Source organism: Rhizobium arsenicireducens (genome assembly GCF_964021225.1).
In genome coordinates, this window is sequence record NZ_CAXHYK020000001.1 from 171,194 (window position 1) to 283,459 (window position 112,266).

Genomic DNA, 112,266 nt, shown 5'->3' on the forward strand with positions numbered 1-112,266 from the left:
TACCATGGCCAATTCCAGTCTTCATGATGTTTTGGGTGATAATCAGGATGCGGTGGGATTGTTGCGCAATTCCCAGGTCGGCATCTATGTATACCCTGTCGTCGCGGCAGAGTTTGCCAACTGGCGCTCGGAGCAGGCGGCGTGGAGAAATTCGGCCGTTCTCTTCGACCAGTCGCACCATATGGACGAACTGATCGTCGAAGGGCCGGATGCGGAGAAGTTTCTCGCTCATCACGGCATCAATTCCTTCGCCAATTTCGGCCTCAATCGCGCCAAGCATTTCGTGCCGGTCACGCCGAACGGCCACGTGATCGGCGACCACATCATCTTCCGCGAGCGCGAGGACAAGTTCATTCTCGTCGGTCGTGCGCCGACGTCCAACTGGCTGATGTTCTGTGCCGCCTACGGCAAGTGGAATATTCGCATCAAGCATGATCCGCGCTCCCCGTCGCGACCTGAGGGGGAGCGCGTGCTGCGCACGCATTACCGCTACCAGATCCAGGGTCCCGACGCGCCAAAGGTGCTCGAGCAGATGAACGGCGGCCCTCTGCCGGATATAAAGTTCTTCCATGTCGACTGGATCAATGTCGGGTCGAAGAAGGTGCAGGCGCTGCGCCATGGAATGTCCGGCGCGCCGGGTCTCGAGATCTGGGGTCCGTACGAAGACAAGGCCTATATCCTTTCGGTGATCCTCGAATCCGCCAAGGCCGCCAATGTCGACCTCGTCCGCTGCGGCAGCCGCGCCTATTCGACCAACACGCTGGAATCCGGCTGGATCCCGTCGCCGCTTCCCGGCATCTACACCGGTGACGGCATGCTCGCCGAATACCGCAAGTGGCTCGGTGCGGATTCTTACGAGGCGACCGGCGCGATCGGCGGTTCGTTCGTTTCCGACAATATCGAGGACTACTACGTCAATCCGTTCGAGCTGGGCTATGATTTCTATATCGGCTGGAAGAAGGACGACTTCGTCGGTAAGGCCGCGCTCGAACAGATGAAGGGGCGCAAGAACCGCAAGAAGGTCACCTTCGAGTGGAACCGCGAGGACGTGCTCAAGGTGATCGCTTCCGGTTTCGAGGACGGCTTGCCCTACAAGTGGATCGACTTCCCGCAGCCGAACTACGCCTCGACCAGCGCCGACATGGTGATGAAGGGTGACAAGATGGTCGGCATGTCGATGTTCAACGGTTACAGCTTCAATGAACGCTGCATGTTGTCCCTTGGTATCGTTGATCCGGACGTTGAAGAAGGCGACGTGCTGACGCTGATCTGGGGCGAGCCGGATGGCGGATCGCGCAAGTCATCCATCGAGCCGCACAGACAGGCCGAGATTCGGGTTCGTGTGGCGCCCACGCCCTATGCGCGCGAGGCCCGCGAAAGTTATGCCGACAGCTGGCGTAGCCGAAAAGACTGAGGTCGTTTCACCCACAACACAGGCGGCTCCTTCGGGGGCCGCCATTTTTTTTGGTCGAGTCGCTGATCAGGATCGCCTTCAACCTCTTCGAGACGTTAAATGCTCAAGTGTGCGTCGAGTGTCTCCGGAGAGGCCAGGAGCGATGCCGACGTGTCGTGATAGACGACCCCGCCGCGCTCCAGCACGATGACTTCATCGGTGAGCGGCAAGATCTTGCGCGCCTTCTGTTCGACGATGATCGCCGAGATGCCTTCGTCGGTGACGATACTGCGCATTGCGGCCAGAAGTTCGTCGACGATGATCGGTGCCAGGCCCTCCAGCGGTTCATCCAGCAGCAGCAGCTTGGGATTGAGCATCAGGGCGCGTGCGACCGCCAGCATCTGCTGTTCGCCGCCCGAGAGCTGGTTGCCGAGATTGCGCCGGCGCTCCTGCAGGCGCGGAAACATGCCAAAGGCGCGGGCCAGCGTGAAGGGGCCGGGCCGGGCCGTTGCCGTCAGGTTTTCCTCCACGGTCAGCGAGCGGAAGATGTTGCGCTCCTGCGGCACCCAGCCGATGCCCAGTGCTGCACGCTGTTCGGGGCGAAGCCGGGCGATGTCCTGGCCGGCCAGACGGATCGTACCGGAATGATAGGTGGTGGTCCCGACGATGGTGTCGAGCAGTGTCGTCTTGCCGGCGCCGTTGCGGCCCAGCAGCGCCAGCGACTTGCCCTCCTCGAGCGTGACGTCGATGTTGAACAGGACGCGCGCTTCGCGATATCCCGCTGCCAGCCCTTCGATGCGCAAGAGTTCGGTCACGACGCATCCTCCCCGAGATAGATCGCCTTGACCTGGCGGTCCTTCGATATTTCCTCGACCGTGCCCTCGGCGAAGAGGCTGCCCGCCGCCAGCACCGAAATGCGATCGGCAAAGGAAAAGACAAGATCCATGTCGTGCTCGATCAGCACGACGGTCACGTCCGGCGGCAGGTCGCGGACGATCGACAGCACTTCATGGCGCTCTTCCTCCGGAACGCCGGCCGCCGGCTCGTCCAGAAGCAGCACCTTGGGACGCGAAGCGATGGCGAGCGCGATCTCCAGCAGCCGCTGCTTGCCATAGGGCAGGAGGGAGGTGGCGGTGCCCATCGTATCGACCAGACGGAACCGTTCGAGGAGATGCGCCGCCTCGTCCGCTACTTCGCGGTCGCCCGACAGCGGTCGCCAGGCACGCCACCCGTGCACTTTACGCTCGCCAATCGCCAGCATCATCGATTCCAGCGGGGTGAAATCGCCAAAGAGCTGATTGATCTGGAACGTACGCGACAGGCCACGGCCAACGCGGACGTGCGCCGGCAGGTGCGTGATGTCCTCGCCTCCGAGCAATATCTGGCCGCTGTTGGGCGTCAGGACGCCGGTCAGAAGATTGATCAGCGTGGTCTTGCCCGCGCCATTGGGGCCAATCAGGGCGTGCCGTGCGCCCTGTCTGATACTGAGCGAGACGTCATTGGAGGCAAGAAAGGCACCGAAGCGCTTGACCAGGTTGCGGGTCTCGAGTGCTGCCGTCATCGAGCGTCCTCCGCCGCCTGCGTTTTCGCCTTCAGCCGGCTGGCCGCTCCGGGCAGATGGTCCCTCCAGCGTCCGAGGCGCTCGCGTCCGACGAAGACGATGATGATCAGGATGAGACCGATCCAGAACATCCAGTATTGCGGGGTGATGACAGAGAGCCAATCACGCAGCACGGTAAAGATCACCGCGCCGAACACACCGCCATAAAGATAGCCGACGCCGCCGATCACCAGGACCAGAAGCACGTCGGCAGAGCGGTGGAAGGCGAGCACGTCGGGCGAGACGAAACTCGTCGTCTGGGTCAGAAGCGCGCCCGCAATGCCGGCATAGGCTGCCGACAGGGTGTAGATGGCGACGATCCGGCGGGTGGGCGAGATGCCCAGCATGGAGGCGCGCCGCTGGTTGCGCTTGATCGCTTTCAGGGACAGACCGAAGGGCGAATGAACGATGCGGCGCGCAACGAAGGTCAGTACCATCAGCACCACGAGCGCATAGATGTATCCGTTGCGGCCCCAGAGGTCGAACTCGAAGATTCCGAGAATAGGCGCGATGGTCACGCCGCTGAGACCATCCGCACCGCCGGTCAGCCAAGTCGCCTGGTTGGCGACCTCCGCCAGCAGCATGGCGACGCCGAAGGTCGTCATCAGCCGGGTGAGATCGGAGCCGCGCAGCACCAGGAAGCTGGTGACGAAGCCGAACGCCCCGCTGACCAGTCCGGCGACCACAAGGCCGGCAACGGGCTCGGAGACGTAATCGCGGGCGAAAAGCCCCGCTGCATAGGCACCCAGTCCGAAGAAGGCGGTGTGGCCGAGCGAGACGATGCCGGCATAACCGAGGATCAGGTCGAGCGAGATGGCAAATAGTGCCAGGATGGCGATCTCGGTCAGGATCAGCATCTTGGACGGCAGAATGAAGACCATCGCCACCGCCAGCAGCCACAATGCGATTTCCCAGAGGCGCCAGCGGTTGGCCTGCTTGAGTAGTGCCTGTGCTGTCTCGACGGCGGAGGGGTTTGCACCGGCGCTCATCGGCCGCCCTCGCGCGCGAACAGTCCGTATGGCCGCAGGATCAGCATGATGATCATCACGGCATAGATGATGAACGAGCCCAGTTGCGGCACGTAATACTTGCCGCCCACGTCGGCGATGCCGAGCAGGAGCGCGGCAATGAATGGGCCGGTGATCGAGGACGTGCCGCCCACGGTGACGACGATCATGAAATAGATCAGGAATTTGAGCGGGAAATTCGGATCAAGGCCGAGGAGGTCGACACCCAGTGCCCCGCCGAGACCGGCAAGGCCAGAGCCGAGAGCGAAAGTCAGCGCGAAGATCACCGAGACATTGATGCCCAGTCCGCGCGCGACCCGTCCATCATCGACGGCGGCGCGCAACTGGCTGCCGAACCGGGTGCGCGTCAGCGCGAGTTGCAGCGCGACGGTGAGCACGGCGCAAAGTACGATGATGAACAGCCTGTAGCGCCCGACACCAATGCCGAGGAACTCGAAGCGTCCGCGCAGGAGCGGCGGCAGGTTGATCATCTGCTGTTGGCCACCCATGAAATAGTCGACCGCTGCGATCGACATGAAAACCAGGCCGATCGAGAACAGCACCTGGTCGAGATGCGAGACGCCGTAGAGATGTCTGTAGAGCGTACGCTCCAGCACCGCCCCGGCCAGCGCGGTGACGAGGAAGGCCGCAGGCAGGCACCAATAGAACGAAATGCCGTAGCGGTTCATCAGGATCACTGTGACGTAACCGCCCGCCATGGCGAAGGCGCCATGGGCGAGATTGACGAAATTCATCAGTCCAAGCGTCAGCGAAAGACCGCAGGCAAGCACGAAAAGAAGCATGCCATAGGCTATGCCGTCGAAGAGGATTGTCAGCATGGTCACTCGCAATGGCGTGGAAGGCCTTGGCGCCGGCCCTCCACGCGGCTGTGGCGCTTAGTTGGCGTTCGGGTCGCGGATCTTCTCGTAGGTCTTCAGCTCGACATTATAGAGCTCGCCGTCCACTTCCTTCACCTCGCGGATGTAGATGTCCTGGACGATGTCGCGCGTGGACGGATCGATTGCGATCGGACCGCGCGGGCTCATCCATTCCATGCCCTTCATGGCCTCGATCAGCTTCGTCCCGTCGGTGTCGCCGCCCGTCTTCTCCAATGCCGCATAGGCGAGATGCATTGCATCATAGCCGCCGACGGACATGAAGTTGGGACGCATGTTGTTATTGGCCTTGCGCACTTGCTCGACGAAGGCCTTGTTTTCCGGGCTGTCGTGGTTGGCCGAGTAAAAATGCCCGGTCACCACGCCCATCGCCGGATCGCCGATGCCGTTGAGCAGGTCGTCGTCCGTCACGTCGCCGGTGGCGATCAGCTTGATCCCGGCTTCCTTCAGGCCGCGATCGGTGAACTGCTTCATGAAGAGCGAGCCGACGCCCGAAGGCACGAAGACGAAGACCGCATCGGGCTTCGCGTCGCGCACGCGCTGCAGGAAGGGCGCGAAGTCCGGGTTCTGCAGCGGCACGCGGACCGCCTCGACGATCTCGCCGCCTTCCTTCTTGAACTGGTCGGTGAAGCCCTTCTCGATGTCATGGCCGGGGCCGTAGTCCGTCACCAGCGTGACGACGCGCTTCAGTCCGTTCTCCACCGCCCAGGTCGCAACCGGCACCGCGGATTGGGGGCCTGCCATGCTGGTGCGGACAAAATAGTCAGACTGTTTCATGATCGCCGATGTCGTCGCCGAGGTGATGATCGCCGGCACCTTGGCTTGATTGAGTACCGGGGCCACCGACATGGCAAGCGGGGTCAGCCCGAAGCCCGTGAGGATGGACACGCCCTCATTGACGACGAGTTCCTGCGCAATGCGACGTGTCTGGTCGCCGGTGCCAGCATCGTCGCGCAGCACAAGCTCGATCTTCTTGCCGGCGACGGTGTCGCCGTTGAGCGCCATGTAGGCGCGAACACCTGCTTCTACCTGCCTGCCGGTCGAGGCGAACGGGCCGGTCATCGGCAGGATCAGTCCGATCTTGACCGTGTCCTGCGCCAGTGCCGATCCCGCAGCCAGCATCGAAAGCAGAGTGCCGGCGATGAAAACTCTTCTGGTAACCATGTATACTCCTCCCGTTGATCTTGTTCGGCTTCCCAAGGCCGTATCCGCTGCAGTGCAACGTTTCTCGTCACTCCCAAGACGAGGGGCCGCTGCACGAAAATCGCATCCCGGCATTTATGTATACATATATCGCAGCCAGCTACAAGGCGGACGAACTTGCAATAGGCATTCGCAGCTTCGTCTGACGGCACTCGACAGCTTGGCACGCCCGGCCTTCGGGGGCCGGGCTCGTTTTTCTGGTGGCCCGGCGGCTCAATCGCCGTAGCCGACGATGCCCTTGATCTCAAGGAAGTCGTGAATGCCCCAATCGGCGTATTCACGACCGTTGCCCGATTGCTTGTAGCCGCCGAACGGGGCGTGCGTATCCCAGTCCGGATAGTTAAGATAGACCGAGCCCGCCCGCATTTCGAGCGCCACGGCCCGAGCATGCTCGATGTTCTGCGACTGCACGTAGGCGGCAAGGCCGTAGACCGTGTCGTTGGCAATGGCGATCGCCTCTTCCTCGGTCTTGTAGGGTAGGATTGACAGGACCGGGCCGAAGATCTCCTCGCGGGCGATGGTCATGTCGTTGGTGACGTTGCCGAACACCGTCGGGCGGACATAGTAGCCACGGTTGAGTCCCTCGGGACGGCCAAGGCCACCGGTGACGAGGGTCGCCCCTTCCTTGATGCCGGCCTCGATCAGGCGCTGGATCTTGTCGAACTGCAGCTGGGAAACGACCGGGCCGAGATCGGTGTCCTCGGCGGTCGGGCTGCCGACCTTGTGGGCTTCGGCGGTGGCCTTGGCAAACCTCAGCGCTTCCTCATGGCGATCGGCCGGAACCAGCATGCGGGTGGGTGCGTCGCATGACTGGCCGGAATTGCCGAAGCAGCCGCGCACACCCTTCCTGACGGCGCGCTCGAGGTCGGCGTCGGGCAATATGATATTGGCCGATTTTCCGCCGAGTTCCTGGGCGACGCGCTTGACGGTGTCGGCGGCGGTCTTGGCGACGATGATGCCGGCGCGGGTCGAGCCGGTGAAGGACACCATGTCGACATCCGGGTGCCCGGCCATGACCTGACCGACATCGGGACCGTTACCGTTGACGAGGTTGAACACACCCTTCGGCACGCCGGCCTCTTCCATGATCTCGGCCCAAACGATGCCGGAGATCGGGGCGATTTCCGATGGCTTCAATACCACGGCGCAGCCGGCGGCAATCGCCGGCGCGACCTTGCAGACAATCTGGTTGAGCGGCCAGTTCCAGGGCGTGATCAGCGCGCAGACGCCGATCGGTTCCTTAACCACAGTGGTCGAGCCGCGCTTTTCGGAGAACGTGTAGTTCTCCAGCGCCTCGATCGTGGATTCCATATGCGCACGGCCGGCCCCGGCCTGGGCGTCGCGGGCAAAGGACAGCGGCGCACCCATTTCATTGGAAACGGCAACCGCGATGTCCTCGAAACGGGCATTGTAGACTTCGAGGATCTTTCTCAGCAGCGCCAGACGCTCTGCAACCGAGGTCTTGGAAAAGCTGGAGAATGCCTTCTTGGCGGCGGCGACGGCCTTGTCGACATCAGCCTTCGAGCCGAGAGAAATCTGGGTGTAGGCCTCTTCGGTCGCCGGATTGATGACATCGAGCGTGGCCGGCACGGCCGGATCGATCCAGGCGCCGTCGATGTAGAACTTAAGGTGATGGGACATGCTGAACTCCAGACATTGGTGGGGTTGGCGAGGCGGACGGCGCCGGACGTCGTCCGCAAATTCTGCTCGTATCGCCAGGGCCGGCGGTCCTTGTGCCGATTAATAGCCGGGTCGATGGCGTCCTTGCCTCCCGTCGTCGCGATTCATCGGATCGTACAATTCATAACGCTTGCTGGGGGAGGCTTCCAGTGCGCGTTCCTGGTTGAGCGGCGTGGCCTCTTCACCTTATGCTGCGGAAAGAGCCGTCGACAGGCTTGCACGCGGCGCTCCTGAGTGTAAACCCAGGGTCAATCGTTTGGACACTGATGCGACGCCGTCGGTAACGTCGTGCCGCAGATGTCCATTCTCGGAGTGTCAAACATGCAGATTGCCATCGTCACCGTGTCCGACCGCGCCAGCCGGGGCGAATACGAAGATCAAAGCGGCCCGGCCATCGAGACGTGGCTTGGCGAGGTGATCACTTCGCCCTACGAGACCGTCAAGAGCGTCATACCCGATGGCGTTGCCTCGGTGCGCGACACGCTTATCGCGCTCTGCGACGACAGCCAGGTCGACCTGATCCTCACCACTGGCGGGACAGGGCCGTCGCCGCGCGACGAAACGCCGGAGGCCATGCGCGAGGTTCTGGTCAAGGAATTGCCCGGCTTCGGCGAGCAGCTCAGGCGTGCCAGCCTCGAACAGACGCCGACCGCCATTCTGTCGCGCCAGACGGCCGGCACGCGCGGCAAAACGCTGATCATCAACCTGCCGGGCAAGCCGAGTTCGATCCGTTTCAGCCTCGATACGATCTTTGCCGCCGTACCCTACTGCCTCGACCTCATCGAAGCCGGCCGCATCGAGACTGATCCCGCCCGTATAAAGGCTTTCCGCCCCGCTCCTTGACGGCAACCTGGCTGGCGTGCGGACTCCCGCAATCAATGCTGCGGGAGCTGAAACGGTCTCTGAGAGACGGTGCTTAGACGTCCCGCACCTCGACATCGAGGAAGGGTGCGTATTGCTGCGCACCGAAAATGTCGGCGTCGCCCGGGCTGCCGCTCGGGCGGATGCGCAGGATCGTGAACTTGATCGCATAGGCTGGATCGTATTCGACGAAGTCGGTGAGCCGTCCCTGGTCGATGCCGAGGATGGCGCAGACCGTTTCGGGCGTCAGGGCGCCGGAGCGCTTCACCTTTTCATAGGTCTCCCGCTCACGGAAGATGACGTCGAAGGTGATCTTGTCGGTCCCGGCATTCTTGCTGCGGATCGTCTTGGCGAGGTCGGAGAGTTTGGTCACGGTCATTGCGCAGCCTCGAGCTGTCCGTTGCCGATGATGGCGGTGTGGGTGGGGAATAGCTCCAGCGGATCGCTGACAGCCATGGTGTGGTTGAGTGTCCAACGGTAGGCGGGGCTGGCCTGCATCACCTCGTCGAGGACGAAGGAGACGCCGCCGGCGGTGCCCTTGACGTCGGGAAGGCGGGCGTAGAACAATTGGCGCGTGCCGGTGATCGTCACTTCCTCGGCCATTTCCTTGGTCGGGGCGACGCCCTGGACGACGATCATCAGCTCGTGACCCGGCTTGTCCTTCAGCGGTTCCATGTCGCCCATGATGCCGTTGCGGCCGAAGACGTTATAGTGCAACTCCCAGCCGTCCGGACCGAAGCGCTCGCGCACCTGGGTTTTCGCCCATTCGATCACCTCGTCGACATGGGCGATGGTGTAGGGATCGCGAATGCCGGCCATGCCGACGAACCGCTCGCCAAGCTTGCCGGAGCCTTCAAGCTTAACCCTGAAGTCGGTTGCAGGAACGAATTCCATGCCGGTGACGCGGGTGGTCTTTTCCGACACCTGTTCGTAGACGCAGTTCGTCATGTCGAGCATGCCGCCGGCGACATATTCGAAGAAGGGGTTGGAGCGCTCGTACATGGCGTGGCCGGCAACCGAGGCCACGGTGCAGCGCTGTTCCGGCGCCATGGCCGTCACCTCGACCCAATCCTCGGTGATCTCGCCGAGGACCGTTTCCTTGGCGCCATAGGGCTCGGCGCAGAACGACGCGCATTCGAGAACCTTGCCGAGATAGTAGGACTGGGCTTCGGGGAAGCCGCGGGCAAGGGCTGCACAGGCGAAGACGGCGCTGTCGGAGGAGCGGCCGCCGATGATGACGTCGCAGCCCTGATCGAGCAGCGCCCGGAACGGATGGACGCCGGCCATGGCGACGACGCGTTCGGTGGCGTCGAGTTCCTCTTCGGTCAGCGCCGAGCGGGCGTCGAGCCCTTGGATGGTCGAGCCGGACCGGATCTTGGCGCGCACCAGTTCCTTGTCGACCTCGGAATAGAACCAGCCGATCCTGAAGGGCGGCAGATTATGCTTGGCGGCGATCTCGCGGATCATCTCGACATACATGTCGACCCGGCTGTTGGTGCCGGTATCGCCGGCCGAACCGATGATCATCGGCACGCCGATGCGGCGCGAGGCCAGCAACATCTCCTCAAGGTCGTGCGCCTGCCAGGCCTTCGGGCTGGCGCAGGTGTCGTTGCCGAGTGGCACCGGACCGATGTCGTCGCTGCCGCTGTCGGCAGCGATGAAGTCGGGGCCGGCGTCGACGCCGATGTGGAAACTCTTGGGCTTCAGCGGCGCAAAACCCAGATGCCCGTTGGGGCAGATGATCTTCATAGATCGCATGCACTTTCTCCATTGAAGAACGAAATCCGTCTTGTCCTGGTGAATGCATGCACCGTGCCAACCGCGAACGGAACTTTAAGGTGCTGTAATTCTTCAGAAAAAATAGCTGACCGAGATTGGCTTCAGGGAGCTGCGCGAAACGCACGCGGCGTGTCGCGCAATGCGCGCCGCCTTAATCGGTGATGAGGCCGAGCTTGATCATCTGGTGGCGCATGGCGTGCCGGCTGATCTTCAAGCTGGCCGCGGCGCTTTGCAGATTGCCGCCGGCTGCCGCAAGCGCTGCCTCAATGAGCTTCTTCTGGTAATGTGCCGTGGCATCGTGGAAACCGAGCAACAGATCGTCGGCGCCGGGCTGGCTGCGGGCAAGGGAGGAGACGCCCGCGGCCTTCGCCTTCACGGTGCGCAGGATACGGTCGGGCAGGTGCCGTGGCAGGATCACGTCGTCGTCTTCGAGGATGAAGATGCGCTCGATCAGGTTTTCCAGTTCACGGACATTGCCGGGCCAGGGATACTGCAAGAAGATCTGCTGTACTTCCTCGCTCAGCCCCCTGATGTTGCGCTTGTACTGGGCGTTGAACTTGTCGACGAAATGCTGCGACAGTATCAGGGCGTCTGAGGCGCGTTCCCTCAGCGCCGGCAGGTTGATCGCCACGACCTGGAGCCGGTAGTAGAGATCCTCTCGGAAGCGGCCGGAATTGACTTCGCCAAGCAGGATCTTGTTGGTCGCCGTAACGAGCCTGACGTCGACCGAGGTCGAGGTGACCGCGCCGACCCGGCGGAAACTCTGGGTGTCGAGGAAGCTCAGGAGCTTGGCCTGCAGGACGAGGTCCATCTCGCGGATCTCGTCGAGAAACACCGTGCCGTGGTTAGCCGTCTCCACAAGTCCGGCCTTCTTGACCTGGGCGCCCGTGAAGGCGCCGCGCTCATGGCCGAACAGTTCGGATTCGAGGAGGCTCGAGGGAATGGCCGCGCAATTGATGTCGACAAATTCGCCGGCTGCGCGCACCGATTGCTGGTGCAGCATGCGGGCGACCAAGCCCTTGCCGGTGCCGGTCTCGCCGTAGATGAGCACGGTGCGTGCGGGGCTCTTGGCGACGCGCGTGATCAGCTTCCGCAGGGCATCTATGCTCGCATGCTCGCCGATCAGATCGCGCTCGTAGTTCGCCATGGGCCGCCCTGGTTGAGACATGGCGACTATACCGGCATTTCGAACAACTGCCACTGCCCCGAACAGGGATTGCCCTCGAGAAAATGCAGGCTCGCATTGTCGCAGCGGTAGATGACGGTGGAGATGGTCTGGGAATCGTTGCGAACGGCATGCTGGCAGAGCGGACCGATGCCAGGCCCGTCCTCGGCGTGGCTCGCCATCAGTGCGGCCGCCGCTGCAATGTTCCAGCGCCGGCTGGGAACCATACGCGACAGGAAGCCGAACCGGGCCGATGAGTTCTCATCGATCCGGTCGCCATCCTCGAGAAGATTGCAGCCCGCCATTTTCGCTGTCACGAAATGATTGGTCCGCCACGAAGCCGCGCCCCTCTCGATGCCAAATGTGTCGGTGCCGAACTCGATCGCCGCGGTCGCGCCGCTGCGGTCTGCAAGCACCAGGTTTCCGCCGCCTGCATGGCATCGCGCGGCGATAAAGTCCACCGCCTCATCGACCGTGCGGCAGGTGGCGAGGATCCGGGTCATGGCGAAGTAGCGCAGCCAGCCGACCCCATGGTTCCTGGTGCCGACGTGATTGTCGACAAGCGCGAGGCCGGCCGCATTGATCCCGCTCGAATAGGCGCCGGGGCTGCCGGCGCTGCCGACACAGATCATCCGGTCCGTCGCGATGTCCGGCCCCTCATGCAGAAAGACGCGCTGCACGCCGAGATGGGTGCCGGAAAAATCGCGGTTCTTGACCACCAGCGGCCCGTCGTCGCTGTCACCGACCGCCCAGGTGCTGCAGCCGTCGGTGTCGATCTCCGCGGCCGCCTTGAGGTCGCGCAGGATGGTGATGTGCTGGTGGACGAAGAGATCGTCCTCCATCAGACCGAAGCCGTCGGCAATGCCGGCCAGTTCCGCCATCGTGTCGGGATCATGGGTGCTGAGAAAAGCGCGTTGCGCCTCGATGTAGCGCAGGCCGTCGGTATCGATCAGGCCGGCGGCACCTGCCTGGTCGACGCGGCCGAGCACGGCAGTGCGGATCTGCTCGTCGCTCACGCCGGCTTTGGTCGCCTGGGCGCGTCCGCGCTCGTATGGACTGCCGGACAGCAGGACCGGATTGGCGCGCTTGGCGTCGAAGGGCAACATCACACTACCTCAGGATCGAGAGATTGTCGTTTATCAGGTGACAGGTGGCGGTGTGGCCGTCGCCGAGATCGTGACGCGGCGGCGCCTCAACCCGGCACAGATCGGTCGCCAGCGGGCAACGGGTGTGGAACTTGCAGCCGGGCGGCGGCGACTGCGGTGAGGGCAAGTCGCCGGTCAGCTTCACGCGCTGGTGCTTGCCCGGATGGTCGACATCAGGCACCGCCGACATCAGGCTCTGGGTATAGGGATGGCGCGGATTGGAAAGCACCGTCTCGACCTGCCCCATCTCGACGATCTCGCCGAGATACATCACCGCCACCCGATCGCTCAGATAGCCGATCACCGAAATATCGTGGGAGACGAAAAGGTAGGTCAGCCCCATGTCGCGCTTCAGGTTGGTCAGCAGTTCGATGATCTGCGCCTGGATCGACACATCGAGCGCCGAGACCGGTTCGTCGCAGACGATGAACTGCGGATTGCTGATCAGTGCCCGTGCAATGCCGATGCGTTGCCGCTGGCCACCGGAGAACTGGTGCGGGTAGCGGTCGAGATGGCTGGTCTTCAGCCCGACCTTCTCCATGATCGCCGCCACCTTGTCGCGCATCTCGCGCCGATTGGCGGCGAGCCCGTGCAGCATCAGCGGCAGGCCGATGATGTCGGCGACGGTGCGGCGCGGATTGAGCGAGGCATAGGGGTCCTGGAAGATGATCTGCATGTGTCGGCGCATTGCCTTCAACGCGTCCGGCTTCAGCGCCGTGATCTCGGTCCCGTCGAAGACGACCTTGCCGGAGGTCGGCTCGTGGAGCCGAAGCAGCGCGCGTCCGAGCGTCGACTTTCCGCACCCACTCTCACCGATCAGGCCGAGCGTTTCGCCGCGCCGGACCTCGAAGGAGACACTGTTGAGCGCGCGGATGTTGATTGGCGGCTTGCCGGTCGCCCAGGAGATCGGGCCGCGCCGCCCACCGTAGTGCTTCACCAGGTTTTCGACGGTGATCAGCGGCGTATTCGAAGTCTCGCTCATGCCTTGACCTCCGGCAGGCGGATGCAGCGCGCCCGGCGCAATTCACCGAGTTCGCGCATGTCGATCCTGTTCATGCAGGCGTCCAGGCGTTCGCTGCAGCGGGAATAAAAGCGGCATTGCGGCGGCAGGTCGATCAGATCGGGCACCTGGCCCTCGATCGGCTTGATCTTCTGGCCGCGCAGCGAAAGCCGCGGGATGGATTGCAACAGGCCTCGCGTATAGGGGTGCTGGGGCTTCTGGATCACCGAGGCGGTCGGGCCTTCCTCGACCACCTGGCCGGCATACATGACCATGACCCGGTCGCAATATTCCGAGACAACGCCGAGATCATGGGTGATCAGGACGACGCTCATGCCGAGACGGACGCGAATGTCGGCGATCAGTTCCAGCACCTGGGCCTGGATGGTCACGTCGAGTGCTGTGGTCGGCTCGTCGGCAATCAGCAGCTTCGGCCGGCATGCAAGCGCGATGGCGATCATGATCCGCTGCCGCATGCCACCGGAGAACTCGTGCGGATAATTCTTGAGACGATCGCCGGCCGAGGCAATGCCGACGAGTTCCAGCATTTCCACCGCCTTGGCACGGGCGGTCTGCCGCCGTGCCATGCGGCCTTGCGGAAGCGTGTCGTCATGAGCGTAGAGCACTTCAAGGATCTGTTCGCCGACGGTCAGCGCCGGATTGAGCGCCGTCAAGGCGTCCTGCATGGTCATGGCGATGTCGCGACCGCGGATCTTGCGCATGTCCTGCGACGATAGAGCTCTAGATCGCGGCCCTCGAAATGGATCGAGCCGCTATCGATGCGACCCGGTGCACGCACCAGCCCCATGACCGAGGAGAAGGTGACGCTCTTGCCGGAGCCGCTTTCGCCGACCACGCCGAGGCATTCGCCCGGATTGACGGTGACATCCACGCCGTCGACGGCGAAAACTCGCCCGGCGCGGGTCTCGAACACGGTTCGCAGGCCCTGGACCTGAAGGAGGGGGGAGGCAGTGGTCATTATTCGTTGAACCTCGGATCGAAGGCGTCGCGCAGGCCCTGGCTCGCCACGTTGATCACCAGCACGAGTAGCAGGATGGCGAGGCCGGGGAAGGTCGAGACCCACCAGGCTTCGAGGATGAAGGCGCGTCCGTCGGCCACCATGGATCCCCAGGAGGCGGTCGGCGGTTGGACGCCGAGGCCAAGGAACGAGAGGCTCGCTTCGAGAATGATGACGTCTGCCATACGGATCGTGGCAACGACCAGCACGGCGGACAGGACGTTCGGCATGATCTCCTTGAGCATGATATGGAACCGCGAGGCGCCAAGCGCGCGGGCGGCCTCGACATACTCCAGTTCGCGCACGGCCAGCGTCTCGCCGCGCACCACCCGGCATGGAATGACCCATTCCTTGTAGACCAGCGCCAGGATGATATTGAACAGGCCAGGTCCCATCATCGCCATCAGGCCAATGGCGAAGATCAGGTAGGGAAAGCCGAGCAGGATATCGACGAGGCGCGAGATGACCACGTCGACCCAGCCCCGCAGGTAACCGGCTGCAAGCCCGGCGAGGATGCCGATGATCGTGGCGGCGATGACGACAACAGTGCCGATGAAGATCGAAATGCGCGCGCCATAGATGATGCGCGAGAAGATGTCGCGCCCCAGAGCGTCGCAACCCAGCAGGAAACCCCATTCGCCACCCGGCATCCAGGCCGGCGGCTGAAGACGGCGGAAGAGATCCGTCTCGTAAGGGTCTTGCGGCGCGATCCAGGGGGCAAAGATGGCCATGACCGCGAAGGCCAGCAGGACCACGGCACTTGCCAGCGCCAGGCGGTTTTCCGCGAAGGTGGCGAGGTTGCGCCTGAAGGGCGAAATGGCGGGTGCGGTCGTGATCGGATCGGACACGGAACTCATAGTTTCACCCGAGGATTGAGGACCGTATAGAGAATGTCGGCGACGAAATTCATCAGCACATAGGTCACGGCGTAGAGCAACACGGCTGCCTGAACGAGCGGGTAGTTGCGTACGAAGATGCTCTCGACGACCAGACGACCCAGTCCGGGCCAGCCGAAGACCGTCTCGACGATCATGTTGCCGCCGAGCAGCGAGCCGGTTTCGATGGCTGCGACGGAAACCGTCGGGATCAGCGCGTTCTTCAACGCATGACGGTAGAGAATACGGCGGCGGCTGAGGCCTTTGGCCTCGGCGAAGGCCACATAGTCCTGTCGCATCACCTCCAGCATGGCGGTCCGCGTGACGCGCGTCAGGATCGCTGTCATCGGCAGGCCGAGTGTAATGGCAGGCAACAGGATATGCTTGAGCGCGTCCCAGAAGGCGGCGAAGCGGCCCTGCACCAGCGTATCGATGAGCAGGAGGCCGGTGATCGACGGCACCTCGCTATCAAACCCGATGCGACCCGATACCGGCAGCAGTCGTAACTGCACCGCGAACAGCATGAGAAGCAGGATGCCGAACCAGAACCCCGGCAACGACACGCCGAACAGCGAGCCGACAGTCGCGATCTTGTCAATGATTGTGTTCTTGTGGATGGCCGCCGCCACTCCGAGCGGAATGGCGGTGGCAAGGGCGATGATCATCGCCACGAGGCTGAGCTCGATGGTGGCGGGCAGGCGTTCGGAAATCACGTCGATCACCGGTCGCCGGTGAAAGAAGCTCGTGCCGAATTCGCCCTGGACCGCATTACCGAGAAAGCTCAGAAAGCGTTCCGGCAGGGGACGGTCCAGCCCCAGATCGCTGCGCAGCAGGGCTTCCTGCTCGGCATTCATATTCTGATCGCCGATCATGATTTCCACCGGGTCGCCCGGCGTGAGCGCCAACATCATGAAGACGATGAGGCTCACGCCGAGGAGCACGGGGATCAATTGCAGCAGACGTTCGAGGAGGGTACCCAACCGCATCGTGCTCTTGTCCCGTTTTATTCGACGCAGGTGTCGTGAAGATTGATGCGGCTGTCGGCGCTCGGCTTCCAGCCCTTCACCCTCTTGGAAACGCCGTAGATATCCTGGGGAACCCAGAGATAGACGTAAGGCACATCAGTGTTGATGATGGTCTCGGCCTGCTTGTAGAGGTCGGCGCGCTTGGCCGCGTCAAGCTCGACGGAGGCCTGGTCCAGCAACTTGTCGAGCTCCGGGTTGGCGTAGTAGGCGGAATTGCCACGATCGCCGCTGCGGTGTGTCGGCACGAAGATGTCATAAGGATCAAGCGAACCGTTGCCCCAGGAACTGAAGTACATGTGGCCGGCCGGCGTCTCGCTCTTCGGATCCCACTTTGCCTTCAGGAGCGCATTTTCGCTGACTTCCACTTTGGCCCGGATACCGCTTTTCGCCAGCACCGAGGCGATCGCTTCGACGGTGTCCTTGAATGCGCCCTCGGTGTCTATGACGACGTCGATGCCGTCGGGATATCCGGCTTCGGCCAGCAGCGCCTTGGCCTTTTCCGGATCGTATCCGGCTGCTGGCAGTTCGGATGCGCCAAAGGCCGCCGGGCTCAGAATGCCTTCGATGGAAACGGCCTTGCCGGCAAGGATGCGGTCGATGATCAGTTTCTTGTCGAGCGCGAGGGTTACGGCCTGACGCACCTTGATGTCGTCAAAAATCTCGCCCTTGTTGTTGAGAGCGATGAAGAAGCTGCGCGTGCCGTTGACCGTCATGACCGCCGTGTTCGGATTGCTCTCGACCTGGGCGATGGAGAAGGGCGGCAGTTCGTTGATGATGTCGACGTCACCCGACAGCAGTGCGGCGACGCGGGAGGCGGTTTCCGGAATGACCTTGAAGATGGCGCGGTCGACGCAGGCCTTGCCGACAGGAGCGATATCCGGCGATCCGCCGTAATAGTCGTCGAAGCGCTCCATAATGATGGAGTCACCCTTGCGCCATTCGACCAGTTTGAAGGGGCCGGTGCCGTTTACCTGCGTCGCGAGGCCGGCGGAGCCTACCTTCTCGACAAAGGCCTTGGAGACGACTTCCTGCACCGGCAGCATCGCCGGCAGGATCGGCCACGGTTCGCTGAGCGTGACGGTCAACTTGTCGCCATCGACGGCGACGGATTGCAGCGGTCCGAGCAGGCTCTTGCGCGGGCTGGTCTGGCCGTCGCCCATCGCGCCTTCGACGGTCAGGCGGTCGAGTGTGAACTTGACGTCCTCGGCCGTCAGTTCGGAGCCGTCGTGAAATTTGATGCCTTTGCGGATGACGAATTCGAAAGTGGTTGGCGAGGTCTGCGTCCAGGATTCTGCGATTTCCGGGACGATCTTCATGTCGCCGTCGCGGGTCAGGATCCCGTCATAGAGATTGCGGATGATGGTTTCGGTATCGCGATTGCGGTGATTGGCCGGATCGAGCGTCAGGGCATCTGTGGTGAAGCCGACACGAATATCCGAGGCCTGTAGCCCTGCGGAAGGCAGGAATGCCGCGACCGCGGTGGCGAGAAGTAGGCGCTGAAAGTTCCCCATTATATGTCTCCTTGTTCGAGAAGAGCCGCGGCATTGTTGTCTGTCCGCTGGTTCATGGCTTGTTTTGCAAGCGCCATGCCATCTCTGGCCAGCAGCGGCTATCCGGCAAAAAATCAAGTATTCTCAGCGGTTTGAACTTGCCTTGCCGCGTATCCCTTTGCACACTACGGCTGTTGCGCGTGAAGTGCACGCGCGATGTGTCAAATCTGCGCGAAGGAAGGCGGGGGAGCCTGCTGCAGCGGCGGCGGATGAGACGGAGTGTACGTGAAGGCGGCTTGGAGCGCTGATGGCTCCGTGTTCGCCAGAGCCGGGCTGGCATCAGCCGGTCTGGGGCATGTGTTTACATCGCTACCGGCAGAGGTGCCGGGAAGACCTTTCCGTCGAACAGTTTTCGGGCGGTCCGCAAGGTGCCGATGCCGGTAATGTCTCCGGCCTTGTTTCGCTCGACCAGAACCTCGGCGGACCCTGTCGGGTGCTCGATGAGAAAGCGTCCGTCGGCTGGGTTTTGCACCATCTCCGCGGCGACCGAGCCGTCCAGCGTGCAGGCTGTCGCGACGCTGACAGCTGCAAAGACGCCGATGGAGGCGTGGCAGCGATGCGGAATGAAGCTGCGGGTGCCAATCGTCCCGCCATTGCGCGCCGCAGAGACCAGGGTCATCTTGGGCACGGAACTTTCTCTCACGTCGCCAAGCTTCATCAGTGGCCCGGCTTGAAGACGGATCGCCTCGAGTCGTGCCTTGAGCGCGTTGTCGGCATCCAGAGCTTCCCGGCTTTCGTCGCCGGTCAGGCCGAAATCGGCGGCGCGCAGGATGACGATCGGCATGCCGTTGTCGATCAAGGTGCAGTCGATACCGTCGATCACATCGCGGGCTCGGCCGGTCGGCAGAAGCGCGCCGCACATCGAGCCCTCGGTGTTCTGGAAGAACAGCGGCACAGGTGCGTGGCTTCCCGGAACGCCGTCGATCCTTGCATCACCGCGATAGGTGACGCGGCCGTCCGGCGTGGCAATCTGGGCGAGAGACACTTCTCCGGTGTTGAGCATGTGGATGCGCACCGGCGTGGTGCCGACTTGCGGCTTGACCAGGCCCCGCTCGATGGCCGCGGGGCCGACGGCGGCCAGGATATTGCCGCAGCCCTGCGCATCGGAAACGATTGCCTGGTCGACGAAGACCTGCAGGAAGAGATAGTCGACATCGGCGTCGGGCCGGGAGGAGGGCGACAGGATCGCCGCCTTGGACGTCAGTGGATCGCCGCCGCCGATGCCGTCGATCTGGCGGGCGTCGGGCGATCCCATGACGCGAAGCAAAAGCGAGTCGCGCTCTTGCGGATCGGAAGGCAGGTCGGAGGCGAGAAAGACCGCGCCCTTGGACGTGCCGCCGCGCATCCACAGGCAGGGAATGCCGTCGGCATAGTCCTCAGACATATTCCAGCCCCTTCTCGGCCAAGCGCTCGCGCATGGCATAGATGTCGAGCCCGAGTTCGCCGGCGGCCAGCCGCTTGCGCTTCGCTTCCTCGGCGGCAAGGCGCTTGTTGGCGGCGTCGAGCACGCTTGCCGCTTCCGCGCGCCTGACCACAACCACGCCGTCGTCGTCGGCGACGATCACGTCGCCCGCCTCGATCGCTGCCCCGGCGCAGACCACGGGCACGTTCACCGAGCCGAGCGTTTCCTTGACCGTTCCTTGCGCCGAAATCGCCTTCGACCAGACCGGGAACTGCATGGCGGTCAGATCTCGGATGTCGCGCACGCCGGCGTCTATTATGAGCCCGCGGCAACCGCGGGACTGGGCCGAGGTCGCCAACAGGTCGCCGAAATAGCCGTTGTCGCATGGAGAGGTCGGGGCCAGCACCAGGATGTCCCCGGCCTTCAACTGTTCTATTGCGACGTGCACCATCCAGTTGTCGCCGGGCGGTGCCGAGATGGTCACGGCCGAGCCGGCGATCTGGGCGCCCGCGTAGATCGGGCGCATGTAGCTTGCCAGCATGCCCTTGCGCCCCTGGGCCTCGTGCACGGTTGCGACGCCCGCCCGCGCAAGGCCGTCGATTATGGCCGGATCGGCCCGCTCGACGTTTTGTACGACGACGGCCATGTCAGTGCTCCTTCTTGACCGGCGGGGTGCCGTGGGTGTGGAAGGTGTCGATCGTCTTCAGGCCCCAGGCCTGGCCTTTCTTCCGGTCGGTTTCGGTCCAGATCACCGGTTCCCAGTCCGGCTGGAGGATGAGACGGGCTCCGGAATTGGCAAGCTCGACGCGGTTCCCGGCCGGTTCCCACACATAGAGGAAGAAGGTGCCCTGGACGGCGTGCTTGTGCGGCCCGGTTTCGATATGCACGCCGTTCTGCAGGAAGATGTCCGCGGCCCGCAGAATGTCCTCGCGCTGGTCGGTGGCGTAGGTGACGTGGTGCAGGCGCCCAACGCCGCCGCCGTGTTCTTCTGTGCACGCAAGGTCATAGGTCTTGTTGTTGATGGTGAACCAACATCCGCCGATCCGACCGTTGTCGAGCTGGATCATCTCGGTCACGCGGCTGCCCAGGCAGGTCTCCATGAAGCGGCGGAATTCGGAGACGTCGGAGGACAAGAGGTTCAGGTGGTCGAGGCGGCGCGGGGCCGCCCCGGTAAAGGCGGAAGCGGTGTTCTTCAGCGCCGGCACGTCGGTGCCGGTCGCCTGGAACTTCACCGTGTCCCAGTAGATCTCGAAGATATGGCCGAAAGGATCCTCGAAGCGGAAGGCGGGCCCATGGCTGAGATCGCCGGCGATCCAGCCATGCACCTTGTATCCCGAGGCTTCGATCGCCTTGACGCGCCGCTCCAGCGCTTGCGGGCTGGAGGCGCGGTAGGCGATGTGGCCGACACCAGTCGTGTGGGATTTCGTCAGCTTCAGCGAGCAGAACTCATAATCGTCCCAGGCCCTGAGATAGGCCGAGGTTTCGTCCTGGCCCGAAAGCTTCAGGCCGTAGACGCGCGTGAAGAAGTCGAGGCTCTCCACGAACTTGTCAGTATACATCTCCACATGGGCAAGATGGGCGATGTCGAAGCAGGGTTCCATGGTTCGCTTTCCCTTACAGTTCGTCGACGGTGCGCGGGAAGATCGACTGGAAGCCTTCCGCATATTTGCAGGCCCGCCCACCGGCCTGGCCGCCGGAATTGCGGGTGAAGTGGTTGGCGCGGTTGATGGCGACGTGGGTGTAGTATTCCCACAGATGTTCTTGGCCCTCCATGCACTCGATCGCTGCGCGCTTTTTCTCCCATACCGGCGTGATGTCGAGGAAGGTGTCGGGCTTCCAGCCCATCTGCTCGGTCTGATGCGGCTCGAACAGGTAGAGTTGCGGTGCGCCGAGCACCTTTTCTCCCGGATTGTGGCCCCAGGCCTGGGCGATCATGCGGCACTCCAGGGCCACCTGGGTGGCATACATGTGGTCGGTATTGTAGGGATCGTATTGCGAATGCGATAGCATGAAGCGCGGCTGTACCTTGCGGATGATGTCGACGAGATCGTTCTTATTGTCGCGGCTGAGCTCCAGAGGATAGTCGCCCAGGTCCATCGAGACCAGGTCATGTACACCGAGGGCTTCCGCGGCGCGTTCCGATTCTGCGCGACGGGCGGCCTTGACGCGGTCGAGCGTCATGCCGGGGTCCTTCCACAGCTTGGCGCTTTCGCCACGCTCGCCGAAGGAGAGGCAAACGACAGTGACATTGTACCCGAGTGCGGCATGTAGCGCGATCGCGCCGCCGCAACGCCAGACGAAATCCGCCGCATGGGCGCTGATTACCAAAGCGGTCTTGGCCGCCGCATCTTCCTTGGACATATAGGTGCCTCCCCAATTTCCGGTTGCTCTAGGCATGACGCCACGCTGGCCGGAGATCAAATCGAAAGGCCGCCGCCGCCCATAAGTTATTGCTATAGGCTCTGGAAATGGTGCGCGATTTTTGCCAGAGTCTGCGGCAATGGGAGAGTGTAAAGAGATGACTGAGATTGCGGGTGAATTTCCCGATATTGCTTTTATCGGCTTCGGCGAGGCCGGCCATGCTCTGGCCTCGAGCTGGATGCGACCGGAGCGCGGAACGGCCAGAGCTTATGATATCAAGCTTCAAGACGCTGCGACCGCGGGGCTGGTTCTGGAGCGATGCGCGGATGCGAGTATCGAGCCGCAGGCAGAGCCTGTAGCGGCACTTGAGAAGGCTGGTCTGGTCTTCAGCCTGGTGACGGCCGATCAGGCGCTTGAGGCGGCCCGCGCATGCGCCTCCCACCTTGCACCGGGCACACTTTGGCTTGATGGAAACTCCTGCGCGCCGCAGACCAAGCAAAAGGCGGCCGAGGTGATTGAGGCGGCGGGCGGGCGCTATGTCGATGTCGCCATCATGGCGCCGGTCTATCCCAAACGTCATGAGGTGCCGCTGCTGCTCGCCGGCCCCCATGCGGCCAGCGCTGCAGCCTGCATCGAGCGCCTCGGTATGCGCCCGAGGCTGGCTGGTGAACGGGTGGGTGACGCATCAAGCGTCAAAATGCTCCGTTCCGTGATGATCAAGGGGCTGGAGGCCTTGACGACGGAATGCCTTCTGGCCGCGCGGAGGGCAGGAGTCGAGGAAGCCGTGCTCGCCTCGCTGCAGGCCTCCGATTCCGGCATCGACTGGCGGGCGCGTGGCGCCTACAACATGGAGCGGATGCTAGTCCATGGCGCGCGGCGGGCAGCCGAGGTGGAGGAAGTGTGCGTTACGCTCCGCGCTTTCAGTCTGCCAGACTGGATGAGCCGCGGTACGGTGGAATGGCAGCGTCGTCTGGCGTCGCTGGAGATCGATCCCGGCGAGGACGATCTGGCGAAGCGCGCCGACGCCGTGTTGTCCAAGCTATGATTTCCCGCAACCTTAGGCATCTGCGCCTGTTTGCGGCGGTGGCGGATCTCAGGTCGCTAACGCAGGCTGCGGAACAATGGCACATTTCCCAGCCCGCCGTGACCCAGGCCGTCAACAAGCTGGAACGGGAAACGGGCGGCGCTTTGTTCGAGCGCAGCCGGCATGGCTTTTTCCTCACGCCGCGCGGAGAGGTTTTGCTCCGGCGCGTGGAAAGCGCCTTCGGTCTGCTCGATCCGGTGCTTGGTGATGTTTCGCCGCGCTTGCGCATGTCTTTGAGCCATGCCCAACTTCAGGCGCTGATTGCCGTCAGCGAAAGCGAAAATTTCACGCTGGCCGCCCGCCGCCTCGGTCTGGCGCAGCCGACCGTCCACCGCGCCATAACCCAGATCGAGCAGGAGGCCGCCCGCAGCCTGTTCGAACGGACGTCCTTCGGGATCCTGCCGACGCGCCTCTGCCGGGCGCTGGCCCAGGCCGCGCGTCTGGCGATCTACGAATTCGACCAGGCAGATACCGAACTGGCGGAATTCAACGGGGGCGAGGCGGGCGAGATCGTCATCGGCGCCATGCCACTCGCCCGCTCCGGCATTCTGCCGCAGGCGCTCGCCCGCTTCCGCGCCGAGCGGCCAACCTATCCGGTGCGGATCTATGACGGTCCCTATGACGAACTGCTTGGCGCGCTTCGTCGCGGGGCGATCGATTTCCTCGTCGGGGCGCTGCGCAAACCAGCGCCGATCGGCGACGTCGTGCAACAGCGGCTGTTCGACGACCGTCTGGCCCTTCTGGCGCGGCCAGGACACCCATTGGCGGGCCGATCCGGCCTGAAGGTCAATGACCTGCTCGCCTTCCCATGGGTCGTTCCCCGCCGTGGCACGCCGACCCGGGACCGGTTCGAGACGCTTTTCACCGGCGCCGGCCGAAATCCGCCCGACCGGCTGATCGAATCCGGATCGCTGCTCCTGATGCGCGAGCTTCTGAACGAGAGCGACCATCTCGGCTGCCTCTCCCGCCATCAATCGCAACGCGAATGCGATCATGGGCTGCTTGCCCCGTTGTCTTATCCGACGGACCACCTCATTCGTCCAATCGGCTTGACGTTTCGGGAAAAATGGCGGCCGACCAATGCGCAGAAACTCATGCTGGAACTGGTTGCGGACGTTTCCCCGCAGGAGGGCCATCATACCAATTGATTTTTGACGCGCGCCCGCTTTGAGCAGTGTGCCTTGGGGTAACTTGTTTTCCCTGTCGCCCAAATCAAGGCCAAGGGATAATCGAGGCACATGGCAAGGCTTGGGGGCTTGCCGTCCGGTAGGTGCAGGCTGTAGGCCTTCTATAGGCACGGCGCATTCCAGAAGCGGATCGCCGCGGAACCATTTGGCCGTCCGGCAAGCGGGCGTCGGGAGAAGGATCGTTTCATGAGCAGAACAGTTGTCATCGCTTCGGGCGTCCGCACCGCCATCGGCGACTTCGGCGGGTCTCTTGCCGGGATCTCGCCTTGCGACCTCGGCGCCAGCGTCGCCCGCGAGGCGATCGCGCGGGCGGGCATCTCGGCTTCCGATATCGATCAGACGGTGTTCGGCCATGTTATCCATACCGCACCCGAAGACATGTATATTTCCCGCGTTGCGGCAATCCGGGCCGGTGTGCCGGAAACCGCGCCGGCAATGACGCTCAACCGCCTTTGCGGCTCCGGCCTGCAGGCGATCGTTACCGCCGCCGAGCAGATCATGCTCGGCAATGCCGACATTACGCTGGCCGGCGGTGCGGAAAGCATGAGCCGGGCCGGCCATCTGCTCACCCAGGCCCGTCACGGTCAGAAGATGGGCGATACGCTGGCCATCGACATGATGATCGGGGCTCTCACCGATCCGTTCGGCAACGGCCATATGGGGATCACCGCCGAGAATATTTCCGAGCGCACCGGTATCGACCGCGCCGCCCAGGATGCCTTCGCGCTAGAATCGCACAAGCGTGCGGCCCGCGCCATTGCTGAGGGCCGCTTCGCCGAGCAGATCCTGCCGCTCACCGTCAAGCAGGGTCGCAAGGAATTCGTCTTCGATACCGACGAGCATGTCCGCGCCGATGTGACGCTCGAGGATCTGGCGAAGCTCCGTCCCGCCTTCCGCAAGGAGGGCACGGTTACGGCCGGCAACGCCAGCGGTCTCAACGATGCGGGCGCTGCCGTCGTGCTGATGGAAGAGGGCGTTGCTGTAGCGCGAGGCGTCACCCCGCTTGCCCGCATCGTCGCCTATGGCCTTGGCGGCGTGGCGCCTGAAGTGATGGGCCTTGGCCCGGTTCCGGCGGTCAAGCAGGCGCTGTCGCGCGCGGGCTTGGAGGCTTCGGATCTCGACGTCATCGAATCGAACGAGGCTTTCGCGGTCCAGGCCTGCGCCGTATCGGCGGAGCTCGGTTTTGCGGCGGAAAAAGTCAATCCCAACGGCGGTGCGATCGCGCTTGGCCACCCCGTCGGCGCGTCTGGCGCGATCATCCTCATCAAGACCATTTACGAACTCAAGCGTACCGGCGGTCGTTTTGGCCTCGCCACTATGTGCATCGGCGGCGGCCAGGGCATTGCCATGATCGTTGAGAACCCGGATCACGGCTGAGCCGGCGATCGTTTCTGATAGCTGTCGATAAGCATTGCCGGGTGAGGGACTGCGTCTTTCGCAATCCCTCAAGGCTGATTGTCCCGGTGGAAAACCAGCTGACGTGACCACATGTGATGCCGGACGTTTAGGGCTGGCGATCCCTTCGCCCCGGCGTCCCTATCGCAGGTTCGAGCAGCGGAGCCGCGCCAAACGCACACCGACCTCGGCGTGGACGCGCGATGCGTTTTGCTGGCCTGGGGCGGCGGCGGAATAGGGCGGTCGCGCCGTCGCTGTGCGCTGTCCGCATATCGAAAAGTTTCGATTCCGTTTCGTTTCCGGTCGGCGTTTGTGCGATGCGAAGCCTCTAAAGAATCGCCGGGATAACAAAAACTTGGCTAAGATGCAGCGGAAATGCGGCAGAATCTCTCTTTACAAGCGTGCAACAACGGATAAGACGAAAGGAGTGTGTCACCGGACAAGGCCCTTGGGCGAAGGAGCGCAAGCGCTTCGGATGGCCTTTTGTGGCTCGGTTCGGACGGCTCCGGCTTTCGTGGCTTATGCCACGGGCAAAAACATGGCGCGATATGGGGCGCGCCATTCACGATCGAAACCAGCGTGTCGGCCCGGCCGATAAACGCAAAGGGGAGAATGTTATGAAGTACAAATTCGGTTTTGCCGCAGCTGCCTTGCTCGCGGCCACCTTCCTTTCCAGCGCCGCAAGCGCCAAGACCTTCGTCTATTGCTCGGAAGGTTCGCCGGAAGGCTTCGACCCGGGTATGTATACCGCCGGCACCACGTTCGATGCCTCGGCACACCCGATCTACAGCCGCCTGATGGAATTCAAGCCGGGCACGACCGAAGCGGAAGCCGGTCTGGCCGAAAGCTATGAAGTCAATGCCGACGGCACCGAGTACACCTTCAAGCTGCGTGCGGGCGTCAAGTTCCACACCACCGAGTTCTTCACGCCGAGCCGCGAGATGAACGCAGACGACGTCATTTTCTCGCTCGAGCGCCAGATCAAATCTGACCATCCGTGGAACCAGTATGTGGCCGGTACCTCGTGGGAATATGCCGCCGGCATGGGCTTCCCGGAACTGATCAAGTCGATCGAAAAGGTCGATGACCTCACCGTCAAGATTACTCTGAACCGTCCCGAAGCGCCGTTCCTCGCCAATCTGGCAATGCCCTTCGCCTCGATCGCGTCGAAGGAATATGCCGACAAGCTCGAAGCCGATGGCAAAAAGGAACAGTTGAACCAGATGCCGGTCGGCACCGGTCCGTTCTCCTTCGTCGGCTACCAGCAGGACGCGGTCATCCGCTACAAGAAGAACGCCGACTATTGGGGCGGCGAGCCGAAGATCGACGATCTCGTCTTCGCCATCACCACGGATGCCGCCGTTCGCTATCAGAAGCTCAAGGCCGGCGAATGCCACCTGATGCCGTTCCCGAACGCCGCTGACGTCGATACGATGAAGTCCGACCCGGCGCTGACAGTCATGGAACAGGAAGGTCTGAACGTCGCCTATCTCGCCTACAACACGACGATGGCCCCCTTCGATAAGCCGGAAGTCCGTAAAGCCCTGAACAAGGCGATCAACAAGGAAGCGATCGTCGATGCCGTCTTCCAGGGAATGGCGACGCCTGCCAAGAACCCGATCCCGCCGACGATGTGGTCCTACAACGAAGCGACTGAGGACGACGCCTACGACCTCGACGCTGCCAAGAAGGAACTCGAAGCAGCCGGCGTTACCGACCTGTCGATGAAGATCTGGGCCATGCCGGTTTCGCGTCCCTACATGCTGAACGCCCGCCGCGCGGCCGAAATCATGCAGGACGACTTCGCCAAGGTCGGCGTCAAGGTCGAAATCGTCTCCTACGAGTGGGCCGAGTATCTCGACCGCTCGAAGGCCAAGGATCGTGACGGCGCCGTCATGCTCGGCTGGACCGGCGACAATGGCGACCCGGATAACTTCCTCGACACGTTGCTCGGCTGCGACGCCGTCGGCGGCAACAATCGCGCCCAGTGGTGCAACGAGGAGTTCAACACACTGGTGAAGAAGGCCAAGGTCACGTCCGACCAGGCAGAGCGCACCAAACTCTACGAAGAAGCCCAGTTGGTCTTCAAGCGCGAAGCTCCTTGGGCCACCATCGACCACTCCCTGTCCGTCGTTCCGATGCGCAAGGAAGTCTCGGGCTTCGTTCAGAGCCCGCTTGGCGACTTCACCTTCGAAAACGTGGATATCGCCGAGTAACGGTTGATCGCGAAAGATTTTGCCGCGGGACAGCTTGCCTGTCCCGCGGCGATTGCATTAGGAACAGCCGAAAAGCGGCTGCTACGCAGGCTTCCGGCCACTATGACCGCCGGGAACAGAAGTTCGCCGCTTTGCGCGCGACCACAGACCTCCAAGAAGAACAACAGCAGGTCCATTATGTTTGGCTTTCTCTTGCGGCGGATTGCCGTTCTGATCCCGACCTTCATCGGGGTTTCCGTCATCGCCTTCGCCTTCATCCGGCTTCTGCCGGGCGATCCGGTTGCGCTGCTGTCCGGCGAGCGCGTCATGTCGCCCGAGCGCCATGCCGAGATCAGTGCCAATCTCGGCCTCGACCGCCCGATCGTCATACAATATTTCGACTATCTGGGTGGCGTCCTGACCGGTGACTTCGGCACTTCGATCGTTTCAAAGTCACCGATTCTCGATCAGTTCCTGGCGCTTTTCCCGGCGACAGTGGAGTTATCTCTTTGCGCCATCCTGATCGCCATCGCGCTCGGCGTTCCGGCCGGCGTCGTAGCGGCGATCAAGCGTGGCTCCTTCTTCGACCAGTCGGTCATGGGCGTCGCTCTGGTCGGCTATTCCATGCCGATCTTCTGGTGGGGCCTGCTGCTGATGATCCTGTTCTCCGGCATCCTGCAGTGGACGCCGGTGTCGGGCCGCATCTCATTGATGTACTACTTCCCGCCGGTCACCGGCTTCATGCTGATCGATTCGCTGCTATCGGGCCAGAAGGGCGCCTTCATGTCGGCGCTCAGCCATCTGGCCCTGCCGTCTATCGTGCTTGCCACCATCCCGCTCGCCGTCATCGCCCGCCAGACGCGTTCGGCCATGCTGGAAGTCCTGTCGGAAGACTATATCCGCACGGCCCGCGCCAAGGGCCTGTCGCCCTTGCGTGTCGTCGGTCTCCATGCGCTGCGCAACGCCTTGATTCCGGTCATCACCACGATCGGCCTGCAGATCGGCGTCATGCTCGCTGGCGCTATTCTCACCGAGACGATCTTCTCCTGGCCGGGCATTGGCAAGTGGATGGTCGATAGTGTCTTCCGTCGCGACTATCCGGTGATCCAGGGCGGTCTTCTGCTGATCGCCGGCATCATTATGGTCGTCAATCTCATCGTTGATCTGCTCTATGGCCTGATCAACCCGCGCATCCGCCACTAGAAGGAGCAAATCCCATGGCCGATACCGCCACCACTCAACCGGTTTCCACAGCGGCGCTACGCCGCCAGATGCTGGCCGAATTCTGGTTCTACTTCTCCGAAAACCGCGGTGCGGTGATCGGGCTCTTCGTCTTCATCGCTATCGTGCTGATCGCGATCTTTGCGCCGCTGGTCGCGCCGCATTCGCCGTTCCAGCAATATCGGGACGCGACCCTCTTGCCGCCGGCTTGGCTTGAAGGCGGCAATATGTCCTTCCTGCTCGGCACTGATCCGGTCGGCCGCGACATTCTCTCGCGCCTGATCTACGGCGCGCAGTATTCGCTGTTCATCGGCGTGTTTGTCACGACCCTGTCGCTGACCACCGGCATCCTGATCGGCGTGATCGCCGGCTACTATCGCGGCTGGATCGATACCGTCATCATGCGCCTGATGGACATTATCCTGGCCTTCCCGTCGCTGCTCCTGGCGCTGGTGCTGGTCGCCATTCTAGGCCCCGGCCTCACCAATGGCATGATCGCCATCGCGCTGGTTTTGCAGCCGCATTTCGTGCGCCTGACGCGTGCCGCGGTGATGACCGAAAAGAGCCGCGACTACGTTACCGCCGCGCGGCTTGCCGGTGCAGGTCCGATCCGTCTGATGTTCCGCACCATCTTGCCAAACTGCATGGCGCCGCTGATTGTCCAGGCGACGCTGTCGTTTTCCAACGCCATCCTCGACGCGGCCGCTCTCGGCTTCCTCGGCATGGGTGCGCAGCCTCCGGCTCCCGAGTGGGGCACGATGCTTGCCGAAGCGCGCGAGTTCATCCTGCGCGCCTGGTGGGTGGTGACCTTCCCGGGCCTGGCCATCCTGATCACCGTTCTCGCCATCAACCTGGTGGGCGACGGGCTGCGTGATGCGCTCGACCCCAAGCTGAAGAGGTCCTGACATGGCACTTCTTGAAATCGAAAACCTTACCGTCGAATTCGAGATGGCTTCCGGCTGGTTCAGAGCCGTCGACGGGGTCTCGCTCTCGGTCGAAGCCGGCGAAGTCTTGGCGATCGTCGGCGAATCCGGCTCCGGCAAGTCGGTGTCCATGTTGGCCGTCATGGGCCTTCTGCCTTGGACAGCAAAGATCACTGCCGACAAGATGCTGTTCCAGGGGCGCGACATTCAGGGCATCGCGCCCGCCGAGCGGCGCAAGCTGATCGGCAAGGACATTGCCATGATCTTCCAGGAGCCGGTAGCGAGCCTCAATCCATGCTTCACGGTCGGCTTCCAGATCGAGGAAGTGCTGCGCATCCACATGGGTCTCGGCAGGCGAGCCCGTCGCGAACGGGCGATCGAACTTTTCAAGCTGGTCGGTCTTCCCGATCCGGCCGAGCGGCTTCATCACTTTCCGCACCAGATGTCGGGCGGCCAGTGCCAGCGCGTGATGATCGCCATGGCGATCGCCTGCAACCCGAAACTTCTGATCGCCGACGAGCCGACCACTGCGCTCGACGTGACCATTCAGAAGCAGATCCTCGACCTTCTGATGAACCTGCAGGCCGAGACCGGCATGGGTCTTATCATGATCACCCACGACATGGGTGTCGTCGCTGAAACCGCTGATCGCGTCATCGTCCAATATCAGGGCCGCAAGATGGAGGAGGCGGACGTGCTCTCGCTCTTCGAGAGCCCGAAGAACGCCTATACCAAGGCCTTGCTTTCCGCCTTGCCGGAGAATGCCACGGGCGATCGCCTCACCACCGTATCCGACTTCATGGCGGGCGCGGCAGCAGGAGAAAACGCATGACCGATGCCGTCCCCATGCTCGAAATCCGCAATATCACGCGTGACTATCATGTACCCACCGGCTTCCTGAAGCCGGAGAAGGTGGTTCATGCGGTGAAAGGCGTGTCCTTCAAGCTCGATGCCGGCAAGACGCTGGCGATCGTCGGTGAAAGCGGTTGCGGCAAGTCGACCCTGGCCCGCATCCTGACCTTCATCGATCCGCCGACCGCCGGTGAACTGTTGATCGACGGCAAGGTCGTCGATACACGTCCGGGACACCTGACCGCCGAGATGCGCCAGAAGGTGCAGATCGTCTTCCAGAACCCCTACGGCTCGCTCAATCCACGCCAGAAGATCGGTGACGTGCTTGGCGAACCGCTTTTGATCAATACCAAGATGAGTTCGGCCGAGCGCCGTGAACGCGCGAACGAGATGCTGGTCAAGGTTGGGCTCGGTCCGGAACACTACAATCGCTATCCGCACATGTTTTCCGGTGGCCAGCGACAGCGTATTGCCATTGCTCGCGCGCTGATGCTGAACCCGAAGCTGCTGGTGCTCGATGAACCGGTCTCCGCACTCGACCTTTCGGTCCAGGCCCAGGTGCTTAACCTGCTGTCGGACCTGCAGGAAGAGTTCGGTCTCACTTACGTTTTCATCAGCCATGACCTCTCGGTCGTTCGCTACATCGCGGATGAAGTCATGGTGATGTACTATGGTGAGGCGGTCGAATACGGCACGCGCGAGCAAGTCTTCTCCGACCCGAAGCACGACTACACCAAGACGCTGTTCGCTGCGACGCCGCGGGCCGACGTGGAATCCATCCGCGCCCGTATGGCAAAGCGGGTTCGTCCAGTTGCGCAGGCAAGTTGACCCGCGAAGGCTGTGCGACATCTCCTGACCGCCCGGTTGCCTGCAAGGCGCCGGGCGGTCGACATTCGAGGTTGATGTCGAGAACGGTGGCTATTGGGACCGGTCTTTGCTATTTGCGATTGACCGTGAAGATTGAGGCCGCGACGCAGTCATGACGCAGGCGAGCGCCAGCAAGGCAAGGGAACAGAAGGGGCAACCGGCACTGCGCATCGGTTTCATCCTGGCGCGCAACTTCACGCTCAGCGCGTTCTCGCTTTTCGCCGATGCCCTGCGGCTCGGCAGCGACGTCGAGGACAGGTCCGGCCGGGTCCATTGCGACTGGGCCGTTCTCGGCAGCACGCGCAATTTCATCACGTCGAGCTGCGGCATTCAGGTTGCGCCGACGGCACCCCTGGGAAACCCGAAGCAGTTCAACTATATCGCGGTGGTTGGCGGGCGCCTCAATGTCGCCGAGCCGATCGACCGGGAGACGATCGCCTTCCTGCATGAGGCGGCGTCCGCCGGCGTCCCGATCATTGGCGTATGCACTGGTAGTTTCATCCTGGCGGAGGCCGGCCTGCTGGATGGTCGCACCGCCTGTGTCAGCTGGCTGCACTATGTGGATTTCCGCTCGCGCTATCCTTCGATCGACGCCAACTCGAAGCGTCTTTTCGTTGAGGACGAAGGCCGCATCACCTGTGCCGGCGGATCGAGTGTGGCGGACCTCGCCACCTTCCTGATCCGTCGTCATGTCGGTGAGGCGGCGGAGCGCAATGCGCTCGAGATCATGCAGATCACCCGCCGGCGCGATGCAAGCGAGATGCAGACCCGCAATCCGCTTGGCTCGACGCCGGTTCGCGACAAGCGCACCAACATGGCGCTGATCATGATGGAACAGCATATCGAGGACGTGGTTTCGATCGATGATGTCGCGGATGCGGTTGGTCTGTCGCGGCGCCAACTGGAGCGATTGTTCCGCACTGAGTTCGGCGCGACCCCGGTCGCCATGTATATCCGTCTGCGCCTGGAACATGCGCGCCGGCTTGTGGTGTTCACCGACAAGCCGCTGATCGATATTGCGCTTGAGACGGGCTTCGAGAATGTCTCGCATTTTATCCGCAAGTTCCGCAAGGAATTCGCCATCACGCCGGTTGCCGCGCGCCGGCGGCATGCGGCGGAAGCCAACGCCTGAAAAAAAGCGGGCGTGAGCGCCGGCCTCGTTCTCTGATTGCGAACTATCGTTCAGCTTTACAGGCGAACCTTGAGAAAGCCTTCCCGATCGATGCCGAGCGTGCGCAGGTCGCGCTCGCGCGGGTTCCTGTGTGCTTCGACGGCAGCTGTGGCCGCACTGGCTGTGCCAACATCTCGGCAGCATCTATCTCAGGAAGGCGCGGAAGCGTCCGAGCGAGAAGAGGAAGAGCGCGGTGCCGATCGCGATCAGCCAGAGGAAATCCGGCCACACGACATCGATGCCGGCGCCCCGGAACAGGATCGCCTGAGCCATCGAAATGAAATGCGTGTTGGGTGCGAAGTTCATGATCAGCTGGATGATTTCCGGCATGCTTTCGCGCGGCGTGAGCCCGCCCGACAGTACCTGCAGCGGCAGAAGGATCAGCATCAGCAGCAGTCCGAACTGCGGCATGGAGCCGGCAACGGTCGCCAGAAAGATGCCGAGCGAGGTCGTGGCAAAAAGCTGCAGCGCGGTGCCAGCCATGAACAGCGGAAGCGAACCCTGCAGCGGGACCTCGAGGATCCAGTGGGCGACGACGACCAGCGAAAAGGCGGATGCCACCAGCACCACCAGGCTCATGGCGAGCACCTTGCTGACCATGATCTCGAAGGCGGTCACCGGCATGACCAGAAGATGCTCGATCGTGCCGTGCTCGCGCTCGCGGATGAGGGCGGCGCCGGTCAGGATGATCGACAGCATGGTGATGTTCATGATGATGTTGTTGATCGCCCCGAACCACACATTGTTGAGCTGCGGATTGAAGCGGGCGCGCAGGGTGAGGTCGACCGGCAGGCTGACCGTGCTGCGATAACGGTTGACGAATTCGCTCACCTCGCTGTTGACGATGCTCTGGATATAGCCGGAGCCGCTGAAGGCCTGGGTCATGCGGGTGGCGTCGACGTTGAGTTGGATGGTCGGAACGCGCCCGGCCAGAACGTCCTGCTGGAAGTTGGCGGGGATGTTGAGCGCGAAGGTCGAGAGACCGGCATCCATCCGCTTGTCCATCTCGTTTGCCGTAATGATCTCCGGCTTGGTGAAAAAGGGCGGGTAGAAGGCATCCTGGATGCGCAGCGACAGCTGCGAAAGGTCTTCGTCGACAATGGCAATGGCCGCCATGTTGAGCGTCTCTGGCAGCGCCCGAGCCTCGGTGTAGATCGACAGCGAGAAGGAATAGAGGATGAAGAAGAGCAGCATGCGGTCCTGCACGAGGCCGCGCAGTTCCTTGACGATGAGCTGGGCGATATGGCGGATGCGCATGGCCTTACCTCGCCTGCTTTTTCAGGAGAACGGCGGTCAGCCCGAGGAGGATCGGGATGGCGATCAGCAGATAGATCAGCTGTTGCTGCAGGTCGGCAAAGCCGAGTGCCTTTGAAAACGTGCCGCGCGCGATCGTGACGAAATGGGTCGTCGGATAGATGCTGCCGATAAAGGCGCCCGCACCCTTGAGCGACGAGACCGGGTCGATGATGCCGGCATATTGGACGGCCGGAATGAGGGTCAGAAGCGCTGTGCCGAACAGGGCGGCGATCTGGCTCGAGACGAAGGTCGAGACCAGCATGCCGAGCGCCGTCGTCGAGATGACGTAGAAAAGGGCGGCGATTGCGAAGGTCACAAAGCTGCCGGTGAACGGCACCTTGAAGATCAGGATCGCGAAGGCGGTCAGAAGCAGGAAGTTGAACATGGCGAGCACGACATAGGGAAGCTGCTTGCCGATCAGGAATTCCAGCCGCGTCGTCGGTGTGACGTAGAAGTTGATGATCGAGCCGAGTTCCTTTTCGCGTACGACGCTAAGCGCCCCGAGGATGGCCGGGATCAGCAGCAGAAGCAGCGGGATGACGGCCGGCACCATGGCCACCAGGCTCTTGACGTCGGGATTGTAGCGATAGCGTGTTTCGAGCGAATAGTTGCCCTTCGTCGCTTCCTCGCCATAGGTTTCGCGGATCTTTTCCGTGATCCAGTGGGCGTGCATGCCCTGTACGTAACCGCTCACCGTTTCCGCGCGGGTCGGCATGGCGCCGTCGATCCAGGCGCCGATCTCGACCGTGTCGCCGCGCAGGGCGTCCCGGCCGAAGTTGGGCGGGATCTCGATCGCCAAGCTGATTTCGCCACTGCGCATCCGCTTGTCGAGGTCGTCATAGTCCTTGAGCGGGGCGTGTTCGACGAAATAGCGCGAACCGGAGAGTTGCGAGACATAGTCGTCGCTGATCGTGGTCCGGTCGTAGTCGAGCACGGCGAAGCTGAGCTTCTCGATGTCGAGATTGATGCCGTAGCCGATCACGAACATCAGGATGACGCTGCCGATGGTCGCCAGCGTGCCGCGGATCGGATCGCGCTGCAGTTCGAGCGCTTCCCGACGAGAATAGCTCAACATGCGCCTGAGATCGAAGAAGCGGCGGGACAGCGACTGTCGCGGCACCGCTCCGGCTGCGGGCGTCGGCGTTGTGGCCTCGACCGTCTCCGGTGCAGCCTCGCTGGCAAACTCGGCATTGCCGGCGATTGCATCCTCGAGATAGGCAATGAAGGCTTCCTCCAGAGAGGCCGCGCCGCGCTTCGCGACGATCCCTTGCGGCGTGTCGCTGACCAGCACCGTGCCGGCATGCATCAGCGAAATGCGGTCGCAGCGCTCTGCCTCGTTCATAAAATGGGTAGAGACGAAGATGGTGACGCCGTCCTTGCGGGAAAGCTCGCCGAGAGCCTGCCAGAAGTCGTCGCGGGCAATGGGATCGACGCCGGAGGTCGGCTCGTCGAGGATCAGGATTTCCGGCGCATGCACCATGGCGACGGCGAGTGACAGGCGCTGACGGATGCCGAGCGGCAGAGCGTCCGGCATGGCATCCATGAAGTCGTTGAGGTCGAAGCGCTTCGCCATTTCCTCGACACGCGCGCCGATGCGCTCCTTCGGCAGGTCAAACAGGCGGGCATGCAGGTCGAGGTTCTGCCTCACCGTCAGTTCGCCGTAGAGCGAGAAAGCCTGGCTCATATAGCCGATGCGGCGCCGGACGGCGAGATCTGAGCCGTCGACCGGGCGGCCGAAAAGCTCGGCCGTGCCTTCGCTGGCGGTCAAAAGACCGGTCAGCATCTTCATCGTCGTGGTCTTGCCGCAGCCGTTCGAGCCGAGGAAGCCGAAGATCTCGCCACGGTCGATACGGAAGCTCACGTCGTTGACGGCGGTGAAATCGCCGAAGCGCATCGACAGGTGGCTCGCCTCGATGGCGATTTCGCCGTCGAGATCCGGATTGCGCGGCGGAATGGAGAGTTCACCATGCCCTTTGCGCTTCTCCTCCGGCAACAGGGCGATGAAGGCCGTGTCGAGGTTCGGCGCGCCGGTGCGTTCGAGCAGATCCTGCGGCGTTCCCGTCGCCAGCACTTTCCCCTCGTCCATGGCGACCAGCCAGTCGAAACGCGCGGCCTCCTCCATATAGGCGGTGGCGACCACCACGGTCATGCCAGGACGACCCTCGCGAATACGGTCGATCAGCTCCCAGAACTGCCGGCGCGACAGCGGATCGACGCCGGTCGTCGGCTCGTCGAGGATCAGCAGGTCCGGATCGTGGATCAGTGCGCAGCACAGGCCGAGCTTCTGCTTCATGCCGCCGGACAGCTTGCCGGCCGGTCGATCGGCGAAGGGGGCAAGTCCAGTGCTCTTCAGGAGGTCCGCGATGCGCCGCTCGCGTTCCTTGCGCCCATGGCCGAACAGTCTGGCGAAAAAGTCGACGTTTTCGAACACCGACAGCGTCGGATAAAGGTTCTTGCCGAGCCCCTGCGGCATATAGGCGATGCGCGGGCAGGTCCGGGCCCTGTGCCCGGAATCGGCCATGTCGCCACCCAGTACGTGGACCGTGCCCGCTTGCACCGCTCGGGCGCCGGCGACCAGCGACAGCAGGCTCGATTTGCCGACCCCGTCCGGTCCCATGAGTTCGATCAGCCGGCCGCTCGGCAGGTCTAGCGTGATGTCGCTCAGCGCTCGCGTGTGGCCGTAGGATAGCGAAACGCTCTTCAGGCCGACCACAAGGCCGGCGAAATCGTGAGCCTCGAGGTTCGAGGGCATGCTCATTGGACGACGTCGCCCTCAAGCCCGGCAGGCCATTTTGCCGTCGGATCGAGGCGGACATAAGCGACGCCCGGCAGGCCGGTCTTGACCATTTCAATATGCTTTAGCAGCAGTTCGGGCGAGATCTTGGCCTTGACGCGAAACATCAGCTTCTCGCGCTCGATCTGGGTCTCCACCGTCTTCGGCGTGAACTGCGCGACATTGGCGACGAAGGAAACGGTCGCCGGAATGATGTATTGCGGTGCGGCGTCGAGCTTCAGGCGCACTTCGGCGCCGATCGCCACCCGTCCGGCCTGGTCGGTCGGGAGGAAGAAGCTCATGTAGACGTCGCCGACATCGACGAGATTGATCACCTTGCCGCCGGCGCCGACGATCTCGCCGGGCTGCGCGACGCGGAACTGGATACGGCCGTCGCGCGGTGCGGTGAGCGTGCTGTCGGCGATGACGGTTTCGATGCTCTCGATCGCGGCCTTCGCCGCATCGGCGGCTGCCTCGGCGTTCACCACCTGGGCCTTGGCATAGCTGATGGCGGCATCCGCTGCGGCCGTCTGGGCCTCGGCCGCGGCAAGGGCTGCGCGCGCGCCCTCTGCGGCGGCCTGATCGTCCTCGAGCACCTGCTGCGAAATGGTGCTGGAACTGGCGAGCTGGGTCGAGCGCACCAGCTTGCGATCGGCCGAAGCGAGCAGGATCTGACGCTGCGAGACGGCGGCCTCCGCGGCTTTCTTTTCGGCATTGCGCTGTTCGACGAGCGCCTGCGCGGTTTCTATGCCGATATCAGCCCGACGTGCTTCGGCCTTGGCCTGGCGCAACTGCGATTCCAGCTGCTTGATATCCATCTGCGCCAATGTCTGTCCGGCTTTGACGAAATCGCCTTCGCCGACGAAGATCTCGCTAATGCGCCCGGCGGACTTGGCCGCCACGTCGATCTCGACCGCTTCGATCCGGCCATTGCCGCTGGCAATGCCGTCGACGAGTTCGGAGGCCCGCAGTGATTGCCAGTAATAGTAGCCGGCCCCCGCCGCCGCGGCGAGGACGAGGGCGACAATGATCCCATTTCGACCTGGTGGTTTCATCGTGTTGATCTCCCGCTGGTGCGCCAGTCGCCGCACCGGGCGATCGGTTTCGCGTCTCTTCTAATCCGTCGATTGAAACAGTATCCTCTTCGCAGGTGCAATAGCGCAGATGCGACAGAGCCGTGAAATCCGAAGCGATTTGGATCGGTCGCAAGAACCAGCCGGAGCGTGTTCTCAACACTGCGGCGGTTGCGGCCAGTTCTTTATGCCGCCGGTCGAGGTTTCGAACAGTTTCGATAACTTGAGGACTCGCATGTCGTCGAAACGCGGGCCGACGATCTGCAGGCCGATCGGCATGCCGCTCTTCGAGAAACCGCAATTGATAGAGGCGGCCGGCTGTTCCGACATGTTCCACGGCACGGTGAAGGCGATGTGCTCGAACGGCTGTTCCGGGTCGTTGGTCGGCGAGGCCCAGTCGGCCGGGTAGGAGACGATCGGGTTGGTCGGGGTCAGCACCGCATCGACCGTGGTGAACAGCCTGCCGCAGGTCTTGCGCATTTCGATGGTCTGGCCGAACCCCTGCACCGCCTCGACGCCGGTGACGTCGGCGCCCTTTTCCGCCCATTGGTAGATATAGGGCAGGATCTTCGCGCGGCGTTCGTCGGGGAGGTTGCGAATGTCGCCCCAGAACTTGGCGCGCCAGAACTTGTCTAGCCCGTCCAACATCCCCCGCGTCATCACCGGCTCCACCTCGAAGACGACGGCGCCTGCGTCCTCGAAGCGTTTGGCCGCCGCCAGCACTGCGTCGCGGATTTCCGCCTCGGCCTCGAGGCCGCAGCCAGCATCGAGCATGACGCCGATCCGCATGCCGCGCACATCGATCTGGTGATCCATCCAGTCGAAGTCGTTCGGCGGTAGGCTAGTGCCGTCGCGCCAGTCAGGCCGCGACAGCGTCGCCATGGCGATCGCCGCATCGTCGACGCAGCGCGTCATCGGCCCGGCGCAGCGGCCGACATAGTAGGGATCGACCGGAATGCGGCCATGGCTCGGCTTAAAGCCGAACAACCCGGTCCAGCCGGCCGGCAGGCGCACCGAGCCGCCGATGTCGGTGCCGATGTGCAAGGGGCCATAGCCTGCCGCGCCGGCCGCCGCTGCCCCCGCACTCGATCCGCCGGGGTTCTGGCGGAGATCCCAGGGATTGCGGCTCAAGGGATGGAAGCTCGATAGGCCGGACGACAGCATGCCGTAGTCGGGGCAGGTGGTCTTGGCGAAGATCACCGCGCCATCTTCCTTCAAGCGGGCGGCGACCGGCGCGTCGGTCTCGGCGGGGATCAGTTCGACCGCCGCCGTGCCGAGCGGCACGGGCTGGCCCCTGGTGGCGATCAGTTCCTTGAGCGTCACCGGAATGCCGTCGAGCGTGCCCCGCGGCGCATCGCGCAGCCAGCGTTGCGTCGAGCCCTTCGCTTGGGCGCGGGCGCTCTCCGGGTCATAGGCATAGAGGGCGGCGACGTGCGGCTCGAAGGCTTCGATGCGCGCTTCCACCGCCAGCCAATATTCGTAAGGAGAGAGGGTCTTCGCCCGGAAATTGGCGAGGAGATCCCTGATGGTCAAATACAGTAGATCGGTCATGTCGACATTCCGTCTCCGCTCAAAAATGAACCGCTTTGGTCGTCGCTGGTCAGGCCGCGGAAGGCGGTCGAGCCGCCATCTCCTCGGCCCTGTGGCAGGCAGCCTGCCGTGCCGGCAAGATCGTCCGCAACTCGGGTCGTTCCGTGGCGCAGCGCGCGATGGCGAGCGGACAGCGGTTGCGGAAGGCGCAGCCGCCGGTCTCGGCGAGCGGGGGAGGGGGCGGCACGCGTTCGGAAGACGGCGGGCGGCCGAACCGCTCGATGCTCGGCTCGGCATCGGCCAGCACTTTCGTATAGGGATGCAGCGGTTGCTCGAAGACCGCGTGCGCCGGCCCCGTCTCCACCAGCCGCCCGCGATACATAACACCGACCCGGTCGGCGATGCAGTCGACCACGGCGAGGTTGTGAGTGATGAACAGGAAGGTCACGCCGCGCTTTTCGCGCAGGTCCATCAGCAGGTTGAGCACCTGCGCCTGCACCGAAAGATCCAGCGCCGAGACCGCCTCATCGGCGACCACGAGCTTCGGTTCTGTAACCAGCGCGCGGGCAATGGCGATGCGCTGGCGCTGGCCGCCGGAAAACTCGTGCGGATGGCGCTCGGCGTGCTCGGCCTTCAGCCCAACGCTTTCCAGCATATCGACGACACGGTCCTGGATCTCGGCTCGTCCGGGCCTGCGCGCCAGCACATGCAGCGGTTCGGCGACGATGCGGCCGACCTTCTGGCGCGGATCGAGCGAGCCGAACGGGTCCTGGAACACCATCTGGAAGTTCTCGCGCCTGCGCATCAGTTCCTTGGGTGGCAGGGAAAAAAGATCGTCGCCGTCGAACAGGACATGGCCGGAGGTCGGCTTGTCGAGTGCCATGACGAGCCGCGCGAGCGTCGACTTGCCGCAACCGCTTTCGCCCACCACCCCGAAGATCTCGCCGGCGTCGATGGTGAGCGAGACGTCGTCGAGCGCGCGGGTCTGGTGCTGGGCGCCGAACAGCGAATGGCTGGCGTAGTCGCGGGTGAGGGTGCGGATATCGAGGAGGGGTGTCGTGTTCACCGCTTCACCTCCCAATCCATCGCCCGGATGCAGCGCACGCCGCGCTCGCCGGCAAAGGTCGTCCAGCCGGGTTCGCCCGCATGGCAGGCGTCGATCACCTCCCGACAGCGGTCGGAGAAGGCGCAGCCGGCCGGCAGCCGGTTGAAGCCGGGAACGGTGCCGCGAATGGTCGAAAGCCGGCCGCCGTCGCCGATGCGTTTCGGTACCGCGGCGATCAGTCCACGCGTATAGGGATTGCGCGGCTGGGTCAGGACATCTTGCGTCGCACCTTCCTCCATCCGCCGTCCCGCATACATGACGATCGTGCGTCGGCACATGCGGGCGATGACGCCGAGATCGTGGCTGACCAGCATCAGCGCCGTGCCGTATTCGCTGGCAAGGTCGCCGAGAATGTCGAGCACTTCCGCCTGTACCGTCACGTCGAGCGCGGTCGTCGGTTCGTCGGCGATCATCAGGGCAGGCTTCAGCGCCAGTGCGATGGCGATGCCGACCCGCTGGCGCTGGCCGCCGGACATTTCGTGCGGATAGGTCTTCGCCCGGCGTTTCGCGTCCGGAATCCGCACCTGGTCGAGCAGGTCCACGGCTTGCGCCCGCGCGTCGCGCCAGGACAGGCCGCGATGCCACACCAGCCCTTCGGCGATCTGGTCGCCGACGGTCATGGCCGGGTTGAGCGCGGTCATCGGCTCCTGGAAGATCATGCCGATACGGTTGCCGCGGATCTCGCACAGACGCTCTTCGGATGCTTGAAGCAGGTTTTCGCCGACAAGTGCGATCGTGCCGCTCGCTTTCGCAACGCCCGGCAATAGCCCCACGATCGCCAGCGCCAGCAGCGATTTGCCCGACCCGCTTTCGCCGACCACCCCCAGTGTTTCCCCGGCTTCCAGGTCGAAGGCGACATCGGTCAGGATCGGCATGCGGCTTCCGTCGCCGAGACGAATCGAGACGGAAAGATCGCGAACGGAGAGGAGAGGGGTGTCGTCTTGCCGCATCGTTACATCCTCCCCTTGTCACGGGGGTCAAGAAGGTCCCTTAGCCCGTCGCCCAGCATGTTGAAACCGAAGACCGTGAGCGCGATCGCAACGCCGGGCAGGATTGCCAGCCATGGCGCCAGGGCGAGATAGGTCTGGGCGTCGGCCAGCATGCGGCCCCAGGTCGGCGCCGGCGGCGGCATGCCGAGACCGAGGAAGCTCAGGCCCGCTTCTGTCAGGATCGCCAGGCCGAGCTGAATCGTCGCCTGGACGATGATCTGGTTGGAGATGTTTGGCAGCACATGCTCGACCGTGATCAGGAATGACCCCTTGCCGGCGCCGCGGGCGGCGAGCACATAGTCGCGCGACCAGACCTGCTGCGCGGCACTGGCTGTCACGCGGGCAAAGACGGGCACCATGAAGACGGCGATGGCGATGATCGCGGTGAAACGGCCCGACCCCATCAGCGCGCCGAGCATCATGGCCGAGAGGATCGGCGGCACGGCGAAGATCACGTCGTTGGCCCGCATCACGAAGGCTTCGGTTAGGCCGCGGCGGGCGGCAGCGAGAACGCCAAGCGCCGTACCGAGGGAACCGCCGATTGCTACGGCCGCGGCTGCCGTCGACAGCGAATTCCACGCGCCGACCATCAGCATGGAGGCGATGTCGCGGCCGAACTGGTCGGTACCCAGCAGGCCATAGGCCAAGGGCGGCTTCAGCTTGTGGATGATCTGCATCTTGGCCGGCGGCAGCGGTGTCCAGACGAGCGACAGCAGGGCGATCGCCACGAGCGCCAGGATGATCGCGCCTCCTATCGCGAGATTGGGCCGGCGCAGGATCAGCCACGGACTGTAGGCCGTGAGCCTGGCCTTGGCGCTCTCGACAGGTGCGCTCATCGGCCTCGTCCTCTCAGTCGCGGGTCGAGCACCAGATAGGAGAGGTCGACCAGGAAATTCATGACGATAACGAGACCGGCGAAGAACAGCACGACGTCCTGCATGACGATCACGTCGCGCTGGGTCAGCGCCTGATAGGCGAGGCGGCCGAGGCCGGGCAGGTTGAAAACGTTCTCGATCAGGATCGCGCCGGCGATCAGGAAGGTGAATTGCAGGCCGAGGATGGTGATGACCGGCACCAATGCATTGGGAACGGCGTGGCGCCAGAGTGCAACGCGGCGCGGCAGGCCCTTGGCGCGGGCGGTGCGGACGAAATCCTCGTGCAGTACTTCGAGCACTGAGGACCGCGTCACCCGCGTCAGCACGCCGGCCTGCGGCAGGGCAAGGGCGACCGCTGGCAGGAGCAAGGCCTTCAGCCCTGCAAAAAGGCCGGCATCCCAGCCGGGAAACCCGCCGGCCGGCATCCAGCCGAGCGAGATCGAGAAGGCAAGGATCAGAAGAATCGCCACCCAGAAGCCGGGCACGGCGATGAACAGTTGCGAGAGCACGCCGGCAAGATAGTCGAAGCTAGAATTGCGTTTGGCCGCCGAGGCGACGCCGAGCGGGATGGCGATCGCGACCGAGATCACGATCGCCATCCCGGCGAGGGGCAGAGTGACGGCCAGCCTCTCGGCGATTAGCCCGGCCACTGGCACGCCATAGGTATACGACGTGCCGAGATCCCCGGTCAGCAGTCCGCCGAGCCAGAGGAAATAGCGCACCAGCAAGGGCTGATCGAGCCCGAGTTCGCGACGAAGGGCGGCCAGCGTGTCCGGGCTTGCCGAGGTGCCGAGCATGATCGCCGCCGGATCGCCGGGTAGGACGTCCATGATGACGAAGATCAGGGCCGAGACCGCGGCGAGCGTCAGGACGAGACTGCCAAGCCGCCGGGCGATGAGTGTCAGCATGGGTGGGTCCCTGACATGGCGGAACACCCCCTCTCGCCTGCCGGCCATCTCCCCCAGAAGGGGGGAGAGCAGTCGAGGCCAGCGTCCCGCCTGCAATCCGATGTTTCCGTGCTTGAGTAGATCCCCACCACCGCGCGATGGTGGTCGTTGGATCGGTGAGTTCTGCGTCTGGTCTTCTCCCCCCTCGTGGGGGAGATGGCCGGCAGGCCAGAGGGGGAGACAGCCATCCTGGAACCCGGTCTAGCTACCGTCCCTATTCCTCCCAATAGACCTCGGTCAGCACGTTGGACGGAATCGGTTCGTTTTCCCACAGTCCCTTCAGCTTCTTGTCCCAGATGCCGAGCTTGGGCATGACGAACAGGAACAGCGCCGGCACGTCCTCGGCGAGGATCTTCTGTGCCTCGCCATAGAGCCTGTCCTGCTCGCTCGTGTCTGCCGTCGCCTCTACCTTCTTCAGGATGTCGTTAAAGGCGGGGTTTTTGTAGCCGAAATAATAGGGATCGCGCGTATAGATGTCGATGTCCATCGGCTCGGCATGGGCGACGATGGTCATGTCGAAGTCGCGGCCCTTGAACACGTCCTGGACCCATTTGGCCGGGAACTCGGTCGGCTCGATGTTCATCGTCACGCCGATTTCAGCAAACAGCGCCTGCATCACCTGGGCGGAACGCGGCGCATAGGCCATCTGCGGGGTCTTGATGGTAAAGGTAAAGCCGTCCGGATAGCCGGCCTCGGCCAGAAGCGCCTTGGCCCTTTCCGGATCGTAAGGGTAGGTGCCGGTGAGGTCGACATAGCCGCGGTCGTTGGGCGTGTAATGGCTGCCGATCGCCGTGCCGTAACCGGACCAGGCACCGTCGACGATCACCGCGCGGTCGAGCGCCATCATCAGCGCCTGGCGCACGCGCTTGTCGTTAAACGGCTTGCGCTCGTTGTTCATGCCGGCCACGACCTTGAGTTCGGTATTGCCGATCACGGTCGTGAGCTTCGCGTCATCCTTGAAGCTTTCCACCAGTTCCGGCGCGCCGAATTCCGGGAAGGCGTCGACATCGCCGGATTTCAGCGCCGCGGCCTGCGCCTGCGGATCGGCGATGAAGCGGAAGGTGACCTTGTCCAGCTTCACCTGGACGTCTTCGTTCCAGTAGTCGGGATTGGCGGAAAGCTCCACCTTGTCACCCTTGGCCCAACTGACGAACTTGAACGGGCCGGTGCCGATCGGCGTGGTCTTAGCCTCAGTCGCGCTCTTGGTGCCGACGATGACCGATGAGGGCCAGCCGAGCCAGTAGAGCAGGCTGCCGGCCGGCTCCTTCAGCTTGAGCACCAGGGTGGCCGCATCCGGTGTCTCGATCGTGTCGATGGTGGCGAAGAAGCGCTTCTGCGGATTGACGCTGTCGGCCCCGCGGGCGCGCTCGAGAGAGGCCTTGGCGACCGAGGAATCGAAGGCCTCGCCGTCATGGAACTTCACGCCTTCCTCGAGCCGGAAGGTATAGGTGAGGCCGTCTGCGGAAATCTCCCAGGTTTTCGCCAGCTGCGGCTGGATCTTGCCGTCGCGGTCGATCGTCACCAGCCCCTCGAAGACGTTCTGCCAGGTGACCTGGCCGATGGCGACGGGTGCGGCAATCGTCGGGTCGAGGCCGGTCGGCTCGATGGTCATGCCGAGCGTCAGGTCCTTCTGGGCGGCCAGCGCCGGACCGGAGACAAAGACGGCCACGGTGGTGGCAAGTCCGAGAACCACGCTGCGGAGGAAATTGCGCCTAACGGCAAGCAAGGCATTGGTCATGAAAATTCTCCTTTTCTTGACGTAGGTTCCATTCTGGCATGATAGTCCGTGACGCAGTGCGAAAGAAACACTGGCATCTCGCAGGCGCCCGCACAATGTGGTTTTTCTTATCTGATGGAGTGGAGATCAAACTCCGGAGCCCCAGCGCCTGCCTTTGCCTTGGACGGCGCCGTACGAGGTCGTAGCGAGGGGAAGTGCCGCAGGGCGTTTTCGTCAGCGTGGTGGGAATTTCACTCAGGCAATGGTCTTGCCGGACTCTTCGGCGAGCATGCCTGCTTGGCGGGCTGCGGCGATGAAGGCCTTGCGCGCGACGTCCGCCGCCTCGTCGGTCTCTATCGCCAGGCGACACCAACGCGTGGCCCGTTCATAGGCGAAACCACTGCGCGTCGGCCACTCTTGCTCCAAAAAATAGAGGGCATCGTAGGGTTCGCGAAAGGTCCTGGCGAGGCCGGATTGCAGGATGAGTTCGATCGGGTCTGTCCAGGTCGGATGGGTGTCGTTCATGGCATACTCCATTGCGCCAACCGAACACACAAGTGGGGCAAAAGTTCCGCGGCAGTTCTGCCGTGGATTCAATTGTTTGTGATTGTTTGTGATGCCGCCGTCGCAGTGCGGCAGCCCTGCAAAGCCTTTAGTTCGACAGTTCCTCGGGCTCGTCGGCCCAATCGGGTCTTTCCGCCGCATCGCGCGCTTCGAGCCATTTCGCCGTTGCTTCCCCGGCCCATTGGGCCGCCTGCACCAGGCTCTCGCCGTTTATCAAGGCATGGAGCAGGGCGGCGCTGAAGCTGTCGCCGGCACCGATCGTGTCTCCCGTCGAAACGGCGTGGTTCACGCCCACGTCCTGGCGGTTCTTGCCATCATACAGGGTTGTCTCATGCGGCCCATCGGTCAGCGCGAGATGCTTCAGCCGGTCGCCGCAGATCCGCATGGCCGTCTGCCAGATTTCCTCCAGCCCCAGACCGGGAAAGTCGGCCCTCGAGCCGACCATGATATCGGCCGGGCGAGGGCTGGGCGTTCCCAAGGGGAACTGCGAGACCACGAGCGGAGCGGCTTCCAACGAGCGCAGGATGTTGTCGCACAGGCGGGTGCCGTTGACGTAGAAAGCCTCACCCTCGATCGTTGTCGGAACAGAGAAGCTGCGGCTGATCCGCTTCACGCCAGACAGGATGGTGCGTTCGCCGTTGGGTTCGAGCAGGATATCGGCGCAATCGGTTTCGCCGTCGGATATGCAGACATGCGACAGGTCGTAGTGCTTGGCGGTCAGCATGTCGAAAGCCCACCGACCGTGACCGTCACTGCACAGCGTGGACACCAGGCAGACCGGACGCTTGAGATCCATCAACCGCCGTGCCGTATAGTAGCCGCCGCCGCCCAGCCTGATACGGCGATCCGACCAGGTGATCCGCGCGCCGGAGCGCAGCGGCGCCATCAGCCGCCAGATGCGGTCGTGATTGATATGGCCGATGACGACGACGGAGTGTGCTGTGGCTGACGGGAAATCGGGCATGCCTTGCTGTCGCCTTTCTGATGGGCTCCGGATGCGAAGCGTTCAATCGCAGGTCAGCAACATGCCCTTGCGGCAGCATGGCGGCAAGGACCGGTTCCATCAAGGGCGGCCGGCAAGGTTTATCCTCACTCAACGCGCTTCTTGCGGAACCGGCTATAGTCCGATTTCATTTCGGTAAGGAGCATCTTCGCTCATGGCTCAGCAGGAGGAGATCGACGTGAAGATCAAGGCGGTTGTCTGGGGTGAAAACATCCACGAGCACACCAGCGACGTGGTTCGGGGAATCTATCCAGACGGAATGCATTGCACGATTGCGGCGGCGCTTAACGCCGGAGACGGCATTGCAGCGACGACCGCGACACTGCAGGAGCCGGAACACGGGCTGAGCGTCGAGCGGCTGGCCGCGACCGACGTGCTGCTGTGGTGGGGCCACAAGGACCACGGCGCCGTTGCCGACGAGGTTGTCGAGCGTGTCGCACGCCGCGTCTTCGAAGGCATGGGGCTCATCGTTCTCCATTCCGGCCACTTCGCCAAGCCGTTCAAGCGGCTGATGGGTACGCCCTGCGCGCTGAAATGGCGCGAAGCCGGCGAGCGGGAGCGGATTTGGACGGTCAATCCGGGGCATCCGATCGCCGAGGGCATCCCGGAAAACTTTGTTCTGGAAAACGAGGAAATGTATGGCGAGTTCTTTTCCGTGCCGGAGCCGCTGGAAACGGTATTCATCTCCTGGTTTGCCGGCGGCGAGGTTTTCCGCTCCGGGCTGACCTGGCGACGTGGCGCGGGCAACATCTTCTATTTCCGCCCGGGCCACGAGACCTATCCGACCTATCACGACGCCACCGTGCAGAAGGTCATCTACAATGCGGTGAAATGGGCCTACAATCCGCGTCCGGCCTATGTCGGCGTGCATGATGCCCCGAACGTTCCCGTCGGTCAGGCGCTCGAGCCGATCACCGAGCGCGGGCCGAAGCTGCACCAGGCCGGCGAAGAGGGTTACAAGTGATGATGCCGATCCGTCTTCTCGTCCTTGGCACGGGCGGCATGGCCAACACCCATGCGATGAATTTTGCCACGCTTCCCGATGTGCAACTGGTCGCGGCGGTCGATGTCGATATCGCCAAAGTGCGCGCGTTCGCCGCGCGCCACGACATTCCGAACACCTTTACGTCGCTTGACGAGGCGATCGTCTGGGGCGAATTCGATGCCGTGACCAATGTAACCCCGGACCGCATCCATCATCCGACGACGCTTCCCCTGCTGGCCGCCGGGAAGCATGTGATGTGCGAGAAGCCGCTCGCCGAGACCTATGCGAAGGCGGACGAAATGGCGACGGCGGCGGAAGCCTCGGGCCTGGTCAATATGGTCAATCTCACCTACCGCAATGTGGCGCAGGTGCAGAAGGCGCGGCAGATGGTGATCGATGGGGAGATCGGCCGGGTCCGCCATATCGAGGCGTCCTACCTGCAGAGCTGGCTGGTCTCCAAGGCCTGGGGCGACTGGACGAGCGAAAGCCAGTGGCTCTGGCGTCTGTCGACCAAACACGGCTCGAACGGCGTGCTCGGCGATGTCGGCATCCACATCCTCGACTTTGTCGGCTTCGGCGCGGCAATCGAGATCGACCATGTCTTTGCTCGCCTCAAGACCTTCGACAAGGCGCCAGGCAACCGGATCGGCGAATATGATCTCGACGCCAATGACAGTTTCACCATGACCGCCGAATTCACCAACGGTGCCATGGGTGTCATTCATGCCAGCCGCTGGGCGACCGGCCATCTGAACGAACTCAGGCTTCGGGTATATGGCGACAAGGGCGCGCTCGAGGTCATCCACCGCCCAGATGCCTCGAAGCTGCGCGCCTGTCTCAGGGAGGATGTGGAGACGGCGGTTTGGCGGGAGATCGAGGTCGACCCGGTCGAAACGAACTATCAGAAATTCATTGCGGCGATCCGAGAAGGCCACACGGAGGAACCCAGCTTCCGTCACGCAGCCAACCTGCAGAAGATCCTCGACCTTGCCCTGATAACCGAGCGCGAGCGGCGGGAACTTGCGGTGTAGGCGGCCGGAACACCTTCTCCCCGTCGGGGAGAAGGTGGCGCGCAGCGCCGGATGAGGGGGAGGCGAAGCCTCGAAGGATGGCGCGAAGGCTCAGTAGGCGACCTTGACGGCCGCTTTCTGTTCCACTGATTTCAACGCAGCATCGGCCAGCGCCAGCGCGATCAGGCCGTCCTCGGCCGAAGGCGAAAGCGGCGTGCCCTTTTCCAGGCTGTCGATGAAGGCCGAGATTTCGGCGGCATAGGCCGCGGTGTAGCGGGTCATGAAGAAATCGTGCAGCGGCGGGCGGGTATAGCCGTCCTTGGTGGCGATCTCGATCGACACCGGCCGTTGGTTCTCCGCGGACACGGCGCCCAGCGAACCATGCACCTCGATCCGCTGGTCGTAGCCATAGGAGGCGCGGCGCGAGTTGGAGATCATCGCCTGGCGGCCACTCTTGGTCGTCAGGATCAGGCTCGCCGAGTCGTAGTCGCCGAGTTCGCCGATCTTGGGATCGACCAGAACCGAAGCCGAGGCCATCACCGTGTCGATTTCCTCGCCGAGCAGATAGCGGGCCATGTCGAAGTCGTGGATCGTCATGTCGCGGAAGATGCCGCCGGACACCTTGATATAGTCTGCCGGCGGGGCACCCGGATCGCGGCTGGTGATCGTCACCATCTCGACCTTGCCAATCGTGCCCTTGTCGATTTCCCGGCGCACGGCCTGGAAATGCGGGTCGAAGCGGCGGTTGAAGCCGAGCATGACCTTGCCGCCGACCTTGCGGACCGTTTCCAGGCAGGCGCGGGCGCGGTTAACGTCCAGGTCGATCGGCTTTTCGCAGAAGATCGCCTTGCCGGCTTTGGCGAAACGCTCGATCAGGTCCGCATGCGTGTTGGTTGGGGTGCAGATGATGACGGCGTCGATATCCTTGTCGGCCTCGATCTCGTCGATCGTCTTCACCGCCGCGCCGGAAGCCTCGGCGATCGCCCTGGCCGCCTCGGGAAAGGCGTCCGCGACCGCGGCCAGTTTCGCCCGCTTGTCCTCGGCGATGGCACGCGCATGTACCTTGCCAATCCGTCCGGCGCCCAAAAGGGCCAGTTCCGTTACCATGGTCTTCTCCTCCCTTGGTCGCCTTGCCCAACCGGCCTCAAGCGCCCTAAACACCGTTCGCGCGTGCCCTCGTTCTCGCTCCGGGCCACCGGTGGCGGTACAGTGGCGCAGGCCGTCGAATGGAGCCAAATCTCCATTTGGAATATACATTCTATTTTGCTAGATTGCGATATCGTTTGTGTCAAGCGGCATTGCGGAAAGGACAGTCATGACGGAAATCGGCGGACCGGCCAGCATCAAGGCCTTCGAGGAAAGGCTGCTGGAAGTGTCGGAAAGCCTGCCGAAGCGGCTGCGCCAGTGTGCCGATTACGTCGCCGCCAACAAGGATCGGATCGCGGTCTCGACCGTCGCGGAAATGGCCGAAGGCGCCGGTGTCCAGCCGTCGGCCTTCATGCGCTTCTGCCAGATCCTCGGCTTTTCGGGCTTTTCCGAAATGCAGAAGCTGTTTCGTGATTCCTTCGTCGGCGGCTGGCCGGATTATTCCACGCGCCTGCAGCATATTCGCGACATAGGCGAGGGCAGCCCGACCGCATTGCTCGCCGAATTCGTCGAGGCCGGCCGCACCTCGCTCGAGGGGCTGTTGAAGTCGGTCGAGCCGGAAATGCTGGAACGGGCGGTCGAGGTGCTTGCAGGCGCCGGGATGATCCACATCATCGGCTTGCGCCGCTCCTTCCCGGTCGCCAGCTACATGGCCTATGCGCTGGAAAAGATGAATGTTCCGGCCATGTTGCACAGCGCCGTCGGCAAGCTGGAGAGCCATCACGCCATCCGACCGGGCGATGTGCTTCTGGCGATCACCTTCTCTCCCTATTCGGCAGAGACGATGGAACTGGTCGAGGAGGTCGCGAAGAAAGGAATTCCGATCGTCGCCGTGACCGATACGATCGTCAGTCCCCTGCGCCGGTTCGATGCGATCACGCTGTCTGTCTCCGAGGTTGATTTCGGCGCCTTCCGTTCCCTGTCGGCGACGCTGTGTCTTGCCATCACGCTCTCGGTCGCGGTTGGAACGGCGCAGCAGGAATCCTGAATATTTGTATTGAAAATTCTAAAAATGGAATTTAAAGTCCATTCCAAGAGGAGAGCAGGCTGCGGTTCCGCGGCCGCCTGAAGGAATGGACGGCGAGGCCAGCGACCTGCCGCCCGAAGGGAGGTTCGTTTGGCACAACTCGATCTGATCACGATCGGACGCTCGTCGGTCGACCTTTATGGCGCACAGGTCGGCGGCCGGCTCGAGGACATGGCCTCCTTCAACAAGTATATCGGTGGGTCGCCCACCAATATCGCGGCCGGCACGGCCCGGCTCGGGCTGAAGTCCGCCGTTCTCACCCGTGTGGGCGACGAGCACATGGGGCGCTTCATCCGCGAGCAGCTGGTGCGCGAGGGCGTCGACGTGCGCGGGGTGAAGACGGACCCGGAGCGGCTGACCGCGCTCGTTCTCCTCGGTATCCGCGACGAACACCAGTTTCCGCTGATCTTCTACCGCGAGAACTGCGCCGACATGGCGCTGTGCGAAGATGATGTCGATCCCGACTTCATCGGCTCGGCGCGCTGCGTGCTGGCGACCGGCACCCATCTGTCTCATCCGCGTACCGAGGCCGCGGTGCTGAAGGCTTTGAAGATTGCCCGCGATGGCGGCGCCAGGACCGCGCTCGACATCGACTACCGCCCCAATCTCTGGGGGCTCGCCGGCCATGGCGCCGGAGAAAGCCGCTACATCGAATCCGAGGCGGTCACCGCCAAGCTGCAGGCGACGCTTCATCTGTTTGATTTGATCGTCGGCACGGAGGAGGAATTCCATATCGCCGGCGGGACGACCGACACGGTCGAGGCGCTGAAAGCGGTGCGCCGCGTCTCCGATGCCGCGCTCGTCTGCAAGCGTGGCGCGATGGGTGCGGTGGTGTTCGAGGGGGCTATCCCCGACAGCCTCGACGAAGGCCAGGCGGGCGAGGGCTTTCCGATCGAGGTGTTCAACGTGCTGGGTGCCGGCGACGGCTTCATGTCCGGCCTCATGAAGGGTTGGCTGACTGGCGAGGACTGGTCGACCAGCCTCAAATTCGCCAATGCCTGCGGTGCCTTCGCCGTCTCGCGCCACGGCTGCACGCCGGCCTATCCGAGCTGGGAAGAGCTGCAATATTTCTTCAGGACCGGCATCCGCAACAAGGCGCTGCGCAAGGACGAGGCGCTGGAGCAGGTGCACTGGTCGACCAATCGCAAGGGCGACTGGTCTAAGATGCGGGTGTTTGCCTTCGACCACCGCTTGCAGCTGGAGGCCATGGCAGACGAGGCCGGCGTCCCGCGCGAACGGATCGGCGCCTTCAAGACGCTCTGCCTGAAGGCGGCGCTTGATGTCGCTGGCGGTGCCTCCGGTTACGGCATCCTCTGCGACAGCCGGCTCGGCCGCGACGCGCTCTATGCGGCGAGCGGTTCGGGCCTGTGGATCGGTCGACCAGTGGAATGGCCGGGCTCGCGGCCGTTGACGCTCGAGCCGGAGATCGGCCCGGATTTGGGCGGACTAGTCGAGTGGCCGCTCGAAGATGTGGTCAAGGTTCTCTGTTTCTATCACCCCGACGATACGGCCGAGCTGCGCGCCGAGCAGGAGGCGACGGTGCTGCGCCTCTTTGCCGCCGCCCGCCGCAACCGGCTGGAAATGCTGCTGGAGGTCATTCCTTCCAAGGTCGGCCTGACCGATGACGACACGGTTGCCCGGATCATCGACCGCTTCTACGAGATCGGCGTCTATCCCGACTGGTGGAAGCTGGAGCCGATGCGCACCGAAGCCTCCTGGGCCAATGCCTGCGCCGCCGTCGAGCGCCACGATCCCTATACCCGCGGCATCGTCGTGCTCGGGCTCGACGCGCCGCAGGCCGAGCTCGAGGAGAGCTTCGCGCTTGCCGCCCGCTTCGCGCTGGTGAAGGGTTTTGCCGTTGGCCGGACGATCTTCGGCGAGGCGGCACGCAAGTGGCTGTCCGGCGCGATCAGCGACGGGCAGGCCGTGGAGGAAATGGCGCAGCGCTACCGCAGCCTCTGTTCCGTCTGGGACAAGGCCCGGCAAGGACCAGGCGCACTGGGAGAGAAGGCATGAAAACGGTGAGACTGACGGCGGCGCAGGCGATGATGCGCTACCTCGCCAACCAGCTGAACGAGGACGGTGTTCCCTATATCGCCGGTGTCTGGGCGATTTTCGGTCATGGCAACGTGGCGGGCATCGGCGAGGCGCTCTATTGCGTGCGTGATCGGCTACAGACGCTGCGCGGCCAGAACGAACAGTCGATGGCCCATGCGGCGATCGCCTATTCCAAGCAGCTGCGCCGGCGTCGCGCCATGGCCGTGACCTCGTCGATCGGTCCGGGTGCCGCCAACATGGTGACGGCGGCGGCGCTGGCCCATGTCAACCGCCTGCCGGTGCTCTTTATCCCGGGCGACGTCTTTGCCAATCGCGGGCCCGATCCGGTATTGCAGCAGCTGGAGGATTTTGGCGACGGCACGATGACGGTCAACGACTGCTTCAAGCCGGTTTCCCGCTATTTCGACCGCATCATGCGGCCCGAACAGTTGCTGACGGCGCTGCCGCGCGCCATGCGCACCATGACGGACCCGGCCGATTGCGGTCCGGTGACGCTGTCCTTTTGCCAGGACGTGCAAGCCGAGGCCTACGATTATCCCGAGAGCTTCTTCGAGCCGAAAGTCTGGCGGCAGCGCCGGCCGGAGCCCGACGCGCAGGAATTCGAGGCGGCGGTTGCTGCTTTGAAGGCGGCGAAGAGCCCGGTCATCGTCGCTGGCGGCGGCGTGCATTTTTCCGGCGCCACGGACACGCTCAAAGCCTTCGTCGAGAAACACGGCATCCCGGTCGTCGAAACGCAGGCCGGCAAGTCGGTGCTCGCCTGGGACCACGACCACAATTTCGGCCCGGTCGGCGTGACCGGCGCCGAATGCGCCAACATCATCGCCGAAAAGGCCGACCTGGTGTTCGGAATCGGTACGCGATTCCAGGATTTCACCACCGGCTCCTGGGGTCTGTTCAAGAACCCGGACCGTCGCATCCTGGCGCTCAACGTCCAGACCTATGACAGCGCCAAGCATGACGCCATCCCCTTGACGTCAGACGCGAAGATCGGCCTTGAAAGACTGTCGGCCGCGCTCGGCGATCATCGCTTCACGCCGCCGGATGCCGCGATCAAGGCCGGCTGGTTCGCCAAGGCCGATGCCGTGACCGCGCCGCCGAAGGATGGCAATCAGTTGCCGACCGACATGCAGGTGATCGGCGCCGTACAACGTCAGTCGCGCGACAACACGGTCGTCATGTGCGCGGCCGGCACTATGCCGGGCGAGTTGCACCAGCTGTGGAAGGCCAAGCTACCGCTGTCTTATCACATGGAATACGGCTTCTCCTGCATGGGTTATGAGATTGCCGGCGGCCTCGGCATCAAGATGGCCGAACCCGACCGCGACGTCATCGTCATGGTGGGCGACGGCTCCTACATGATGATGAATTCGGAGCTTGCGACGTCCGTCGCCATGGGTCTCAAGATCACCCTCGTCATCACCGACAACCGCGGCTACGGCTGCATCAACCGGCTGCAGATGGGCACCGGCGGGGCCGAGTTCAACAATCTCTACGCTCATACCAATGTCCATCCGATGGCGATCGACTTTGCCGCCCACGCCGCCTCCATGGGGGCTAGCGCCCGCAAGGTCTCCTCGATCGCCGAGCTGGAAGAGGCGCTCGCCGCCGCACGCGACGCGACCGTCACCACGGTCATCGTCATCGATACCGACCCCTATCCGACGCCGGAGGCCGGCGGGCATTTCTGGGACGTCGCCGTTCCGCAAGTCTCGCCCCGCGCCGAAGTCAATCAAGCCCGTGTCCGCTACGAGGCGGCTCTCAAGGAAAGACGCTAAGCATGATCCTCTACGGTACCAATCCGATTGCCTGGTCGAACGACGACGATCGCTCGCTCGGCGCCCATATCAGCCTCGAGCAGTGCCTCGATGAAACGGCGAAAATCGGTTTCGACGGCATCGAGAAGGGTCACAAGTTCCCGCAGGATCCGGCCAGCCTCAAGGCCGTGCTCGAGCCGCGCGGCCTGCGCTACGTGTCCGGCTGGCATTCGCTGAACCTGCTCACCCACACGATCGAGGAAGAAAAGGCGGCGATGCAGCCGGCGCTCGACCTGCTGAAGGCCATGGGCTCGAAGGTCATCATCGTCTGCGAAACCTCGAACGCGATCCACGGCAATGACGCGGTGGCCGTCAACGACCGTCCGAAGCTCTCCGATGCCGACTGGGCCAAGTTCGGCGCCGGCGTAGAGGCGCTGGCCGAACATGCCACCGCGCAGGACATCACGCTCGTCTACCATCACCATATGGGGACGATCGTCGAGAGCGAGGAAGAGATCGACAGGCTGATGGAGAACACCGGGCCGCACGCGAAGCTCTTGCTCGACACCGGCCATTGCCTGTTCGGCGGCGGCAATCCCGAGCGGGTGGCGAAGAACCACATGCACCGCGTCGGCCACATCCATGCGAAGAACATCCGCCCGGTCATCGCCCGGCAGGTGCGCGACGAAAATCTCTCGTTCCTCGAAGGCGTGCGCCGCGGCGTGTTCACCGTGCCGGGCGACGCGGAAGGCGGGGTCGATTTCCCGCCGGTCTTGCGGATCGCCGCCGAGAATGGTTACCAAGGCTGGCTGGTCATCGAAGCCGAGCAGGACCCGGATGTCCGCAATCCCTTCGAATACCAGAGCCTTGGTTTGAAATCGTTGAAGGCCATGGCCAGGCAGGCCGGGCTGGACAAGGAGACAGCGTGAAATTTCTCGACCCGCAGCATCCGTTCTTCGCCCCGCTCTGGCGCCGTGTCCTGACCGTTGTCGCCCCTGCGGTCTGGGGGCTCGTGGAGCATTGGAATGGTGAGCCGGGCTGGGCCATCGTCTTCTTCGCCGCGGCGGCCTATGCGGGATACGCGCTGTTCGTAGTGCCGAAGACGGCGCCGGATGAAAAGCCTCCGACAGACGAGGCTGCGACCAGAGACGACAAGGGAGATGAGGGATGAGCGACCTGCTGCGCAAGCCGAAGGCCCCCTTTGGCAAGGTGCATGACATCACGCCGGCCGATGCCGGCTGGGGCTATGTCGGCTTCGGTCTCTATCGGCTGAAGGCCGGGGAGACGGCCACGGAACCGACCGGCGAGACCGAGGTCATTCTCGTCCTGGTCGAAGGCAAGGCCGAGATCTCGGGTGCGGGCAAGGATTTCGGCGAACTGGGCGACCGGATGAGTGTCTTCGAGCGCACCCCACCGCATTGCGTCTATGTGCCGGCCGACTCCGGCTGGTCGGCGACGGCGACCACCGACTGCACGCTTGCCGTCTGCACGGCGCCGGCCATGCCCGGCCGGGAGGCGCAGGTGATCGGCCCGTCCGGCATTTCGCTGGTCGAGCGCGGCAAGGGGGCGAACACCCGCTACATCCATCCGATCGCCATGGAGGACCGCGACGTGGCCGACGCGCTGCTGGTGACGGAAGTGTTCACGCCGTCGGGCAACTGGTCGTCCTATCCGCCGCACCGCCACGACGAGGACGTGTTTCCCGATATGACCTATCTTGAGGAAACCTACTATCACCGCCTCAACCCGGCGCAGGGCTTCGGTTTCCAGCGGGTGTTCACCGAGGACGGTTCGCTTGACGAGACCATGGCGGTCAGCGACGGCGACGTGGTCCTGGTGCCCAAGGGGCATCACCCCTGCGGCGTGCCTTATGGCTATGAGATGTACTACCTCAACGTCATGGCCGGCCCTTTGCGCAAGTGGCGCTTCCAGAATCATCCGGACCACGACTGGATCTATCAGCGTGACAATTCGTAAGCGCTGAGCGACATTTCACGCATCGATTTCTGGGAGGGAGACATGGCTGGTCTCGGCATCGGGCTCATCGGCACCGGCTATATGGGCAAGTGCCACGCACTGGCGTGGAACAATGTTTCCAGTATCTTCGGTGACATCGAGCGTCCAAGGCTGGTGAGGCTGGCCGAGGTCAATGCCGAGCTTGCGGCGAAGAAGGCGGCGGAACTCGGCTTTGCCAGGTCGACCGGCAACTGGCGGGACCTGCTATCCGACCCGTCAATCGACGTCATCTCGGTGACGACGCCCAACGCCTTCCATGCCGAGATGGCGATCGCCGCCCTCGAAGCCGGCAAGCATGTCTGGTGCGAAAAGCCGATGGCGCCGGCGCTGGCCGACGCGATCCGCATGCGTGACGCGGCCACCCGGTCGGGCAAGGTCGCGGTCATGGGCTACAACTATATCCAGAGCCCGATGATCCGTCATATCCGCCGGTTGATCGAGGAGGGTGCGATCGGCGCGGTGAACCATGTCCGCGTCGAGATGGACGAGGACTTCATGGCCGACCCGGCCCAGTCCTTCACCTGGAAGAGCGAAGCCTCGTCCGGCTATGGCGCGCTCGACGACTTTGCCGTGCATCCGCTGTCGCTGCTGTTCACGCTGTTCGGCCATGTCGAGGCGGTGGTGACCGACATGGTGAAGCCCTACGAGACGCGGCCGCTGGCCGGCGGTGGTAGCCGACCGGTCGAGAACCACGACATTGCCAGCGTGCTTCTCCGCCTCGAGGGCGGTATCTCCGCCGCGCTGATGGCCAATCGTTCGGCCTGGGGCCGCAAGGGCCGCATCGGCGTGCAGATCTTCGGCTCGGCCGGCTCGATCCTGTTCGACCAGGAACGCATGAACGAGTTCCAGCTCTACCAGGCCACCGGCCGGCCGGAGGAGCAGGGCTTTCGTACCATTCTCGCCGCCCCGCATCACAAGCCGTACGACCGCTTCATCCCGGCCCCCGGCCACGGCCTCGGCTTCAACGACCTGAAGGTCATCGAATGCCGCGAACTGATCGATGCGATCGGCGGGGGCAAGGCGCATGTGATCGGCTTCGACGACGGCCTCAGAATCGAGCGCAGCGTCCATGCGATGGCACAGTCCTTTGCCGAACAGCGCTGGGTGACGGTCGAGGGATAGTTTGCTCTCGCTTCCGTAGCCATTGATCCACCGTCGGCTCCCCGCCGTAGACGATGCCAGAGGCGTGGCGGCGACTGTATCCATGCCTTGCCGTTGTGCCGCGGGAGGGCCGATCATGGAAACCGAAGTTCTGCCGTCGCTCGGGCGCGGCTATCACGCCCTGGTGCTCGGCGCATCGGGCGGCATCGGCTCTGCCTTTCTCGACGCCTTCGAGGATGATCCGACCTGCGCGCAGGCGATCGGCCTCTCTCGCCGCGACGATGGTTTCGACGTAACCGACGAGGCTTCCGTTGCTGCCGCCGCCCAGCGGCTGGAAGGCGAGGGGATCAAGTTTGACGTGATCGTCTGCGCCACCGGTGCGCTGACCATCGATGGCGTCGGCCCGGAAAAATCGATCCGTGCCATCGAACCGGATGCGATGGCGGCGCAGTTCGCCCTCAATGCCATCGGCCCGGCGCTGGTGCTCAAGCATTTCACCGGCCTGCTGCACCGCGACCGCCGCAGCCTGATCGCCTTCCTGTCGGCGCGGGTCGGATCGATCGGCGACAATCGGCTTGGCGGTTGGATCTCCTACCGCGCCTCCAAGGCGGCGCTGAACCAGATCGTGCGCACGTCCTCGATAGAGATCGCCCGAACGCGGCCGCAGGCGGTGGTGGCGGCGCTGCATCCCGGAACCGTCGCGACCTCGCTCTCCGATCGCTTTTCGGCAGGCCATGATCGATTCTCGCCCGGCGACAGCGTGCGGCGCATGCTCGCGGTTCTGGATGCGTTGGAGCCAGCCCAGACGGGCGGCTTCTACGCCTATGACGGCACTGCCATTTCCTGGTGAATTGAAGGGCTCGAAGATCCGGAGGCGCAAGCGAACCGTAGACAGTGAGAGCTTTCACATAGGAGCAATGCACATGTCGAAGACCACCTCGTTGATGTCCGGATTTCTCTTCCTTACACTGGCTTCCGTCTCCACCGGCGCTGCGGCGGCAGAGCCATTCAGGTTCGAAGATTTCTTCGCCGGCAAAAGCAAGGCCGTCGGATCGTTCAGCGCCATCAACGGCGTGAAACGCAAATTCACCGTCGATCTCACCGGCAAATGGGACGGACGAACGCTGACGCTGCGCGAGGATTTCGTATTCGATGACGGTACTCGCGATACGAAGACCTGGCGTTTCGTCAAGACCGGCCCGTCCACCTATTCCGGAACGCGCGAGGATGTGATCGGGGAAACCAAAGTGACACTCCACGGCAATGTCGCGCGCTTCAACTATCTCGTTTATCTCGATTCCGCCAAGCAGGCGAACAAGGTCCGCTTCTACGACAAGATGGTCCTGCGCAGCGACGGCACGGTGATCAACACCGCGCTGGTGACGAAATTCGGCCTACCGGTGGCAAAGACCGTGGTCGAGTTCGAAAGGGCGGGCGGTCCGGCGGTCAAGGTTTCGAAGCGGTAACGGTCGCGCCCGAAAGAAAAAGGCGGCGCCAGGGCGCCGCCAGGTGGCTTTCGCGCTGGGAGTTATCGTTTAGACCTTGCGTTTCTTCTGCCGGTAGACGTCGGCGACGACGGCTGTGACGATGATCATGCCCTTGATGATCTCCTGGTAGTAGGCGTCCACTCTCAGGAAGGTGAAGCCGGAGGTCATCACGCCGAGGATGATCGTGCCGATCACCGTGCCGGTGATGCGGCCGGCGCCGCCGGCAAGCGACGTTCCGCCGATGACAGCGGCAGCAATCGCGTCGAGCTCATACATCACCCCCATGCCGGCCTGTGCGGTCTGGGCGCGGGCAGCGGTCACGACGCCGGCCAGGCCCGCCAGCATGCCGGCGATCGCATAGACCTTGATCAGGTGGGCTTCGACGTTGATGCCAGAGACGCGGGCCGCCTGGACATTGGCGCCGATTGCATAGGTGAACTTGCCGTAGCGGGTGTAGCGCAAGGCGATGTGGAAGATGATCGCAACGACGAGGAAGACGACGACCGGGGCAATGCCCGTGCCGATGAAGATGAAATCTTCGCTCAGGCCAGAGACCGGCTGGCCCTTGGTGTACCACTTGGAAATGCCGCGCGCCGTCACCATCATGCCGAGCGTGGCGATGAAGGGCGGGATCTTGGTGCGGGCGATCAACTGGCCGTTGATGAAGCCGGCGAGCAAGCCGACCGCGATGCCGACCGCAATCGGCACGAAGAACGGCATGTCGGTGAGGCTCGGATAAAGTGCCCGCGGCCAGGTTGAAGCCTGGGCAAAGCTCGCCGAGAACATCGCCGTCATGCCGACGACCGAACCGGAGGAGAGGTCGATGCCGCCGGTGATGATGACCTGGGTCACGCCGACCGCGATGATGCCGATCACCGAGACCTGCAGGATCATGATCGTGAGGCGCTGTGGGTTCATGAGAAAGCTCTGACCGACGAACAGCCAGCCGAGCAGTTCGAAGATCAATGCGATGCCGATCAGCACGAGGAATATGTTCGCCTCCGGAGGAATGCGCCGCTGGTGCGGCGTTCCGGTCTTCAGGTCGACCTCGCCTTTGGCCACGGTATTGCTATTCATTCTTTCCTCCCTCGAAGGTTCGTGGACGGCTGCGGCTCAGCGCGACGCCAGATCCATGACCCTGATCTGTGTGGCTTCCGCGCGCTCGAGGAAGCCGGTGACGCGGCCCTCGTGCATGACCATGATGCGGTCGCTCATGCCGAGCACTTCCGGCATTTCCGACGAGATCATGATCACGGCGACGCCGGTCTTCGCCATCTCCGTCACCAGCCGGTGGATTTCCGCCTTGGCGCCGACATCGATCCCGCGGGTCGGCTCGTCGAGGATCAGGATGCGCGGATTGGTCAGCATCCAACGGCCGATCAGGACCTTCTGCTGATTACCGCCCGAGAGATTCTCGATGCGCTCGTTCATGTTAGGCGTCTTGACCCGGAGCTTGCGGCACATGTCCTCGCATTCGGCCGAAAGCGTCGATTGTTCGACGAAGCCGTTCTTGACGAACCTGTCCTGCAGCACCGCGAGCTGCATGTTTTCCAGCACGTTTAGGATAAGCAGGCAGCCGGTTTCCTTGCGGTCTTCGGTCAGGAAAGCCATGCGATGGCGGATCGCTTCCGTCGGGCTGAAGACGTCGACCGGCTTGCCATCGATCTCGATCGTCCCAGACGAGGCCGGCGTCACGCCGAAAATCGTCTCGGCGACGTTGGAGCGGCCGGAACCGACGAGGCCGGCGACGCCGAGGATTTCGCCGGCGCGCACGTCGAAGGAGACGTTCCTGAACACGCCGTTGAGCGTCAGGTTCTTGACCGACAGTACGACCTCGCCGAGCGGCACGTCTTCCTTGGGGAACATCTGGGTGATCTCGCGGCCGACCATCATGCGGATGATGTCGTCGCGCGTCACGTCGGTGGAGGCGTGGGTGCCGATATACTTGCCGTCGCGGAAGACCGAGAACTCGTCGGCGATCTCGAACAGTTCGCTCATCTTGTGGGTGATGTAGACGATGCCGATGCCCTGGTCGCGCAGGCCGCGGATGATCTGGAACAGATGCTCCACCTCGCGCTCGGTCAGCGCCGAGGTCGGCTCGTCCATGATCAGCACATCGGATTCGTAGGAGACAGCCTTGGCGATCTCGACCATCTGCCGGTTGGCGACCGACAGCTCGACGACTTTGGTCTGCGGGTGGATGGAAATGTTCAGCCGGTTGAAGAGTTCCGCCGTCTTGCGGTTCATCTCCTTGTGGTCGACGAAGCCGAGGCGGGTGAGCGGTTCGCGGCGGATCCAGATGTTTTCCGCCACCGTCATCGGTGCCATCAGGTTGAGTTCCTGATGGATCATGGCGATGCCGTTCTCCAGCGCGTCGAGCGGCGATTCCAGCCGTATGTCGACGCCCTTCAATCGCACCGTCCCCTTGTCGGGATGGTAGATGCCGGCGAGGATCTTCATCAGCGTCGACTTGCCGGCGCCGTTTTCCCCCATCAGCGCGTGCACGCTGCCGCGCTTCAGCCGGAAGGTCACGTCGTCGAGAGCAACGACACCCGGGAACTCCTTGCGCACACCCTCGGCCGTCAGAAGGTATTCCGAGGTGGGAATGGCGCCGCTCTTGCGGACTGCGGCCATGGTTGTCGGACTGACCATTGGAGTTTTCCTCACGCTTCGTGCGAGGGAATGCGGGCCCGGACCCGCATTCCCGTGATCCCTTAGGAGATCAGTTCTTGCTCTGGTAGTCCTTGAGGTTTTCGGGCGTCACGAGTTCGAAGGGAATGTAGACCTTCTTCTCGACGCTCTCGCCCTTGGCGATCTTCAAGGCCGCGTCGAGGGCGCCCTTGCCTTGGCCTGCGGCGTTCTGGAACACGGTGACGTCGATGTCGCCCGCTTCCATGGCCGCCAGCGCGTCCTGGGTGGCGTCGACACCGGCCACGACATAGTCCTTCATGTCCTTGCCGGCGGCTTTGAGCGCTTGTGCTGCGCCGATCGCCATTTCGTCATTGTTGGCGATGACGGCGTTGAACTCCAGCCCGCTCGACAGCCAGTTGGTCACCAGGTCGGAACCCTGCGTGCGCTGCCAGTTGGCGGTCTGCTCCTCGACGATCTCGATGCCCTTGCATTCGTCGGTGGCGAGGACGTCGTGGACGGCCTTGGTACGCATACGGGCGCCCTGGTTGGACAGTTCGCCCATCATCACGACGGCCTTGCCCTTGCCGCCGAGCAGACGGCAGACTTCCTGGGCTTCCAGCGTTCCGGCGACGATTTCTTCCGAGGCGACGAAGGACTGCTTGTCCGGCAGTTCGTTGACGTTGATCGGCTCGCGGTTGACATAGACCAGCGGAATGCCGGCATCGGCGGCGATCTTCGACATGGCGACGGTCGCGTCGGTGTCGACCGGGTTGACGATGATCGCATCGACGCCGGCGGCGATGAAGTTCTGGATCTGGCTCTGCTGCTTGGCAACGTCGTTCTGCGCGTCTTCGACCTGCAGCGTCACGCCGTCGAGCGTCTTGGCATAGTCCTGCATGCCGTTGCGCAGCACGGTCAGGAAGTTGTCGTCGAACAGTGCCATCGACACGCCGACGGTTTCCGCATGGGCGGCCGTGCTCAACAGAACGGACATGGCGGCGCCCAGAATGAGCTTCTTCATGATATTTCCTCCTCAGATGGTGCCCGGCTCACCTTCTCCTGCCGGAGACCGGCCTTTGGGCCGACCTGCACTCGTTCCGCGCTCCCGACGCGTCGGATAAAACGGAATGAATAGACCGTCGATCCTAAAATGCAGATAATTTATTCCATTTTTTCCTGAGTGCGTCAACGTACAGATCGTCGTGCCAGGTAGATTTTGGCTATATCTTGGGAAAGACGAGGAAAACGCGGACAAGCAATGTAGGGGCAAATGGAATTTCCATTCCATATGGGTGTCAAATTGCCGGTTACAGGAGGAGCGGTAGGCTAGGCGTTGTTCGCCAGCCAGGCTTCGATGCCGCGGGCGGCGGTTAGGCCGCTCGCCAGACAGGCGGTCAGCAGGTAGCCGCCGGTTGGCGCCTCCCAGTCGAGCATCTCACCGGCGACGAAGGCGCCGGGCAGGGCGTTGAGCATCAGGTTTTCGTCGACGCTGTCCAAGGTGATGCCGCCGGCCGACGAGATCGCCTCGGCGATCGGCCGCGGCGACGTGACTGGCAGAGGTAGCGCCTTGATCGTTTCGGCAAGGTGCCGGGCATCGAGACGGTTGGCGTCGGGAGCGTGTTCACGCAGCAGGGCGGCTTTCACCCCCTCTAGCCCGGCACCCTTGCGCAAGCGGTTGGAAAAGCTCGCCTTGGCATCCTGCCGTTCCAGATCGTGGGCGAGCTTGTCGATGGTTCGGCCGGGTGCGAGGTCGAGAATGAGGCTGGCCGTGCCGTCCTTCTGCAAGGCGTCGCGCAGGGCGCTGGCATGGGCGTAGATCAGGCTGCCCTCGATACCGTTGCGGCTGATGACGAATTCGCCCTGGCTGGTCCCGGCGGCGCTTGTCGCGGTCACCGATTTGACCGGCTCGCCGGCGAAGCGTTCGGCGAAGGTCTCGGAAAAGGCGCAGGCGAAGCCGCAATTGGCGGGGCGGAACGGAGCGACATCAACGCCCATGACCTTAAGCCACGGAACCCAGACGGCGTCCGAGCCGAGCCGCGGCCAGCTCGCGCCGCCGAGCGCCAGCAGTACGGCGTCGGCCTCGACGGTCTCCTGGCCATGCGGCGTGTCGATCCGGCAGGCATTGCCGTCGAAGCCGATCCAGCGGTGGCGGGTGAGGATTGTCACGCCTTGCGCTTCCAGCCGTTTCAACCAGGCGCGCAAGAGCGGCGAGGCCTTCATTGCCTTGGGAAACACCCGGCCCGACGTGCCGGTGAAGGTTTCGGTTCCAAGGCCTGCTGCCCAGTCGCGCACGTTCGTTGGCGTGAACCCGTCGAGCATTGGGCGCAGCCATTGCGCCGCCGTGCCGAAGCGGTTGACGAAGTGCTCATAGGCCTCGGCGTGGGTGATGTTAAGCCCCGACTTTCCGGCCAGCAGGAATTTTCGCGCCACCGTCGGCATGGCCTCGTAGACCGTGACGGCATGACCGGCGCGCGACAGATGTTCGGCGGCCATCAGACCCGCCGGCCCCCCGCCTATGATTGCGATGCGCCGTGCCGTCATGAGATCGGTGTTCCTTGTTGCTCTTCAGCCCAGCGTGAAGCTGGACAGCCGCGCGGTCAACGATGTGATCGTTTCGCTGTCGGCATTGGCAAAGGCAAAGCGCAGATAGTTTTCCTGGCCCTCGCCGAAATAGGCGCCGGGAATGCACACCACGCCGGCCTCTTTTGCCAGTTTCTCTGCCACCTTCGCCGAGGGCGTACCGGGGAAGGGATGGCGGATGAAGGCGAAATAGGCGCCGATCGAATCCATCTTCCAGTCTGGCAGCCCGGCCATCACGGCGCGCAGCGTCTCGGCGCGTCTGGCAATCTCGGCGCGATTGGCGTTGCGCCAGTCCTTCAGCGCCGGGATAGCGCGGGCGACGGCCGCCTGCGGGGCGCGGGGCGCGCAGATCTGCAGGTTGTCCATCACCTTGGCGATCTCGGCCACAGCCTTTGGGCCAGCCGTCACCGCGCCCAGCCGATGGCCCGGAATGCAGAATGACTTCGAGAAGGAGTAGAGCAGGATCAGGTTGTCCTCCCAGCCGGGCACGGACAGCAGGTCATGCGGGCGCTGGCCCTCCGGCAGGAAATCGCGATAGGTCTCGTCCAGCATCAGCCAGGCGCCGGCCTTGCGGCAGGCGTCGAAGATTTCGCGCAGCAGCCCGGCCGGATAGATCGCCCCGGTGGGGTTGTTGGGCGAAACGAGCCCGAGCGCCTTGACGCCGGTTGCGAGGATCTTGCGCACGGCGCCGATCTCGGGAACGAAGCCGCTGGCCGGATCGAGCCACAGCAGACGGCGTTCGATGCCCATCATCGCCAGTGTGGTTTCCTGGTTGAAGTAGTAGGGATCGGTCAGCGCCACCGCATCGCCCGGCCCGGCAATCGCCATGGCGGCGGCCATGAAGGCCTGGTTGCAGCCCGAGGTGATGTGGATGTTCTCCGCCCGGATCGCAGCATCGTAGACTTCCGTCATCTCTTTGGCATAGGCCGCGCGCAGGTCTGGCTCGCCTTCAATCGGGCCGTAGCCCGCATAGGCGCGCGACGCGGCCGTCTCGCCGAGCCAGCGCAGCATGTCTGGATGCGGCGGATAGCCGGGGACTGCTTGGCTCAGGTCGATCAGCGGGCCGCAAGCGCCGTCATAAGCGCCGGCCCAGGCAAAAACCGAAGGGACTGGAGGCGGCGAGAGGCGGGAGATCAAGGGATTGAAGGCGGATACAGGCATGGTGATGCTCGTCTGTTCAGGGGGTGTCTTTGGCACTTGCGCCGGGGTCGGAAGAAATGGGTGCCGTGGCCGGTTGGATCCTCGCATTCCGCGGGGAGCGGCTGCGGATCGCCGGGCTCATCTGCGAACTGCGCTCGTTCTCCAGGGTGGCGAACAGCCAATCGATGAAGACGCGGACGATCGGTGCCGCACGCAGATCGTTGCGCGTTGCCACATAGAAGGCATTGCTCGCAGGGACGGAAAGATCGAAGGGAATGACCAGTTCGCCGGCGGCGATCAGGCTGGAGGCTGTGATGCTGTCACCCAGCGCCACGCCCTGTCCGTAACGGGCAGCCTCGGTCGACAGGCGTGCATCGCTCATGAAGTGTTCGCGCCCGCGCGGCATGTCCAATTGGTCGGCTGCCGCCAGCCACGTGTTCCATTCCCGGCCATCGTCGCCGTGCAGAAGCACATGGTCGCGCAGATCCCGGATAGAGCGTAGCGGCCGGGAGTTAAGAAGGGTCGGGGAGGCGACGGGAAAAAGCTGCAGGGTGCTCCATTGCCGCGTCCAGCAGTCGCGCCAGTTGCCGGGTCCGTAGAGAATGGCGACGTCGATGTCCGGAGAGTGAATGAGATTGGCATCGTTGCTCGAACTGAGCGTGAGGCTGATTTCTGGATAGCGTTCCGCAAAACCGTTCATGCGCGGAATGAGCCAGAGCGAAAGCAGCGCCGGTACGCAGGAAATACGCAGGCTGCCGCTGGTTGAGGGCCGATTCATCAGTGCCGTGGCGGCGGCAATACCATCGAACGCCGAAGAAACCGCGGGCAGCAAAAGAGCGCCCTGGGGCGTCAGTTTCAGCCGTTTTCCGCCGCGCTCGAATAGCGCGGCCTTCAGGCTTTCCTCGAGCGTCCGGATCTGGTGACTGACCGCGCCATGAGTGACGTTCAATTCCCGTGCGGCGGCCGAGATCGAGCCGCGGCGGGCTGCGGCCTCGAAGGCGCGAAGCGGATTGAGTGGCGGCAGGCGGCTGGACATCGAGTCAGACTTTGTGAATTTTTCTCACAGCGATTGCTATAACATCGTGAATTGCATTTCCATAGGCTTTGCGAATTAATGCTCACATTAGAGGCAGGGCTAAGATCTGCTGATTAAACAGACGCTGTGGGCAGGCTGTCGCGCATGCCGATGACAAGAGGGTGAAAGCCATGACGTTCGATGAAAAGAAGCTGGCCGTGTTGCGCGCCAAATTCGGTGGGGACAGCGTCGGCGAGATCTTCGATCCGAAGTTTGCCAAGGTTGGAGAGAAGATCTTCCGAAACGGAACGCGTGCCGCGCCCTATGCTGGCGTCCCCACCTTCCTGTCTGCGCCCCATCGTCCCGTCGATCCGCAGAACCCCGATTTCGGCGACCTGCAGGTGGCGATCGTCGGCATGCCGATGGACCTGGGGGTGACCAACCGTCCGGGCTCGCGATTCGGGCCGCGCGCCTTGCGTGCCATCGACCGCATCGGTCCCTATAATCATGTGCTCGACTGCGCTCCGGTGTTCGACCTCAGGGTCGCCGACATCGGCGACGTACCCTTCTCCAGCCGCTATCGTCTGGAGCTCAGCCATGAGGACATCGAGCGCTATGTGACCAAGATTGTAGACGCCGGCATTCTGCCGCTCTCGGTCGGCGGCGACCACTCGATCAGCCAGTCCATCCTGAAGCCCATTGCCCGCAAGCATGGCCCGGTCGGCCTGGTTCACATCGATGCCCATTGCGATACCGGCGGGCCTTTCGACCAGTCGAAATTCCATCACGGCGGTCCCTTCCGCAACGCCGTGCTTGATGGTTCCCTCGACCCTGCGCGCACGATCCAGATCGGCATTCGCGGCTCGGCGGAATATCTCTGGGAATTTTCCTATGAGTCCGGCATGACCGTCATCCATGCGGAGGAGATCACCGGTCTCGGCATGCCTGCCATCATCGAAAAGACGAAGAAGATCATCGGCGACGGCCCGACCTATCTCTCTTTCGACATCGACAGCCTCGATCCGAGCATCGCGCCCGGTACCGGCACGCCGGAAGTGGGCGGGCTTACCTCGCGCGAAGTGCTCGAACTGATCCGCGGGCTGAAGGGCATGAATCTGGTCGGCGGCGACGTCGTGGAGGTCGCTCCGCAATATGACGCGACCCACAATACGGCCCATGCCGGCGCGCAGGTTCTCTTCGAAATCCTCAGCCTGATGGTCTATAGTCCGGCCATCAAGGGCCGCTGAGCAACTGGTATTTTGCCGGGACGGCGTGATCGGCGCCCGGATACGACTTCATGATAACCAACGAAGACAAGGGAACAGGACCATGAAAAAAATCCTCAACACTTCCGTCGGCCGCCGCGGCGTGCTGGCCGGCTCGCTCGCCGGTGTCGGCATGCTCGCCATGCCGTCGATCCTCAGGGCCCAGGACAAGTCGCTGAAGGTCGGCGTCTATGGCGGCTACTTCAAGGATTCGTTCGACAAGAACATCTTCCCGGAATTTACCAAGGCGAGCGGCATCGCGGTGGAATCGGTTGCCGAGCCGACCGGCGAAGCCTGGCTGGTGCAGCTCGAACAGGCCGCCAAGGCCGGTCAGGCACCGGCCGATGTCTCGATGATGTCGCAGGTCGCCATGCTCAAGGGCCAGTCCACCGACCTTTGGACGCCGCTCGACATGGATAAGATCAAGAACGCTTCAGGCCTGATCGACGCCTTCGTCAACAAATACCCGGATGGCCGTGTTGCCGGTATTGGTGCCGTCGCCTGGTATATCACGCTGGTCACCAATACCGATGTATTCAAGGAAGCGCCGACCTCCTGGGAGGCCCTCTGGGATCCGGCAAACGCGGACAAGCTCGGCCTTCTGGCGCTAGTCTCCAATTCCTTCCTGCTGGAAGTGACGGCCAAGACCCATTTCGGCGGTACCAATGCACTCGACACCGAGGAAGGCATTCTCAAGGCCTTCGAAAAGCTCGCCGAAGTGAAGCCGAACGTCCGCCTCTGGTATCGTGACGAAGCCCAATTCGAACAGGCGCTGAAGTCGGGCGAAATCCCGATGGGTCAATACTATCACGACGTGACCGGCCTTGCGGCCGCCGACGGCCATCCTGTCCGTTCCACCTTCCCCAAGGAAGGCGGCATTCTGGACTCGGGCTGCTGGGCCCTGTCGCGCGCTTCGGAAAAGTCGGAAGAAGCCCATGTCTTCATCGACTACATGTGCCAGCCGGCCATCCAGGCGACGCTGTCGCGCAAGGTCGGCACCGCGCCGACCGTCAAGCGCGAACTGCTCGATCTGACGGACGAAGAATTCGCCGCCGTGTCCTCCGACATCGATCCGATCATTCCGCGCTACGACCTCTACCAGACCAAGGCGGACTGGCTGAACCAGAAGTGGACGGAACTGATCGTCGGCTGATCGCCTTCTCGACGCCGCTCCTCCCCTTGCGGGGAGGGGCAACGGGAGGACGGGCAAGCATCCCGTTTGAACCCCGTACTAGGTCACGCCACAATCAAAACCCTTGATGGGATGGCGCTGCTGGGGCACACCGGGGCAAATTTCCACGACCTTAATTCTCTCGGAGACATGATGTCCGGACTCATCCTCAACGATGTCACCAAGCAATTCGGTCCCTTCACGGCGGTGGACCAGGCACAGCTTTCGGTTCCGGAAGGACGGTTCGTCTGCCTGCTGGGCCCGTCCGGCTGTGGCAAGACCACTCTTTTGCGCATGATCGCCGGCCTCGAACAGCCGAGCGCCGGTTCGATCATTCTCGACGGTGCCGACATCACCGCCGTGCCGACGCATAAGCGCAATCTCGGCATGGTGTTCCAGTCGCTGGCGCTGTTCCCCCACCTGACCGTCGGAGAGAACATCGCCTATCCCTTGAGGATTCGTGGCATTGGTCGCGAGGAGCAGGCCAAGCGGGTGGAGGGATTGCTCGACATGATCCATCTCACTGGCTATGCGGACCGCCCGGTGACCAAGCTGTCCGGCGGCCAGCGCCAGCGCGTGGCGATCGCCCGTGCACTCGCCATCTCGCCGAAGCTGTTCCTGCTCGACGAGCCGCTCTCGGCGCTGGACGCCAAACTGCGCGAGGCCATGCAGGTCGAACTGCGCAAGCTGCAGCAACAGCTCGGCATCACCACCATCGTCGTCACCCACGACCAGCGCGAGGCCATGACCATGGCCGATACGGTCGTCGTGATGAACGGCGGCAAGATCCGCCAGGCGGCGAGCCCGATCGAGATCTACCGCAAGCCCGCCGACCGCTTCGTCGCCGATTTCATTGGCTCGACCAATCTCCTGCCGCTGACCGTCGAGGGTGGGCGCACGCTTGTGCTCGGCCAGGCGGTCGCCGGTTTCGCCGCGCCCGCCGGCCAGTCCACGGCCAGCCTGTCGGTCCGGCCGGAGGACATTCATCTGTCGGCGCCGGGGGAGGGACGGTTGACCGGCCGCGTCACCTTCATCCGCGATCTCGGCGGCACGATCGAGACCTTCGTCGACGTGGCCGGCGCCGAAGTGGTGGCCGTCTCCACGCCGCGCGAACGGCCGATGGTTTCGGTTGGACAAGAGGTCGGCGTGGTGATCGATCCCGCGACCGCCGTGGTGCTTGCCGCATGAGACGCGAACCGCCCCAGAAAGCTCTCGACTATGCGCCGCTCGCCTTTCCGGCGGCCATGCTGATCCTGTTCTTCGTCGTGCCGTTCGGCACGATGATCGCCGTCAGCTTCTTCCAGCGCAATCCCGCCGGATTCTATTCGCCGGCCTTCGTGCTCGACAATTATGCTCGCTTCATCAGTCCCTTCTTCGCCGGTGTGCTCGGCTTCTCGCTGATGCTCGCGATCGCCGTCGCTGTCGTCTGCGTCGTGGCCGGCCTGCCGTTCACCTACCTGCTCGCCCGCATGTCGCGCAAAGCCCAGGTGTTGTGGCTGGTGGCGCTTCTGTCGATCCTCTCGCTCTCCGAGGTCATCATCGGCTTCGCCTGGTCGACGCTGTTTTCGCGCACCGCAGGCATCACCAACCTGCTCATCATGATCGGGCTGATGGAAAGCCCCGTGGCATTGATGCCGAACTTCGGTGCGGTGCTGACCGGCATGGCCTATCAGGCGCTGCCCTATACCGTTCTTGTGCTCTATCCCGCGCTGGTCCGGCTTGATCCGACGCTGACCGAAGCGGCCCGCACCCTCGGCGCCTCGCCCGTCCGCGCCTTCTTCACCGTGGTCGTCCCGGCGCTTCGCAATACCATTCTCGCGACACTGATCATGGTCTTCATCTTCGCGCTTGGCTCCTACCTGCTGCCGCAGATCCTCGGCCGGCCGCAGCACTGGACGCTGTCCGTCTTGATCACCGACCAAGCGATCTACCAGTCGAACATGCCATTTGCCGCGGCCATGGCGGTGTTCCTCGTGCTGGTCACGCTCGGCATGGTGGCGCTGACGCTGTTTGTCGGCCGCAAGGGAGAAACGGCATGAACACGCTGCTGACCCGCCTCTACTTTGCCCTGATTGGCATCTTCCTCGCTGCCCCGATCGTCGTCGTCGCAGGCGTCTCGGTCAACGAGAAGCAGAGCCTGACATTCCCGCCGCAGGGCTTTTCGCTCGCCTGGTATGGTGCGATCTTCACCGATACCGGCTGGCGCTCGGCCTTCTTCGCTTCAGTCCTGCTGGCGCTCGCCTCGGCGGCGCTGGCGGTCGCCATCGCCCTGCCGCTCGCCTGGTTCCTGTGGCGGCGCATTGCGCCCTGGGCCAACATCTTCCAGGTGCTCGGCATCGCACCGTTTACCCTGCCACCCGTCATCACGGCGCTGGGCCTTTTGACCTTCTGGGCCGCCACCGGCTTCTACGGACAGCCTTGGACGGCGGTGATCGGCCATGCAATCTTCTTCGTGACCCTGCCACTCGTCACGCTGTCGCTCGGTTTTTCCGCCATCGACCGCTCCTTGGTCGAGGCGGCGGCCACCATGGGTGCCGACGACAGGGCGGTGTTTCGCACGGTCGTGCTGCCGCTGATCCGGCCCTATCTGATTTCCGGCTTTGCCTTCGCCTTCGTGCTGTCGCTCAACGAATATATCGTCGCCTACATGACGGTCGGCTTCACCATGGAGACGCTGCCGATCAAGATCTTCAACGCGCTTCGCTATGGTTACACGCCGACCATGGCCTCGGTGTCGATCCTGTTCGTCGCGGTCGCGGCGCTGGTCTTCGGCCTGGTCGCCCGCTTCGGCGACTTGCCGAAACTGCTCGGCGCCATGGCGGACGACGACCGCTGATCCCGGCTCTGTTCTGGTGCCGAGCGCTCTCCGGCACCTCTTCGTTTCGGATTGGTAAATATGGGGGAAGGTTCGCCCGCATTTACTCTTCGTTTAGATTTGCGGCCTAACCCTTGCTCTGTTCCGGAATGGAACTCCGCGCATGACGTAGCGGACGATGAAACATGGGGATGATGCACATGACGTGCGCAGCAAGAACCGCTGTCCTTGCGGACGCGAGTGAATTCTCGCTTTTCTGGCCCGCCACGGGCCTTGGGTCGTCGCCCTTCGTGGCGTCCCTTGTGGCTCCCGGGCTGATCTCCAGTTTCGCCCATCGACCGATCCAGTCCATCCTTCGCAGTCTTCCGGCCGTCACCGGACTTTTCAGCGTCTTGCGCGGCGTCCGAGCGACCGTCGCGGCGAGCCCGCGCGTTCCGAAGTGCTGATAGTCACGCCATCGGTCCCATCCCAGATGGGACCGTCGCGATGCCTATCGGCGCCGTCCCGCGGCCCCATGCCGGACGGCCCATGACCTCGATAGGCATCGCGGGAGGAGCACGGCACACCCCACCCCCCAGCGTCGTGCTCCTCCACCCCTCTCGAATACAAAACGGCCGACGGAAGCGCTTCCGTCGGCCGTTTGCGTGCGGGCGAGGGAGGAGACTCAGCCGCGCAGCATCTCGATGATGGCCGAGAAATCGCGCCCGCCATGGCCCTGCTTGTCGAACAGGTCGAAGAGCTGGGCGGCTTCCGCGCCGAGCGGGGTTGCTGCACCGGCGGCAAGCGCTGCTTCCTGCGCCAGCTTCAGGTCCTTCAGCATCAGGGCTGCGGCGAATCCCGGCTTGTAGTCGTTGTTGGCCGGGGAGGTCGGCACGGGGCCGGGAACCGGGCAATAGGTGTTGATCGACCAGCACTGGCCGGACGAGGTCGAGGCGACGTCGAACAGCGCCTGGTGCGACAAGCCCAGCTTTTCGCCGAGAGCGAAAGCCTCGCAGACGCCGATCATGGAAATGCCGAGAATCATGTTGTTGCAGATCTTCGCCGCCTGGCCGGCGCCGTTGGTGCCGCAATGGACGATCTTCTTGCCCATCGCTTCAAGCACGGGCTTGGCCCTTGCAAAGGCGCCATCGCTGCCGCCAGCCATGAAGGTGAGTGTGCCCGCAGCGGCGCCGCCAGTACCGCCGGAGACCGGCGCATCGAGCGACAGGCAGCCGGCGTGATCAGCCAATTCATGCGCCTTGCGGGCGCTTTCGACGTCGATCGTCGAACAGTCGATCAGCAGCGTCCCGGCCTTTGCCACCGACGCGAGTTCGCTCCAGACGGACAGCACATGGGCACCCTTCGGCAGCATGGTGACGACGGCTTCGGCACCGGCGACCGCTTCTGCGACCGATTTGGATGGCGTCACGCCGGACGCGGCCACCGCCTTGAGGATTTCGGCCGAGAGGTCGAAGCCCTTCACGCTATGCCCCGCCTTGACGAGGTTGGCGGCCATAGGCCCGCCCATGTTTCCCAGTCCGATAAATGCGATTGTGGCCATGTGACGTCTCCTGTGTCTGCGTCAGCTGTTGTCCGCGAGGATCATCTCCGCCGCCTTTTCGGCGATCATGATGGTCGGCGAATTGGTGTTGCCCGAGGTAATCGTCGGCATGATCGAGGCGTCGGCGATGCGCAGGCGCTTGAGCGCCCGCATCCTCAACCGCGGGTCGACGACGCTTTGGTCATCCGAACCCATACGGCAGGTGCCGACCGGGTGGAAGATCGTCGTGCCGATATCGCCCGCCGCACGCATTAGATCTTCGTCGGTATCGTACTCCGGGCCCGGCTTGAATTCCTGCGGATTGTAGCGGGCGAACGACGGCTGCTGGGCAATCTTACGGGTCAGGCGGATTGCCTTGACGGCCACGTCGCGGTCGGCCGGTGCCGACAGGTAGCGCGGCGCGATCACCGGCTGGGCGGCGAAGTCCGGAGCGGTCGCGTGGACCGAGCCGCGGCTCTCAGGGCGCAGGTTGCAGACGCTGGCGGTCACCGCCGGGAAGGGGTGGACCGGTTCGCCGAACTTTTCCAGCGTCACAGGCTGGACGTGATATTGCAGGTCGGGCGTGTCCTTGTCGGGTCCGGAGCGCGTGAAGATGCCGAGCTGGCTCGGGGCCATGGCCATTGGGCCGGAGCGCTTCAGCAGGTATTCCAGACCGATCGAGGCCTTGCCGATCAGGCTCGAGGCCTTCTCGTTGAGCGTCGGCACGCCGGTCACCTTGAAGGCGAGGCGGAGTTGCAGGTGGTCCTGCAGGTTCTCGCCGACATCGCGTACGTCCTTTACCACGTCGATGCCGGCATTCTTCAAAACCTCGCCGCGGCCGATGCCGGAGCGCTCGAGGATGTGCGGCGAACCGATCGCGCCGGCGGACAGCACGGTCTCGCGCTTTGCCGAGAACTGCTTGGTCACGCCGTCGTGATGCACCTCGACGCCGGTCACCGCATCATCTTCGATGATGAGGCGCTTGACGTGGGCCTTGATGAGAACGGTCAGGTTGCCGCGCTTCACGGCAGGGCGCAGGAAGGCCTTGGCGGTGTTCCAGCGGATACCGGAGCGCTGGTTGACGTCGAAATAGCCGGACCCTTCATTGCTGCCGCGGTTGAAGTCGGCGGTCTCGGGAATTCCGGCCTCCTTGGCCGCCTGCTGGAAGGCTTCGAGCACAGCCCAGCGGACGCGGGCCTTTTCCACCCGCCATTCGCCGCCGGCGCCGTGCATCTCGTCGGCGCCTTTGTAGAAGTCTTCCGATTTCCTGAACAGCGGCAGGACATCGTCCCAGCCCCAGCCCTCACAGCCCATCTGCCGCCACTGGTCGTAGTCCCGGGCCTGGCCGCGCATGTAGATCATGCCGTTGATCGACGAGCAGCCGCCGAGCACCTTGCCGCGCGGATAGCTCAGCGAGCGGCCGTTCAGGCCCTCTTCCTTGGCGGTGGTGAAGCACCAGTCGGTGCGAGGATTGTTGATGCAATAGAGATAGCCGACGGGGATGTGCACCCAGTGGTAATTGTCGCTGCCCCCCGCTTCCAAGAGCAGGACGCGCGTCGCCCGATCGGCCGCCAGGCGGTTGGCCATCACGCAGCCGGCCGTGCCGGCGCCGATGACGATATAGTCGAAGCTCTCCATTTCCCACTCCGCAAGCCTCCGTCGCGCGAACGACAGGCGCGCGCAGCGGCATTCATTGTTCGTTGCTTTGCCCGAACCGGCGGACGCCGGCTTGGAACTTAACGCCGGTATTCGAAGCCGAACTTGCGGCCGAGACGCGAGGCGTAGAATTCGCCGACGATGCCGCGTCGGAAGACCAGCACGCAGACCATGAACACCACGCCGGTGATGACCGTCACGGGGAAGCCGGTGGTCGCCAGGTAATTGCCGAGTGTCACCACCAGGCCGGCGCCGAAGATCGGACCGATCAGCGTACCGATGCCACCGAGCAGGGTCATCAGGATCACTTCGCCGGACATCTGCCAGGTGACGTCGGTCAGCGTGGCGAACTGGAAGACCAGCGCCTTGAGCGAACCCGCAAGGCCGGTCAGCGCTGCCGACATGACGAAAGCGCCAAGCTTGTAACGGGCGACCGAATAGCCGAGCGAGGTGGCGCGCGCCTCGTTTTCGCGGATCGACTTGAGGATCATGCCGAAGGGCGAGTTTATGAAGCGCCAGATGATCAGCAGGCCGATGACGAAGACGGCGAGCACCAGGAAATACATGTTGAGGGGCTGGTTCAGATCGATGAAGCCGAACAAATGGCCGCGCGGCACCGACTGGATGCCGTCCTCGCCATGGGTGAACTCGGCCTGCAGGCAGAAGAAGAAGAACATCTGCGACAGCGCCAGTGTGATCATGGCGAAGTAGATGCCCTGCCGGCGGATGGCGAAGAAGCCCATGATCAGCCCGAGCAGCGCCGCGCCGACGACGCCGGTCAGGATGCCGAGTTCCGGCGAGAAGCCCCATTCCTTCACCGCATGGGCGGTGAAATAGGCCGCTCCGCCGAAGAATGCGGCATGGCCGAAGGACAGGAGACCGGTATAGCCAAGCAGCAGGTTGAAGGCGCAGGCGAAAAGAGCAAAGCACAGCACCTTCATCAGGAAAATCGGGTAGAGGAAGAAGGGTGCGGCGATCAGCAGCACCAATCCGATGACGATGAGGGCCGCGCGTGCGGCGGACGCATTGCCGGTGGCCGGCGGAACGTGGGTCGAGGTTGTCGTCGTGCTATGTGCCATGTCACGCATCCCGGCCGAAGAGGCCTGCGGGCCTGATGAGAAGAACGATCGCCATGATGACGAAGATCACGATATTGGAGGCTTCCGGGTAGAAGACCTTGGTCAGGCCCTCGGCAATGCCGAGCATGTAGCCGGTGACGATGGCGCCCATGATCGAGCCCATGCCGCCGACGACGACCACCGCGAAGACGACGATGATGATGTTGGAGCCCATCAGCGGCGAGACCTGGTAGATCGGCGCTGCCAGAACGCCGGCAAAGGCGGCGAGCGCCACGCCGAGGCCGTAGGTGAAGGTCAGGAGCACCGGCACGTTGACGCCGAAGGCCTGGACGAGGGTCGAGTTTTCGGTGGCGGCGCGCAGGTAGGAGCCGAGCTTGGTCTTCTCGATCAGCACCCAGGTGGCGAGGCAGACGATCAGCGAGACGACGACGACCCAGCCGCGATAGATCGGCAGGAACATGAAGCCGAGATTGGTGCCGCCGGCGAGGGCGGCGGGTGTCGCATAGGGCTGGCCGGACGAGCCGTAGAAGTAGCGGAACGTGCCTTCGATCGTCAGTGCCAGGCCGAAGGTGAACAGCAGGCCGTAGAGCGGATCGAGGTCGTAGAGCCGGCGCAGGAAGAACCGTTCCACCACCGCGCCGGCGCCGCCGACGATGAGCGGCGCCAGGATCAGTGCCGGCCAGTAGCCGATGCCGGCGAAGGTCAGCAGCAGATAGGCGACGAAGGCGCCGAGCATGTACTGCGCCCCATGGGCGAAGTTGATCATCCTGAGAAGACCGAAGATGATGGCGAGGCCGAGCGACAGCAGCGCGTAGAAGGAGCCGTTGATCAGGCCGATCAGCAACTGGCCGAAGAGCGCCTGGAGGGGAATGCCGAAGATCATTGTCATCGTCAGACCCCCAGGACCTTGTGAAGCATGTCCATGCGCTCCGGCAGTTCCTCGACCTTGAAGTCGGCGATCATCTGGCCGTGCTCCATCAGATAGAAGCGGTCGGCGACGCGGCTTGCGAAACGGAAATTCTGTTCGACCAGAAGCACGGTCATGCCTCTCTGCTTGAGGGTTTTCAGGACTTCGCCGATGCGCTGGACAATGACCGGAGCCAGGCCCTCGGTCGGCTCGTCGAGCAGCAGAAGGCGGGTGCCGGTGCGCAGGATGCGGGCGATCGCCAGCATCTGCTGCTCGCCGCCCGACAGGCGGGTGCCGGGGCTGTTGCGGCGTTCGTGCAGGTTGGGAAAGAGCTCGAAGATCTCCTCGAGCGTCATGCCGCCCTTGGCCACTTGCGGCGGCAGCATCAGGTTCTCGATCACGGTGAGCGTCGAGAAGATGCCGCGTTCTTCCGGCACGTAGCCGATGCCGTGATGGGCGCTGCGGTGAAGCGGGACCTGCATCATGTCCTTGCCGCCGACGCGGATCTCGCCCTTGCGGGAGCGGACGATGCCGGTGATCGTGCGCAGGGTCGTGGTCTTGCCGACACCGTTACGGCCGAGAATGGTGACGGTCTCGCCTTCGGCGACCGTCATGTCGACGCCGTGCAGGACGTGGCTCTCGCCATACCAGGCGTTGAGGCCGCGGACTTCCAGAAGTGCCGTCATTGCGCGTCCTCCGTTCCCATATAGGCGGTACGGACGCGCGGATCGCTGCTGACCGTCGCGTAATCGCCTTCGGCGAGAATTTCGCCGCGTTGCAGGACAGTGACGTGGTGGCAGATGTCGGCGACGACCGAGAGATTGTGCTCGACCATCAGCACGGCGCGGGTCTTGGCGACCTGGCGAATCAGTTCGGCGATCACGCTGACGTCCTCCTGGCCCATGCCGGCCATCGGTTCGTCGAGCAGCAGGACCTTGGGATCGAGCGCCAGCGTCGTGGCGATTTCGAGCACGCGCTTGCGGCCATAGGACAGGTCGGCGGCGATATGGTTGCGTTCCTTGGTCAGGCCGACGCTCGCCAGCAGGTCTTCGGCATGCTCGTTCAGTCTGTTCAGCGCCGAAATCGGCTGCCAGAACTGGTGGGCGAGCCTGTTTGGCCGCTGTAGGGCGACGCGGACATTGTCGAGGACGGTCAGATGCGGGAAGACGGCGGAGATCTGGAACGAGCGCACCAACCCCATGCGGGCGACCTTGTCGGGGGGCGTGCGGGTGATCTCGGCACCGAGCAGTGTAATGGTGCCGGCCGACGGCTGCAGGAACTTGGTCAGCAGGTTGAAGACCGTCGTCTTGCCGGCGCCGTTCGGACCGATCAGGGCATGGACCTTTGCGTGGTGGACGTCGAGATCGACATCACGCACCGCGGTGAAGCCGCCGAAGTCGCGGCGGAGACCGCGGGCGGACAAGACCACCCGCGGCTCCTTTTCAGTTGGGACTGAAACGTTCGTCATCAGTCGGCGCTTACTTGACCAACTCGCAACCGCTCTTGGCGGGGTCGATATAGGCCTCCGCGCCAGGAATGGTGGCGAGGACGTTGAAGTAGTCCCAAGGTTCGCTGGACTCGCCCGGCTTCTTCACTTCGAGCAGGTACATGTCGTGGATCATGCGACCGTTGGCGCCGACGGTGCCGCCACGGCCGAAGACGTCGTCGACCGGCATTTCGTGCAGGGCCTTGGCGACCGCTTCGGTTTCGTCGGTGCCGGCCTTTTCGATGGCCTTGAGGTACTGGGTCACGGCCGAATAGGTGCCGGCGTGGACCATGTTGGGCATTCTACCGGTGCGCTCGAAGAAGCGCTTGCCGAACTTCTGGCTCTCCTCGTCGCGGTTCCAGTAGAAGCCTTCGGTCAGCGTCAGGCCCTGGGCCGCTTCAAGGCCGAGGCCGTGAACCTCCGCAAGCGTAAAGAGCAGGGCAGCGAGGCGCTGGCCGCCCTGGGTGATGCCGAATTCGGCCGCCTGCTTGATGGCATTCTGGGTGTCGGCACCGGCGTTCGCCAGGCCGACGACCTTGGCGCCGGAAGACTGGGCCTGCAGCAGGAAGGACGAGTAGTCGGTGGAGGCGAGCGGATGGCGCACGGCGCCGGTGACCGTGCCGCCGCTTGCCTTGACGAAGTCGGAGGTCTGCTGTTCGAGCGAGTAGCCGAAGGCGTAGTCGGCGGTGAGGAAGAACCAGCTGTCGCCGCCCTGCTTGACGAGCGCACCGCCGGTGCCAACGGCCAGCGCATGGGTGTCATAGGCCCAATGGAAGCCGTAAGGGCTGCACTGCTTGCCGGTCAGTTCGGTGGTCGCCGCACCGGTGACGATGTTGATCTTTTTCTTTTCCTTGGCGATGGCCTGGACGGCCAGCGCAACCGACGAGGTCGTGAGCTCCATGATCGAGTCGACCTGCTCGGTGTCGAACCACTGGCGGGCGATGTTGGAGGCGATGTCGGCCTTGTTCTGGTGGTCGGCATCGACGATCTCGACCGGAACGCCGAGCACCTTGCCGCCGTAATCCTCGATCGCCATCTTCGCGGCTTCGACCGAGGACTTGCCGCCGAAGTCGGCATAGACGCCGGACTGGTCGTTCAGGATGCCGATCTTCACCTTGCCGTCGGACGGCTCGGCCAGAGCTGCCGTGCTCGATGCCAGTACCATGGCCATGGACGCGATGAGCTTGTTGCGCATTTGATCTCCTCCCAGAGTGCAGGTCGCAAACCTGTTCAAAATTGACCAGCCGCCCTCCTCAGAGCGGCATGTCGGAGGGCATGATCCCGGAAACTTCAGGTTGACGCAAGCGCGGGACATGTCTAATTGCAAACAGGGTCTGTTCATTTTTGAACAGAGGGAGCATCTATGAGCAACGCCAGTTTCACCTGGGACGATCTGCAGTTTTTTCTGGCTGTCGCCAGAACGGGGCAGCTTTCGACCGCGGCCCGCCAGCTTCGCTCGAGCCACGCGACCGTGTCGCGGCGCATCGATCGGCTCGAATTCGACCTCAAGGTCAAGCTTTTCGAGCGCAATCCGCGCGGCTATGTGCTGACGACGATGGGGCAGCGCTTCATCGAGACGGCGGAGAAGATCGAGCAGGAGACCGAGCGGCTGCAGGACGATCTCGCCGGCGGGCCGACGGCCCAGCGCGGGGTGGTGCGGCTCTCGGCGCCGGAGGGTTTTTCCAATTTCTTCTTCACGCACATGTTACCGGACTTCACCACCGGGCACCCGAGCATCTCGCTCGAGCTGGTGACGATCCAGCAGATCATGGCGCTGTCGCGCAAGGAGGCCGATGTCGCCGTGGTCCTCGACCCGCCGAAGGGCGGACCTTACTATACCGAGAAGCTCACCGACTATCACCTGAAAATCTACGCGACGCGCGACTACATCGCCCGGCGCGGCGAGCCGAAGAACCGGGACGAATTGCTGGAACATGCCTTCATCGGCTATATCCAGGACATGATCTTTGCGCCGGGGCTGGACTACCTGGGCGACATCCATCCGCGCATCCGGCCGCATTTCCAGAGTTCCAGCATTTTTGCCCAGCTGACAGCCACCCGCAGCGGGCTGGGGCTCTGCGTGCTGCCGATCTTCATCGCCGAACGCCATCCGGAGCTTCAGGTGGTGCTGGAAGACGAGATCGACCTTTGCCGGCATTACTGGCTCGCCTGCCATCATGATCTGAGGCAAGTGCCGCGCGTGCGGACCGTGATCGAATTCCTGCGCGGCGTGGTCAGCGACAATGCCGAAGCCTTCACCGGACGCCCCTTGGTCGGGCGCCCGGCGATCGAGGCGGTGGGTTGACGACTTAGGCGTTGCGCAGCCGACCCTCGATCAGGTCGAGCACGGTGCGCGCCGCCTCCATGACATTGGTGCCGGGGCCGAAGACGGCCGAGACGCCGTGCTGCATGAGATAGTCGTAGTCCTGGCGCGGGATGACCCCGCCAACGACGACGATCACGTCCTTGGCACCCTTGGCCTTCAGCGCCTCGACCAGTTGCGGGGCGAGCGTCTTGTGACCGGCGGCGAGCGACGACATGCCGACGACCTGGACCTTTTCCGCCACGGCGAGATTGGCGGCCTCTTCCGGCGTCTGGAACAGCGGACCGGCGACGACGTCGAAGCCGATGTCGCCGAAGGCGGACGCAATCACCTTGGCGCCGCGGTCGTGGCCGTCCTGGCCGAGCTTGGCGACCATGAGGCGCGGCCGTCCGGCCTTTTTCGCATAGTCGTCGAGCCGCCCGGACAGCATCTGCATTTCCGGGTCGCCTTCATAGGCCTTGCCGTAGATGTCGTGCACGACCACAGGGGTTGCGGCATGGTCGCCATAGACCGCGCGCATGGCGTCCGAAATTTCGCCGACGGTGGCGCGCGCGCGGGCGGCCTCGACGGCGGCTTCCAGGAGGTTGCCCTCGCCGGTGCGGGCATGATCGGTGATGCGGGCGAGCGCTTTTTCGACCGCCTTCGGGTCGCGCTGGCGGCGGGTCTGTTCGATGCGCTTGATCTGCGAGGTGCGCACCGCGCTGTTGTCGATGTCGAGGATGTCGATCGGGTCTTCGTTTTCCAGGCGGAACTTGTTGACCCCGACGATAACTTCCTCGCCCTTGTCGACGGCGGCTTGGCGGCGGGTCGCGGCCTCCTCGATCAGGCGCTTGGGCAGTCCGTCATCGACGGCCTTGGTCATGCCGCCCATGGCTTCCACCTCTTCCATCAGACCCCAAGCCTTGTCCGCCAGTTCGTTGGTGAGGCTCTCGACATAGTAGGACCCGGCGAGCGGATCGACGACCTTGGTCACGCCCGTCTCGTTCTGCAGGATGAGCTGGGTGTTGCGGGCGATGCGCGCGGAGAAGTCGGTCGGCAGCGCGATCGCTTCGTCGAGCGCATTGGTGTGCAGCGACTGGGTGCCGCCGAGTGCGGCCGAAAGTGCCTCATAGGCCGTGCGGATGACGTTGTTGTAGGGATCCTGTTCCTGCAGTGACACGCCCGAGGTCTGACAGTGGGTGCGCAGCATCAGCGAGGAGGCCTTCTTCGGCTGGAATTCCTGCATGATGCGGGTCCAGAGCAGGCGCGCGGCGCGCAGCTTGGCGGCCTCCATGAAGAAGTTCATGCCGATGGCGAAGAAGAACGACAGGCGGCCAGCGAAGTCGTCGACGTTCAGCCCCTTGGCAAGGGCGGCACGGACATATTCGCGGCCGTCGGCAAGCGTGAAGGCCAGTTCCTGCACCAGCGTCGCGCCGGCTTCCTGCATGTGATAGCCGGAGATCGAGATGGAGTTGAACTTCGGCATTTCCTTCGCCGTGTACTCGATGATGTCGGCGATGATGCGCATCGATGGTTCGGGCGGATAGATGTAGGTGTTGCGGACCATGAACTCCTTGAGGATGTCGTTCTGGATGGTGCCGGAAAGCTTGTCGCGGGAGACGCCTTGTTCCTCGCCGGTGACGATGAAATTGGCGAGGATCGGTATGACCGCGCCGTTCATGGTCATGGAGACGGAGATCGCCTCGAGCGGGATACCGTCGAACAGGATCTTCATGTCCTCGACCGAGTCGATGGCTACGCCCGCCTTGCCGACGTCGCCGACGACGCGGGGGTGATCGCTGTCATAGCCGCGATGGGTGGCGAGGTCGAAGGCGACCGAGACGCCCTGCTGGCCGGCGGCGAGCGCCTTGCGGTAGAAGGCGTTGGAATCCTCCGCCGTGGAGAAACCGGCATATTGGCGGATCGTCCAGGGTCGGCCGGCATACATGGTGGCGCGCGGACCGCGGACGAAGGGGGCAAAGCCGGGCAGGGAGCCGAGGTGATCGATGCCAGCCAGGTCGTCCGCCGTGTAGAGCGGCTTGACGTCGATGCCTTCAGGCGTGTGCCAGGTCAGCGTCTCGGCCGGACGCTTCAGCTCCTTCTCGGCCAGCGCTTCCCAGTCCTTGATCGTCTTTTCGGTCATCGATCGGCTTCCTCTTTCCCATGGGCACAAACACCCCCCTCTGGCCTGCCGGCCATCTCCCCCTCAAGGGGGGAGATCAGCTGGGCGCGACCTTGTGTCCGCCTGTTGACTTTGTGGGGTATCGTTGGAGTCTCTTCTTTGAGTATCAAATGTCTTTGAGGCAGGACGGCTCCCCACGTGATCTCCCCCCTTGAGGGGGAGATGCCTGGCAGGGCAGAGGTGGGTGACGCCGTCATTGCCAACATCACTCGAATTCCATGATCAGGCCATCGACGGCGAGGCTTTCGCCGGCCTTTACCGCGATCTTCTTGACCACGCTGCGCTTCTCGGCCTTCAGGATGTTTTCCATCTTCATTGCCTCGACGGTGGCGAGCGCCTGGCCGGCCTCGACCTGGTCGCCTTCCTGGACAGCAACCGAGGTGATGACGCCGGGCATGGGGCAGAGCAGCATCTTCGAGGTGTCCGGCGGCAGTTTTTCCGGCATCAGCTTGGCAAGCTCTGCGACGCGCGGCGAGCGGACGCGGGCGGTGACGTCCATGCCGCGCCAGCGCAGGCGGACGGCCGGGCCGACGAGGTTGATCTTCACGCCGACGGCCTCGCCATCGATGTGGAAGACGGTGTGCAACTGGCCGGGCAACCAGCTGCCGGTGACGGCGCATTTGCTGTCGTCAGCGAAGGCAACGGCCATGCCGTCGACGCCGGTGGACAGCGCGACCGAGAATTCTTGGCCGGCGAGCGTGACGACCCAGTCCTTGCCGACCTTGCGCTGGTGATTGCCAATCGTGCCGGAAATGGCGACGGCGCGCTCCTGCAGCGTCTGGTTGATCACGGCGGCGATGGCGGCGAGCTTGCGGGCGGAGGCCGCGTCCGGTGCGACCCCGGTGAAGCCGTCCTTGAACTCTTCGGCGATATAGGCGGTGGTGATCTTGCCGGAGCGGAAGCGCTCCTGCTGCATGACTGCCGAGAGGAAGGGCAGGTTGTGGCCGATGCCCTCGACCTCGAAATTGTCGAGCGCCTTCGACATGGCGTCGATCGCCGACAGACGATCGGGCGCCCAGGTGCAGAGCTTGGCGATCATCGGGTCGTAATACATCGAGATCTCGCCGCCGTCATAGACGCCGGTGTCGTTGCGCACGATGGTGCCGTCGTCCTGAACACCTTCGACCGGTGGGTGATAGCGGGTGAGCCGGCCGATCGACGGCAGGAAGTTGCGGTAGGGGTCCTCGGCATAGAGGCGGCTTTCGATCGCCCAGCCGTTGAGCTTGACGTCGTCCTGGCCGAAGGAGAGCTTTTCGCCCGAGGCGACGCGGATCATCTGCTCGACGAGGTCGAGGCCGGTGATCAGTTCGGTCACCGGATGTTCGACCTGCAGGCGGGTGTTCATCTCGAGGAAGTAGAATTTGTTCTCTTTGCCATCGACGATGAACTCGACCGTGCCGGCGGAGTGGTAGCCGACCGCCTTGGCGAGCGCGACTGCCTGTTCGCCCATGGCTTTGCGGGTCGCCTCGTTCAGGAAAGGCGAGGGGGCCTCCTCGATGACCTTCTGGTTGCGGCGCTGGATCGAGCATTCGCGTTCGCCGAGATAGAGCACGGTGCCGTGCTTGTCGCCGAGCACCTGGATCTCGATGTGGCGCGGTTCGGTGACGAATTTTTCGATGAAGATGCGGTCGTCGCCGAAGGAGTTCTTGGCCTCGTTGCGCGACGACTGGAAGCCTTCGCGGGCTTCCTCGGCGTTCCAGGCGATGCGCATGCCCTTGCCGCCGCCGCCGGCAGACGCCTTGATCATGACCGGATAGCCGATCTGGTCGGAGATCTTCACCGCTTCGTCGGCGTCCTCGATCAGGCCCATGTGGCCCGGAACGGTGGACACGCCGGCTTCGGCGGCGAGTTTCTTCGAGGTGATCTTGTCGCCCATGGCCTGGATGGCATTGACCGGCGGACCGACGAAGGTGATGCCGGCGTTTTGCAGCGCATCGGCGAAGACGGCGTTTTCCGACAGGAAGCCGTAGCCGGGATGGACGGCGTCCGCCCCGGTCTTGGCGATCGCCTCGAGGATCTTCTCGATGACGATATAGGACTGGTTGGACGGCGCCGGGCCAATATGCACCGCCTCGTCGGCCATCTTGACGTGCAAGGCGTCACGGTCGGCATCGGAATAGACGGCGACGGTCTTGATGCCCATCTTCTTGGCGGTCTTGATGACGCGGCAGGCGATCTCGCCACGGTTGGCGATCAGCAGTTTCTTGATCATGGCTTTCCGGCTTCCATTGTGTCTTCGAAGGCTTGCGGAAAGTTCTTCCGCGCCAGGCTTGCATTGAGTTTCAGCAGGGCGAAATAGGAGGCCGGGTCGAAGGCCCGTTCCGCTGGCAGCACTTCGCGCCCGAACAGGCGGCACAGCCGTTCGCCATCCAGATTTCCGCGCTGGAACGGTTCCGTGCCGAAATGGCGCCAAAGGGCCTGGACGAACTCGATGTCGGCAAGCGCCACCGACTTGTCCATCGTCCGTTGGCGCGGCCAGGCGGTTAACGGCGTCACCTTGGAATTGGCCCTTCGAATGGTGAATTGCCACTGGGTTCCGAGCAGTCCGGCCGGAAAGCCCTGGTGCTTGGGCATGAGGGGTTCCTTGGCCATCAGCTGCGACCCCGCTTGCGGATTTCGTCGAACATCATGTCAGATTTCCATCACGTCTTCGAAGGCTTCGGGGAAACTCTTGCGGCCCACCCGTTCGTCGATCCGCAACAGGGCTTGATAGGAGGTCGGATCGAACGGCGTTTCGGCCGGGATGACCTCGCGGCCGAACAGCAGGTTGAGCCGCCCGGCATCGAGATTGCCGCGCTCGAACGGTTCGTCGCCGAAATGGTGCCACAAGGCATGCAGGAAGGCCGCGTCGACCTTCTGCTCGATCGTATTGGGGCGGGCGAGCCGTTGCAGGGGCTTCAGCGGCGTCGCCCCGTTCTGGTTCGGCCGCCTGATGGTGAAGTGATGACCGTGCCCCGGCAGTCCGGACGGAAAGCCGCGATGCTTGGTCATTTCGGGCATCTTGGCCATGGGCGTCTTCCCCTTACAACGGGATCGTGTCGTGTTTCTTCCAGTGCGTACCGACCTGCTTGTTGCGCAGCGAGGCAAATGCGCGGGCGATGCGGCGGCGCGAGGAATGGGGCATGATCACCTCGTCAATGAAGCCGCGTTCGGCGGCCTTGAACGGGTTGGCGAAGTTGACCTCGTACTGCTTCGTGCGGGCAGCGATCTTCTCGGCGTCACCCAGTTCGGAGCGGTAGAGGATTTCGGTCGCGCCCTTGGCGCCCATGACGGCGATTTCGGCGGTCGGCCAGGCATAGTTGATGTCGGCGCCGATGTGCTTGGAGGCCATGACGTCATAGGCGCCGCCATAGGCCTTGCGGGTGATCAGCGTGACCATCGGCACGGTCGCCTGGCTGTAGGCGAACAGCAGCTTGGCGCCGTGCTTGATGACGCCGCCATATTCCTGCGCCGTGCCGGGCAGGAAGCCGGGAACGTCGACCAGCGTCAGGATCGGGATGTTGAAGGCATCGCAGAAGCGGACGAAACGGGCGGCCTTGCGCGAACTGTCGATGTCCAGGCAGCCGGCGAGCACCATGGGCTGGTTGGCGACGACGCCGACCGACTGGCCTTCCATGCGGATGAAGCCGGTGATGATGTTCTTGGCGAAGGCTTCCTGGATCTCGAAGAAGTCACCCTCGTCGGCCAGCGCGTAGATCAGCTCCTTCATGTCGTAGGGCTTGTTGGAGCTGTCCGGGATCAGCGTGTCGAGGCGGGCCTCGACGCGGGCCGGGTCGTCATGGAAGGGACGGACCGGGGGCTTTTCGCGATTGTTGAGCGGCAGGAAGTCGAACAGCAGGCGCACCTGCTCCAGCGCCTCGATGTCGTTCTCATAGGCGCCGTCGGCGACCGAGGACTTCTTCGTATGCGTACCGGCGCCGCCGAGTTCCTCGGCCGTGACGATCTCGTTGGTGACGGTCTTCACCACGTCCGGGCCGGTGACGAACATGTAGGAGCTGTCGCGCACCATGAAGATGAAGTCGGTCATGGCCGGCGAATAGACGGCGCCGCCGGCGCAGGGGCCCATGATGACGGAGATCTGCGGCACGACGCCCGAGGCGTCGACATTGCGCTTGAAGACGTCGGCATAGCCGGCGAGCGAGGCGACGCCTTCCTGGATACGGGCGCCGCCGGAATCGTTGAGGCCGATGACGGGCGCGCCGTTCTTCAGCGCCATATCCATGATCTTGCAGATCTTCTGCGCATGGGTTTCCGACAGGGAGCCGCCGAGAACGGTGAAGTCCTGGGAGAAGACATAGACCTGGCGGCCGTTGATCGTGCCCCAGCCGGTGACGACGCCGTCGCCGGCGATCTTCTGCTCGGCCATGCCAAAGTCCGTGCAGCGGTGGGTGACGTACATGTCGTATTCTTCGAAGGAGCCCTCGTCGAGCAGCACTTCGATGCGCTCGCGGGCCGTCAGCTTGCCCTTGGCATGCTGGGCGTCGATGCGGCGCTGGCCGCCGCCGAGATGGGCCTCGGCGCGGCGCGCCTCGAGCTGGTCCAGAATCTGTAGCATGCTTCCTCCCGACAAAATGCAAGGCGCCTATGTGATTTGTGCCCTTAAACGCGAGGGCTTGCAAAGAAAATGATTGAACAGGTGCAATTGTGGATTTATGAATTTGCAAACAGCAAAATGCGAAATTGCAAATGGCGATCGGCAAGCTTTTCATCGGGCGCAAGGTGCGCGAAATCCGGCAGGCGGGCCATGCCACGCAGGCCCAGTTTGCCGACAAGATCGGCATTTCCACCAGCTATCTCAACCAGATCGAGAACAACCAGCGGCCGGTCTCGGCCTCGGTGCTTCTGGCGCTGGCGGAAAAGTTCGGCATCGACATCACTGAACTTTCGTCGGGTCAGAACGATCGGCTTTTGTCGGCACTCTCGGAGGCGCTGAGCGACCCGCTGTTCGAGACCTATTCGCCGAGCCTTCAGGAACTGAAGCTTGTCACCCAGAATGCGCCGGGACTGGCGCATGCGCTGATCACCTGCCACCAGGCCTATCGCCGCAACAGCGAGCAGCTGGTGAGCTATGACGACCGGTTCGGGGCCGCTCCCTCGAACGAGACGACCTCCTATGACGAGGTGCGCGACTTCTTCCACTTCGTCGACAACTACATCCACGACATCGATATCCTGGCGGAAAGCCTGGCCGGCCAGCTGAAGCTCGGGGAGGGCGAAAACCACGCGGCGCTCGCCGGCTTCCTCGAGAGCCGTTACGGGGTGCGCGTGGTGCGCGGCGATGCAGGCGAGGAGGCGATCCGCCGCTTCGACCCGGCGAGCCGCATCCTGACCCTTTCGCGTTACGCCTCGGCGCCGACGCGCGATTTCCAGATCGCCATCCAGGTGGCCCAGCTCCATGCCCGCGACACGATCGAGCAGGTGCTGAAACAGGCGGGCTTCCGCACCGAGGAGGCGGTCGAGGTCTGTCGTATCGGCTTGCACAACTATTTCGCCGGCGCGCTGATCCTGCCCTATCGCAGCTTCCACCAGGCGGCGCGCGAGCTGCGCCACGATATCGAGCTTCTCGCCGCCCGCTTCGGCGCATCGCTGGAGCAGGTCTGTCATCGGCTTTCGACGCTGCAGCGGCCCGGCCTCAAAGGCGTGCCGATCTTCTTTGCCCGCATCGACCGGGCCGGCAACATCACCAAGCGACACAGCGCGGCGCGCCTTCAGTTCGCCCGTTTCGGCGCAGCCTGTCCCTTGTGGAACGCGCATCAGGCCTTCGAGGCGCCGGGACGGATCATCCGCCAGCTGGCCGAGACGCCGGACGGGGTGCGCTATCTCTGTCTCGCCATGCAGGTCAACAAGGGCACGCTCGGCTTTCGCGCCGCCCAGCCGCGCTATGCGCTCGCGCTCGGCTGCGAGATCTCCTACGCAGACCAATTCGTCTATGCCGACGATCTCGACCTCTCCAACCGCGCCGCCTTCGACCCGATCGGCATTTCCTGCCGGATCTGCGAGAGAGTCAAATGCACCAGCCGCGCCGTGCCGCCGCTGAAGCGCAAGCTGGTTGTGGATCACACGGTGCGCAACGCGACACCTTACGAGATCGAGTGAGCGGCAACCCGTTCTACCCGAACAGCGGTTGCGGACGCGGCTGGAAAAAGGCCTCGACAATGTCCGGACCGACGTCGTCCAGCCTTGCTGGGGACCATTGGGGATTGCGGTCCTTGTCGATGATCGCGGCGCGGATGCCTTCGTAGAAGTCCGGGGTCTTGAGGATCTGCGCGGTCGCCGTGAATTCGCGGGCAAGGCAGGTTTCGAGATCCGGCGAGGTCCGGCCGGCGCGGAGCAAAGCCAATGTCACCTTAAGGCTGGTCGGCGACTTCGTCAGCATGGTCGCCTTGGCCTTCGCGGCGAAGTCGTTATCCTCGGCGTCGAGTGCGGCGAAGATCTTCTCGACGGTGTCGAAGGCGAAGCAGCGGTCGATCAGGGCGCGGTTCGCGGCAAACTGGCCCTGCGGAGCGGGCGTGGCGAAGGTTTCGATCACATCGGATACGGCCTTTGCATCGGCGCCGACGGGGAGGGCGGCGAGGCGTTCGGCAAGGGTGGTCAGATTCGCTGACGGAACGAAGCAGTCGGCAAAACCGGCGGCGATCGCGTCGCCTGGGCCGATGGGCTCGCCGGTCAGGCCCATATAGGTACCGAGCTCGCCGGGCGTATGCGACAGCAGCCAGGTTGCGCCGACATCGGGAAAGAAGCCGATACCGGTTTCCGGCATGGCGAGTTTCGTCGTATCCGTGACGATGCGGTGGCTGGCATGGCCGGAAAGGCCAACGCCGCCGCCCATGGTGATGCCGTCCATGATGACGACATAGGGCTTTGGATAGCAGCCGATGCGGCCGTTCAACCGGTATTCCTCGCGCAGGAAGTCTGCGGCCTCCGGGTCGCCGCTTCGGCCGCTTTCGTAGAGCACGCGGATGTCGCCTCCGGCGCAAAAGCCGCGCTCGCCTTCGCCGGTGACGAGGACGGCCGCGATCGACCGATCGGCCTCGAAGCCGTCGAGCGCGGTCTCGATCCGGCGGACCATGTTGAGCGAGAGGCTGTTGATGACGCGCGGACGGTTGAGCGCGATCAGTCCGAGCGCGCCGGTGCGGCCGGTGAGCACTTCCTCGCCGACGAGGTCGGTTGTCAGATAACGCATCCGCTGCTCCCTTTACTTGCCGATCACCGAGCGGGCGACAATCACTCGCATGATCTCGTTGGTGCCTTCAAGGATCTGGTGGACGCGCAGGTCCCTGACGATCTTCTCGATGCCGTATTCGGCGAGATAGCCATAGCCGCCATGCAGCTGCAAGGCGCGGTTGGCGACATCGAAGCAGCGATCGGTGACGAGGCGCTTGGCCATGGCGCAGAGCGTGGTGGCGTTCGGCGCCTTGTAGTCCAGCGCGGTTGCGGCGCGCCAGAGGAAGGTGCGCGCGGCTTCAAGATCGGTCGCCATGTCGGCCAGTTCGAACTGGAGCGCCTGGAATTCGGCGATCGGTTTGCCGAAGGCCTTGCGGTCCTTCATGTAGGCAACGGCCTTGTCGAAGGCGGCCTGGGCACCGCCGAGCGAGGCTGCGGCGATGTTCAGCCGCCCACCGTCGAGGCCGGACATGGCGATCCTGAAGCCGTCGCCTTCGGCGCCGAGCCGGCTCTCGGCGGGCACGCGCACACCGTCCATCATCACGGCACGGGTCGGCTGGGTGTTCCAGCCCATCTTTTTCTCGTTGGCGCCGAAGGTCAGCCCCTTGGCATCGCCCGGCACGAGAAAGGCCGAGATGCCCTTCGGTCCGTCCTCGCCGGTGCGGGCCATAATGACGTAGAGGGCGCTGGCCCCTGCGCCGGAGATAAACTGCTTCTGGCCGGTCAGCACGTAGTCGTCGCCGTCGCGCACCGCGCGGGTCTTGAGCGCCGCCGCATCGGAGCCGGAACCCGGCTCGGTCAGGCAATAGCTGGCGAGCGCATCCATGGTGGAAAGCGCCGGCAGGTGCTCCTCGCGCTGCTCGGGCGTGCCGTAGCGGTCGATCATCGTCGCGCACATGTTGTGGATCGAGACAAAGGCGGCGACCGTCGGACAACCGGTGGCCAGCGCTTCGATGATGAGCGCGGTGTCGAGCCGGCCGAGGCCGGAGCCGCCGACGTCATCGGCAACGCAGATCGCGCCAAGGCCGAGGCTGCCGGCCTTCTTGAGCGTGTCGACCGGAAAATGCTTGGTCTGGTCCCACTCAAGCGCGAAGGGGGCGAGTTCTTCGGCGGCAAAGTCGGCCGCCATGTCGACAAAGGCCTGCTGCTGGTCACTCAGGGTGAAATCCATGATTGTCCTCCACGAGACGGGCGGATGCTCCTCGGTGCCGCCCTTCAGTGAGCACGGGCTTAGCACAGGTTTCGTCCCGCGTTCACCCCTGTCGAAAGTCGAGGTTGTGGGTAGGGGGCAACCGTCCGGGCCTCAGCCCACCACATTCCTCGGGGTGCCGGCGACGAAAAGCTCGATGTTTTCGATCAGCTGGTCAGCGAGCGCCTGGACGGCTTCGCGGCTTGCCCAGGCGACGTGCGGGGTAATGATGACATTCGGATGGGCGGCGATGCGCATCATCGGGCTGTCGGCGGCTGGCGGCTCGCCGTCGGTGACGTCGAAGCCGGCGGCGGCGATCCGATCCGTTTCGAGTGCCTGTTCGAGTGCCAGTTCATCGACCAATCCGCCGCGGCTGGTGTTGATGAGGATCGGTCTTCTTTGCATCAGGGCAAATTCGCGCGCGCCTATGATGCCGCGGGTCTCCGCGTTGAGCGGGCAGTGAAGGGTGATGACATCGGCGCGGCGCATGACGTTGTCAAAAGGGGTTTGGCCGGGCTTCAAGTTATCTTCGCCCTTTCGGCCGGCGATCAGGAGTTTCATCCCGAAGGCTTCGGCGATGCGGCCGACGGCCCGGCCGAGCGTGCCGTAGCCGATGATGCCGAGGGTGGAACCGCCGAGGTCTGCGATCGGGTGGTCGAAGAAACAGAATTGCGCGGCTTCCTGCCAGCGACCGTCCAGCACCGACTGGCGATAGGGCAGGATCGAGCGGCGCAGCGCCAGCATCAGGGCAAAGGTGTGCTCCGGCACGGTGTGGCGGGCATAGCCGCGGATATTCGAGACCGTGATCCCGCGCTCGCGGGCGAAGGCAAGATCGACAATGTCGGTGCCGGTTGCGGCGACTGCGATCATGGAAAGGCGAGTGGCGCCGGCGAGGCTTTCGCGGCGAAGCGGGGCCTTGTTGGAGATCACGATGTCGGCATCGGCAATGCGCGCGGCGACTTCCTCCGGCGTCGTGCGGGCATGGACGATCAGGTCATGCGGAAAGGCGGGGGCCCGCACCACAGTTTCGGGCGACAGCGTGTCACGATCGAGAAAGACGATCTTCTTCATCTGGGGGCCACTCCTCTTGTCCTTGGCGACGGCATTAGAATGAGAGGTCATGGCAATGGCAAGGGGGACGTCGGACCATGGAAAGGCCGCGGTGCGCAGAGCAATGGCCGGGATAATGCAGGCGGGCCCGAACCCCGCGGCTGTGGAGCGGGCAAGAAAAAGCCCGGAACCGCAGTTCCGGGCTGATCGGTCGGCTTTGAAAGCCTTAGTGGCGGCTGAGCCAGCTGTCGATTTCGCGCTCGGCCTCTTCCTCGGTCTTGCCATAGGCTTCCTGGATTTTGCCGGCGAGCTGCTTGCGGTTGCCAGCGATCACGTCCATGTCGTCGCCGGTGATCTTGCCCCACTGAACCTGGGCCTTGCCCTTGAACTGCTCCCAATTGCCTTCGATCTGATTCCAATTCATGTCGATCTCCTTCTCGGTTGGTTACGGTAGAGGTCGTTGATCCTCGGCTTAACAACGCAGCCGGCAGGATTAGGTTCCGGTGAAACCGCCGAAAACGAGCGGTTGGTGGAAGTCGAGCGGTTGGTCGAAGTTGAGACGCACCGGCATAGGGATGGGATGGGAGAATGGATGGGATGGGAGAATGATAGTCCGGTCGTGGCGAACCTTGCGCGCTTTCGGGGGAAGGCCTACAAAAATCCGGAACCGATCAGCGGTTGAGACGTTTTCAGCACGAAGCAGATCACAAGGAGATTTCTGATGGCCAATGCATCCATGGCGGACAAGGCGAAGAACAAGGTCGAGAGCCTTATTGACGAGGCGGAGATCGCCACCAGCGCAAGCGCCAGCGACGTCCAGGCGGACCTCGAAAACCTGCGTCGCGACATTGCCGCGCTGACGCAGACGGTCGCCTCTTTCGGCACCGGCAAGCTCAAGGAAGCGAGCAACCGGGCGAGCCAGCTCGGTGCAGAAGCAGCGGATGCTTCCGCACAATATGTGGAAAGCGCGCGTAACACCGTGCGCTCGGCCGAACAGGATCTTGAGGCGCATATTCGCAACAAGCCGCTTCAGGCGATCGCCATCGCGGCCGGTGTCGGCTTCCTGGCTGCCCTGCTGACCCGGCGCTGATAAATGCGCAGACTGATAGAACAACTCCTTCTCCTGGGATTGGGGAATGTCTCCACCACCGCCGTCGAGATCAAGCGCAAGACGATTGGCGGGGTCATCGCCACGGTCTTCTTCCTGACCGGCTATATCGCACTGGTAATGGCGTTGGCCTTCTATGTCGCGGCGGAAGCCGGGCCTGTGGCAGCTTCTCTGGTGGTTGCGGCTGCGTCCATGGCCGCGGCGCTGGTCGTTCTGGCGATCGTTGCCGTGCTCAATCGCCAGACCGAGCGTCGGATGATGGAGCGGCAGGCGGCGCTCGCGGCGCAGGGGCCGGATCCGGTCACGGCTCGACTGGTTACTGAGCTGCCCGGCATGATGCGGGAAAGCCCGATCGTCACGACGATAATGGTGAGCAGTCTGGTCTATGTGCTGGCGCGAAGCCGGGGATTCGGCCGACGGCCCCGCGGCTAGCGCATCGTCTTTGGGGCGTGGTCGCCCTGCAGAGCGGCGGCGGGCCGGGGCGCAGGCGGGAAGGACGGGACCATGGTGCGGACCCGGTTCAGTCCTTCTCGCCGCGCTCGGCCTGGTCCAAACGTTCGAGAAGATCGAGAAATGCGGGAGGTGTGCCCTCTTCGATGATGCTGTCATAGTAGCCGCGGAGCTTCCGCGCGATCATCGCATTTGCTTCCTGCTTGTTCGACTTGGCGGATTCCGCCCGTTCGTCCTTATGCGATCGCTTATCCGGCATTTCCATGAAGCCCCATTCATCCCCTAGTCGAGAGTGAGATAAACCTATTAAGTAGGTCAATGGAAAAAAGTTCCTCTGTGGCGGAACTTTTTTTCGGAAGGGGCGTTTTCTGCCGAGTCCGCACCCATACTATATTCAATTGGAGAAACCGCATGTCTCTTACTGCCCGCGTTGCCGCTCACCTGCCTTACCTTCGGCGATACGCACGAGCCGTTACCGGCTCCCAGACTTCTGGAGACGCCTATGTCGCGGCTGTGCTGGAAGCGCTGATTGCGGATCTCTCGATTTTCCCCAAGGGCGCAAATGATCGCGTTTCTCTCTACAAGCTATTCGTCACGCTGTTCGATTCCACCCAGGTGGAAATCCCTGAAATCTCCTCGCCCTTCGCCTGGGAAAAGCGCGCTGCCGCCAATCTCGGCAACATGCCGACACGCGCGCGTCATGCCTTCCTGCTGATTACGGTGGAAGGCTTCTCGCCGAGCGAGGCTGCTGAAGTGCTCAGCATTGGCGAAGCGGAATTCAACGCGCTGTTCAACGAGGCATCGACCGAGATTTCGCGTCAGGTGGCGACCGATATCATGATCATCGAAGACGAGCCCCTGATCGCGCTCGACATCGAGCAGATGGTCGAGGATCTCGGCCATCGCGTCACCGGGATCGCGCGTACCCATGCGGAAGCCATCGAACTCTACAAGCGCACCAATCCCAAGATGGTGCTTGCCGACATCCAGCTGGCCGATGGAAGCTCGGGCATCGACGCGGTGAACGACATCCTGAAGGTCGATACCGTGCCGGTGATCTTCATCACCGCCTTCCCCGAGCGGCTGCTGACCGGCGAGCGACCGGAACCGGCCTTTCTCGTCACCAAGCCCTTCAATCCGGACATGGTGAAGGCTCTGATCAGTCAGGCGTTGTTCTTCAACGAACGGGTAGCGGAGAGCGCCTGAGCCTGGCGTCACAATGGGCCGTCAGGCGGGTGCCCCGCCGCGTGGACGGCGCAAGAGGCCTGGTGAGGTCCCAAGTGGATTGCCGAGCAGCGGCGGAGTGAGAAGTTGGTACATCGGTTGACATGGTTTGAACCTGAACGCGGCGACGACAAGTTGCGTGAGTTCTTCATAACCGCCCTGATCGACATGAGTGCCAGCCTCAGCCTGCAGGACAGGGAGGGCAGATATATATGCATCACCACCTTGCCTGCACGCTGGGCGCTCAATCCCGGGGTTACGCCGAGCGATGAGGCGATCTTCGGCGCGGATATCGGTGCCCGCCTCAAGGAAATGAAGGCCGGGCTGGAGAAGCCCGGCGATCACGCCGCAATCGAGATCGAAGCCTCTGACGATACCTGTTTCGAGTTCCGCTGTCGCATGATCGAAATGCGCAATCATGAGATCAGCCTGATGACCATCGTCATCGATCGGACCGAGGACCGGCGGCGGGAGCGGTTGCTGAGAGCCTTGCTGCGCGAAGTCAGCCATCGTTCGAAGAACCTGCTCGCCATCATCCAGAGCATTGCGTCGCAGACGGCCCGCTATTCGGGGACGCTCGAGACCTTTCTGGGAAAGTTCCGAGGTCGGCTGCACGCCCTGTCGCAGTCCCAGGATCTGATCACCAATTCCAGCTGGCGCGGCGCCTATTTCCGCGACCTGCTCAAGCAGCAGGTTGATCGTTATGTGCAGGACAATGGCGACCTGGTGAAAGTTTCGGGTGAGGATGTGCTGCTGAACCCGAATGCATCGCTGCATATCGGGCTGGCGCTTCATGAATTGATCGTCAATGCGGTCAGTCATGGCGACTTCCTCGCGCGCCGCCGCCCGATCGAAGTCAGTTGCGAGCGGATCGACACCGACGCGGGGCCGCAAATTCGCATGCGGTGGGTCGAGCCTGTCGGTAGCCTCGACACCGAGGCGCTGAAAGCCGCAAGGACGGCGCGGTTCGGCAGTACCGTTCTGGAAAGGGTCGTTCCGTCCTCGGTCAACGGGCAGGCCAGCCACAGTCTGGAAAAGGAGCAGGTCCTCTATGAGCTGACGTTCCCGCAGGAAATCCCCGAATAGCCGAACCGTACGGAACATCTCGCGACACCGTGAATTATCGTGAGGCTCGGCCCGGCGGAATGAACGGTGCTTCCAATTGCGGGAATCGGCGTGTGCCACAAACTCTCAGCCAGCCGCCCCACCGTTACGAGAACCTCGAATGCGTATCTTCCACTGCTCCAACTGCACAAATGTCGTCCACTTCGACAATGACGCCTGCGTCGGCTGCGGCATGCGTCTCGCTTATCGCGCGAGCCGGTTCGGCATGGTCGCCCTGGAACAGGACGGCGATGTCTTTCGCGACCCGGCCGAACGCCAGGCGGCGCTCAAGCCCTGTGCCAATGCCGGGAACGGAGCCTGCAACTGGCTGGTCGAGGACGATCATGCCTCGGGCTACTGTGTAGCGTGCCGACACAACCAGACGATCCCCGATCTATCGATCCGGCGGAATGTCGAGAACTGGCGACGCATCGAGCTGGCCAAGCGCTACCTGTTCTACTCGCTCATGCGCTTCGGTCTGCCGCTCGTGACCCGTCCTCAAGACCCCGAGAAGGGCCTGGGCTTCGAGTTTCTTGCCGACGACGGCATGGCGGGCTCACCGGTATTGACCGGTCACGCCAATGGATTGATCACCCTCAATGTTGCCGAAGCGTCGGACGCGGAGCGCGAGGCACGCCGCGTTTCGCTCGGCGAGCCGTTCCGCACGCTGATCGGCCATTTCCGCCATGAGGTCGGTCATTATTACTGGGACCGGCTGGTGCGCGACCGGCGAGATCAGGAGGCGTTCCGTTCCGTGTTTGGCGACGAGCGTCAAGACTATGGCGCAGCGCTCCAGCAGCACTATGCCCAGGGTCCGGTGCCGGGCTGGGAACAGTCCTATGTCAGCGCCTATGCGGCGAGCCATCCCTGGGAGGACTTTGCCGAGACCTGGGCACATTATTTCCATATCGTCGATGCGCTCGACACGGCCGATGCCTTCGGGCTGAGAACCTATCCGCAGACCAAGGCGAAGCAACTGGCATTGACGGGCACCTTCGACAGCTATCGGGCACTTGACGCCCGCGTCCTGCTCGATGCCTGGGTGCCGCTCACCATTGCCATCAACAGCATCAACCGCAGCATGGGCCAGCGCGATCTCTATCCCTTCGTGCTGTCAGCGCCAGTGGTGGACAAGCTGCAGTATATCCACGACCTGATCCACGCGCCGGCGGCCTGAGGCCCATAGAAGCCGTCCATGCCAGGGGACAGGTCCGCCGCGGAACCAATATCGCTTGTCGACGTTAACCTTTGTAACAAGGAGAACGTCGATGAATACGCTTGCTGCCCTTATGGTCCTGGTGGCGTGCCATCCTGAACAGACGAACTGTCTCCAAGAGCCCGTCGTCGTCATTTCCTATGACAGCAGTGCCGAATGCCGCGCCGCACTGCCGCGCGAAATGGACAAGGCGCGCCGTTTGGCCGATTTGATCTACGGCGACTGCGTTCCGGTCGATGCGGACCTGCTGGCGGGGCGCCAGATCCACCAGACGATCGACCCGGTCAAGCTCTCCGCGCTTGATTTGCCGCAAAGTGGAACGGTTACGGCCAAGGCTTTCGCCGCCCCCCACAGCCAAGGTCGCATGCGCTTTAGTCGCCACGAGGGAGCAAAGTAATGCCTGAGAGCCTTACCGACAGAGATCGCCAGATTGACCGGCAAACGCGGGACATGGCCCATGAGGCCAAGCTCGATACCGACCTGGGCTCCATGGTGCCGCCTCGCTGGCGTGCCTCGACGGTGATCGTGATCTCGCTCATCGTCGCGACGCTGCTGGTCATGCTCGCCACTGTGCTTTTCTAAGGTAATCCCAGGCCATCTTCTTCATGCCTAAAAAACATCCGCCGTCCTGGCGGATTTTTTATGCGATCCGCTCACGAATGCAGCTGACGAGTAAAACGGAAAGAGCCGGCATTGCCGACTCTTTCTTTTATTATCGTGACATGTTCTGCTTGGCCCGTTCAAGCTCGGCGGAAAAACTGCGAGACGAGAGAGATCAGGAACAGGACGATAAAGACGAGGAACAGGATCTTGGCGATACCGGCAGATGCACCGGCGATGCCGCCGAAGCCGAGTACACCGGCAATCAGGGCGACGACGAGGAAGACAAGAGCATAATACAGCATGGCGGTTCTCCTTTTTCGATGGCAGGAGAACGGCGCTGTGGTTAAATTGTTCCCTGACGATATTGTTCAGCTGTTTTGCTCAATGCCTGGTTCGCGCACTTGGTAGCTGAGGGTTGGGAAAATGGGGGCAAGTCAACGGAACCTTCTGCCGTTCCGATCGTTTTGAGGCAACGATAGAAACAACCCCCGTTGGAAAAGCATGACCAAATCCCCAAATGAAACATCGGCCGATCAAGGGCTGGGCATCAGCGGCATGAGCCCTGGAATTGCCGACCGGTTGCGCCAGTTGTATCGGTCGGTGCAGGACGAGGCGATCCCAGACCGATTCCTGAGCTTGCTCGAAAAGCTCGATCAGGCCGAGCAGCTTGCCGATCAGAACCATCGCGTCAAGGATTCTGCACAATGACTGATGATGCCACCTCCGTCGATCGCTCGTTCAAGCGGGAGATGCTAGCAGCGTTGCCAAACCTGCGCGCATTTGCCGTTTCGCTGACTGGACGCCACCATGTCGCCGACGACCTGGTGCAGGACACGATGATGAAGGCGTGGGCCAAGCAGGACCATTTCGAGCCCGGCAGCAACATGAAGGCCTGGCTCTTCACCATCCTGCGCAACGAGTTCTATTCGCAGATGCGCAAGCGCGGCCGCGAAGTGTCCGACACCGACGGCATTTTCACCTCGCAATTGTCGACCCATCCGCCGCAGTACGGCTCCCTTGATCTGCAGGATTTCAAGAAGGCGCTCGACCAGTTGCCCAGCGATCAGCGCGAGGCCATCATCCTGGTCGGCGCTTCAGGGTTCGCCTATGAGGAAGCTGCCGAGATCTGCGGCTGCGCCGTCGGCACGATCAAGAGCCGTATAAACCGGGCTCGCAACAAGCTGCAGGAAATTCTCGGCGTGAGCGGCGAGAGCGACTACGGACCCGATCGCCACAGTTCCGCCGTGACCAAGAGGGCCTTTGCGATCTGACTCCTCAGGCCGAGGTGCGGGCCGTTACCGCCTGAACGGCACGGATTAGATCCTCGGCCTGGATCGGCTTTTGCACGAGGGGGTAGGACGCATCTCCGCACAACTCCGCGGTGCCTTCGTCATAGGAGGAGAGGAAGATCAGAGCCGCACCACTTTCCTGCACCAGCCGGGCACGGCTGAGATTGAGCGCTTGCGTGCGCACGCAGTCAAGCAGCACAAGGTCGAAGGCGTTGTCGCGAAGATGGTCCTGGAGGCGGGCAGACGGTATGATGGTAGTGGTGCAGGCTATGGCGTCGAGAAGGATCTGCTCGACTTCCATTGCTATCAGATACTGGTTTTCCGCAACGAGAACGCGCAGCGACGGGTTGTGCATGGCGGTTCCTTTTCTTGCCAAAGCACCTTATCGGCGCTGAAGCAAAGCACGTCATTTAAATAAGACATACGTCCACGGTGTATTCGCCGATTATCTTAACTTATGCAGAAACACGAGGATGGTGCATGGCAAGCGACTTTCGCAAGAACCCGGTGCGTGTCAGTTGCTTCGAATGCCCTTTGCGAAAGAAGAAGCATTTTCGCCCGTTTACCGGCGAAGAACTCGATTTCGTGTCACATTTCAAACGCGGCGAACTGAATGCCGATGCCGGGGCGGCGGTGTTGGTCGAAGGCTCTCACAGTGCCCATCTTTATACACTACTGGAGGGTTGGGCCTTCCGCTATAAAATTCTCGAGGATGGGCGGCGCCAGATCCTCAACTATGCGGTGCCCGGCGACATGGTGGGATTGCAGGGCGCCGTCATGGCCGAGATGCAGCATTCCGTCGAGGCGTTGACGCCGGTAACCCTCTGCGTTTTCGAGCGCAAGCGGCTTTTTCAGCTTTTCGAGAAGCACTCAGGGCTCGGCTTCGACCTGACCTGGCTCGCCGCGCGCGAGGAGAGCATTCTCGACGAGCACCTGCTCAGCGTCGGCCGGCGCACGGCGACGGAGCGGGCCGCCTATCTGCTGGCCTTCCTGTTCGAGCGGGGGCGCAACGCGGGTCTGCTCGACGATGATCGGCGCCATGTTCCGGTGACGCAGATGCATGTGGCGGACACTTTAGGACTGTCGATCGTCCACACCAACAAGACCTTGAAGAAGCTCAGCGAGCGCGGTCTGATCCAGTGGCTCGACCGTGGCTGCGAGATTGTTGATCCGCAAGGGCTTCAGGACGTGGCGAGCTGGAAGCCGGACGACCGCACGGTGCGACCCCTGATCTGATTGCGCCTTTGACACCATCCCAAGGTGGGGCGTCTCGCCATCAGCGGCGACAAAAGACCGCCAGCCCTGCGGCTGACGGTACGATATTTCCGTTTGCGGATCGTCCGGGTCAGGCGACGACAATGATGCCGGCAAACAATGCGATGATGAAGATCACCAGAACGACAAAGATAAGTATTTTTGCGATCCCTGCGGAAGCGCCTGCGACGCCGCGAAAGCCGAGAAGGCTGGCGACGGCGGCGATTGCCAGGAAGATCAAAATCCATTGCAGCATGGTGTTCTCCATTCATTTCAGACCGGCTTGTTAACCGGCGCGAGACCAAATTGTTCCATTCCGGCGGAGTTGCGAGCGTGGGCCAATGGCCGCAGAGGGCGGCAGTTGCGAATTATTCGTTGACGGAGCCGTATGATCCGCGCGAAACCCACACATGAGGGGGAAAGTGGGCTGGACAGCGATGTCGCATTCTGCTCGTTTTCACGCCGCAATTGTTCGACTTTGGCCTAATGCGAAATGGGAGACGGGTTTGAAGATCGGTTCGCCACGGGAGCTGTTTGCGGGAGAGGCACGCGTCGCCATGACCCCCGACAGCGCGATCCAGCTGAAGAAGCTGGGCTATGACTGTATGATCGAAAGCGGGGCCGGCAAGGCCGCCGGCTTTTCCGACGACGCCTACCGCGCCGTCGGCGTCGAGGTGGTGGAGGGCGCCGAGGCGCTCTATGCCAGCGCCGACGTGATCGCCAAGGTGCGTCCGCCAGAGACGGTGGAAGTGGAACGTCTGTCTTCGGGCAAGACGCTGATTTCCTTCTTCTACCCGGCCCAGAACAAGGAGCTTCTGGAACGCGCCAGGGACAAGGGCGCCAATGTCATCGCCATGGACATGGTGCCGCGTATTTCCCGCGCCCAGAAGATGGACGCGCTGTCGTCCATGGCCAATATCGCCGGCTATCGCGCCGTGATCGAGGCCGGCAATAATTTCGGCCGCTTCTTCACCGGCCAGGTGACGGCGGCGGGCAAGGTTCCGCCGGCCAAGGTGCTGGTCATCGGTGCCGGCGTCGCCGGTCTTGCGGCGATCGGCACAGCGACCTCGCTCGGCGCCATCACCTATGCCTTCGACGTGCGTCCGGAAGTGGCCGAGCAGATCGAATCGATGGGCGCCGAATTCGTCTATCTCGAGTTCGAGGCGGCCCAGGATGGCGCTGCGACCGGCGGCTATGCGGCGCCTTCCTCGCCGGAATTCCGCGAGAAGCAACTGGCCAAGTTCCGAGAACTGGCGCCAGAGATCGACATCGTCATCACCACGGCGCTGATCCCGGGCCGCGACGCGCCGAAGCTGTGGCTGGCCGACATGGTGGCTGCGATGAAGCCCGGCTCGGTGGTCATCGACCTTGCCGCCGAACGTGGTGGCAATTGCGACCTGACCGTTCCCGACCAGAAGATCGTCTCGGAAAATGGCGTCACGATCGTCGGCTATACCGATTTTCCGAGCCGCATGGCGGCGCAGGCCTCGACGCTCTATTCGACCAATATCCGCCACATGATGACGGATCTGACGCCGGCCAAGGACGGCGAGGTCGTCCACAACATGGAAGACGACGTCATCCGCGGCGCGACCGTGACCAAGGACGGCGAGATCACCTATCCGCCGCCGCCGCCGAAGATCCAGGCGATTGCAGCGGCCAAGCCGAAGGAGAAGGTCAAGGAACTGACGCCGGGGGAAAAGCGGGCCAAGGAGGTTGCCACCTTCAAGGCACAGACCCGCAATCAGGTCGGCCTGCTGGTGATCGGCGGGCTGCTGATGGCGCTGGTCGGCGCCTATGCTCCGACCGAGTTCATGGCGCATCTGATCGTCTTCGTGCTTGCCTGCTTCATCGGTTTCTCGGTGATCTGGAATGTCAGCCACTCGCTGCACACGCCGCTGATGGCGGTGACGAATGCCATTTCCGGCATCGTCATTATCGGCGCCCTTTTGCAGGTCGGTTCCGGCAACTGGCTCATCGTCATCCTGGCCGCCCTTTCGGTGCTGATCGCCACGATCAACATCGTCGGCGGCTTCCTCGTCACCCGGCGCATGCTCGCCATGTTCCAGAAGTCTTGAGGGGGATAGGGTCATGACGATCGGTATCGTTTCCGCCGCCTATATCGCTGCGGCAGTTCTATTCATCCTCTCGCTCGGCGGGCTTTCCGGCCAGGAAAGCGCGAAGCGCGCCGTCTGGTACGGCATGGCCGGCATGGCGATCGCGGTTGCCGCCACGGTCTTCGGGCCGGGCATCGGCAACTGGTTCATCATCCTGGTGATGATCGCCGGCGGCTCGGTCATGGGCTATTACGTCGCTGCCCGCGTGCAGATGACGGAAATGCCGCAGCTGGTCGCCGCACTGCACTCCTTCGTCGGCCTGGCCGCCGTGTTCATCGGCTATAATGCCGAAATCGAGCTTACTCGGGTGGCCGGCATGGACGTGGCGGCGCGCCATGCGCTGACCGGTTTTGCCGCCGTTCTGGCGCACAAGCTTGCCGATCCGAGCGGTGCTCTGGTCGCGATCCTGAAGGTCGAGGTCTTCCTCGGGGTGTTCATCGGCGCGGTCACCTTCACCGGTTCGGTCGTCGCCTTCGGCAAACTGGCCGGCAAGGTCGATGGCAAGGCGAAGAAGCTGCCGGGCGGGCACATGCTCAATGCCGGCGCGGCCATCGCCTCGCTGATCCTCTTGGTCATGTACTTCAACGGCGCCGGCATCTGGACGCTGATCCTGATGACGCTGCTCGCCTTCTTCATCGGATACCACCTGATCATGGGCATCGGCGGCGCCGACATGCCGGTGGTCGTGTCGATGCTGAACAGTTATTCGGGCTGGGCGGCGGCGGCGATCGGCTTCACGCTCGGCAACGATCTCTTGATCGTCACCGGCGCGCTGGTCGGCTCCTCGGGTGCTATCCTCTCCTACATCATGTGCAAGGCGATGAACCGCTCCTTCATCTCGGTCATTCTCGGCGGCTTCGGCGGCACGACGGGACCGGCCATGGAGATTTCCGGCGAGCAGATCGCCATCGACGCCGAAGGCGTGGCGGCTGCCCTCAACGAGGCCGACAGTGTCATCATCGTGCCCGGCTATGGCATGGCGGTGGCGCAGGCGCAGCAGGCGGTTTCGGAACTCACCCGCAAGCTGCGCGCTTCCGGCAAGAGCGTGCGCTTCGCCATCCATCCGGTGGCCGGCCGTCTTCCGGGCCACATGAACGTGCTTTTGGCCGAAGCCAAGGTGCCTTACGACATCGTCATGGAAATGGACGAGATCAACGAGGATTTCCCCAATACGGACGTCGCCATCGTCATCGGCTCCAACGACATCGTCAATCCGGCGGCCGAGGAAGACCCGAACTCGCCGATCGCCGGCATGCCGGTGCTGCAGGTGTGGAAGGCTAAGCAGGTCTTCGTCTCCAAGCGCGGGCAGGGCACCGGCTATTCCGGCATCGAGAACCCGCTGTTCTACAAGGAGAACACCCGGATGTTCTACGGCGACGCGAAGAAGTCCGTCAGTGAGCTTCTGCCGATGATCAAATGAAGATCGGATGCAGGTGTGAATGAGAGAGGCCGGGCGGGGACGCCCGGCCTTTTCGTTGGGTCCGCGACCGAGACGTCAGCGGAAACCGATCTCCCCCCTTGTGGGGGAGATGCCCGGCAGGGCAGAGGGGGGCGGCTTGCGCTGTGGGTCGGTGGATGCACGCCTTGTGCGCTTTGCTTGCCGGATACCCCCCTCTGTCGGCTTTCGCCGACATCTCCCCCACAAGGGGGGAGATCATTTTCGGCCGGCCTTGCATTCCGTTGCCGAGGATCAGAGCCGGGGCGTTACCGCATTGCCGGCGCCCAAGACAGCGACGAGCGTGGGCGGCGTCAGGACGGTCACCTCGGCCCGGTCCGGCAAGGTGAAGGGCGCGCCATAGCCCGCGTGGCTCCACGGATAGGCCCGGCCCTGCCAGAGCAGAAGCGGTGTCTGCGGTGCGGAGTCCGTTGTGAAAAAGCTGCCGTCGGGCAGGACGGCGAGGGTCGCCCGGTAGAGGCGCTTGATGCGGCCGTCCAGGCGTTCCCGGTGGAGAAGGGCGTCGATCTCGCGGGCCGGGACGAACTGGTCGTCGGGGCGGCCTGTCGCGCGGTTGAAGTGCCGCTTGAAGCGGAGGAAATCGGCGCGGCGGCATTCAGCGCAGGGGCGGTGGCCGGCGGCGAAGGCCACGGCCTCGTCGAGGAAGAACAGCGGCGTATAGTGGCCCTTGGTGTCGAACACGACGCGGCGGCCGTTGCGTTCGGCGAGCGTGCAGCAGATCCACGCCTTGCCGAGATGGTGCCGGCGGATCGTGCCGTCCGGCCCGTGCAGCTCGCCGCGATTGCCCATCAGCGTTCCGCGCGCCGGCGTGGCTTCGAGATCGCCGAAGGGCGTCACCCGGTTGGGGCGGGGAGGGTGACCGTATGCCTGGGCGGTGTCGGGCATGGGATTGGGCCGCTGGATAGGGACGTCACCGGCATCCTAGCACGACACAGATAAAGTCGTCAGCCCGCCGTGGTCCCGGCTTCGGATTGCAGCCGGCGCAGCAGGTCGCGGGTCGCGATCACCAAGGTCTCGACGCCTTCATTGGTGTCGCCGTCGCGATAGAGCGAGAAGTTCTGCAGGATCAGGCCGTCGATGCCGATCAGCATGAAGCGGGCGACCGCACTGCCGATGCGGGACTTCTCCTCGGTCATCTCCCCCATGCCGTCGAAGATCAGCTTGCTGTAGAAGTCGATATAGGCGCCGTACTGGCGCGCGGCGAGCCAGTCGGCCCCTTGAGTCCTCAGCGCATAGAGCGTGAGCTCGGTCTGGGCGAGCTGCTTGTTGCGGGTGCGCTGGACATAGCGCCAGCTGGCGCGGATCAGCCCCTCGACGCGATCCAGCGGATCGGCCGGCATGGGCATGTCCTGGCGGTAGGCCGTATCCATGTCGGCGATCAGGTCGTCCAGAACGGCCAGCAGCAGGCTTTCCTTGCTGTCGAAATAATAGTGCAGCGTCGCCAGTTTCACGCCGGCGCTGGCCGCGATCTTGCGCGTCGTCAGCGCCTCCATGCCGCCGTTCTCCAGCGCCTCCAGCGCACCGCGGATGATGCGGGCGCGGGTCTCGATCCCCTTGCGGGTGGCGCCCGGCGTCTTGCCGGGCGGCGAAATCGATGGGCGGCGTTCTTCGTCCATGGCGTCGTCAGGCTGTCTCGTAGGTGATGCGACCATCGCAGATCGTGAATTTGGGGGCCAGGGCGGCGATGTCCTCGGCCGCACAGGCTTCGATGTCGCCGGAAAGCACGACCACGTCGGCGAGGTAGCCCGGCTTCAGGATGCCCTTGCGGTCTTCCATGAACTCGACCCAGGCGCTGGTTCGGGTATAGGCCTTCAGCGTCTCGTCGAGCGTCAGGCGGTGGTCGGGCATGTCGTCCCTCCAGGGCTTGCGGGTCATGGCGTCGTGGATGCACGACAGCGGCGGCAGCGGCGAGACCGGCCAGTCGGTGGCAAAGACGATCCGGGCACCGGCGTCGACCAGCGTCTTCCAGGCAAATGCGTAGGGCCAGCGCTCCTCGCCGATATAGGTGAGGTAGGGTTCGAGGGGAAGCCCGGCAGAGCCCGGAGGGTGGGTGGGCTGCATCGAGGCGATGGTGCCGAGTTCGGCAAAGCGGGGAATGTCGTCGGGGTGGACCACCTCGATATGCTCGACGCGGTTGCGGCTGTCCCGTTTGCCATTGGCCTTGATCGCCGCCTCGTAACCGTCGAGCACCATGCGCACCGCGCCGTCGCCGATGGCGTGCACTGCGACCGGCAGGCCGAGACGGTCGGCCTCGACGGCGACCTTGTTGAAGTGCTCGGCGGAAAACAGCGGCTCGCCCTTCCAGCCGGACTTATGGGCGTAGTCGTCGACGAAGACGGCGGTCTCGCCTTCGGTCACGCCGTCCATGAAGACCTTGACGAAGTTGCAGCGCAGCTTGTCGGAGTTGAAGCGGTCCCGCCAGGCGGCGGCCTTTTCCTCAAGATCGGTGAGCGGCATGAAGTTCTTCATGTGGAAGGGCATGCGTACGCGGGCGGGCAGGCCTTCGGTATCCTCGATCTCTTTCAGCAGTTCGAGCTGATAGAGATTTCCGTCCATGTTCTGGAACGAGGTGATGCCGAGCGAGGCGCAGTAGGCGAGGCCCTGCTTGAGCACGGCGATATCGCCGGCGCGCTCGGCCGCCGTGACACTCTCCGGCTCGCCGCCGGTGCCGACGCCCAGCCCTTCGCGGCCGCCGGTCGCGCTCATGATGGCAACCGGCCGCATGGCATTGGACTCGCGCAGTTCGCCATTGGCCAATCCGTCTTCGCCCATGACGATCTCGTTGCCGACGCCGACATCGCGGCCGTGCAGGATGCCGGCCTTTTCGAGCGCAATCGTGTTGGCCCAGGCGGTGTGGCGATCGGGCGCGACCATCATGAAGGGACGGTCGGGCATGATACGGTCGAGATGGTGGCGGGTGACGCGTTCTTCTTCGGAGAGCACGGTATAGTCGACGGACTGGCCGACCAGAAGCTCGAGATGCGGATTGGCCGCGGCATAGGCCGTGATCGCCGCGCTAAGCTCGTCGAAGCCCTTGACCCCGAACAGTGACAGTTCGTTGAGCGCGACAGAGCCGCCGAAGATGTGCATGTGGGCTTCGTTGAAGCCCGGCATGACCGTGGCGCCACCGGCATCGATGATGCGGGTCGAGGGTGTCGCCAGTGCGGCGATCTCGGCGTCGCTGCCGACGGCTGCGATCCGGTTGCCGGCAATCGCTACGGCCTGCGCACGCGGCGCATCGTCGTCCATGCTGAGCACGCGTGCATTGCGAATGATGATGTCCATGGCCGTTCGTCCGTCTTGCTGGGTGTCTTCGACACGTTTGGGGCAGGGCCACGTCTTCGCCCTTCGGTTCGGGGTTCCGGGCGCGGAAGCGGTTGTTGCGTTCCCGCGCCGATGTCGGCCGTCAGGCCGCGTCGTGGGTGATGCGGCCGTCGCAGATGGTGACGGCGGGGCGGACCGTATCCATGATCTGGTCCGGGGCGACACGCTCGATGTCGTGCGACAGGATGACGATGTCGGCGAGGAAGCCGGGTTTCAGCTTGCCCTTGCGGTCTTCCATGAACTCGACCCAGGCGCCGATCGCGGTATAGGCCTCGAGAGATTCCATGAGCGTGAAGCGCTGGTCTGGCAGTCCATCCTTCCATGGCTTGCGGGTCAGCGCATCCTGGATGCACTGGAAGGGCGAAACCGGCGAGACCGGCCAGTCTGAGGCAAAGACGACCGGCGCGCCGGCCTCTTTCATCGTGCGCCAGGCATAGGCATATTCCCAGCGGTCCTCGCCGATGCGGGCATCGGTCGGCTCAAGAGGGAAGCATGTGCCGCCGGGGACGTGGACCGGCTGCATGGAGGCCACCACGCCGAGTTCCCTGAAGCGCGGAATGTCCGTCGGGTCGATGATCTCGATGTGCTCGATGCGGTGGCGGAGGTCTTGTCTGCCGTTCGCCTTGACGGCCGCCTCGTAGCCGTCGAGCGTCTGGCGGATGGCGGCGCTGCCGATCGCGTGCACGGCGACCTGCAGGCCGAGCGCGTCGGCCTTGGTGGCGATGGCGTTGAAGGCCTCGGTGGAGAATAGGGGCTCGTAGGTGTAGCCCGCGCGATCGCCGTAACCTTCGAGCATGAAGGCGGTCTGGCTGTCGAGCACGCCGTCCATGAAGACCTTGACGAAGTCGCCGCGCACCATGTCGGTGGCAAATTCCCTTTTCCACGCCGCCGCCTTGTCGAGCTCGACGAGATCCATGAAGTTCTTCATGTGGAAGGGAATGCGGATGCGGCAGGGGAGTTCGCCCGCCTGCTCCAGGTCGTGCATCAGGCGCAGCTGGTAGTGGTTGCCATCGAAGTTCTGGATCGAGGTGACGCCCCAGGAGGCGCAATATTCGAGGCCGCTCTTGAGGATCGCCCGGTCCAGCGCATATTGTTCAGGCGTGACGTTTTCCGGGTCCATGCCGGTGACCATGCCGAGTTCCTCGCGGCCGCCGGTCGAGGCGAGCGCGGAGACCGGACCGAAGGCATTGCCCTCGCGCAGTTCGCCGCTCGCCATACCGTCGTCGCCCATGACGACTTCATTGCCGACCCCGACATCCTTGCCGTGCAGCAGTCCGGCCTTTTCAAGGGCTGCGGTATTGGCCCAGGCGGTGTGATGGTCGGGGGCGAACATCATGAAGGGTCGATCCGGCAGGATCGCGTCGAGGTGGTGACGGGTGACGGATTCGTTGAGCGAAATGATCGAATAGTCGGCCGAAAAACCCATCAGCAGCGGTTCGTCCGGGTTGGCGGCGGCATAGTCCTGCATGGCCTTCTTCAGTGGCTCGAAACCCTGGATGCCGTGCAGGTTGAGCTGGCGCAGCGAAACCGAGCCGGGGAAGATGTGCATGTGGGCTTCGTTGAAGCCTGGCAGCACCGTGGCGCCCTTTGCGTCGATCACTTTCGCAGACGGCCCGGCAAGCGCCGCGATCTCGTCGTTCGAGCCGACGGCAAGGATGCGGTTGCCGGCGACGGCGACGGCCTCGGCCCTGGGGGAGGCCTCGTCCATGGTCAGAACGCGGGCGTTGCGGATGATGAGGTCGGCGGTCTGGGGCATGGTGTCAGTCCTGCATAGGGTATGTGCGGCGGTCAGGCGCCAAGGCGGCTGAGGGCGCGGAAGAAGGCGAAATTGTCCTGCTTGAGTTCGTCGTCGAGCGGGTTGGGCTGCGACGAGAGTTTGACGATCACCGTTTCGGTCGATGGATCGACATAGAGCCACTGGCCGTGGATGCCGATGGCGCAGAAGGCGCCGTCCGGCTCGCCGGTCTGGTACCATTTGCTGCGATAGCGGCCGTTCGGCAGCATGGTCGGCTGGCTCGCGGTCCAGGCGCTCGGGTCGCCGGCGTTTCTCATATCCTCGACCCAGGCGGCGGGGACGACCTGGCGGCCGTTGGCAATGCCGCCGTCGAGCAGCATCTGGCCGACGCGGGCAAGGTCACGGGCGGTGACGCAGACGCCGCCGGCCGAACGGGCGGTGCCTGCGCCGTCGACGCTGACCAGCGCGTGGTTCTTCGCGCCGAGCGGCTTCCACAGGAGATCGGAAAAGAGATCGACATAGCGGCGACCGGTGGCGCGTTCGATCAGGATGCCGAGCAGGTCGGAATTGGGCGAGGCGTAAAAGAACGGGCCGCCATGCGGGCGGTCGGCTTTCGGGATCGTCATGAGGAATTCGGTGAGCGTTTCGACCGGGGCGCCGGCTTCCGACGGATTCCACAGCGTCGAGCGGCGGTAGCGGGCAAAGGCGCCGTTCTTGTCGAGATAGGCCTCGTCGAAATCGAGGCTGACGCGCATGTCGAGCACGTCGCGATAGCTGCAGTCGCCATAGGCCGAGCCCTTGGCTTCGGGGATCAGGCTGACCACCGGGCTGTCCGGATCGATCACGCCTTGTTCTTCGAGGACGGCGGAGACCAGCGCGGTCAGCGATTTGCTGATGGAAAAGACGATGTGGCGGGCGTTGACCTGGGCATGCGGCGCATAGTGTTCGGCCACGATCCGGCCGCCCTTCATCAGGACGAAGGCGTCGGTGTGGGCATAATCGAGAAAGGCGCGGGCATTTGTCGTGCCGGCAAGCCCGGTTTCGAGCGGTGTGTCGAGCAGCGGCGATAAGGCGAGCGCCGTCTCCGGTTCTTCCGCCGTGGCGCGGATCTCGGCGGTCGGCACCAGTTCGCGCAGGTTCTGGAACGACCAGCGGCTATAGGGCGCGGTGCGCCAGTTGGCGATCGTCACGTCGCGGCGGGCGAAGCCGTAGGCTGTCTCGAATTCGGTGGTCATTGGCATATTCCCTTGGAACGGGAGAGCCCTTGAGGCTCCCCCGTCGTCATGCAGGTTCGGACCTGGCCGGTTACTTCTGAATCTCGGTCCAGATCTTGGTGTAGATTTCCTGGACCTCCGGGGCGCAGGCGAGGTTGAACTTGCCGGCGGCCTTGGCGGATTCCGGGATGTTGACTTCCGGAGCGGTCTTCATGTCTTCCGGCATGAAGGCTTCCGAGCCCTTGATGCCGTTGGCATAGCGGGCAAAGGCCGAGATCAGGGCGGCGTTTTCCGGATCCATGATGAAGTTCAGGAACAGCTTGGCGTTGTCGACGTTCTTGGCGTCTTTCAGGATCGAGGCATTGTCCATCCAGATCGGATAGCCTTCCTTCGGGTAGCCGTAGACGATGTTGGGGTTGGCCAGGCGGCCGCGGAAGGTGGCGCCGTTCCAGTCGACGGAAGCGGCAAGGTCGCCCTTGGTGTATTTCTCGACCGTGCCATAATCCATCGAGATCCACTTCGGCTTGGCAGCGACAAGGACGTCGCGGGCCTTCTTCAGCACTTCCATGTCGCCGGTGCAGGGTTCGCCGCCGACATAGGTGACGACCAGATGCATGACGTCCGACATTTCCGGCACGACATTGACCTTGCCGACCAGTTCGGCCGGCGGATCGAGGAAGATCGCCGAAGTGTTCGGATCACCGGAATAGACCGATTTGTCGACGGCGACGCCGGTCGTGCCCCACTGCCACGGAACGGAATACTTGCGGCCCGGATCGAAGGGAACGTCGACCCACTGCGGGTCCATGTGCTTGAAGTTCTCCATCTGGTCGGGGCGGGCCTCGAGCAGCAGGCCCTCACCGATGAAGATCGGCATGGCGGAGGCAGACGGCACGACGATGTCGAAGCCGTGGCCGCCCTGGCGGATCTTGGCGAGCGCGGTGTCGTTGAAGTCGTAGTCGGTGAGCGTCACCTTGACCTTGTAGGTCTCCTCGAACTTCTTGATCAGTTCGGGATTGGTGTAATTGCCCCAGTTGAAGATGTTCAGATCGCCTTCGGCATGGGCGAAGGTCGCCGATGCCAGCAGGGCTGCTGCGGCGGTTGCGAGTTTCAAGGTCTTTTTCATGGTTCCCACTCCTGTTTCTACTCGGTTTTTTCGTTGGGTCTGCTGAGGAAGAAGAAGATCGTGACAACCGCCAACGACAGCAGCAGAAAGACTGTCGAGATGGCATTCATTTCCGGCGTTATGGCACGGCGCAACTGGCCGAGCATGTAGGTCGGGAGCGTGTCCTGACCGCCGGATTTCACGAATTCGGTGATCACCACGTCGTCGAGCGAGATGACGAAGGCGAGCATCAGGCCGGCAAGGATGCCTGGCCAGAGCAGCGGCAGGGTGACATGGCGGAAGGCCCTGAGCGGTGTGGCGTACAGATCGGCCGCGGCGCGTTCCAGTGACAGGTCCATGCTTTCCAGACGGGCGCGGATCGGCAGATAGGCAAACGGGATGCAGAAGGCCGTATGCGCGGTGATCAGGTAACCGAGCCCCGAATAGCCGGTCCAGACCTTGACGCGCGAGAAGAAGATCAGAAGCGCCACGGCGGTGACGATTTCAGGCACCATCAGCGGCATGTTGATGAAGGAGTATTTGAACGTGAGGCCGCGATAGGCGCTTGTGCGGGTCGTGGCGATGGCCGCAAGGGTCGCTACCGC

106 protein-coding genes (1 of these 106 running past the window's edge) are annotated in these 112,266 nt (G+C 63.3%); 41 read left to right on the top strand and 65 right to left on the bottom strand.

Annotated features, from left to right (window positions below; all coding sequences use genetic code 11):
* Positions 1-4: 4 nt before the first annotated feature.
* On the top strand, positions 5-1,414 hold the full coding sequence (gene ligM / locus ACWPVA_RS00845) for a vanillate/3-O-methylgallate O-demethylase (RefSeq protein ID WP_454285862.1): 1,410 nt from the start codon (positions 5-7) through the stop codon (positions 1,412-1,414).
* Between the two features lie 95 nt (positions 1,415-1,509).
* On the opposite strand, the gene ACWPVA_RS00850 is transcribed toward ligM, so the two are convergent.
* The 6 genes from ACWPVA_RS00850 to ACWPVA_RS00875 form a co-directional block, all read right to left on the bottom strand.
* Positions 1,510-2,208 (bottom strand): ABC transporter ATP-binding protein, encoded by a 699-nt coding sequence (locus ACWPVA_RS00850; RefSeq protein ID WP_454285863.1) that lies wholly within the window; start codon positions 2,206-2,208, stop codon positions 1,510-1,512.
* Complete coding sequence (locus ACWPVA_RS00855) at positions 2,205-2,954, bottom strand: ABC transporter ATP-binding protein (RefSeq protein WP_454285864.1); 750 nt, start codon at positions 2,952-2,954, stop codon at positions 2,205-2,207. Before ACWPVA_RS00855 ends, ACWPVA_RS00850 begins: the two co-directional genes overlap by 4 nt.
* Positions 2,951-3,982 (bottom strand): branched-chain amino acid ABC transporter permease, encoded by a 1,032-nt coding sequence (locus ACWPVA_RS00860; protein WP_454285865.1) that lies wholly within the window; start codon positions 3,980-3,982, stop codon positions 2,951-2,953. Before ACWPVA_RS00860 ends, ACWPVA_RS00855 begins: the two co-directional genes overlap by 4 nt.
* Positions 3,979-4,839 (bottom strand): branched-chain amino acid ABC transporter permease, encoded by an 861-nt coding sequence (locus ACWPVA_RS00865; protein ID WP_454285866.1) that lies wholly within the window; start codon positions 4,837-4,839, stop codon positions 3,979-3,981. The genes ACWPVA_RS00860 and ACWPVA_RS00865 overlap by 4 nt, the downstream gene beginning before the upstream one ends.
* A gap of 57 nt (positions 4,840-4,896) precedes the next feature.
* Entirely contained in the window at positions 4,897-6,060 is a 1,164-nt protein-coding gene (locus ACWPVA_RS00870; RefSeq protein WP_454285867.1) for an ABC transporter substrate-binding protein, read from the bottom strand.
* A gap of 252 nt (positions 6,061-6,312) precedes the next feature.
* Entirely contained in the window at positions 6,313-7,740 is a 1,428-nt protein-coding gene (locus ACWPVA_RS00875) for an aldehyde dehydrogenase family protein (RefSeq protein WP_454285868.1), read from the bottom strand.
* Between the two features lie 360 nt (positions 7,741-8,100).
* On the opposite strand from ACWPVA_RS00875, the gene mog reads away from it, so the two are divergent.
* Complete coding sequence (gene mog / locus ACWPVA_RS00880; RefSeq protein WP_454285869.1) at positions 8,101-8,622, top strand: molybdopterin adenylyltransferase; 522 nt, start codon at positions 8,101-8,103, stop codon at positions 8,620-8,622.
* Positions 8,623-8,695: 73 nt separating this feature from the next.
* Here the strand turns inward: mog and ACWPVA_RS00885 are convergent, their stop codons facing one another.
* The 14 genes from ACWPVA_RS00885 to ACWPVA_RS00950 all read right to left on the bottom strand — a co-directional run bounded on the left by ACWPVA_RS00885 (position 8,696) and on the right by ACWPVA_RS00950 (position 21,960).
* On the bottom strand, positions 8,696-9,019 hold the full coding sequence (locus ACWPVA_RS00885; protein WP_454285870.1) for a DUF4387 domain-containing protein: 324 nt from the start codon (positions 9,017-9,019) through the stop codon (positions 8,696-8,698).
* Positions 9,016-10,398, bottom strand: a complete 1,383-nt coding sequence (locus ACWPVA_RS00890; protein ID WP_454285871.1) for an acyclic terpene utilization AtuA family protein — start codon at positions 10,396-10,398, stop codon at positions 9,016-9,018. The genes ACWPVA_RS00885 and ACWPVA_RS00890 overlap by 4 nt, the downstream gene beginning before the upstream one ends.
* Before the next feature lie 172 nt (positions 10,399-10,570).
* The gene (locus ACWPVA_RS00895; RefSeq protein WP_454285872.1) at positions 10,571-11,566 is read right to left on the bottom strand and encodes a sigma-54 interaction domain-containing protein; all 996 of its coding nucleotides are present in this window, start codon (positions 11,564-11,566) and stop codon (positions 10,571-10,573) included.
* 26 nt (positions 11,567-11,592) lie between these two features.
* Positions 11,593-12,690, bottom strand: a complete 1,098-nt coding sequence (locus tag ACWPVA_RS00900; RefSeq protein WP_454285873.1) for a C45 family autoproteolytic acyltransferase/hydolase — start codon at positions 12,688-12,690, stop codon at positions 11,593-11,595.
* A gap of 4 nt (positions 12,691-12,694) precedes the next feature.
* Positions 12,695-13,711 (bottom strand): ABC transporter ATP-binding protein, encoded by a 1,017-nt coding sequence (locus tag ACWPVA_RS00905; protein WP_454285874.1) that lies wholly within the window; start codon positions 13,709-13,711, stop codon positions 12,695-12,697.
* Positions 13,708-14,451 (bottom strand): ABC transporter ATP-binding protein, encoded by a 744-nt coding sequence (locus ACWPVA_RS00910; protein WP_454285875.1) that lies wholly within the window; start codon positions 14,449-14,451, stop codon positions 13,708-13,710. Before ACWPVA_RS00910 ends, ACWPVA_RS00905 begins: the two co-directional genes overlap by 4 nt.
* Entirely contained in the window at positions 14,418-14,708 is a 291-nt protein-coding gene (locus ACWPVA_RS00915) for an ATP-binding cassette domain-containing protein (RefSeq protein WP_454285876.1), read from the bottom strand. Before ACWPVA_RS00915 ends, ACWPVA_RS00910 begins: the two co-directional genes overlap by 34 nt.
* On the bottom strand, positions 14,708-15,604 hold the full coding sequence (locus ACWPVA_RS00920; RefSeq protein ID WP_454285877.1) for an ABC transporter permease: 897 nt from the start codon (positions 15,602-15,604) through the stop codon (positions 14,708-14,710). The genes ACWPVA_RS00915 and ACWPVA_RS00920 overlap by 1 nt, the downstream gene beginning before the upstream one ends.
* Complete coding sequence (locus tag ACWPVA_RS00925; protein ID WP_454285878.1) at positions 15,601-16,608, bottom strand: ABC transporter permease; 1,008 nt, start codon at positions 16,606-16,608, stop codon at positions 15,601-15,603. Before ACWPVA_RS00925 ends, ACWPVA_RS00920 begins: the two co-directional genes overlap by 4 nt.
* Before the next feature lie 17 nt (positions 16,609-16,625).
* Entirely contained in the window at positions 16,626-18,158 is a 1,533-nt protein-coding gene (locus ACWPVA_RS00930; protein WP_454285879.1) for an ABC transporter substrate-binding protein, read from the bottom strand.
* 340 nt (positions 18,159-18,498) lie between these two features.
* The gene (locus tag ACWPVA_RS00935; RefSeq protein WP_454285880.1) at positions 18,499-19,581 is read right to left on the bottom strand and encodes a 4-oxalomesaconate tautomerase; all 1,083 of its coding nucleotides are present in this window, start codon (positions 19,579-19,581) and stop codon (positions 18,499-18,501) included.
* Complete coding sequence (locus ACWPVA_RS00940) at positions 19,574-20,245, bottom strand: 4-carboxy-4-hydroxy-2-oxoadipate aldolase/oxaloacetate decarboxylase (RefSeq protein ID WP_454285881.1); 672 nt, start codon at positions 20,243-20,245, stop codon at positions 19,574-19,576. Before ACWPVA_RS00940 ends, ACWPVA_RS00935 begins: the two co-directional genes overlap by 8 nt.
* Position 20,246: 1 nt before the next feature.
* On the bottom strand, positions 20,247-21,200 hold the full coding sequence (locus ACWPVA_RS00945) for a VOC family protein (RefSeq protein ID WP_454285882.1): 954 nt from the start codon (positions 21,198-21,200) through the stop codon (positions 20,247-20,249).
* 13 nt (positions 21,201-21,213) lie between these two features.
* Positions 21,214-21,960, bottom strand: a complete 747-nt coding sequence (locus ACWPVA_RS00950; RefSeq protein ID WP_454285883.1) for a PIG-L deacetylase family protein — start codon at positions 21,958-21,960, stop codon at positions 21,214-21,216.
* Between the two features lie 157 nt (positions 21,961-22,117).
* Here ACWPVA_RS00950 and ACWPVA_RS00955 point away from each other — a divergent pair, with 157 nt between their 5' ends.
* The 9 genes from ACWPVA_RS00955 (at position 22,118) to ACWPVA_RS00995 (ending at position 32,816) form a co-directional block, all read left to right on the top strand.
* Entirely contained in the window at positions 22,118-23,005 is an 888-nt protein-coding gene (locus ACWPVA_RS00955) for a DUF1932 domain-containing protein (protein ID WP_454285884.1), read from the top strand.
* Positions 23,002-24,192: a LysR family transcriptional regulator gene (locus tag ACWPVA_RS00960; protein ID WP_454285885.1), complete on the top strand. Its 1,191-nt coding sequence runs from the start codon at positions 23,002-23,004 to the stop codon at positions 24,190-24,192. The genes ACWPVA_RS00955 and ACWPVA_RS00960 overlap by 4 nt, the downstream gene beginning before the upstream one ends.
* Before the next feature lie 225 nt (positions 24,193-24,417).
* Positions 24,418-25,608, top strand: a complete 1,191-nt coding sequence (gene bktB / locus ACWPVA_RS00965) for a beta-ketothiolase BktB (protein WP_454285886.1) — start codon at positions 24,418-24,420, stop codon at positions 25,606-25,608.
* A 635-nt stretch (positions 25,609-26,243) separates the two neighbouring features.
* On the top strand, positions 26,244-27,842 hold the full coding sequence (locus ACWPVA_RS00970; RefSeq protein ID WP_454285887.1) for an ABC transporter substrate-binding protein: 1,599 nt from the start codon (positions 26,244-26,246) through the stop codon (positions 27,840-27,842).
* A gap of 177 nt (positions 27,843-28,019) precedes the next feature.
* Positions 28,020-29,024: an ABC transporter permease subunit gene (locus ACWPVA_RS00975; RefSeq protein ID WP_454285888.1), complete on the top strand. Its 1,005-nt coding sequence runs from the start codon at positions 28,020-28,022 to the stop codon at positions 29,022-29,024.
* 14 nt (positions 29,025-29,038) lie between these two features.
* The gene (locus ACWPVA_RS00980; RefSeq protein ID WP_454285889.1) at positions 29,039-29,947 is read left to right on the top strand and encodes an ABC transporter permease subunit; all 909 of its coding nucleotides are present in this window, start codon (positions 29,039-29,041) and stop codon (positions 29,945-29,947) included.
* Position 29,948: 1 nt separating this feature from the next.
* Positions 29,949-30,797, top strand: a complete 849-nt coding sequence (locus tag ACWPVA_RS00985) for an ABC transporter ATP-binding protein (RefSeq protein WP_454285890.1) — start codon at positions 29,949-29,951, stop codon at positions 30,795-30,797.
* On the top strand, positions 30,794-31,645 hold the full coding sequence (locus ACWPVA_RS00990; RefSeq protein ID WP_454285891.1) for a dipeptide ABC transporter ATP-binding protein: 852 nt from the start codon (positions 30,794-30,796) through the stop codon (positions 31,643-31,645). Before ACWPVA_RS00985 ends, ACWPVA_RS00990 begins: the two co-directional genes overlap by 4 nt.
* A gap of 151 nt (positions 31,646-31,796) precedes the next feature.
* Positions 31,797-32,816 carry a GlxA family transcriptional regulator gene (locus ACWPVA_RS00995; protein ID WP_454285892.1) on the top strand — a complete coding sequence of 340 codons (1,020 nt, stop codon included), beginning with the start codon at positions 31,797-31,799 and terminating at the stop codon, positions 32,814-32,816.
* A 183-nt stretch (positions 32,817-32,999) separates the two neighbouring features.
* Here ACWPVA_RS00995 and ACWPVA_RS01000 read toward each other — a convergent pair whose 3' ends face one another.
* The 11 genes from ACWPVA_RS01000 to ACWPVA_RS01050 all read right to left on the bottom strand — a co-directional run bounded on the left by ACWPVA_RS01000 (position 33,000) and on the right by ACWPVA_RS01050 (position 46,688).
* On the bottom strand, positions 33,000-34,112 hold the full coding sequence (locus ACWPVA_RS01000) for an ABC transporter permease (protein WP_454285893.1): 1,113 nt from the start codon (positions 34,110-34,112) through the stop codon (positions 33,000-33,002).
* Positions 34,113-34,116: 4 nt separating this feature from the next.
* Entirely contained in the window at positions 34,117-36,909 is a 2,793-nt protein-coding gene (rbbA, locus tag ACWPVA_RS01005; RefSeq protein ID WP_454285894.1) for a ribosome-associated ATPase/putative transporter RbbA, read from the bottom strand.
* The gene (locus ACWPVA_RS01010; RefSeq protein ID WP_454285895.1) at positions 36,906-37,979 is read right to left on the bottom strand and encodes an HlyD family secretion protein; all 1,074 of its coding nucleotides are present in this window, start codon (positions 37,977-37,979) and stop codon (positions 36,906-36,908) included. The genes rbbA and ACWPVA_RS01010 overlap by 4 nt, the downstream gene beginning before the upstream one ends.
* A 174-nt stretch (positions 37,980-38,153) precedes the next feature.
* A complete protein-coding gene (locus ACWPVA_RS01015; protein ID WP_454285896.1) occupies positions 38,154-39,548 on the bottom strand; it encodes an amidase in 1,395 nt (464 codons plus the stop codon).
* Positions 39,549-39,597: 49 nt separating this feature from the next.
* Entirely contained in the window at positions 39,598-40,593 is a 996-nt protein-coding gene (locus ACWPVA_RS01020) for an ABC transporter ATP-binding protein (RefSeq protein WP_454285897.1), read from the bottom strand.
* Complete coding sequence (locus ACWPVA_RS01025; protein ID WP_454285898.1) at positions 40,590-41,582, bottom strand: ABC transporter ATP-binding protein; 993 nt, start codon at positions 41,580-41,582, stop codon at positions 40,590-40,592. The genes ACWPVA_RS01020 and ACWPVA_RS01025 overlap by 4 nt, the downstream gene beginning before the upstream one ends.
* A gap of 2 nt (positions 41,583-41,584) precedes the next feature.
* Entirely contained in the window at positions 41,585-42,457 is an 873-nt protein-coding gene (locus tag ACWPVA_RS01030) for an ABC transporter permease (protein ID WP_454285899.1), read from the bottom strand.
* Entirely contained in the window at positions 42,454-43,404 is a 951-nt protein-coding gene (locus tag ACWPVA_RS01035; RefSeq protein WP_454285900.1) for an ABC transporter permease, read from the bottom strand. The genes ACWPVA_RS01030 and ACWPVA_RS01035 overlap by 4 nt, the downstream gene beginning before the upstream one ends.
* Before the next feature lie 253 nt (positions 43,405-43,657).
* The gene (locus ACWPVA_RS01040) at positions 43,658-45,181 is read right to left on the bottom strand and encodes an ABC transporter substrate-binding protein (protein WP_454285901.1); all 1,524 of its coding nucleotides are present in this window, start codon (positions 45,179-45,181) and stop codon (positions 43,658-43,660) included.
* 234 nt (positions 45,182-45,415) lie between these two features.
* Positions 45,416-45,685, bottom strand: coding sequence for a DUF982 domain-containing protein (locus ACWPVA_RS01045; protein WP_454285902.1), 270 nt, complete (start codon positions 45,683-45,685; stop codon positions 45,416-45,418).
* 127 nt (positions 45,686-45,812) lie between these two features.
* On the bottom strand, positions 45,813-46,688 hold the full coding sequence (locus ACWPVA_RS01050) for a PfkB family carbohydrate kinase (protein ID WP_454285903.1): 876 nt from the start codon (positions 46,686-46,688) through the stop codon (positions 45,813-45,815).
* A gap of 217 nt (positions 46,689-46,905) precedes the next feature.
* Here ACWPVA_RS01050 and ACWPVA_RS01055 point away from each other — a divergent pair, with 217 nt between their 5' ends.
* Positions 46,906-47,691 (top strand): ThuA domain-containing protein, encoded by a 786-nt coding sequence (locus ACWPVA_RS01055; protein WP_454289497.1) that lies wholly within the window; start codon positions 46,906-46,908, stop codon positions 47,689-47,691.
* The gene (locus ACWPVA_RS01060; protein ID WP_454285904.1) at positions 47,691-48,743 is read left to right on the top strand and encodes a Gfo/Idh/MocA family protein; all 1,053 of its coding nucleotides are present in this window, start codon (positions 47,691-47,693) and stop codon (positions 48,741-48,743) included. Before ACWPVA_RS01055 ends, ACWPVA_RS01060 begins: the two co-directional genes overlap by 1 nt.
* A 90-nt stretch (positions 48,744-48,833) precedes the next feature.
* On the opposite strand, the gene iolG is transcribed toward ACWPVA_RS01060, so the two are convergent.
* Positions 48,834-49,829, bottom strand: coding sequence for an inositol 2-dehydrogenase (iolG, locus tag ACWPVA_RS01065; RefSeq protein ID WP_454285905.1), 996 nt, complete (start codon positions 49,827-49,829; stop codon positions 48,834-48,836).
* Between the two features lie 208 nt (positions 49,830-50,037).
* On the opposite strand from iolG, the gene ACWPVA_RS01070 reads away from it, so the two are divergent.
* The 9 genes from ACWPVA_RS01070 to ACWPVA_RS01110 all read left to right on the top strand — a co-directional run bounded on the left by ACWPVA_RS01070 (position 50,038) and on the right by ACWPVA_RS01110 (position 59,290).
* Positions 50,038-50,856 carry a MurR/RpiR family transcriptional regulator gene (locus ACWPVA_RS01070; RefSeq protein WP_454285906.1) on the top strand — a complete coding sequence of 273 codons (819 nt, stop codon included), beginning with the start codon at positions 50,038-50,040 and terminating at the stop codon, positions 50,854-50,856.
* Between the two features lie 129 nt (positions 50,857-50,985).
* On the top strand, positions 50,986-52,911 hold the full coding sequence (locus ACWPVA_RS01075; protein WP_454285907.1) for a bifunctional 5-dehydro-2-deoxygluconokinase/5-dehydro-2-deoxyphosphogluconate aldolase: 1,926 nt from the start codon (positions 50,986-50,988) through the stop codon (positions 52,909-52,911).
* Positions 52,908-54,728, top strand: coding sequence for a 3D-(3,5/4)-trihydroxycyclohexane-1,2-dione acylhydrolase (decyclizing) (gene iolD, locus ACWPVA_RS01080; protein ID WP_454285908.1), 1,821 nt, complete (start codon positions 52,908-52,910; stop codon positions 54,726-54,728). The genes ACWPVA_RS01075 and iolD overlap by 4 nt, the downstream gene beginning before the upstream one ends.
* Positions 54,729-54,730: 2 nt before the next feature.
* Positions 54,731-55,636 (top strand): myo-inosose-2 dehydratase, encoded by a 906-nt coding sequence (iolE, locus tag ACWPVA_RS01085; RefSeq protein WP_454285909.1) that lies wholly within the window; start codon positions 54,731-54,733, stop codon positions 55,634-55,636.
* A complete protein-coding gene (locus tag ACWPVA_RS01090; RefSeq protein ID WP_454285910.1) occupies positions 55,633-55,878 on the top strand; it encodes a hypothetical protein in 246 nt (81 codons plus the stop codon). Before iolE ends, ACWPVA_RS01090 begins: the two co-directional genes overlap by 4 nt.
* Complete coding sequence (gene iolB / locus ACWPVA_RS01095) at positions 55,875-56,684, top strand: 5-deoxy-glucuronate isomerase (protein ID WP_454285911.1); 810 nt, start codon at positions 55,875-55,877, stop codon at positions 56,682-56,684. Before ACWPVA_RS01090 ends, iolB begins: the two co-directional genes overlap by 4 nt.
* 42 nt (positions 56,685-56,726) lie before the next feature.
* The gene (locus ACWPVA_RS01100; RefSeq protein ID WP_454285912.1) at positions 56,727-57,845 is read left to right on the top strand and encodes a Gfo/Idh/MocA family protein; all 1,119 of its coding nucleotides are present in this window, start codon (positions 56,727-56,729) and stop codon (positions 57,843-57,845) included.
* 115 nt (positions 57,846-57,960) lie between these two features.
* On the top strand, positions 57,961-58,674 hold the full coding sequence (locus ACWPVA_RS01105) for an SDR family NAD(P)-dependent oxidoreductase (protein ID WP_454285913.1): 714 nt from the start codon (positions 57,961-57,963) through the stop codon (positions 58,672-58,674).
* A gap of 73 nt (positions 58,675-58,747) precedes the next feature.
* Positions 58,748-59,290, top strand: coding sequence for a DUF3833 family protein (locus ACWPVA_RS01110; RefSeq protein ID WP_454285914.1), 543 nt, complete (start codon positions 58,748-58,750; stop codon positions 59,288-59,290).
* Positions 59,291-59,359: 69 nt separating this feature from the next.
* On the opposite strand, the gene ACWPVA_RS01115 is transcribed toward ACWPVA_RS01110, so the two are convergent.
* The 6 genes from ACWPVA_RS01115 to gcvA all read right to left on the bottom strand — a co-directional run bounded on the left by ACWPVA_RS01115 (position 59,360) and on the right by gcvA (position 66,698).
* Positions 59,360-60,388, bottom strand: coding sequence for an ABC transporter permease (locus tag ACWPVA_RS01115; RefSeq protein WP_454285915.1), 1,029 nt, complete (start codon positions 60,386-60,388; stop codon positions 59,360-59,362).
* A gap of 36 nt (positions 60,389-60,424) precedes the next feature.
* On the bottom strand, positions 60,425-61,963 hold the full coding sequence (locus ACWPVA_RS01120) for a sugar ABC transporter ATP-binding protein (RefSeq protein WP_454285916.1): 1,539 nt from the start codon (positions 61,961-61,963) through the stop codon (positions 60,425-60,427).
* A 70-nt stretch (positions 61,964-62,033) separates the two neighbouring features.
* Entirely contained in the window at positions 62,034-62,963 is a 930-nt protein-coding gene (locus tag ACWPVA_RS01125) for a sugar ABC transporter substrate-binding protein (RefSeq protein ID WP_454285917.1), read from the bottom strand.
* A 305-nt stretch (positions 62,964-63,268) separates the two neighbouring features.
* Complete coding sequence (locus ACWPVA_RS01130) at positions 63,269-64,483, bottom strand: TIGR03862 family flavoprotein (RefSeq protein WP_454285918.1); 1,215 nt, start codon at positions 64,481-64,483, stop codon at positions 63,269-63,271.
* A 24-nt stretch (positions 64,484-64,507) separates the two neighbouring features.
* On the bottom strand, positions 64,508-65,683 hold the full coding sequence (locus ACWPVA_RS01135) for an aminotransferase (RefSeq protein ID WP_454285919.1): 1,176 nt from the start codon (positions 65,681-65,683) through the stop codon (positions 64,508-64,510).
* 16 nt (positions 65,684-65,699) lie between these two features.
* Positions 65,700-66,698, bottom strand: coding sequence for a transcriptional regulator GcvA (gene gcvA / locus ACWPVA_RS01140; RefSeq protein WP_454285920.1), 999 nt, complete (start codon positions 66,696-66,698; stop codon positions 65,700-65,702).
* Positions 66,699-66,868: 170 nt separating this feature from the next.
* On the opposite strand from gcvA, the gene speB reads away from it, so the two are divergent.
* The 5 genes from speB to ACWPVA_RS01165 all read left to right on the top strand — a co-directional run bounded on the left by speB (position 66,869) and on the right by ACWPVA_RS01165 (position 71,949).
* A complete protein-coding gene (speB, locus tag ACWPVA_RS01145) occupies positions 66,869-67,924 on the top strand; it encodes an agmatinase (protein ID WP_454285921.1) in 1,056 nt (351 codons plus the stop codon).
* 82 nt (positions 67,925-68,006) lie between these two features.
* Positions 68,007-69,095 carry an ABC transporter substrate-binding protein gene (locus ACWPVA_RS01150; protein ID WP_454285922.1) on the top strand — a complete coding sequence of 363 codons (1,089 nt, stop codon included), beginning with the start codon at positions 68,007-68,009 and terminating at the stop codon, positions 69,093-69,095.
* 171 nt (positions 69,096-69,266) lie between these two features.
* A complete protein-coding gene (locus ACWPVA_RS01155; protein WP_454285923.1) occupies positions 69,267-70,301 on the top strand; it encodes an ABC transporter ATP-binding protein in 1,035 nt (344 codons plus the stop codon).
* The gene (locus tag ACWPVA_RS01160; protein WP_454285924.1) at positions 70,298-71,152 is read left to right on the top strand and encodes an ABC transporter permease; all 855 of its coding nucleotides are present in this window, start codon (positions 70,298-70,300) and stop codon (positions 71,150-71,152) included. Before ACWPVA_RS01155 ends, ACWPVA_RS01160 begins: the two co-directional genes overlap by 4 nt.
* Positions 71,149-71,949 (top strand): ABC transporter permease, encoded by an 801-nt coding sequence (locus ACWPVA_RS01165; RefSeq protein ID WP_454285925.1) that lies wholly within the window; start codon positions 71,149-71,151, stop codon positions 71,947-71,949. Before ACWPVA_RS01160 ends, ACWPVA_RS01165 begins: the two co-directional genes overlap by 4 nt.
* 643 nt (positions 71,950-72,592) lie before the next feature.
* On the opposite strand, the gene mmsB is transcribed toward ACWPVA_RS01165, so the two are convergent.
* From mmsB to ACWPVA_RS01200, 7 genes are all read right to left on the bottom strand, one after another.
* Positions 72,593-73,468 carry a 3-hydroxyisobutyrate dehydrogenase gene (mmsB, locus tag ACWPVA_RS01170; RefSeq protein WP_454285926.1) on the bottom strand — a complete coding sequence of 292 codons (876 nt, stop codon included), beginning with the start codon at positions 73,466-73,468 and terminating at the stop codon, positions 72,593-72,595.
* Between the two features lie 21 nt (positions 73,469-73,489).
* Positions 73,490-75,085 (bottom strand): GMC family oxidoreductase, encoded by a 1,596-nt coding sequence (locus ACWPVA_RS01175; RefSeq protein ID WP_454285927.1) that lies wholly within the window; start codon positions 75,083-75,085, stop codon positions 73,490-73,492.
* A 98-nt stretch (positions 75,086-75,183) separates the two neighbouring features.
* The gene (locus ACWPVA_RS01180) at positions 75,184-76,182 is read right to left on the bottom strand and encodes a branched-chain amino acid ABC transporter permease (protein WP_454285928.1); all 999 of its coding nucleotides are present in this window, start codon (positions 76,180-76,182) and stop codon (positions 75,184-75,186) included.
* A 1-nt stretch (position 76,183) separates the two neighbouring features.
* Positions 76,184-77,071, bottom strand: a complete 888-nt coding sequence (locus tag ACWPVA_RS01185) for a branched-chain amino acid ABC transporter permease (protein ID WP_454285929.1) — start codon at positions 77,069-77,071, stop codon at positions 76,184-76,186.
* 2 nt (positions 77,072-77,073) lie between these two features.
* On the bottom strand, positions 77,074-77,775 hold the full coding sequence (locus tag ACWPVA_RS01190; protein WP_454285930.1) for an ABC transporter ATP-binding protein: 702 nt from the start codon (positions 77,773-77,775) through the stop codon (positions 77,074-77,076).
* Positions 77,772-78,557 carry an ABC transporter ATP-binding protein gene (locus ACWPVA_RS01195; RefSeq protein ID WP_454285931.1) on the bottom strand — a complete coding sequence of 262 codons (786 nt, stop codon included), beginning with the start codon at positions 78,555-78,557 and terminating at the stop codon, positions 77,772-77,774. The genes ACWPVA_RS01190 and ACWPVA_RS01195 overlap by 4 nt, the downstream gene beginning before the upstream one ends.
* A gap of 10 nt (positions 78,558-78,567) precedes the next feature.
* Entirely contained in the window at positions 78,568-79,770 is a 1,203-nt protein-coding gene (locus ACWPVA_RS01200; RefSeq protein ID WP_454285932.1) for an ABC transporter substrate-binding protein, read from the bottom strand.
* Between the two features lie 168 nt (positions 79,771-79,938).
* Between ACWPVA_RS01200 and ACWPVA_RS01205 the strand changes: the two genes are divergently transcribed.
* The gene (locus ACWPVA_RS01205) at positions 79,939-80,880 is read left to right on the top strand and encodes a LysR family transcriptional regulator (RefSeq protein ID WP_454285933.1); all 942 of its coding nucleotides are present in this window, start codon (positions 79,939-79,941) and stop codon (positions 80,878-80,880) included.
* A gap of 4 nt (positions 80,881-80,884) precedes the next feature.
* Here the strand turns inward: ACWPVA_RS01205 and scpA are convergent, their stop codons facing one another.
* The 5 genes from scpA to ACWPVA_RS01230 all read right to left on the bottom strand — a co-directional run bounded on the left by scpA (position 80,885) and on the right by ACWPVA_RS01230 (position 87,614).
* Positions 80,885-83,020 (bottom strand): methylmalonyl-CoA mutase, encoded by a 2,136-nt coding sequence (gene scpA, locus ACWPVA_RS01210; protein ID WP_454285934.1) that lies wholly within the window; start codon positions 83,018-83,020, stop codon positions 80,885-80,887.
* 244 nt (positions 83,021-83,264) lie between these two features.
* Entirely contained in the window at positions 83,265-85,271 is a 2,007-nt protein-coding gene (locus tag ACWPVA_RS01215; RefSeq protein WP_454285935.1) for an acetyl-CoA carboxylase biotin carboxylase subunit, read from the bottom strand.
* Positions 85,268-85,651, bottom strand: a complete 384-nt coding sequence (locus tag ACWPVA_RS01220) for a hypothetical protein (RefSeq protein ID WP_454285936.1) — start codon at positions 85,649-85,651, stop codon at positions 85,268-85,270. Before ACWPVA_RS01220 ends, ACWPVA_RS01215 begins: the two co-directional genes overlap by 4 nt.
* A gap of 39 nt (positions 85,652-85,690) precedes the next feature.
* A complete protein-coding gene (locus tag ACWPVA_RS01225) occupies positions 85,691-86,068 on the bottom strand; it encodes a hypothetical protein (protein ID WP_454285937.1) in 378 nt (125 codons plus the stop codon).
* A gap of 13 nt (positions 86,069-86,081) precedes the next feature.
* Positions 86,082-87,614: an acyl-CoA carboxylase subunit beta gene (locus tag ACWPVA_RS01230; protein ID WP_454285938.1), complete on the bottom strand. Its 1,533-nt coding sequence runs from the start codon at positions 87,612-87,614 to the stop codon at positions 86,082-86,084.
* Between the two features lie 131 nt (positions 87,615-87,745).
* Between ACWPVA_RS01230 and ACWPVA_RS01235 the strand changes: the two genes are divergently transcribed.
* Positions 87,746-89,155 carry a helix-turn-helix domain-containing protein gene (locus ACWPVA_RS01235; protein ID WP_454285939.1) on the top strand — a complete coding sequence of 470 codons (1,410 nt, stop codon included), beginning with the start codon at positions 87,746-87,748 and terminating at the stop codon, positions 89,153-89,155.
* A 13-nt stretch (positions 89,156-89,168) separates the two neighbouring features.
* Here ACWPVA_RS01235 and ACWPVA_RS01240 read toward each other — a convergent pair whose 3' ends face one another.
* From ACWPVA_RS01240 to ACWPVA_RS01255, 4 genes are all read right to left on the bottom strand, one after another.
* A complete protein-coding gene (locus ACWPVA_RS01240) occupies positions 89,169-90,242 on the bottom strand; it encodes an enoyl-CoA hydratase/isomerase family protein (RefSeq protein WP_454285940.1) in 1,074 nt (357 codons plus the stop codon).
* 12 nt (positions 90,243-90,254) lie between these two features.
* On the bottom strand, positions 90,255-91,394 hold the full coding sequence (locus tag ACWPVA_RS01245) for an acyl-CoA dehydrogenase family protein (RefSeq protein WP_454285941.1): 1,140 nt from the start codon (positions 91,392-91,394) through the stop codon (positions 90,255-90,257).
* Positions 91,395-91,526: 132 nt separating this feature from the next.
* Complete coding sequence (locus ACWPVA_RS01250) at positions 91,527-92,483, bottom strand: D-2-hydroxyacid dehydrogenase (protein ID WP_454285942.1); 957 nt, start codon at positions 92,481-92,483, stop codon at positions 91,527-91,529.
* A 205-nt stretch (positions 92,484-92,688) separates the two neighbouring features.
* Positions 92,689-92,886, bottom strand: coding sequence for a CsbD family protein (locus tag ACWPVA_RS01255; protein WP_454285943.1), 198 nt, complete (start codon positions 92,884-92,886; stop codon positions 92,689-92,691).
* 297 nt (positions 92,887-93,183) lie between these two features.
* Here ACWPVA_RS01255 and ACWPVA_RS01260 point away from each other — a divergent pair, with 297 nt between their 5' ends.
* Positions 93,184-93,552: a DUF883 family protein gene (locus tag ACWPVA_RS01260; protein WP_454285944.1), complete on the top strand. Its 369-nt coding sequence runs from the start codon at positions 93,184-93,186 to the stop codon at positions 93,550-93,552.
* 3 nt (positions 93,553-93,555) lie between these two features.
* Positions 93,556-94,002, top strand: a complete 447-nt coding sequence (locus ACWPVA_RS01265) for a hypothetical protein (RefSeq protein WP_454285945.1) — start codon at positions 93,556-93,558, stop codon at positions 94,000-94,002.
* Positions 94,003-94,090: 88 nt separating this feature from the next.
* Here ACWPVA_RS01265 and ACWPVA_RS01270 read toward each other — a convergent pair whose 3' ends face one another.
* Complete coding sequence (locus ACWPVA_RS01270; protein WP_454285946.1) at positions 94,091-94,285, bottom strand: NepR family anti-sigma factor; 195 nt, start codon at positions 94,283-94,285, stop codon at positions 94,091-94,093.
* A 146-nt stretch (positions 94,286-94,431) separates the two neighbouring features.
* Here ACWPVA_RS01270 and ACWPVA_RS01275 point away from each other — a divergent pair, with 146 nt between their 5' ends.
* The 5 genes from ACWPVA_RS01275 to ACWPVA_RS01295 all read left to right on the top strand — a co-directional run bounded on the left by ACWPVA_RS01275 (position 94,432) and on the right by ACWPVA_RS01295 (position 98,146).
* On the top strand, positions 94,432-95,226 hold the full coding sequence (locus tag ACWPVA_RS01275; RefSeq protein WP_454285947.1) for a response regulator: 795 nt from the start codon (positions 94,432-94,434) through the stop codon (positions 95,224-95,226).
* A 117-nt stretch (positions 95,227-95,343) separates the two neighbouring features.
* Positions 95,344-96,330: a sensor histidine kinase gene (locus tag ACWPVA_RS01280; protein WP_454285948.1), complete on the top strand. Its 987-nt coding sequence runs from the start codon at positions 95,344-95,346 to the stop codon at positions 96,328-96,330.
* 139 nt (positions 96,331-96,469) lie between these two features.
* Positions 96,470-97,525: a zinc-binding metallopeptidase family protein gene (locus tag ACWPVA_RS01285; RefSeq protein WP_454285949.1), complete on the top strand. Its 1,056-nt coding sequence runs from the start codon at positions 96,470-96,472 to the stop codon at positions 97,523-97,525.
* Positions 97,526-97,616: 91 nt separating this feature from the next.
* Positions 97,617-97,961 (top strand): hypothetical protein, encoded by a 345-nt coding sequence (locus tag ACWPVA_RS01290; protein ID WP_454285950.1) that lies wholly within the window; start codon positions 97,617-97,619, stop codon positions 97,959-97,961.
* Positions 97,961-98,146 (top strand): hypothetical protein, encoded by a 186-nt coding sequence (locus ACWPVA_RS01295; protein WP_454285951.1) that lies wholly within the window; start codon positions 97,961-97,963, stop codon positions 98,144-98,146. Before ACWPVA_RS01290 ends, ACWPVA_RS01295 begins: the two co-directional genes overlap by 1 nt.
* Before the next feature lie 158 nt (positions 98,147-98,304).
* Here the strand turns inward: ACWPVA_RS01295 and ACWPVA_RS01300 are convergent, their stop codons facing one another.
* Positions 98,305-98,469, bottom strand: a complete 165-nt coding sequence (locus tag ACWPVA_RS01300) for a DUF1328 domain-containing protein (RefSeq protein WP_454285952.1) — start codon at positions 98,467-98,469, stop codon at positions 98,305-98,307.
* A 199-nt stretch (positions 98,470-98,668) separates the two neighbouring features.
* Between ACWPVA_RS01300 and ACWPVA_RS01305 the strand changes: the two genes are divergently transcribed.
* Entirely contained in the window at positions 98,669-98,875 is a 207-nt protein-coding gene (locus ACWPVA_RS01305) for a NepR family anti-sigma factor (protein WP_454285953.1), read from the top strand.
* Positions 98,872-99,438, top strand: a complete 567-nt coding sequence (locus ACWPVA_RS01310) for an RNA polymerase sigma factor (RefSeq protein ID WP_454285954.1) — start codon at positions 98,872-98,874, stop codon at positions 99,436-99,438. The genes ACWPVA_RS01305 and ACWPVA_RS01310 overlap by 4 nt, the downstream gene beginning before the upstream one ends.
* A 4-nt stretch (positions 99,439-99,442) precedes the next feature.
* On the opposite strand, the gene ACWPVA_RS01315 is transcribed toward ACWPVA_RS01310, so the two are convergent.
* Positions 99,443-99,811: a hypothetical protein gene (locus ACWPVA_RS01315; RefSeq protein WP_454285955.1), complete on the bottom strand. Its 369-nt coding sequence runs from the start codon at positions 99,809-99,811 to the stop codon at positions 99,443-99,445.
* 125 nt (positions 99,812-99,936) lie between these two features.
* Between ACWPVA_RS01315 and ACWPVA_RS01320 the strand changes: the two genes are divergently transcribed.
* Positions 99,937-100,692 carry a Crp/Fnr family transcriptional regulator gene (locus ACWPVA_RS01320; protein WP_454285956.1) on the top strand — a complete coding sequence of 252 codons (756 nt, stop codon included), beginning with the start codon at positions 99,937-99,939 and terminating at the stop codon, positions 100,690-100,692.
* 109 nt (positions 100,693-100,801) lie between these two features.
* Here the strand turns inward: ACWPVA_RS01320 and ACWPVA_RS01325 are convergent, their stop codons facing one another.
* Entirely contained in the window at positions 100,802-100,966 is a 165-nt protein-coding gene (locus ACWPVA_RS01325; RefSeq protein WP_115669981.1) for a DUF1328 domain-containing protein, read from the bottom strand.
* 250 nt (positions 100,967-101,216) lie between these two features.
* Between ACWPVA_RS01325 and ACWPVA_RS01330 the strand changes: the two genes are divergently transcribed.
* Together ACWPVA_RS01330 and ACWPVA_RS01335 are read left to right on the top strand one after the other, a co-directional pair.
* The gene (locus ACWPVA_RS01330) at positions 101,217-102,788 is read left to right on the top strand and encodes a Re/Si-specific NAD(P)(+) transhydrogenase subunit alpha (protein ID WP_454285957.1); all 1,572 of its coding nucleotides are present in this window, start codon (positions 101,217-101,219) and stop codon (positions 102,786-102,788) included.
* A gap of 13 nt (positions 102,789-102,801) precedes the next feature.
* Positions 102,802-104,247 carry an NAD(P)(+) transhydrogenase (Re/Si-specific) subunit beta gene (locus tag ACWPVA_RS01335; protein ID WP_454285958.1) on the top strand — a complete coding sequence of 482 codons (1,446 nt, stop codon included), beginning with the start codon at positions 102,802-102,804 and terminating at the stop codon, positions 104,245-104,247.
* A gap of 270 nt (positions 104,248-104,517) precedes the next feature.
* Here ACWPVA_RS01335 and ACWPVA_RS01340 read toward each other — a convergent pair whose 3' ends face one another.
* From ACWPVA_RS01340 to ACWPVA_RS01370, 7 genes are all read right to left on the bottom strand, one after another.
* Positions 104,518-105,168, bottom strand: coding sequence for a hypothetical protein (locus tag ACWPVA_RS01340; RefSeq protein ID WP_454285959.1), 651 nt, complete (start codon positions 105,166-105,168; stop codon positions 104,518-104,520).
* A 59-nt stretch (positions 105,169-105,227) separates the two neighbouring features.
* Positions 105,228-105,899: a TetR/AcrR family transcriptional regulator gene (locus ACWPVA_RS01345; RefSeq protein ID WP_454285960.1), complete on the bottom strand. Its 672-nt coding sequence runs from the start codon at positions 105,897-105,899 to the stop codon at positions 105,228-105,230.
* Positions 105,900-105,906: 7 nt separating this feature from the next.
* Positions 105,907-107,568, bottom strand: coding sequence for an amidohydrolase (locus ACWPVA_RS01350; RefSeq protein WP_454285961.1), 1,662 nt, complete (start codon positions 107,566-107,568; stop codon positions 105,907-105,909).
* A 121-nt stretch (positions 107,569-107,689) separates the two neighbouring features.
* A complete protein-coding gene (locus ACWPVA_RS01355) occupies positions 107,690-109,363 on the bottom strand; it encodes an amidohydrolase (RefSeq protein ID WP_454285962.1) in 1,674 nt (557 codons plus the stop codon).
* Between the two features lie 32 nt (positions 109,364-109,395).
* Complete coding sequence (locus ACWPVA_RS01360; RefSeq protein ID WP_454285963.1) at positions 109,396-110,577, bottom strand: serine hydrolase domain-containing protein; 1,182 nt, start codon at positions 110,575-110,577, stop codon at positions 109,396-109,398.
* A gap of 70 nt (positions 110,578-110,647) precedes the next feature.
* Entirely contained in the window at positions 110,648-111,682 is a 1,035-nt protein-coding gene (locus tag ACWPVA_RS01365; protein ID WP_454285964.1) for an extracellular solute-binding protein, read from the bottom strand.
* A gap of 17 nt (positions 111,683-111,699) precedes the next feature.
* Positions 111,700-112,266: the 3' portion of an ABC transporter permease gene (locus ACWPVA_RS01370; RefSeq protein ID WP_454285965.1), read on the bottom strand. It continues 243 nt past the right edge of the window; 567 of the gene's 810 nt are visible here — the last part of the coding sequence; the start codon falls outside the window, past its right edge — the gene reads right to left on this strand; its stop codon occupies positions 111,700-111,702.

Bases quoted from the DNA above. Each gene is read 5' to 3' on its own strand.
- ACWPVA_RS01185 (WP_454285929.1), bottom strand. From the start codon at position 77,071: ATGACAATGATCTTCGGCATTCCCCTCCAGGCGCTCTTCGGCCAGTTG.
- ACWPVA_RS01045 (WP_454285902.1), bottom strand. From the start codon at position 45,685: ATGAACGACACCCATCCGACCTGGACAGACCCGATCGAACTCATCCTG.
- ACWPVA_RS01305 (WP_454285953.1), top strand. From the start codon at position 98,669: ATGACCAAATCCCCAAATGAAACATCGGCCGATCAAGGGCTGGGCATC.
- ACWPVA_RS01230 (WP_454285938.1), bottom strand. From the start codon at position 87,614: ATGCTACAGATTCTGGACCAGCTCGAGGCGCGCCGCGCCGAGGCCCAT.
- ACWPVA_RS01150 (WP_454285922.1), top strand. From the start codon at position 68,007: ATGAAAAAAATCCTCAACACTTCCGTCGGCCGCCGCGGCGTGCTGGCC.
- ACWPVA_RS01250 (WP_454285942.1), bottom strand. From the start codon at position 92,483: ATGAAGAAGATCGTCTTTCTCGATCGTGACACGCTGTCGCCCGAAACT.
- gcvA (WP_454285920.1), bottom strand. From the start codon at position 66,698: ATGTCCAGCCGCCTGCCGCCACTCAATCCGCTTCGCGCCTTCGAGGCC.
- ACWPVA_RS01050 (WP_454285903.1), bottom strand. From the start codon at position 46,688: ATGCCCGATTTCCCGTCAGCCACAGCACACTCCGTCGTCGTCATCGGC.
- ACWPVA_RS01285 (WP_454285949.1), top strand. From the start codon at position 96,470: ATGCGTATCTTCCACTGCTCCAACTGCACAAATGTCGTCCACTTCGAC.
- ACWPVA_RS01115 (WP_454285915.1), bottom strand. From the start codon at position 60,388: ATGAATAGCAATACCGTGGCCAAAGGCGAGGTCGACCTGAAGACCGGA.
- ACWPVA_RS01030 (WP_454285899.1), bottom strand. From the start codon at position 42,457: ATGAGCGCACCTGTCGAGAGCGCCAAGGCCAGGCTCACGGCCTACAGT.
- ACWPVA_RS01130 (WP_454285918.1), bottom strand. From the start codon at position 64,483: ATGACGGCACGGCGCATCGCAATCATAGGCGGGGGGCCGGCGGGTCTG.
- ACWPVA_RS01120 (WP_454285916.1), bottom strand. From the start codon at position 61,963: ATGGTCAGTCCGACAACCATGGCCGCAGTCCGCAAGAGCGGCGCCATT.
- iolD (WP_454285908.1), top strand. From the start codon at position 52,908: ATGAAAACGGTGAGACTGACGGCGGCGCAGGCGATGATGCGCTACCTC.
- ACWPVA_RS00870 (WP_454285867.1), bottom strand. From the start codon at position 6,060: ATGGTTACCAGAAGAGTTTTCATCGCCGGCACTCTGCTTTCGATGCTG.
- ACWPVA_RS01360 (WP_454285963.1), bottom strand. From the start codon at position 110,577: ATGACCACCGAATTCGAGACAGCCTACGGCTTCGCCCGCCGCGACGTG.
- ACWPVA_RS01200 (WP_454285932.1), bottom strand. From the start codon at position 79,770: ATGCGCAACAAGCTCATCGCGTCCATGGCCATGGTACTGGCATCGAGC.
- ACWPVA_RS01350 (WP_454285961.1), bottom strand. From the start codon at position 107,568: ATGGACATCATCATTCGCAATGCACGCGTGCTCAGCATGGACGACGAT.
- ACWPVA_RS01165 (WP_454285925.1), top strand. From the start codon at position 71,149: ATGAACACGCTGCTGACCCGCCTCTACTTTGCCCTGATTGGCATCTTC.
- ACWPVA_RS00925 (WP_454285878.1), bottom strand. From the start codon at position 16,608: ATGCGGTTGGGTACCCTCCTCGAACGTCTGCTGCAATTGATCCCCGTG.
- ACWPVA_RS01290 (WP_454285950.1), top strand. From the start codon at position 97,617: ATGAATACGCTTGCTGCCCTTATGGTCCTGGTGGCGTGCCATCCTGAA.
- ACWPVA_RS01315 (WP_454285955.1), bottom strand. From the start codon at position 99,811: ATGCACAACCCGTCGCTGCGCGTTCTCGTTGCGGAAAACCAGTATCTG.
- ACWPVA_RS01275 (WP_454285947.1), top strand. From the start codon at position 94,432: ATGTCTCTTACTGCCCGCGTTGCCGCTCACCTGCCTTACCTTCGGCGA.
- ACWPVA_RS01070 (WP_454285906.1), top strand. From the start codon at position 50,038: ATGACGGAAATCGGCGGACCGGCCAGCATCAAGGCCTTCGAGGAAAGG.
- ACWPVA_RS01245 (WP_454285941.1), bottom strand. From the start codon at position 91,394: ATGGATTTCACCCTGAGTGACCAGCAGCAGGCCTTTGTCGACATGGCG.
- ACWPVA_RS01190 (WP_454285930.1), bottom strand. From the start codon at position 77,775: ATGACGGCACTTCTGGAAGTCCGCGGCCTCAACGCCTGGTATGGCGAG.
- ACWPVA_RS00955 (WP_454285884.1), top strand. From the start codon at position 22,118: ATGACTGAGATTGCGGGTGAATTTCCCGATATTGCTTTTATCGGCTTC.
- ACWPVA_RS01265 (WP_454285945.1), top strand. From the start codon at position 93,556: ATGCGCAGACTGATAGAACAACTCCTTCTCCTGGGATTGGGGAATGTC.
- ACWPVA_RS00980 (WP_454285889.1), top strand. From the start codon at position 29,039: ATGGCCGATACCGCCACCACTCAACCGGTTTCCACAGCGGCGCTACGC.
- iolG (WP_454285905.1), bottom strand. From the start codon at position 49,829: ATGGTAACGGAACTGGCCCTTTTGGGCGCCGGACGGATTGGCAAGGTA.
- ACWPVA_RS01215 (WP_454285935.1), bottom strand. From the start codon at position 85,271: ATGATCAAGAAACTGCTGATCGCCAACCGTGGCGAGATCGCCTGCCGC.
- ACWPVA_RS01155 (WP_454285923.1), top strand. From the start codon at position 69,267: ATGTCCGGACTCATCCTCAACGATGTCACCAAGCAATTCGGTCCCTTC.
- ACWPVA_RS01220 (WP_454285936.1), bottom strand. From the start codon at position 85,651: ATGGCCAAGGAACCCCTCATGCCCAAGCACCAGGGCTTTCCGGCCGGA.
- rbbA (WP_454285894.1), bottom strand. From the start codon at position 36,909: ATGAGCATGCCCTCGAACCTCGAGGCTCACGATTTCGCCGGCCTTGTG.
- ACWPVA_RS01135 (WP_454285919.1), bottom strand. From the start codon at position 65,683: ATGCCTGTATCCGCCTTCAATCCCTTGATCTCCCGCCTCTCGCCGCCT.
- ACWPVA_RS00920 (WP_454285877.1), bottom strand. From the start codon at position 15,604: ATGAGTTCCGTGTCCGATCCGATCACGACCGCACCCGCCATTTCGCCC.
- ACWPVA_RS01325 (WP_115669981.1), bottom strand. From the start codon at position 100,966: ATGCTGCAATGGATTTTGATCTTCCTGGCAATCGCCGCCGTCGCCAGC.
- ACWPVA_RS01195 (WP_454285931.1), bottom strand. From the start codon at position 78,557: ATGACGAACGTTTCAGTCCCAACTGAAAAGGAGCCGCGGGTGGTCTTG.
- ACWPVA_RS00915 (WP_454285876.1), bottom strand. From the start codon at position 14,708: ATGACCACTGCCTCCCCCCTCCTTCAGGTCCAGGGCCTGCGAACCGTG.
- ACWPVA_RS01160 (WP_454285924.1), top strand. From the start codon at position 70,298: ATGAGACGCGAACCGCCCCAGAAAGCTCTCGACTATGCGCCGCTCGCC.
- ACWPVA_RS01000 (WP_454285893.1), bottom strand. From the start codon at position 34,112: ATGCGCATCCGCCATATCGCCCAGCTCATCGTCAAGGAACTGCGCGGC.
- ACWPVA_RS00975 (WP_454285888.1), top strand. From the start codon at position 28,020: ATGTTTGGCTTTCTCTTGCGGCGGATTGCCGTTCTGATCCCGACCTTC.
- ACWPVA_RS01335 (WP_454285958.1), top strand. From the start codon at position 102,802: ATGACGATCGGTATCGTTTCCGCCGCCTATATCGCTGCGGCAGTTCTA.
- ACWPVA_RS01025 (WP_454285898.1), bottom strand. From the start codon at position 41,582: ATGCGGCAAGACGACACCCCTCTCCTCTCCGTTCGCGATCTTTCCGTC.
- ACWPVA_RS00945 (WP_454285882.1), bottom strand. From the start codon at position 21,200: ATGGAACCCTGCTTCGACATCGCCCATCTTGCCCATGTGGAGATGTAT.
- ACWPVA_RS01175 (WP_454285927.1), bottom strand. From the start codon at position 75,085: ATGGAGAGCTTCGACTATATCGTCATCGGCGCCGGCACGGCCGGCTGC.
- ACWPVA_RS01205 (WP_454285933.1), top strand. From the start codon at position 79,939: ATGAGCAACGCCAGTTTCACCTGGGACGATCTGCAGTTTTTTCTGGCT.
- mmsB (WP_454285926.1), bottom strand. From the start codon at position 73,468: ATGGCCACAATCGCATTTATCGGACTGGGAAACATGGGCGGGCCTATG.
- ACWPVA_RS00970 (WP_454285887.1), top strand. From the start codon at position 26,244: ATGAAGTACAAATTCGGTTTTGCCGCAGCTGCCTTGCTCGCGGCCACC.
- ACWPVA_RS00875 (WP_454285868.1), bottom strand. From the start codon at position 7,740: ATGTCCCATCACCTTAAGTTCTACATCGACGGCGCCTGGATCGATCCG.
- iolE (WP_454285909.1), top strand. From the start codon at position 54,731: ATGATCCTCTACGGTACCAATCCGATTGCCTGGTCGAACGACGACGAT.
- ACWPVA_RS00860 (WP_454285865.1), bottom strand. From the start codon at position 3,982: ATGAGCGCCGGTGCAAACCCCTCCGCCGTCGAGACAGCACAGGCACTA.
- ACWPVA_RS01300 (WP_454285952.1), bottom strand. From the start codon at position 98,469: ATGCTGTATTATGCTCTTGTCTTCCTCGTCGTCGCCCTGATTGCCGGT.
- ACWPVA_RS01040 (WP_454285901.1), bottom strand. From the start codon at position 45,181: ATGACCAATGCCTTGCTTGCCGTTAGGCGCAATTTCCTCCGCAGCGTG.
- ACWPVA_RS00910 (WP_454285875.1), bottom strand. From the start codon at position 14,451: ATGCGCAAGATCCGCGGTCGCGACATCGCCATGACCATGCAGGACGCC.
- ACWPVA_RS00895 (WP_454285872.1), bottom strand. From the start codon at position 11,566: ATGGCGAACTACGAGCGCGATCTGATCGGCGAGCATGCGAGCATAGAT.
- ACWPVA_RS01010 (WP_454285895.1), bottom strand. From the start codon at position 37,979: ATGAAACCACCAGGTCGAAATGGGATCATTGTCGCCCTCGTCCTCGCC.
- ACWPVA_RS01320 (WP_454285956.1), top strand. From the start codon at position 99,937: ATGGCAAGCGACTTTCGCAAGAACCCGGTGCGTGTCAGTTGCTTCGAA.
- ACWPVA_RS00950 (WP_454285883.1), bottom strand. From the start codon at position 21,960: ATGTCCAAGGAAGATGCGGCGGCCAAGACCGCTTTGGTAATCAGCGCC.
- ACWPVA_RS01125 (WP_454285917.1), bottom strand. From the start codon at position 62,963: ATGAAGAAGCTCATTCTGGGCGCCGCCATGTCCGTTCTGTTGAGCACG.
- ACWPVA_RS01225 (WP_454285937.1), bottom strand. From the start codon at position 86,068: ATGGCCAAGATGCCCGAAATGACCAAGCATCGCGGCTTTCCGTCCGGA.
- ligM (WP_454285862.1), top strand. From the start codon at position 5: ATGGCCAATTCCAGTCTTCATGATGTTTTGGGTGATAATCAGGATGCG.
- ACWPVA_RS00960 (WP_454285885.1), top strand. From the start codon at position 23,002: ATGATTTCCCGCAACCTTAGGCATCTGCGCCTGTTTGCGGCGGTGGCG.
- ACWPVA_RS01035 (WP_454285900.1), bottom strand. From the start codon at position 43,404: ATGCTGACACTCATCGCCCGGCGGCTTGGCAGTCTCGTCCTGACGCTC.
- mog (WP_454285869.1), top strand. From the start codon at position 8,101: ATGCAGATTGCCATCGTCACCGTGTCCGACCGCGCCAGCCGGGGCGAA.
- ACWPVA_RS01255 (WP_454285943.1), bottom strand. From the start codon at position 92,886: ATGAATTGGAATCAGATCGAAGGCAATTGGGAGCAGTTCAAGGGCAAG.
- ACWPVA_RS01015 (WP_454285896.1), bottom strand. From the start codon at position 39,548: ATGACCGATCTACTGTATTTGACCATCAGGGATCTCCTCGCCAATTTC.
- ACWPVA_RS01295 (WP_454285951.1), top strand. From the start codon at position 97,961: ATGCCTGAGAGCCTTACCGACAGAGATCGCCAGATTGACCGGCAAACG.
- speB (WP_454285921.1), top strand. From the start codon at position 66,869: ATGACGTTCGATGAAAAGAAGCTGGCCGTGTTGCGCGCCAAATTCGGT.
- ACWPVA_RS00985 (WP_454285890.1), top strand. From the start codon at position 29,949: ATGGCACTTCTTGAAATCGAAAACCTTACCGTCGAATTCGAGATGGCT.
- scpA (WP_454285934.1), bottom strand. From the start codon at position 83,020: ATGACCGAAAAGACGATCAAGGACTGGGAAGCGCTGGCCGAGAAGGAG.
- ACWPVA_RS01100 (WP_454285912.1), top strand. From the start codon at position 56,727: ATGGCTGGTCTCGGCATCGGGCTCATCGGCACCGGCTATATGGGCAAG.
- ACWPVA_RS00995 (WP_454285892.1), top strand. From the start codon at position 31,797: ATGACGCAGGCGAGCGCCAGCAAGGCAAGGGAACAGAAGGGGCAACCG.
- ACWPVA_RS00865 (WP_454285866.1), bottom strand. From the start codon at position 4,839: ATGCTGACAATCCTCTTCGACGGCATAGCCTATGGCATGCTTCTTTTC.
- ACWPVA_RS01240 (WP_454285940.1), bottom strand. From the start codon at position 90,242: ATGCGTTATCTGACAACCGACCTCGTCGGCGAGGAAGTGCTCACCGGC.
- ACWPVA_RS01180 (WP_454285928.1), bottom strand. From the start codon at position 76,182: ATGGCACATAGCACGACGACAACCTCGACCCACGTTCCGCCGGCCACC.
- ACWPVA_RS01110 (WP_454285914.1), top strand. From the start codon at position 58,748: ATGTCGAAGACCACCTCGTTGATGTCCGGATTTCTCTTCCTTACACTG.
- ACWPVA_RS00935 (WP_454285880.1), bottom strand. From the start codon at position 19,581: ATGTCTGAGGACTATGCCGACGGCATTCCCTGCCTGTGGATGCGCGGC.
- ACWPVA_RS01235 (WP_454285939.1), top strand. From the start codon at position 87,746: ATGGCGATCGGCAAGCTTTTCATCGGGCGCAAGGTGCGCGAAATCCGG.
- ACWPVA_RS01260 (WP_454285944.1), top strand. From the start codon at position 93,184: ATGGCCAATGCATCCATGGCGGACAAGGCGAAGAACAAGGTCGAGAGC.
- ACWPVA_RS01310 (WP_454285954.1), top strand. From the start codon at position 98,872: ATGACTGATGATGCCACCTCCGTCGATCGCTCGTTCAAGCGGGAGATG.
- ACWPVA_RS01340 (WP_454285959.1), bottom strand. From the start codon at position 105,168: ATGCCCGACACCGCCCAGGCATACGGTCACCCTCCCCGCCCCAACCGG.
- ACWPVA_RS00890 (WP_454285871.1), bottom strand. From the start codon at position 10,398: ATGCGATCTATGAAGATCATCTGCCCCAACGGGCATCTGGGTTTTGCG.
- ACWPVA_RS00905 (WP_454285874.1), bottom strand. From the start codon at position 13,711: ATGAGCGAGACTTCGAATACGCCGCTGATCACCGTCGAAAACCTGGTG.
- iolB (WP_454285911.1), top strand. From the start codon at position 55,875: ATGAGCGACCTGCTGCGCAAGCCGAAGGCCCCCTTTGGCAAGGTGCAT.
- ACWPVA_RS00900 (WP_454285873.1), bottom strand. From the start codon at position 12,690: ATGTTGCCCTTCGACGCCAAGCGCGCCAATCCGGTCCTGCTGTCCGGC.
- ACWPVA_RS00885 (WP_454285870.1), bottom strand. From the start codon at position 9,019: ATGACCGTGACCAAACTCTCCGACCTCGCCAAGACGATCCGCAGCAAG.
- ACWPVA_RS00990 (WP_454285891.1), top strand. From the start codon at position 30,794: ATGACCGATGCCGTCCCCATGCTCGAAATCCGCAATATCACGCGTGAC.
- ACWPVA_RS01105 (WP_454285913.1), top strand. From the start codon at position 57,961: ATGGAAACCGAAGTTCTGCCGTCGCTCGGGCGCGGCTATCACGCCCTG.
- ACWPVA_RS00930 (WP_454285879.1), bottom strand. From the start codon at position 18,158: ATGGGGAACTTTCAGCGCCTACTTCTCGCCACCGCGGTCGCGGCATTC.
- ACWPVA_RS01060 (WP_454285904.1), top strand. From the start codon at position 47,691: ATGATGCCGATCCGTCTTCTCGTCCTTGGCACGGGCGGCATGGCCAAC.
- ACWPVA_RS01345 (WP_454285960.1), bottom strand. From the start codon at position 105,899: ATGGACGAAGAACGCCGCCCATCGATTTCGCCGCCCGGCAAGACGCCG.
- ACWPVA_RS01270 (WP_454285946.1), bottom strand. From the start codon at position 94,285: ATGGAAATGCCGGATAAGCGATCGCATAAGGACGAACGGGCGGAATCC.
- ACWPVA_RS00855 (WP_454285864.1), bottom strand. From the start codon at position 2,954: ATGACGGCAGCACTCGAGACCCGCAACCTGGTCAAGCGCTTCGGTGCC.
- ACWPVA_RS01355 (WP_454285962.1), bottom strand. From the start codon at position 109,363: ATGCCCCAGACCGCCGACCTCATCATCCGCAACGCCCGCGTTCTGACC.
- bktB (WP_454285886.1), top strand. From the start codon at position 24,418: ATGAGCAGAACAGTTGTCATCGCTTCGGGCGTCCGCACCGCCATCGGC.
- ACWPVA_RS00940 (WP_454285881.1), bottom strand. From the start codon at position 20,245: ATGGCCGTCGTCGTACAAAACGTCGAGCGGGCCGATCCGGCCATAATC.
- ACWPVA_RS01365 (WP_454285964.1), bottom strand. From the start codon at position 111,682: ATGAAAAAGACCTTGAAACTCGCAACCGCCGCAGCAGCCCTGCTGGCA.